Source organism: Glycomyces niveus (assembly GCF_017592475.1).
Lineage (GTDB): Bacteria > Actinomycetota > Actinomycetes > Mycobacteriales > Micromonosporaceae > Glycomyces > Glycomyces niveus.
Window position 1 is genome coordinate 227,771 of record NZ_JAGFNP010000003.1, and the last position, 112,370, is coordinate 340,140.

The 112,370-nt window shown below is 69.5% G+C and carries 107 protein-coding genes, 2 tRNA genes, 2 pseudogenes and 1 riboswitch (1 of these 112 cut by a window edge); of the genes and pseudogenes, 35 read left to right on the top strand and 76 right to left on the bottom strand.

Annotated features, from left to right (window positions below; translation table 11 throughout):
- Positions 1-350: 350 nt before the first annotated feature.
- The 5 genes from thrB to argS are packed head-to-tail and all read right to left on the bottom strand — an operon-like array spanning position 351 to position 6,696.
- Positions 351-1,253, bottom strand: a complete 903-nt coding sequence (gene thrB / locus J5V16_RS06805) for a homoserine kinase (RefSeq protein ID WP_208495326.1) — start codon at positions 1,251-1,253, stop codon at positions 351-353.
- Complete coding sequence (gene thrC, locus J5V16_RS06810) at positions 1,254-2,309, bottom strand: threonine synthase (RefSeq protein WP_208495648.1); 1,056 nt, start codon at positions 2,307-2,309, stop codon at positions 1,254-1,256.
- 21 nt (positions 2,310-2,330) lie between these two features.
- A complete protein-coding gene (locus J5V16_RS06815) occupies positions 2,331-3,608 on the bottom strand; it encodes a homoserine dehydrogenase (RefSeq protein WP_208495327.1) in 1,278 nt (425 codons plus the stop codon).
- A 35-nt stretch (positions 3,609-3,643) separates the two neighbouring features.
- Positions 3,644-5,047, bottom strand: coding sequence for a diaminopimelate decarboxylase (lysA, locus tag J5V16_RS06820; RefSeq protein WP_208495328.1), 1,404 nt, complete (start codon positions 5,045-5,047; stop codon positions 3,644-3,646).
- Positions 5,047-6,696: an arginine--tRNA ligase gene (argS, locus tag J5V16_RS06825; protein ID WP_208495329.1), complete on the bottom strand. Its 1,650-nt coding sequence runs from the start codon at positions 6,694-6,696 to the stop codon at positions 5,047-5,049. The genes lysA and argS overlap by 1 nt, the downstream gene beginning before the upstream one ends.
- Positions 6,697-6,800: 104 nt before the next feature.
- Between argS and J5V16_RS06830 the strand changes: the two genes are divergently transcribed.
- From J5V16_RS06830 to J5V16_RS06850, 5 genes are all read left to right on the top strand, one after another.
- Positions 6,801-7,496 (top strand): DUF3105 domain-containing protein, encoded by a 696-nt coding sequence (locus tag J5V16_RS06830; RefSeq protein ID WP_208495330.1) that lies wholly within the window; start codon positions 6,801-6,803, stop codon positions 7,494-7,496.
- 140 nt (positions 7,497-7,636) lie between these two features.
- Positions 7,637-8,485, top strand: a complete 849-nt coding sequence (locus J5V16_RS06835) for a DUF3105 domain-containing protein (RefSeq protein WP_208495331.1) — start codon at positions 7,637-7,639, stop codon at positions 8,483-8,485.
- An 89-nt stretch (positions 8,486-8,574) separates the two neighbouring features.
- On the top strand, positions 8,575-9,195 hold the full coding sequence (locus J5V16_RS06840) for a DUF305 domain-containing protein (protein ID WP_208495332.1): 621 nt from the start codon (positions 8,575-8,577) through the stop codon (positions 9,193-9,195).
- A gap of 10 nt (positions 9,196-9,205) precedes the next feature.
- Positions 9,206-9,949: a hypothetical protein gene (locus J5V16_RS06845; protein WP_208495333.1), complete on the top strand. Its 744-nt coding sequence runs from the start codon at positions 9,206-9,208 to the stop codon at positions 9,947-9,949.
- A 55-nt stretch (positions 9,950-10,004) separates the two neighbouring features.
- Positions 10,005-10,346, top strand: a complete 342-nt coding sequence (locus tag J5V16_RS06850; RefSeq protein WP_208495334.1) for an MmcQ/YjbR family DNA-binding protein — start codon at positions 10,005-10,007, stop codon at positions 10,344-10,346.
- A gap of 55 nt (positions 10,347-10,401) precedes the next feature.
- Here J5V16_RS06850 and J5V16_RS06855 read toward each other — a convergent pair whose 3' ends face one another.
- From J5V16_RS06855 to glmU, 13 genes are all read right to left on the bottom strand, one after another.
- Positions 10,402-11,289, bottom strand: a complete 888-nt coding sequence (locus J5V16_RS06855) for a hypothetical protein (protein ID WP_208495335.1) — start codon at positions 11,287-11,289, stop codon at positions 10,402-10,404.
- Between the two features lie 147 nt (positions 11,290-11,436).
- Complete coding sequence (cysN, locus tag J5V16_RS06860) at positions 11,437-12,714, bottom strand: sulfate adenylyltransferase subunit CysN (RefSeq protein WP_208495336.1); 1,278 nt, start codon at positions 12,712-12,714, stop codon at positions 11,437-11,439.
- Positions 12,714-13,616: a sulfate adenylyltransferase subunit CysD gene (cysD, locus tag J5V16_RS06865; protein WP_208495337.1), complete on the bottom strand. Its 903-nt coding sequence runs from the start codon at positions 13,614-13,616 to the stop codon at positions 12,714-12,716. Before cysD ends, cysN begins: the two co-directional genes overlap by 1 nt.
- 75 nt (positions 13,617-13,691) lie before the next feature.
- Positions 13,692-14,516: a 3'(2'),5'-bisphosphate nucleotidase CysQ gene (locus J5V16_RS06870; RefSeq protein WP_208495338.1), complete on the bottom strand. Its 825-nt coding sequence runs from the start codon at positions 14,514-14,516 to the stop codon at positions 13,692-13,694.
- Between the two features lie 107 nt (positions 14,517-14,623).
- Entirely contained in the window at positions 14,624-15,163 is a 540-nt protein-coding gene (locus tag J5V16_RS06875) for a hypothetical protein (protein WP_208495339.1), read from the bottom strand.
- Positions 15,164-15,382: 219 nt separating this feature from the next.
- A complete protein-coding gene (locus J5V16_RS06880; RefSeq protein WP_208495340.1) occupies positions 15,383-17,131 on the bottom strand; it encodes a hypothetical protein in 1,749 nt (582 codons plus the stop codon).
- Positions 17,132-17,133: 2 nt separating this feature from the next.
- Positions 17,134-17,859, bottom strand: coding sequence for a hypothetical protein (locus J5V16_RS06885; RefSeq protein WP_208495341.1), 726 nt, complete (start codon positions 17,857-17,859; stop codon positions 17,134-17,136).
- 13 nt (positions 17,860-17,872) lie between these two features.
- Positions 17,873-18,208, bottom strand: coding sequence for a hypothetical protein (locus J5V16_RS06890; RefSeq protein ID WP_208495342.1), 336 nt, complete (start codon positions 18,206-18,208; stop codon positions 17,873-17,875).
- A 162-nt stretch (positions 18,209-18,370) separates the two neighbouring features.
- On the bottom strand, positions 18,371-19,876 hold the full coding sequence (locus tag J5V16_RS06895; protein ID WP_208495343.1) for a sugar transferase: 1,506 nt from the start codon (positions 19,874-19,876) through the stop codon (positions 18,371-18,373).
- Positions 19,877-19,956: 80 nt separating this feature from the next.
- Positions 19,957-20,547, bottom strand: a complete 591-nt coding sequence (pth, locus tag J5V16_RS06900) for an aminoacyl-tRNA hydrolase (protein WP_208495344.1) — start codon at positions 20,545-20,547, stop codon at positions 19,957-19,959.
- 9 nt (positions 20,548-20,556) lie between these two features.
- The gene (locus J5V16_RS06905; RefSeq protein ID WP_208495345.1) at positions 20,557-21,183 is read right to left on the bottom strand and encodes a 50S ribosomal protein L25/general stress protein Ctc; all 627 of its coding nucleotides are present in this window, start codon (positions 21,181-21,183) and stop codon (positions 20,557-20,559) included.
- Positions 21,184-21,384: 201 nt separating this feature from the next.
- Positions 21,385-22,368: a ribose-phosphate diphosphokinase gene (locus J5V16_RS06910; RefSeq protein WP_208495346.1), complete on the bottom strand. Its 984-nt coding sequence runs from the start codon at positions 22,366-22,368 to the stop codon at positions 21,385-21,387.
- A gap of 102 nt (positions 22,369-22,470) precedes the next feature.
- Positions 22,471-23,910: a bifunctional UDP-N-acetylglucosamine diphosphorylase/glucosamine-1-phosphate N-acetyltransferase GlmU gene (glmU, locus tag J5V16_RS06915; protein WP_208495347.1), complete on the bottom strand. Its 1,440-nt coding sequence runs from the start codon at positions 23,908-23,910 to the stop codon at positions 22,471-22,473.
- A 167-nt stretch (positions 23,911-24,077) separates the two neighbouring features.
- Here glmU and J5V16_RS06920 point away from each other — a divergent pair, with 167 nt between their 5' ends.
- From J5V16_RS06920 to J5V16_RS06945, 6 genes are all read left to right on the top strand, one after another.
- Positions 24,078-25,175 carry a sugar ABC transporter substrate-binding protein gene (locus J5V16_RS06920; protein ID WP_208495348.1) on the top strand — a complete coding sequence of 366 codons (1,098 nt, stop codon included), beginning with the start codon at positions 24,078-24,080 and terminating at the stop codon, positions 25,173-25,175.
- Between the two features lie 9 nt (positions 25,176-25,184).
- Positions 25,185-25,952, top strand: a complete 768-nt coding sequence (locus J5V16_RS06925; protein WP_208495349.1) for an ATP-binding cassette domain-containing protein — start codon at positions 25,185-25,187, stop codon at positions 25,950-25,952.
- A complete protein-coding gene (locus tag J5V16_RS06930; RefSeq protein ID WP_307792892.1) occupies positions 25,949-27,211 on the top strand; it encodes a sugar ABC transporter permease in 1,263 nt (420 codons plus the stop codon). Before J5V16_RS06925 ends, J5V16_RS06930 begins: the two co-directional genes overlap by 4 nt.
- 3 nt (positions 27,212-27,214) lie before the next feature.
- Entirely contained in the window at positions 27,215-28,297 is a 1,083-nt protein-coding gene (locus J5V16_RS06935) for an ROK family protein (protein ID WP_208495350.1), read from the top strand.
- 76 nt (positions 28,298-28,373) lie between these two features.
- Positions 28,374-28,631: a type II toxin-antitoxin system Phd/YefM family antitoxin gene (locus J5V16_RS06940; protein ID WP_208495351.1), complete on the top strand. Its 258-nt coding sequence runs from the start codon at positions 28,374-28,376 to the stop codon at positions 28,629-28,631.
- Complete coding sequence (locus tag J5V16_RS06945; protein ID WP_208495352.1) at positions 28,632-28,889, top strand: Txe/YoeB family addiction module toxin; 258 nt, start codon at positions 28,632-28,634, stop codon at positions 28,887-28,889.
- A gap of 55 nt (positions 28,890-28,944) precedes the next feature.
- On the opposite strand, the gene J5V16_RS06950 is transcribed toward J5V16_RS06945, so the two are convergent.
- The 16 genes and pseudogenes from J5V16_RS06950 to J5V16_RS07025 all read right to left on the bottom strand — a co-directional run bounded on the left by J5V16_RS06950 (position 28,945) and on the right by J5V16_RS07025 (position 44,914).
- Positions 28,945-29,016, bottom strand: a tRNA-Gln gene (locus tag J5V16_RS06950).
- Between the two features lie 58 nt (positions 29,017-29,074).
- Positions 29,075-30,514 (bottom strand): hypothetical protein, encoded by a 1,440-nt coding sequence (locus tag J5V16_RS06955; protein ID WP_208495353.1) that lies wholly within the window; start codon positions 30,512-30,514, stop codon positions 29,075-29,077.
- 77 nt (positions 30,515-30,591) lie between these two features.
- The gene (locus J5V16_RS06960; RefSeq protein ID WP_208495354.1) at positions 30,592-31,467 is read right to left on the bottom strand and encodes a LemA family protein; all 876 of its coding nucleotides are present in this window, start codon (positions 31,465-31,467) and stop codon (positions 30,592-30,594) included.
- Positions 31,468-31,547: 80 nt separating this feature from the next.
- Positions 31,548-32,876 (bottom strand): phosphoglucosamine mutase, encoded by a 1,329-nt coding sequence (gene glmM / locus J5V16_RS06965; RefSeq protein ID WP_208495355.1) that lies wholly within the window; start codon positions 32,874-32,876, stop codon positions 31,548-31,550.
- Positions 32,877-33,024: 148 nt separating this feature from the next.
- On the bottom strand, positions 33,025-33,567 hold the full coding sequence (rpsI, locus tag J5V16_RS24265) for a 30S ribosomal protein S9 (RefSeq protein WP_208495356.1): 543 nt from the start codon (positions 33,565-33,567) through the stop codon (positions 33,025-33,027).
- A gap of 25 nt (positions 33,568-33,592) precedes the next feature.
- On the bottom strand, positions 33,593-34,036 hold the full coding sequence (rplM, locus tag J5V16_RS06975; protein WP_208495357.1) for a 50S ribosomal protein L13: 444 nt from the start codon (positions 34,034-34,036) through the stop codon (positions 33,593-33,595).
- Positions 34,037-34,355: 319 nt separating this feature from the next.
- Positions 34,356-35,954 (bottom strand): phosphomethylpyrimidine synthase ThiC, encoded by a 1,599-nt coding sequence (gene thiC, locus J5V16_RS06980; RefSeq protein WP_208495358.1) that lies wholly within the window; start codon positions 35,952-35,954, stop codon positions 34,356-34,358.
- Between the two features lie 314 nt (positions 35,955-36,268).
- Positions 36,269-37,108: a bifunctional hydroxymethylpyrimidine kinase/phosphomethylpyrimidine kinase gene (gene thiD / locus J5V16_RS06985; RefSeq protein ID WP_208495359.1), complete on the bottom strand. Its 840-nt coding sequence runs from the start codon at positions 37,106-37,108 to the stop codon at positions 36,269-36,271.
- The gene (locus tag J5V16_RS06990; RefSeq protein WP_208495360.1) at positions 37,105-37,893 is read right to left on the bottom strand and encodes a thiazole synthase; all 789 of its coding nucleotides are present in this window, start codon (positions 37,891-37,893) and stop codon (positions 37,105-37,107) included. Before J5V16_RS06990 ends, thiD begins: the two co-directional genes overlap by 4 nt.
- A 1-nt stretch (position 37,894) precedes the next feature.
- Positions 37,895-38,086 carry a sulfur carrier protein ThiS gene (gene thiS / locus J5V16_RS06995; protein WP_208495361.1) on the bottom strand — a complete coding sequence of 64 codons (192 nt, stop codon included), beginning with the start codon at positions 38,084-38,086 and terminating at the stop codon, positions 37,895-37,897.
- Entirely contained in the window at positions 38,083-39,525 is a 1,443-nt protein-coding gene (locus J5V16_RS07000; RefSeq protein WP_208495362.1) for an FAD-dependent oxidoreductase, read from the bottom strand. The genes thiS and J5V16_RS07000 overlap by 4 nt, the downstream gene beginning before the upstream one ends.
- Before the next feature lie 197 nt (positions 39,526-39,722).
- Positions 39,723-40,340: pseudogene (gene thiE, locus J5V16_RS07005) on the bottom strand (thiamine phosphate synthase); the annotation flags it as partial.
- A riboswitch (TPP riboswitch) is annotated at positions 40,331-40,441 on the bottom strand. (Overlaps the previous pseudogene by 10 nt.)
- A 92-nt stretch (positions 40,442-40,533) precedes the next feature.
- Positions 40,534-41,790, bottom strand: a complete 1,257-nt coding sequence (locus J5V16_RS07010) for a family 1 glycosylhydrolase (RefSeq protein WP_208495364.1) — start codon at positions 41,788-41,790, stop codon at positions 40,534-40,536.
- On the bottom strand, positions 41,787-42,632 hold the full coding sequence (locus J5V16_RS07015) for a carbohydrate ABC transporter permease (protein WP_208495365.1): 846 nt from the start codon (positions 42,630-42,632) through the stop codon (positions 41,787-41,789). The genes J5V16_RS07010 and J5V16_RS07015 overlap by 4 nt, the downstream gene beginning before the upstream one ends.
- Complete coding sequence (locus J5V16_RS07020) at positions 42,629-43,579, bottom strand: carbohydrate ABC transporter permease (protein ID WP_208495366.1); 951 nt, start codon at positions 43,577-43,579, stop codon at positions 42,629-42,631. Before J5V16_RS07020 ends, J5V16_RS07015 begins: the two co-directional genes overlap by 4 nt.
- A gap of 78 nt (positions 43,580-43,657) precedes the next feature.
- Complete coding sequence (locus tag J5V16_RS07025; RefSeq protein ID WP_208495367.1) at positions 43,658-44,914, bottom strand: extracellular solute-binding protein; 1,257 nt, start codon at positions 44,912-44,914, stop codon at positions 43,658-43,660.
- Between the two features lie 274 nt (positions 44,915-45,188).
- On the opposite strand from J5V16_RS07025, the gene J5V16_RS07030 reads away from it, so the two are divergent.
- A complete protein-coding gene (locus J5V16_RS07030) occupies positions 45,189-47,303 on the top strand; it encodes an RICIN domain-containing protein (protein ID WP_208495368.1) in 2,115 nt (704 codons plus the stop codon).
- Between the two features lie 170 nt (positions 47,304-47,473).
- Here J5V16_RS07030 and J5V16_RS07035 read toward each other — a convergent pair whose 3' ends face one another.
- Entirely contained in the window at positions 47,474-48,487 is a 1,014-nt protein-coding gene (locus tag J5V16_RS07035; protein ID WP_208495369.1) for a LacI family DNA-binding transcriptional regulator, read from the bottom strand.
- Positions 48,488-48,658: 171 nt separating this feature from the next.
- Between J5V16_RS07035 and J5V16_RS07040 the strand changes: the two genes are divergently transcribed.
- The gene (locus J5V16_RS07040) at positions 48,659-50,128 is read left to right on the top strand and encodes a family 43 glycosylhydrolase (protein ID WP_208495370.1); all 1,470 of its coding nucleotides are present in this window, start codon (positions 48,659-48,661) and stop codon (positions 50,126-50,128) included.
- A 47-nt stretch (positions 50,129-50,175) separates the two neighbouring features.
- On the opposite strand, the gene J5V16_RS07045 is transcribed toward J5V16_RS07040, so the two are convergent.
- On the bottom strand, positions 50,176-50,793 hold the full coding sequence (locus tag J5V16_RS07045) for a class I SAM-dependent methyltransferase (RefSeq protein ID WP_208495371.1): 618 nt from the start codon (positions 50,791-50,793) through the stop codon (positions 50,176-50,178).
- A 202-nt stretch (positions 50,794-50,995) separates the two neighbouring features.
- Here J5V16_RS07045 and J5V16_RS07050 point away from each other — a divergent pair, with 202 nt between their 5' ends.
- Both J5V16_RS07050 and J5V16_RS07055 read left to right on the top strand, forming a co-directional pair.
- Positions 50,996-51,988: a hypothetical protein gene (locus J5V16_RS07050; RefSeq protein ID WP_208495372.1), complete on the top strand. Its 993-nt coding sequence runs from the start codon at positions 50,996-50,998 to the stop codon at positions 51,986-51,988.
- Between the two features lie 351 nt (positions 51,989-52,339).
- Positions 52,340-53,368 (top strand): proprotein convertase P-domain-containing protein, encoded by a 1,029-nt coding sequence (locus tag J5V16_RS07055; protein WP_208495373.1) that lies wholly within the window; start codon positions 52,340-52,342, stop codon positions 53,366-53,368.
- An 82-nt stretch (positions 53,369-53,450) separates the two neighbouring features.
- Here J5V16_RS07055 and J5V16_RS07060 read toward each other — a convergent pair whose 3' ends face one another.
- From J5V16_RS07060 to J5V16_RS07125, 14 genes and pseudogenes are all read right to left on the bottom strand, one after another.
- Positions 53,451-54,524 (bottom strand): cytochrome d ubiquinol oxidase subunit II, encoded by a 1,074-nt coding sequence (locus J5V16_RS07060; protein WP_408612392.1) that lies wholly within the window; start codon positions 54,522-54,524, stop codon positions 53,451-53,453.
- Positions 54,524-56,005 carry a cytochrome ubiquinol oxidase subunit I gene (locus tag J5V16_RS07065; protein ID WP_208495375.1) on the bottom strand — a complete coding sequence of 494 codons (1,482 nt, stop codon included), beginning with the start codon at positions 56,003-56,005 and terminating at the stop codon, positions 54,524-54,526. The genes J5V16_RS07060 and J5V16_RS07065 overlap by 1 nt, the downstream gene beginning before the upstream one ends.
- Before the next feature lie 253 nt (positions 56,006-56,258).
- Positions 56,259-57,308, bottom strand: a complete 1,050-nt coding sequence (locus J5V16_RS07070) for a glycerophosphodiester phosphodiesterase family protein (protein WP_208495376.1) — start codon at positions 57,306-57,308, stop codon at positions 56,259-56,261.
- A gap of 145 nt (positions 57,309-57,453) precedes the next feature.
- Positions 57,454-58,278, bottom strand: coding sequence for a tRNA pseudouridine(38-40) synthase TruA (truA, locus tag J5V16_RS07075; RefSeq protein ID WP_307792893.1), 825 nt, complete (start codon positions 58,276-58,278; stop codon positions 57,454-57,456).
- A 77-nt stretch (positions 58,279-58,355) separates the two neighbouring features.
- Positions 58,356-58,703, bottom strand: a pseudogene (rplQ, locus tag J5V16_RS07080) (50S ribosomal protein L17); the annotation flags it as partial.
- A 68-nt stretch (positions 58,704-58,771) separates the two neighbouring features.
- Positions 58,772-59,818 (bottom strand): DNA-directed RNA polymerase subunit alpha, encoded by a 1,047-nt coding sequence (locus tag J5V16_RS07085; RefSeq protein ID WP_208495377.1) that lies wholly within the window; start codon positions 59,816-59,818, stop codon positions 58,772-58,774.
- Between the two features lie 118 nt (positions 59,819-59,936).
- The gene (gene rpsK, locus J5V16_RS07090; protein WP_091053358.1) at positions 59,937-60,335 is read right to left on the bottom strand and encodes a 30S ribosomal protein S11; all 399 of its coding nucleotides are present in this window, start codon (positions 60,333-60,335) and stop codon (positions 59,937-59,939) included.
- A gap of 11 nt (positions 60,336-60,346) precedes the next feature.
- Positions 60,347-60,721 (bottom strand): 30S ribosomal protein S13, encoded by a 375-nt coding sequence (rpsM, locus tag J5V16_RS07095; RefSeq protein ID WP_208495378.1) that lies wholly within the window; start codon positions 60,719-60,721, stop codon positions 60,347-60,349.
- Between the two features lie 170 nt (positions 60,722-60,891).
- The gene (gene rpmJ, locus J5V16_RS07100) at positions 60,892-61,008 is read right to left on the bottom strand and encodes a 50S ribosomal protein L36 (protein WP_081913453.1); all 117 of its coding nucleotides are present in this window, start codon (positions 61,006-61,008) and stop codon (positions 60,892-60,894) included.
- A gap of 27 nt (positions 61,009-61,035) precedes the next feature.
- Positions 61,036-61,257 carry a translation initiation factor IF-1 gene (gene infA, locus J5V16_RS07105; RefSeq protein ID WP_026929479.1) on the bottom strand — a complete coding sequence of 74 codons (222 nt, stop codon included), beginning with the start codon at positions 61,255-61,257 and terminating at the stop codon, positions 61,036-61,038.
- A 300-nt stretch (positions 61,258-61,557) separates the two neighbouring features.
- Positions 61,558-62,163 (bottom strand): 30S ribosomal protein S4, encoded by a 606-nt coding sequence (gene rpsD / locus J5V16_RS07110; protein WP_243900873.1) that lies wholly within the window; start codon positions 62,161-62,163, stop codon positions 61,558-61,560.
- 243 nt (positions 62,164-62,406) lie between these two features.
- A complete protein-coding gene (locus tag J5V16_RS07115) occupies positions 62,407-63,468 on the bottom strand; it encodes a D-alanine--D-alanine ligase family protein (RefSeq protein WP_208495380.1) in 1,062 nt (353 codons plus the stop codon).
- Positions 63,465-64,466 carry an NAD(P)H-dependent glycerol-3-phosphate dehydrogenase gene (locus J5V16_RS07120; RefSeq protein WP_208495381.1) on the bottom strand — a complete coding sequence of 334 codons (1,002 nt, stop codon included), beginning with the start codon at positions 64,464-64,466 and terminating at the stop codon, positions 63,465-63,467. The genes J5V16_RS07115 and J5V16_RS07120 overlap by 4 nt, the downstream gene beginning before the upstream one ends.
- A gap of 11 nt (positions 64,467-64,477) precedes the next feature.
- Positions 64,478-65,248, bottom strand: coding sequence for a lysophospholipid acyltransferase family protein (locus J5V16_RS07125; protein WP_208495382.1), 771 nt, complete (start codon positions 65,246-65,248; stop codon positions 64,478-64,480).
- 335 nt (positions 65,249-65,583) lie between these two features.
- Between J5V16_RS07125 and J5V16_RS07130 the strand changes: the two genes are divergently transcribed.
- The 4 genes from J5V16_RS07130 to J5V16_RS07145 all read left to right on the top strand — a co-directional run bounded on the left by J5V16_RS07130 (position 65,584) and on the right by J5V16_RS07145 (position 68,529).
- Positions 65,584-65,811 carry a hypothetical protein gene (locus J5V16_RS07130; protein ID WP_208495383.1) on the top strand — a complete coding sequence of 76 codons (228 nt, stop codon included), beginning with the start codon at positions 65,584-65,586 and terminating at the stop codon, positions 65,809-65,811.
- An 83-nt stretch (positions 65,812-65,894) separates the two neighbouring features.
- Positions 65,895-66,125 (top strand): cold-shock protein, encoded by a 231-nt coding sequence (locus tag J5V16_RS07135; RefSeq protein ID WP_243900874.1) that lies wholly within the window; start codon positions 65,895-65,897, stop codon positions 66,123-66,125.
- 74 nt (positions 66,126-66,199) lie between these two features.
- Positions 66,200-67,117 carry an NUDIX hydrolase gene (locus J5V16_RS07140; protein WP_208495384.1) on the top strand — a complete coding sequence of 306 codons (918 nt, stop codon included), beginning with the start codon at positions 66,200-66,202 and terminating at the stop codon, positions 67,115-67,117.
- 128 nt (positions 67,118-67,245) lie between these two features.
- The gene (locus tag J5V16_RS07145; RefSeq protein WP_307792894.1) at positions 67,246-68,529 is read left to right on the top strand and encodes a D-arabinono-1,4-lactone oxidase; all 1,284 of its coding nucleotides are present in this window, start codon (positions 67,246-67,248) and stop codon (positions 68,527-68,529) included.
- Positions 68,530-68,657: 128 nt separating this feature from the next.
- Here J5V16_RS07145 and J5V16_RS24945 read toward each other — a convergent pair whose 3' ends face one another.
- From J5V16_RS24945 to leuC, 3 genes are all read right to left on the bottom strand, one after another.
- Positions 68,658-69,212 carry an HU family DNA-binding protein gene (locus J5V16_RS24945; protein ID WP_208495385.1) on the bottom strand — a complete coding sequence of 185 codons (555 nt, stop codon included), beginning with the start codon at positions 69,210-69,212 and terminating at the stop codon, positions 68,658-68,660.
- A gap of 240 nt (positions 69,213-69,452) precedes the next feature.
- Positions 69,453-70,052: a 3-isopropylmalate dehydratase small subunit gene (gene leuD / locus J5V16_RS07155; RefSeq protein WP_208495386.1), complete on the bottom strand. Its 600-nt coding sequence runs from the start codon at positions 70,050-70,052 to the stop codon at positions 69,453-69,455.
- Between the two features lie 15 nt (positions 70,053-70,067).
- Positions 70,068-71,495 carry a 3-isopropylmalate dehydratase large subunit gene (gene leuC / locus J5V16_RS07160; protein WP_208495387.1) on the bottom strand — a complete coding sequence of 476 codons (1,428 nt, stop codon included), beginning with the start codon at positions 71,493-71,495 and terminating at the stop codon, positions 70,068-70,070.
- Positions 71,496-71,562: 67 nt separating this feature from the next.
- On the opposite strand from leuC, the gene J5V16_RS07165 reads away from it, so the two are divergent.
- From J5V16_RS07165 to J5V16_RS25665, 3 genes are all read left to right on the top strand, one after another.
- Positions 71,563-72,249: an IclR family transcriptional regulator gene (locus J5V16_RS07165; protein ID WP_344469158.1), complete on the top strand. Its 687-nt coding sequence runs from the start codon at positions 71,563-71,565 to the stop codon at positions 72,247-72,249.
- 162 nt (positions 72,250-72,411) lie between these two features.
- Complete coding sequence (locus J5V16_RS07170) at positions 72,412-72,606, top strand: PIN domain-containing protein (RefSeq protein WP_208495388.1); 195 nt, start codon at positions 72,412-72,414, stop codon at positions 72,604-72,606.
- 36 nt (positions 72,607-72,642) lie between these two features.
- Positions 72,643-72,819, top strand: a complete 177-nt coding sequence (locus J5V16_RS25665) for a PIN domain-containing protein (protein ID WP_332842092.1) — start codon at positions 72,643-72,645, stop codon at positions 72,817-72,819.
- Here J5V16_RS25665 and J5V16_RS07175 read toward each other — a convergent pair.
- The 7 genes from J5V16_RS07175 to hppD all read right to left on the bottom strand — a co-directional run bounded on the left by J5V16_RS07175 (position 72,816) and on the right by hppD (position 82,075).
- Positions 72,816-73,601 (bottom strand): CHAD domain-containing protein, encoded by a 786-nt coding sequence (locus J5V16_RS07175; protein ID WP_208495389.1) that lies wholly within the window; start codon positions 73,599-73,601, stop codon positions 72,816-72,818. The two genes, J5V16_RS25665 and J5V16_RS07175, sit on opposite strands and share 4 nt — an antisense overlap.
- Positions 73,602-73,703: 102 nt before the next feature.
- Positions 73,704-75,242 carry a histidine ammonia-lyase gene (gene hutH, locus J5V16_RS07180; protein ID WP_208495390.1) on the bottom strand — a complete coding sequence of 513 codons (1,539 nt, stop codon included), beginning with the start codon at positions 75,240-75,242 and terminating at the stop codon, positions 73,704-73,706.
- Positions 75,243-75,251: 9 nt separating this feature from the next.
- On the bottom strand, positions 75,252-76,397 hold the full coding sequence (gene hutI, locus J5V16_RS07185; protein WP_208495391.1) for an imidazolonepropionase: 1,146 nt from the start codon (positions 76,395-76,397) through the stop codon (positions 75,252-75,254).
- 304 nt (positions 76,398-76,701) lie between these two features.
- Positions 76,702-77,997: a formimidoylglutamate deiminase gene (locus J5V16_RS07190; RefSeq protein WP_208495392.1), complete on the bottom strand. Its 1,296-nt coding sequence runs from the start codon at positions 77,995-77,997 to the stop codon at positions 76,702-76,704.
- Positions 77,991-79,226, bottom strand: coding sequence for an allantoate amidohydrolase (locus J5V16_RS07195; protein WP_208495393.1), 1,236 nt, complete (start codon positions 79,224-79,226; stop codon positions 77,991-77,993). The genes J5V16_RS07190 and J5V16_RS07195 overlap by 7 nt, the downstream gene beginning before the upstream one ends.
- A gap of 33 nt (positions 79,227-79,259) precedes the next feature.
- Positions 79,260-80,897 carry a urocanate hydratase gene (hutU, locus tag J5V16_RS07200; protein ID WP_243900875.1) on the bottom strand — a complete coding sequence of 546 codons (1,638 nt, stop codon included), beginning with the start codon at positions 80,895-80,897 and terminating at the stop codon, positions 79,260-79,262.
- 14 nt (positions 80,898-80,911) lie between these two features.
- Entirely contained in the window at positions 80,912-82,075 is a 1,164-nt protein-coding gene (gene hppD / locus J5V16_RS07205) for a 4-hydroxyphenylpyruvate dioxygenase (protein WP_208495395.1), read from the bottom strand.
- 161 nt (positions 82,076-82,236) lie between these two features.
- On the opposite strand from hppD, the gene J5V16_RS07210 reads away from it, so the two are divergent.
- Positions 82,237-82,722, top strand: coding sequence for an Lrp/AsnC family transcriptional regulator (locus J5V16_RS07210; RefSeq protein ID WP_243900876.1), 486 nt, complete (start codon positions 82,237-82,239; stop codon positions 82,720-82,722).
- On the opposite strand, the gene fahA is transcribed toward J5V16_RS07210, so the two are convergent.
- Together fahA and J5V16_RS07220 are read right to left on the bottom strand one after the other, a co-directional pair.
- Positions 82,715-83,938, bottom strand: coding sequence for a fumarylacetoacetase (gene fahA / locus J5V16_RS07215; RefSeq protein ID WP_208495396.1), 1,224 nt, complete (start codon positions 83,936-83,938; stop codon positions 82,715-82,717). The genes J5V16_RS07210 and fahA overlap by 8 nt on opposite strands.
- On the bottom strand, positions 83,935-84,729 hold the full coding sequence (locus J5V16_RS07220) for a hypothetical protein (RefSeq protein WP_208495397.1): 795 nt from the start codon (positions 84,727-84,729) through the stop codon (positions 83,935-83,937). The genes fahA and J5V16_RS07220 overlap by 4 nt, the downstream gene beginning before the upstream one ends.
- Positions 84,730-84,916: 187 nt before the next feature.
- Between J5V16_RS07220 and J5V16_RS07225 the strand changes: the two genes are divergently transcribed.
- A complete protein-coding gene (locus tag J5V16_RS07225; protein ID WP_208495398.1) occupies positions 84,917-86,098 on the top strand; it encodes a homogentisate 1,2-dioxygenase in 1,182 nt (393 codons plus the stop codon).
- 9 nt (positions 86,099-86,107) lie between these two features.
- Here the strand turns inward: J5V16_RS07225 and J5V16_RS07230 are convergent, their stop codons facing one another.
- Genes J5V16_RS07230 through J5V16_RS07240 form a run of 3 tightly spaced genes read right to left on the bottom strand, consistent with a single transcriptional unit; the run spans position 86,108 to position 87,586 of the window.
- Positions 86,108-86,509 (bottom strand): hypothetical protein, encoded by a 402-nt coding sequence (locus tag J5V16_RS07230; RefSeq protein WP_208495399.1) that lies wholly within the window; start codon positions 86,507-86,509, stop codon positions 86,108-86,110.
- A complete protein-coding gene (locus J5V16_RS25695) occupies positions 86,509-87,003 on the bottom strand; it encodes a scabin-related ADP-ribosyltransferase (protein WP_208495654.1) in 495 nt (164 codons plus the stop codon). Before J5V16_RS25695 ends, J5V16_RS07230 begins: the two co-directional genes overlap by 1 nt.
- 49 nt (positions 87,004-87,052) lie before the next feature.
- Positions 87,053-87,586 (bottom strand): NUDIX hydrolase, encoded by a 534-nt coding sequence (locus tag J5V16_RS07240; RefSeq protein WP_208495400.1) that lies wholly within the window; start codon positions 87,584-87,586, stop codon positions 87,053-87,055.
- A gap of 113 nt (positions 87,587-87,699) precedes the next feature.
- Here J5V16_RS07240 and J5V16_RS07245 point away from each other — a divergent pair, with 113 nt between their 5' ends.
- Complete coding sequence (locus J5V16_RS07245; RefSeq protein ID WP_208495655.1) at positions 87,700-88,632, top strand: NADP-dependent oxidoreductase; 933 nt, start codon at positions 87,700-87,702, stop codon at positions 88,630-88,632.
- Between the two features lie 43 nt (positions 88,633-88,675).
- Here J5V16_RS07245 and J5V16_RS07250 read toward each other — a convergent pair whose 3' ends face one another.
- The gene (locus J5V16_RS07250) at positions 88,676-89,890 is read right to left on the bottom strand and encodes a DUF418 domain-containing protein (protein WP_208495401.1); all 1,215 of its coding nucleotides are present in this window, start codon (positions 89,888-89,890) and stop codon (positions 88,676-88,678) included.
- A gap of 128 nt (positions 89,891-90,018) precedes the next feature.
- Here J5V16_RS07250 and J5V16_RS07255 point away from each other — a divergent pair, with 128 nt between their 5' ends.
- Positions 90,019-90,762, top strand: a complete 744-nt coding sequence (locus J5V16_RS07255; RefSeq protein WP_208495402.1) for a TetR/AcrR family transcriptional regulator — start codon at positions 90,019-90,021, stop codon at positions 90,760-90,762.
- Here J5V16_RS07255 and J5V16_RS07260 read toward each other — a convergent pair.
- Entirely contained in the window at positions 90,749-91,651 is a 903-nt protein-coding gene (locus J5V16_RS07260) for a LysR family transcriptional regulator (protein ID WP_208495403.1), read from the bottom strand. The two genes, J5V16_RS07255 and J5V16_RS07260, sit on opposite strands and share 14 nt — an antisense overlap.
- Before the next feature lie 86 nt (positions 91,652-91,737).
- On the opposite strand from J5V16_RS07260, the gene J5V16_RS07265 reads away from it, so the two are divergent.
- The 3 genes from J5V16_RS07265 (at position 91,738) to J5V16_RS07275 (ending at position 95,443) form a co-directional block, all read left to right on the top strand.
- The gene (locus J5V16_RS07265; protein WP_208495404.1) at positions 91,738-92,157 is read left to right on the top strand and encodes a hypothetical protein; all 420 of its coding nucleotides are present in this window, start codon (positions 91,738-91,740) and stop codon (positions 92,155-92,157) included.
- Positions 92,150-93,727, top strand: coding sequence for a multicopper oxidase family protein (locus J5V16_RS07270; RefSeq protein WP_243900878.1), 1,578 nt, complete (start codon positions 92,150-92,152; stop codon positions 93,725-93,727). The genes J5V16_RS07265 and J5V16_RS07270 overlap by 8 nt, the downstream gene beginning before the upstream one ends.
- 225 nt (positions 93,728-93,952) lie before the next feature.
- Positions 93,953-95,443 (top strand): non-reducing end alpha-L-arabinofuranosidase family hydrolase, encoded by a 1,491-nt coding sequence (locus J5V16_RS07275; protein WP_208495405.1) that lies wholly within the window; start codon positions 93,953-93,955, stop codon positions 95,441-95,443.
- Between the two features lie 53 nt (positions 95,444-95,496).
- Here the strand turns inward: J5V16_RS07275 and J5V16_RS07280 are convergent, their stop codons facing one another.
- Both J5V16_RS07280 and J5V16_RS07285 read right to left on the bottom strand, forming a co-directional pair.
- On the bottom strand, positions 95,497-99,267 hold the full coding sequence (locus J5V16_RS07280; RefSeq protein WP_208495406.1) for a glycoside hydrolase family 2 TIM barrel-domain containing protein: 3,771 nt from the start codon (positions 99,265-99,267) through the stop codon (positions 95,497-95,499).
- 124 nt (positions 99,268-99,391) lie between these two features.
- Positions 99,392-100,666, bottom strand: coding sequence for a lectin (locus tag J5V16_RS07285; RefSeq protein WP_408612393.1), 1,275 nt, complete (start codon positions 100,664-100,666; stop codon positions 99,392-99,394).
- Positions 100,667-100,959: 293 nt separating this feature from the next.
- Between J5V16_RS07285 and J5V16_RS07290 the strand changes: the two genes are divergently transcribed.
- Positions 100,960-101,706, top strand: coding sequence for an alpha-ketoglutarate-dependent dioxygenase AlkB family protein (locus tag J5V16_RS07290; protein ID WP_208495408.1), 747 nt, complete (start codon positions 100,960-100,962; stop codon positions 101,704-101,706).
- Between the two features lie 17 nt (positions 101,707-101,723).
- On the opposite strand, the gene J5V16_RS07295 is transcribed toward J5V16_RS07290, so the two are convergent.
- A complete protein-coding gene (locus tag J5V16_RS07295; protein WP_208495409.1) occupies positions 101,724-102,212 on the bottom strand; it encodes a GNAT family N-acetyltransferase in 489 nt (162 codons plus the stop codon).
- Between the two features lie 172 nt (positions 102,213-102,384).
- On the bottom strand, positions 102,385-102,978 hold the full coding sequence (locus J5V16_RS07300) for a GrpB family protein (protein ID WP_208495410.1): 594 nt from the start codon (positions 102,976-102,978) through the stop codon (positions 102,385-102,387).
- A 293-nt stretch (positions 102,979-103,271) separates the two neighbouring features.
- Here J5V16_RS07300 and J5V16_RS07305 point away from each other — a divergent pair, with 293 nt between their 5' ends.
- Complete coding sequence (locus J5V16_RS07305; protein ID WP_208495411.1) at positions 103,272-103,868, top strand: hypothetical protein; 597 nt, start codon at positions 103,272-103,274, stop codon at positions 103,866-103,868.
- A gap of 317 nt (positions 103,869-104,185) precedes the next feature.
- Here the strand turns inward: J5V16_RS07305 and J5V16_RS07310 are convergent, their stop codons facing one another.
- The gene (locus J5V16_RS07310) at positions 104,186-105,559 is read right to left on the bottom strand and encodes an MFS transporter (protein ID WP_208495412.1); all 1,374 of its coding nucleotides are present in this window, start codon (positions 105,557-105,559) and stop codon (positions 104,186-104,188) included.
- Between the two features lie 53 nt (positions 105,560-105,612).
- On the opposite strand from J5V16_RS07310, the gene J5V16_RS07315 reads away from it, so the two are divergent.
- Together J5V16_RS07315 and J5V16_RS07320 are read left to right on the top strand one after the other, a co-directional pair.
- Complete coding sequence (locus tag J5V16_RS07315; RefSeq protein WP_208495413.1) at positions 105,613-106,233, top strand: TetR-like C-terminal domain-containing protein; 621 nt, start codon at positions 105,613-105,615, stop codon at positions 106,231-106,233.
- A 439-nt stretch (positions 106,234-106,672) separates the two neighbouring features.
- Entirely contained in the window at positions 106,673-108,139 is a 1,467-nt protein-coding gene (locus tag J5V16_RS07320) for a hypothetical protein (protein ID WP_208495414.1), read from the top strand.
- 208 nt (positions 108,140-108,347) lie between these two features.
- Here the strand turns inward: J5V16_RS07320 and J5V16_RS07325 are convergent.
- Positions 108,348-108,419, bottom strand: a tRNA-Gln gene (locus J5V16_RS07325).
- Positions 108,420-108,645: 226 nt separating this feature from the next.
- Between J5V16_RS07325 and J5V16_RS07330 the strand changes: the two genes are divergently transcribed.
- Together J5V16_RS07330 and J5V16_RS07335 are read left to right on the top strand one after the other, a co-directional pair.
- Positions 108,646-109,158, top strand: a complete 513-nt coding sequence (locus tag J5V16_RS07330; RefSeq protein WP_208495415.1) for a SigE family RNA polymerase sigma factor — start codon at positions 108,646-108,648, stop codon at positions 109,156-109,158.
- Between the two features lie 20 nt (positions 109,159-109,178).
- Positions 109,179-110,774 carry a hypothetical protein gene (locus J5V16_RS07335; protein ID WP_208495416.1) on the top strand — a complete coding sequence of 532 codons (1,596 nt, stop codon included), beginning with the start codon at positions 109,179-109,181 and terminating at the stop codon, positions 110,772-110,774.
- 94 nt (positions 110,775-110,868) lie between these two features.
- Here the strand turns inward: J5V16_RS07335 and thpD are convergent, their stop codons facing one another.
- The 3 genes in view from thpD to ectB are tightly spaced (at most 60 nt apart) and all read right to left on the bottom strand, a layout consistent with a single transcriptional unit that may run on beyond the window.
- A complete protein-coding gene (gene thpD, locus J5V16_RS07340; RefSeq protein WP_208495417.1) occupies positions 110,869-111,756 on the bottom strand; it encodes an ectoine hydroxylase in 888 nt (295 codons plus the stop codon).
- Between the two features lie 60 nt (positions 111,757-111,816).
- Positions 111,817-112,230: an ectoine synthase gene (locus tag J5V16_RS07345; RefSeq protein WP_208495418.1), complete on the bottom strand. Its 414-nt coding sequence runs from the start codon at positions 112,228-112,230 to the stop codon at positions 111,817-111,819.
- A protein-coding gene (gene ectB, locus J5V16_RS07350; protein ID WP_208495419.1) for a diaminobutyrate--2-oxoglutarate transaminase crosses the window boundary here: on the bottom strand, positions 112,227-112,370 show its 3' end. 1,131 nt of this gene lie beyond the right edge of the window; the window shows 144 of its 1,275 coding nt (coding positions 1,132-1,275); the start codon falls outside the window, past its right edge; its stop codon occupies positions 112,227-112,229. Before ectB ends, J5V16_RS07345 begins: the two co-directional genes overlap by 4 nt.

The following is a 112,370-nucleotide window of genomic DNA, read 5'->3' on the forward strand; positions in this document are numbered from 1 at the left end:
GCGACTGGACGGCTTGCGTCGAATGATCGTGCACGGTGTGAGACACGTGATTGCGATCTCCGCTGATTGCGATCCTCGCCTTTGCGATCCGATCCGGGCGGAGGCCCGGCGCCACAAGCGGACAGCGACTGTTCCTTGGTCGAAACCGTGCCATGCCACGCTGGAGCTATGCAAAGTCACAAATCCATGGTTGAGGGTGATGACCCAAACAAGAGATCAGGCGTGCGCTGGATGCGCCGCAGCTGTTGTGACTACAAGCATAAGCAAGGCTTCGAGCAGTCACGACACCGGGTGGTCGTCTAACTGGAATGGTAGCGCACTCTCGCCATTCCCAACAACGGACCCGAGGATCACTCGTTCGGGGAGGTCGCGACCTGTACGGCCCCGTCGGCGACGTCCAGGCGCATCGCCTCGAAGCCCGCGGGGACTTCGGGGACGCGCGCGTCGTCCACGGTCAGCGCGAGCACGGTCGGACCCGCGCCCGAGATCGCCGCGGCGATGCCGGCGGAGCGCAATGCCCTCAGCAGATGCGTGCTCTCCGGCATTCCCTTGGCCCGGTACGACTGGTGGAGCCGGTCGTCCGTGGCCTCGAACAGCCGGGAGGGGTGGTGGGTGATCGCGGCGGCGAGCAGCGCGGACCGGGAGAGGTTGAAGACCGCGTCGGCGTGCGGGACCTTCTCGGGCAGCGCGGCGCGGGCGACCGAGGTCAGGCCCTTGGACTGCGGCACGAACGCCCACGGGTGGACGCGCGGCGACGGGTCGAGGGTGATCGCCTTCGCACCGTCCTCAGTGGTGTAGGCGATGGTGAAGCCGCCGAGGAGACACGGGGCCACGTTGTCCGGATGGCCCTCGATCTCGCTGGCGAGGACCAGCTTCTGCGTGCGGGTCATGCCGGCGCCGGCGAGCGCGTCGGCGAGCATGATGCCCGCGACGATCGCCGCCGAGGAGGAACCGAGCCCGCGGGCGTGCGGGATCCGGTTGCGGCACTTGATCTTCAGGCCGGGAGCCGAGAGGCCGAGGTGCTTGAAGGTGCGCAGCATCGTGGCGGCGACGAGGTGGCGTTCGTCGAGGGGCACGGTGCCCTCGCCTTCGCCCTGGACTTCGACGGCGACGGCAGTGCCACTGGTGGCCTCGGCCGAGACCACGTCGCAGAGGTCGAGCGCGAGGCCCAGCGAGTCGAAGCCGGGGCCGAGGTTGGCTGAGGTGGCCGGGACGCGCACGGTGGCGCGCGGGCCGGTTGCGAAGGCCTCCAACTACAGTCCCAGCGCGGTGGCGGTCTTGGCCACGTCGACCGGGACGGTCTGCGGCTGCGGCGCGGTGGAGACGGCCCAGTCGGGGTCCTTGAGCCCGTTGCCGGTCACGGTGCAGACGATCGTCTGTCCCTTCTCGACCCAACCGGCCTCGGCCTGCTTGAGCAGGCCCGCCACCGAAGCGGCCGAGCCGAGTTCCACGAAGACGCCCTCATTGCGGGCGAGCAGCATGTAGGCGGCGTGGATCTCGCGGTCGGTGACGGCGATGATCTTGCCGCCCGACTCCTTCTCGGCGTCCAGGGCCTTGGTCCAGGACGCGGGGTTGCCGATGCGGATCGCGGTGGCGATGGTCTGCGGGTGCTCCACGACGTGGCCCTCGACGATCGGCGCGGCCCCGGCGGCCTGCACGCCGAGCATGCGGGGGCGCTTGGTGGCGTTGCCTTCCTCGGCGTCCTCGGTGTAGCCCATCCAGTAGGCGCTGATGTTCCCGGCGTTGCCGACCGGCAGCACGTGGAGGTCCGGGGCGTCGCCGAGGACCTGCACGATCTCGAACGCGGCGGTCTTCTGGCCCTGGAGGCGCACCGGGTTGATCGAGTTGACGAGCGCCACCGGGTAGTCCTGCGAGAGCTTGTCGGCGACCATGAGGCAGTCGTCGAAGTTGCCCTCGAGCTGGATGAGCTTCGCGCCGTGCACGAGGGCCTGCGCGAGCTTGCCCAGGGCGATCTTCCCGGCCGGGACGAGCACGGCGCAGGTGATCCCGGCGCGCGCGGCGTACGCGGCCGCCGAAGCGGAGGTGTTGCCGGTCGAGGCGCAGATGACGGCCTTCGCGCCGTCCTCGACGGCCTTCGAGACGGCGAGCGTCATGCCGCGGTCCTTGAACGAACCGGTCGGGTTGAGGCCTTCGACCTTGAGGAAGACGTCGCAACCGGTCTTCGCGGAGAGGACCGGGGCGGGCAGCAGGGGGGTGCCGCCTTCTTGCAGGGTGACGACGGGGGTGGCGTCGGTGACCGGCAGCCGGTCGCGGAATTCCTCGATGAGGCCGCGCCACCCCGGGCGCATGCTCGATGCGGACATCGGGTCCTATTCTCCTTCGACGCGCATGACCGAGGCGACTTGGTGCACCGAGGTCAGTTGCGACAGTTCCTCCACGGTGTCCGACAACTGCTTGTCGGCGGCCGTGTGGGTGACGACCACGAGCCGGGCCTCATCGCCCTGGCCGGATTGATGGACGGTGGCCAGGCTGACGCCGTGGTGGGCGAAGGTGGCCGCCACGCGGGCGAGCACGCCGGGCTCGTCGACCACGTCGAGGCTGACGTGGTACCGGGTGCGGGCCTCGCCGATGGGTTTCACCGGGAGGTCCTGGTAGGCGGCCTCGGGCGGGAACGCGGTCATCCCGCCCCGCTTGTTGCGCGCCACGGCCACGATATCGCCGAGCACGGCAGAGGCGGTCTCGGTGCCGCCCGCTCCCGCACCGTAGAACATGAGGCGGCCGGCGGACTCGGCCTCGACGAACACGGCGTTGTACGCGCCGTTGACGTTCGCGAGCGGGTGCGTCGCCGGGATCATCGCCGGGTGGACGCGCACGGACACGCCGTCGGCCTCCCGGGTGGCGATGCAGAGGGGCTTGACGACCCGGCCCTGGGCGGCGGCGGACGCGATGTCGGCGGCGGAGACGTCCCGGATGCCCTCGCGGTAGACGTCGCCCAGGTCGATGTGGGTGTGGAACGCGAGCGAGGCGATGAGCGCGGCCTTCGCGGCGGCGTCGTAGTTGTCGACGTCGGCGGTCGGGTCGGCCTCGGCGTACCCGAGCTCGGTGGCCTCGCCCAGGGCCTCCTCGAACGCGGCGCCGGTCTGCGTCATCTGACTGAGGATGTAGTTCGTGGTGCCGTTGACGATGCCGAGCACGCGGTTGATCGTGTCGCCGTGCAGCGACTCGCGCAGCGGGCGCATCAGCGGGATCGCGGCAGCGGCGGCGGCCTCGTAGTACAGGTCCGCGCCGCCCGCCTTCGCGGCGGCCGACAGGGCCGGGCCGTCCTCGGCGAGCAGCGCCTTGTTCGCGGTCACGACCGACTTGCCCTCGGCCAGCGCGGTGGTGATCCAGGTGCGGGCGGGCTCGATGCCGCCGGCGACCTCGACGACGATGTCCACGTCGGGGCGTTTGACGAGGCCGAGCGCGTCGGTGGTGAAGAGGTCCTTCTCGACCGGCAGGTGCGAGCGGTCGCGGTCGAGGCGGCGGACGGCGATGCCGACGATCTCGACCGGCTCCCCTACTCGGGACGCCAGCTCCTCCCCGCGCGTTCGCATGAGGCGCACGACTTCACTGCCGACGTTGCCGCATCCGAGTAGCGCGAGTTTCATCGCTGGTGTCCCTCTTCCTCTTGGTTTGGGCGTGTCTAGCCGACGTCGAGCCGCAGCAGGTCGTCGACGGTTTCACGCGCCAGGATCACACGCGCCTCCCCGTTCCGGACGGCGACGACCGGGGGGCGGGGCACGTGGTTGTAGTTCGAGCCCATGGAGCGGCAGTAGGCGCCGGTTCCAGGGACCGCGATCAGGTCGCCCGGCGCGACGTCGGCCGGGAGGAATTCATCTTTAACAACAATGTCGCCGGCTTCGCAATGCTTTCCCACTACTCGGGCGAGTGCGGGCGTGGCGTCGGACGAGCGGGAGGCGAGCGTCGCCGAGTAGGTCGCGTCGTAGAGGGCGGTGCGGATGTTGTCGCTGATGCCGCCGTCGACGGAGACGTAGAGGCGGGCGGCGTCCCCGGCGAGGGTGACGGGCTTGACGGTGCCGACCTCGTAGAGCGTGAACATGGTGGGGCCGATGAGGCTGCGTCCGGGCTCGATGGAGAGGCGCGGGACGTCGATGCCGGCGGCGGCGCACTCCTCGTCGACGATCTTGCGCAAGGACGCGGCGATGTCGGCGGGCGGCTGCGGGTCGTCCTGGCTGGTGTAGGCCATGCCGAAGCCGCCGCCGAGGTCCATCTCGGGGATGCTGACGCCGAAGTCGCTCTGGAGCTTCGCGTGGAGGCGGGCGACGCGGGCGGCGGAGATCTCGAACGCGGCGGTGTCGAAGATCTGGGAGCCGATGTGCGAGTGCAGGCCGAGGAGGTCGAGGTGCGCGGCGTTGATGACGCGGCTGGCGGCCTCGTAGGCGGCGCCCCCGGCGAGTGAGAAGCCGAACTTCTGGTCCTCGTGGGCGGTGGCGATGAACTCGTGCGTGTGGGCTTCGACGCCGACGTTGACACGGACCATGACGTTGGCACGCGTGCCGAGTTCGGCGGCGATCGCTTCGAGGCGCTCGATCTCGGTGAAGGAGTCGGCGACGATGCGCCCGACCCCGAGTTCGACCGCCTGGCGCAGTTCGGCGAGCGACTTGTTGTTGCCGTGGAGGCCGAGCTTGGCCGGTTCGAGCCCGGCTGCCAGCGCGACGGCGAGTTCCCCAGCGGTGCAGACGTCGACGAAGAGGCCTTCTTCGGCGGCGGCGCGGAGCACGGCCTTGGAGCAGAAGGCCTTGGAGGCGTAGAAGACGTCGGCGCCTTCGAACGCCTCGATCCAGGCGCGGCAGCGGGCGCGGAAGTCGTCTTCGTCGAAGACGTACGCGGGCGTGCCGAACTCGGCGGCGAGCTTCTCGACGGAGAGGCCGCCGATGTGCAGGACGCCGTCCTCGGCGCGTTCGACGTTCGACGCCCACAGCTGCGGCAGGAGCGTGTTGACGTCGTCGGGCACGCCGAGCCAGCCGGGGCGCAGCGCGGAGTAGTCGAAGTCGCCGTGCAGTGCGCCGGCTTCGTGGGTCCGCATTACATCCGCTCCGGAGCCGAGACGCCGAGCAGGCCGAGCGCGTTGGCGAGGACGACGCGGGTGGCGTCGACGACCCAGAGGCGGGCCTGGTTGACCGGGGTGGTCGCCTCGTCGGGGAACGGCAGGACGCGGCAGTCGTGCTGGAACCGGTGGTAGGCGGCGGCGAGCTCTTCGGCGTACCGGGCGACCCTGTGGGGCTCGCGCAGCTCGGCGGCGGTGGCGACCACGGCCGGGAACTCGGCGAGGGCCTTGAGCAGGTCGGATTCGCGCGGGTGGCTCAGGAGCGAGGCGTCGTAGTCCTCGCCCTTGTCGACGCCGCGCTCGGCGGCGTTGCGGAGCACGCCGGAGGTCCGGGCGTGCGCGTACTGGACGTAGTAGACGGGGTTCTCGTTGCCGTGCTTGGTCCACAGGTCGATGTCGAGGTCGATCATCGAGTCGGCGGAGTAGCGGGTGAGCGCGTACCGGGCGGCGTCGACGCCGACGGCCTCGACCACGTCGTTGAGGGTGATCATGTTCCCGGCCCGCTTGGAGAGCCGGATCGGCTCGCCGTTCTTGAGCAGGTTCACGAACTGGCCGATCAGGATTTCGAGGGTTCCCGGCTCGTCGCCGAACGCCTGGCTGATGGCCTGCATCCGGCCGACGTACCCGTGGTGGTCGGCGCCGAGCATGAGCACGAGCTTCTCGAAGCCGCGCTCGCGCTTGTCGAGGTAGTAGGCGCAGTCGGCGGCGAAGTAGGTCCAGCCGCCCTTGGAGTTCTTGAGGACCCGGTCCTTGTCGTCGCCGAAGTCGGTGGTGCGCAGCCACAGTGCGCCCTCGGCCTCGAAGACGTGTCCGAGCTCGGTCAGCCGCTCGACGGCCTTCTCGAGTTCGCCCCGGTCGTGCAGGTCCTTCTCGCTGAAGAACACGTCGAAGTGGGTGCCGAAGTCGGCCAGAGTGCCCTTGATCTCCTCGAGCATCAGCTCGAGACCGACGGTCCGGAAGACGTCGAGCGGGTTCTCGGCGCTGAGCGCGTCGGGACGCCGCTTGAGGACATCGGCCGCGATGTCGTCGATGTAGGCGCCGACGTAGCCGTTCTCGGGGGTCGGTTCGCCTTTGGCGCGGGCCAGGAGCGAGCCGGCGAAATGCTCGACCTGCGCGCCGGCGTCGTTGACGTAATACTCGGCGGTGAGCTTCGCGCCGGAGGCGCGCATGACCCGGGCGAGCGAGTCGCCCACGGCGGCCCACCGGGTGCCGCCGGCGTGGATCGGGCCGGTCGGGTTGGCGGACACGAACTCGAGGTTGGCGAAGACGCCGTCCAGGGTGTTGTTGGTGCCGTAGGAGTCGCCGGCGGTGACGATCTTCCCGGCGATCCCGCCCGCCGCAGCGGCGTCGAGGGTGATGTTGAGGAAGCCGGGTCCGGCGATGTCGACCTTGGCGATGCCGTCGGTCGCGGTCAGGTTCTCGGCGATCTTCTCGGCGAGTGCCCGCGGGTTCGTGCCGGCCTTCTTGGCGGTCTGCAGCGCGATGTTGGAGGCGTAGTCGCCGTGCTTGGGGTCCCTGGGTCGCTCCACCGCCGTCTGGGCGGGCAGTACGGCGGCGTCCAGGCCCAGGGCCTCGAACGCGGTGCGCGTAGCGGACAGCACTTTCTCTGCGAGCGTCTCAGGAGTCACCCGGTAATCGTAGACGCCGCCCTTCCGCGCCCGCGAGTGATAAACCCCCTTGTGGCCTGCACGGGTAGGTTGCTTCTGTGCAACCACGACGGAAGGCCTCGAACATGCGCCCGCCTCACTACCGCTGGACCGCCCTCGCCGCCGCCCTCGCGCTCGGCGCGCTGGCCGGATGCACCCCCGACGAGGGCGGGGACGCGGGCGACGGCTCCGCTGCGGCCGAGCAGACGACCACGGCCGGGCCGGGCGAACTCGAAGGGGTGGAGAGCTTCTATGGGGAGTACGGCGACTACGTCGGCGTGATGACGGCGATCCAGGACGGGAAGACCACGGCCGAGGAGCTGGAGTTCCCGTTCGTGGCGCAGCAGGAGCACCTGGACACCCTGAACACCTGGGACGGGCAGAACCCGGTGTACGACCTCAAGCCCCCGGCGGGCGGGAACCACCTCTCGGTGTGGCAGACGTGCAACGGCTCGGTGTACGACGGGCCGATTGTCGACGGGAACGCGGTCCACTCGATGGAGCACGGCGCGGTGTGGCTCACCTACGACCCCGACCTCGTCGAGCCGGCGGACGTCGAGGCGCTGGCACTGCTGATCAGCGCCCGCGACTACTCCCTGATGAGCCCGTACCCGGGCCAGGGCGTGGCGGTGTCGCTCCAGTCGTGGGGCAACCGGTACCAGACCGAGGACCCGTCGGATCCGAAGATCAGCGAGTACCTGGACGTGTACGTCCTGAACGAGCGGTTCAACCCGGAGCCGAACGCGACCTGCTCGGGCGGTGTGACGACGACCGCGCCCTAGGCGGGTCGCCGGAAGTCGGTTCGGGGCGCGCTCTAAGGGAGTGCCCCGTGCCGACCGGGTAAGGTGGCGTACGCGAGTGGACTTCATACCAGTCCGCTCCGGCTCATCCCGAACTCGACGAATAAGGCTCTCCCCGCGATATGGCATCGAAGAAGCAGACCGCCAGCAAGGGCTCCGGCAAGAGCACGAGCAAAGGCGCAGTCGTTGAAAAAGGCCCGGCCGCTAAGAAAGACGCTGGCAAGGGCGACACCAAGGGCGGCCTGAGCAAGTCCTCGGCCCCCGCGAACGCCCGCCGTGGCCGCGCCGTGCAGGTCAAGCAGCCGAAGCCGTGGGGCCTGATCTGGACCTTCACCGGCGTCGGCGTCGTCGCCCTCGGCCTCATCGGGGCCGCGGTGTTCGTCGTCTGGGATCGCAGCCAGCCGCCGGAAGGGGTCACCGACTTCTACGGCGAGTACAAGAACTACTCCGAGGTCACCGAGGCGCTGCAGGACGGCGACGTCAAGGAGGAGGACCTCGAGAACCCGTGGGTCGTCCAGCAGACCCACATCGACGGCGAGGACCCCATGGCGGTCCCCGAGTACGAGATCACCCCGCCCGCGGGCGGCAACCACCTCAGCCAGTGGCAGACGTGCACCGGCTCGGTGTACGACGCGCCGATCATGGACGGCAACGCCGTCCACTCCCTCGAGCACGGCGCGGTGTGGCTGACCTACGACCCGGCGCTGGTCGACGGCGACGGCATCGAGGTGCTCGCCAAGAAGGTCGAGGGCCGCGACTTCTCCCTCATGAGCCCGTACCCGGAGATGGGCGTGGCGGTGTCGGTGCAGGCCTGGGGCGTCCAGTACAAGACGGACGACATCAACGACCCGAAGATCGACGAGTTCATGGACTTCTACATCCAGAACGCCGACAACGCGGCCGAGCCGGGCGCCCAGTGCGCCAACGGTCTGACCACGACCACGGCCGACCAGCAGATGCCGACGGGCTGACGGACGCGAACCTTTGGGGGAGACGCTCGTTAGGTAAGTAGGACACGGGCGCTCTTATTCGGGGAGCGCCCGCCAGGAGAGGAACACGAATGAGCCGCTTGTGGCGGAGGCCCGCACTGCTGATCGCGATCACCGCGGTCCTCATGCTGACCGCGGGACTCGCGGTCGGCTGGGTGGCGGGCACCTCCGCCCCCGGCAACGACTCCGTCGAGGCCGGGTTCGCGCGCGACATGCAGACGCACCACCAGCAGGCCGTCGAGATGGCCATGTACGAGTGGGCGAACGGCTCCGACACGGCGATGCGGACGATCGCGTACGACATCGCGACCACGCAGTCCACCGAGATCGGCATGTACCGGACGTGGCTGCGCGACTGGGGCGTCGAGCTCTCCAGCGGCGAGCCGATGGCGTGGGCGGGCGAGGAGCACGCCCACGACAGCGCCGAGACCGGCGGGCTCATGCCGGGCATGGCCACCGACGAGCAGATGGAGGAGTTCAAGTCCCTCACCGGGGCCGAAGCCGACGTCATGTTCGCGGACCTCATGATCGCCCACCACGTCGGCGGCGTCGACATGGCCCGGGCCGCGCTCGAGCGCACCGACAACGAACTGGTCGAGACCGCCGCGCGGCGCACGATCAGCAACCAGCAGTCCGAGATCGAGAATCTCGAGAACCACCGCGACAACATCCTGAACGCCGTCGAAGAGTAGGAATGCGGCTGTGAGCGACCAGTGGGGGCCTCGATACGGCGACCCGTCGCACCCGACCACGGGGGAACTCCCCCGGGTCGGCGACGGCCGCACCGACGAGCAGCGCACGATCCAGGTCGACACGGTCGCCGACCCGCCGCCGCGCCAGGAATCGCGTTCGCGCTACCGCTACAGCTGGGAGACTCCCGCGCCCGCGGAGGAACCCGAGAGCCGCTTCTCCGAACCGTCGTCGTCTTACGACGCCGGCCAAGGCTTCTCCTCGTACGGTCCCTCCCAACCCCGCGAGCAGTCCGCCCCGCGCCCCGAGACGGGCTTCAGCAACTGGTCGGTCCCCCGGATCGGCCGCGAGAGCTCGGCCTCCGGCCTCACCGGCGAGCACTCCCGCCCGAGCCTGACCGGCCACCGCCCGGACGACACCGCCCAGTTCGCCCGCGTCGGCGACGGCGTCCGCGGCTCGGTCGGCCCCGTCTCCGTCCAGGTCGACCACGTCCGCGTCGACAACGGCGTCAACGGCGACACGCAGCTCCTCGACACGTCCAACTTCCGGCGCCCCCAGCCCGAGGAGATCCCGCCCGCCGAGCAAGCGCCCCAGCCCGAACCCGGCACAGGCTCTCTGCCCGCCATGCGCCACCAGGTCATCCCCGACTGGACCCAGACGCCCCTGCGCCTCCTCGCCGCCGCCGTCGTCGCCACCGCCGTCCTCGGCGCCTCCGCCGCCAGCCTCATCTCGATCGGCAACTGGATCAACCCCTGATCCGCCCTCCCTGTCACACCCGTGCGCGACCATGGTGGTGACGAGAGGGGTCCTGATGCCGACCTGGGACGACGTAGTGGCCATCGCGAAACGCCTCCCCGAAGTCGAGGAGACGACCAGCTGGCAGACCCCCTCCCTCAAAGTCAAGGGCCGCTTCTTCGCCCGCCTCCGCACCGAGGCCGAAGGCGGCCTCGCCCTCGTCTGCGACCCCAGCGAGAAAGCCGCCCTCCTCGCCTCCGCCGACCCCGCCTTCTACACCACGCCCCACTACGACGGCTACGCCATGATCCTCATCCACCTCGACCGCATCGACGAACCCCGCCTCACCGACCTCATCGAAGACGCCTGGCTGATCAAGGCCCCCGTCAAACTCCGAAAAGCCTACGAGCAGCGGTGAACGCAACGGGGCCGACCGCAGAAGCGGTCAGCCCCATCGAAGTAGCAGCGCGTACTCAGTCGAAGATGTCCTCCGCGCGGGCAGCACTGAAGGCGCTGGTGAACCAACGCTCCGCCTGCTCCGCATCAGTACAGGCCAGAACCCGCTCCCGAACGGGCTCGGACACCTCGACGCCGCGAAGTTCGAACATCTCGAGGACGGCTTTCGCCATGCCCCTCGCCTCGCCGCGCGCTTCGCCCCGTGCTTCACCGCGCGCCTCGCCCCTGAGCTCCAACCTGCCGGCCGGGCTCTCAAGGTACTCCTGGTACGTCATGCTCATGTAGTCCTCCAAGACGTCGCACGCTTCGGTTGAGAGAAGTTGCAGCGCCCATCCAGCATACTGCTGGCGGTCCGACTCGGACAGCTCGATGAGCCTCCGACCGAGCCTGTGGGCTATCTGTTCGGCCTGCGGTCCTCCGCAGGCCGCCTTGAGAATCAGGATCTCCACCGCCTCTCTGGAGCGGTCCTCATCGATCTCCAGGAGGTCCTCCGGGTTGATGACATCGGGGAGCAGGGTGAAACCGGGCGGTCCGACTTCGATCGCCCGCCGCGCCCAGTCCGCGGTCGCCGCGTCAGTGCATATCGCGAGCAGCCGCACCGGGCACTTGAGACGGGCACGGAGGATCGTGAGGTACATCGGCCAGCTGTAGTGCTTCCGGTTGTCCTGGCCGCGTTGGACTTCGATGATGACGGCGAAGACCGGCACCCCTGCCTCGTTGCGGAACACCGCCGCGTTGTCGCAGTTGAGCTCGAGCGGGTCGTTGTTGGTGAGCGCCTCCGATTCGGCGACTGCGCTGGCGTACGCGGGGAACGCGGCGCCGAGGGTCTTGACAAGCAGTTCTGCCGCGAGCTCCGGACGGGCCTGGAACAGGCGGATGGGGACCTCATGCGAATGGGTGACCATGACATGAAACGTTATTGGAACGCAGCGCACGATTCGCGTATCGACACGACGACACGCACGAGGCGAGACGTGCCTGGTGTCACATTCAGAGACAACGAATTCGGGGCCGACCGCAGATGCGGTCGGCCCCGAATTCGCTTGCGGCGCTTAGACGATGATGCCGGCGCCCACGGTGCGGTTGTCGGATTCGTCGATGATGATGAAGCCGCCGGTGGCGCGGTTGCGGCGGTAGTCGTCGCACAGGAGCGGCTTGGTCGTGCGGAGCGTGACGCGGCCGATCTCGTTGAGCTTCAGCTCGGTCGCGGCCTCGTCGCGGTGGAGCGTGTTGACGTCGAGCTGGTACTGCACGTCCTTGACGATCGCGCGCACGTCGGCGGTGGTGTGCTTGATGGCGTACTTGCCGCGAAGCTTCAGCGGCCGCGACTCGTCCATCCAGCAGACCATCGCCTCGATGTCCTGCGAGACGCGGGCCTGGTTGCCCGGGCGGCAGAGCATGTCGCCGCGGGAGACGTCCAGCTCGTCCTCGAGGCGCACGGTGACGCTCAAGGGCGGGAAGGCCTCTTCGAGCGGGCCGTCGGCGGTCTCGATCGAGGCGATGCGGGACGTGAAGCCGCTCGGCAGCACCATGACCTCGTCGCCGGGCTTCATGACTCCGGAGGCGACCTGGCCGGCGTAGCCGCGGAAGTCGTGGTTGTCGTTGGAGTGCGGCCGGATCACGTGCTGGACCGGGAAGCGCACGTCCACGAGGTTGCGGTCCGAGGCGATGTGCACCTTCTCCAAGTGATGGAGGAGGCTCGGGCCCTGGAACCAGGGCATGTTCTCGGAGCGGTTGACCACGTTGTCGCCCTTGAGGGCCGAGATCGGGATGACCGTCAGGTCCGGCACCTCGAGCTTGGTCGCGAACGCCTTGAACTCGTTCTCGATCTTCTTGAAGACGGCCTCGTCGTAGTCCACGAGGTCCATCTTGTTGACGCACAGGACCATGTGCGGCACGCGCAGCAGCGAGCACAGGAACGCGTGGCGGCGCGACTGCTCCACGAGGCCCTTGCGGGCGTCGACCAGGATCAGCGCGAGGTCGGCGGTCGAGGCGCCGGTGACCATGTTGCGCGTGTACTGGATGTGGCCGGGCGTGTCCGCGATGATGAACTTGCGCTCGGGCGTGGAGAAGTACCGGTATGCGACGTCGATCGTGATGCCCTGCTCGCGCTCGGAGCGGAGCCCGTCGGTGAGCAGGGCGAGGTCGGTGTACTCGTCGCCGCGGCCGGCGCTGACGGCTTCGACGGCGTCCCACTGGTCGTCGAAGAGCGCCTTCGAGTCGAACAGGAGGCGGCCGATGAGGGTCGACTTGCCGTCGTCCACCGAACCGGCCGTGGCGAAGCGCAGCAGCTCGTGCGTGTCCTCGCGGGAGGTCAGGGTGTCCGTCATTAGAAGTAGCCTTCCCGTTTCCGGTCTTCCATCGCGGCCTCGGAGGTCTTGTCGTCACCGCGGGTCGCGCCGCGCTCGGTGATGCGCGTGGCGGCGACCTCGTCGATGATCTCGTCGATCGTGGTCGCGTCCGAGCGGACGCCGGCCGTCAGCGTCGCGTCACCGACGGTGCGGTAGCGGATCTTCTCCGAGAAGACCTCCTCGCCCTCGCGCGGCCGGATGAACTCGTTGACGGCGTACAGCATGCCGCCGCGATCCACGACCTCGCGCTCGGAGGCGAAGTACACGTCGGGGAGCGGGATGTCCTCGGCGCCGATGTAGCGCCAGACGTCGAGCTCGGTCCAGTTCGACAGCGGGAACACGCGGATCTGCTCGCCCGGGTGGACCCGGCCGTTGTACAGGTTCCACAGTTCGGGACGCTGGTTCTTGGGGTCCCATTGGCCGAAGTCGTCGCGGAAGGAGAACACGCGCTCCTTGGCGCGGGCCTTCTCCTCGTCGCGGCGGGCGCCGCCGAAGAGGGCGTCGAACTGGTACTTCTCGGCCGCTTCCAGGAGCACGGGGGTCTGGATGCGGTTGCGGGTGCCGTCCGGCGGCTCGGTGACCATGCCGCGGTCGATCGCGTCCTGGACGGAGGCGACGAGGAGCTGGACGCCGGTCTCTGCCACGCGGCGGTCGCGGTACTCGATGACCTCGGCGAAGTTCTGGCCGGTGTCGACGTGCATGACCGGGAAGGGGATGGGCGCGGGGGCGAAGGCCTTCTGCGCCAGGTGCAGCATGACGATGGAGTCCTTGCCGCCGGAGAAGAGCAGCACGGGCCGCTGACAGGTGGCCGCGACTTCACGGAAGATGAAGATCGCCTCGGCCTCCAGCGCGGCGATGTGGCTGATGCGGTAGTCGCTCACCGGCGCAATGCTCCTCTCGGCTGACCCCGGTTCGGGGTGTTCGGTTGTCGTAGGGTCCGGTCGGGAACCGGGTGGTCAGTTCGTCCCTTTGATGGCCTCGAGCGCGGGCCCGGCCAGGTCGGGGCGGCAGACCAGCAGGTCCGGAAGGTACGGGTCGGCATTGTTGTACCGCAGCGGGGCGCCATCGATCCGCGTGGCGTGCCAGCCGGAGGCCAGAGCCACCCCTACGGGCGCGGCGGAGTCCCATTCGAACTGCCCGCCGGCGTGCACATAAGCGTCAACTGTACCGGCGACCACGGCCATGACCTTGGCTCCGGCCGACCCCATCGGGACGAGTTCCGCCCCGAGCGCGGCGGCCACGGCCTCGGCTTCTGCCGGTGGTCTGGTGCGGGACACGGCGATCCGGGGCTTCCCCTCGCGCGGCGCGGGGACCGCGTACACCTCATCGGTGCGCAACGTCACACCCTGCGCAGGGAGCGCTACAGCCGAAGCCGTCAGTCCATGGCCCCGTTCCCACAATGCGACATGCACGGCCCAGTCGTCCCGACCGGCCTCGGAGTACTCGCGCGTCCCATCCAGTGGATCGATGATCCAGACCCGGTCGGCGCTCAGCCGCTCGGTGCCGATCCGCCCGGCCTCACCCTTGCCCTCCTCGGAGAGCACGGCATCCCCGGGCCGCTCGGCGGCGACGCGCCCCAGCAGGTAGTCATTGGCCCTGTTGTCCCCGGCGGCCTTGAGCGCCTTGGGATCGGCGAAGCCCATCTCCTCCCGGAGCTTGAGCAGCAACTCCCCCGCACCGGTCGCCAGCTCCGCCGCGAACGCGACATCACCAGGCGAAGCGGCCTCGGGCGCAGCGGTGGGAACTCCGGTCACCGAAGCGGAGTCAGGGGCGTCATGCATGCGCGCCAGTCTACGCTGCAGCCCAACCACGCCCAAATATTGGGCCACCTGATCCCGCCATGCGGAAACCCCTCGCGTTTCCGGCCGGCCCGAATCCGGGGTGCTCCTCAGGCCAGGAGACCGAGCACGGACCCGTCTTGGAACGCGATCCGGTGGTAATCCGCCTTGACGCAGTTCGTCGGCTGCTCCTTGTGCACACCCTGGTAATACGCGACCGAAGAGGAGTACTCCATGACCGTCGAGCAGGCCATCGGATAAGCGGGAAACTCTTCCTTCCCCCGCAGACTCCGCCCAAGATCCCTGAGCCCGTCCATGAACGACGGCTCCTTCAAACTCGGATCGGCAGGCACCAGCTTGAAAACGGTGAGACGCCGATCGGTGAGGATGACACCCGCCTTGGGCACAGTCAGCGCATCGGCGACCTGCACGGCCAACCCCGCCGGCGACGGGCTCACCACAACCGCACTCACCCTCGGCTTCCCCTCCTCCCCCGTCGGCTTACGGCGAACCTCCCGACCGGGCACCTCAAAACTGAACGTGAACGCATCCCGCGCAGCGGACACCACGATCGACTCGCCAGGCACCAAGAACCCGCCGTCCAACACACCCGGCAGATCCCGCCCAATCTGAAAATCGCGGTACTTCATCGCCGGTCCCCTGCCTGTAGGACGCCGAGCTTTCGGGATATCGGTGCGGCAAGGGGCGCTCGTAGAGCGTGAATCATCGATCCTCCAGGGAGTCGGGGTGCATGCCCGCCCAGGGTGAGTTTGCGACGGAACCTGGGCGGGCATGAGCTTCGGAGTCAACAAGTAGCGGGACGGCCGGGCCTGATCAGGCATGGCCGCCCCGCTAGTGAGCGCTTGCGTCTAGGCGAGGGGGTCGTTCTCGTCGTTGAAGCGGGCGAGGCCCCAGATGTCCTCGTCTTCGGTGAGCCAGGTGCCGGTGTTTGCTTCCTCGTCGTCGCCCACGCCGTTCGCGCCGCGGCCGCCGCCCATCATGCCTCCGGCACCGGCGCCCGCACGGCCACCCGCTCCGGCGGCCTTGCCGAAGAGGCCCTGGCCCTTGCCGACACCGCCTGCACCGGCGCCACGGCCGGCGCCGCCCGATCCGGTCATGCCCGTCATGCTGCCGGTGCCGCCTGCAGCGGGACCGAAGAGCCCGGAACCGGGGCCGAGGCCACCGCCGCCGGCACCCATACCGCCGCCGCCAGCACCCGTGCCGAGACCCGGCCCGGTCAGGGTGCCGGAACCTGCACCGAGGCCGCCACCCGACGCGAGACCACCGGAGGTGTCGTCATCATCGTCAGTGGAGGACTCCCACGGGTTGAGTCCGGTGTCGGTTCCGGGGTTGGAGCCGCTCGGGACGTTGCCGCCACCGAAGTTGTTCGATGTTGCGGGCGGAGTCAGGCCAGCGCTGCCGGAGCTGTTGACGGAACCGTTCCAGTCACCGCCACCAGGCGGTGAATAGCCAGACTCTGCCAGATCGCCAGCGGATTCGCGGAAGGTCGTGTCTCCGGACGGCTGGACCGTCGGGACGAACTCGGACGCAGAGGTCTCGGCATCCTGCCAGCGGGCGGTGACTGAATCGTTCTGTTCCGCCGCGCGCGCCTCGTAGTCTTGCGAGCCTTCCGCATAGTCCTGCTGGGCACGCTCGTTCGCATCCTGCCGGGCCAACTGCTCGGCCTGAGCGCGCAGGGAGGACTCCTGAGAGGGCGTCAGCGTGGTCGCTTCGGCCTTCTCCTCTGCGTCCATGCCCTTCGTGTCGACCCCGTTGACGTGCTCGGCCTTGAGACGCGTGTAGTGGTACTCGGTTTGGTCGACGACGTACTCGTTCAGCTCGTTCGTGTACTCGCCGTCGAACCCGCCCATTTCCATGGCGCCCTTGACACCGTCATCCTCACCATCGAGAGCGCAGCCGTCGCTGATCTCGCACTCGCCCGAGTGGAACGGGGGACGGACGTGGATCTTGGTGTCGGTGAAGAGACTGCCCTCATCCTCGACCCAGTACTGGGGCGCGGGATAAGGCAGCTCACCGGAGCCGCCACCCTGGAGGTTGTAGATCTCGTCGCCTTTTTGGTTGAGTAGGCCAACCATGCCGGTGGTTTCCGTACCGATGTCGGCGGAGATCTGTTCGCAGTTTGCGAACACCGCCTCCATCTGCTCGGCGAAGGCATCGAAGTCGTTGCCCTGCCAGCCGTTCGACAGCTCGGTCAGCTTGGATCGGAGGATCGGTGCGACGGCGGTGCCTTCGTTGTCGGTGAAGTCGTTGTTGAACATCCCCCACTTGAGCGCGATTTCCTTGAGCGCGTATTTATCCGGGTCCGCGGGCCGGACTTGGGCCACCAAGGACTGAACCTCGTCCTGGCTGGGGGCGGCGGTACCCGTGGCAACGCACTTCAAGTTCGAGATCTGGCCGGTCACGGGAATCGCCGAGACCAACTTGACCCAAGCGTCTTCGGCGGGATTGTGGGTGTTCTGGCAATCGCCGTTGGGGCAGGGGTCGCCACCGAGATAGGCACCGTCCGCCATCGACTGTTGGCTGTCGATGGCCTCTTGACCTGCAAGGTCGGCGTTTCCTGCGTAGTCCTCGGTCTGGAATTCGATGTTGTCGCCCATGACTACTGAACCTCCGCAATCCGGTCGTTGACGGTCTGGTTGACCTCAGGAAGATAGGTATCGACGAACCACTGGTTCAGTTCGTCACTGGTGAACTGGTACGCCGGAGTGCCCTCGTTCCGAAGACCGAAGTCGGCGCCGTAGTTCAGCTGGATGTGGAGGACCCACTGGCCGTCGCGCGCAATCACTTCCACATTGGGGCTCTCAGCACTGCCGGTCCAGGAGACCAAGGTTCCCTGATCCCAAGGATCGCCGAACTCTTCGGTCTGCGCGTCAGTGCCCTTGGCCGCCTCCGACTCTGCCGTTGCGATACGGTCCTCGTAGGCGGTCGTGGCCTGCTCTTCGCTCTCGGTGGGAACGATCTTGACCTTGATCTCGCCACCGCCCATGGTGCTGGCGTACTCGTCTGCGGCGGAGATGCTGATGAGGTCGTTGCAACCAATGGACTCGGGATCCCAGGTGTTGCCGAGCTCAGCACTGCTCGGCTCGCCGCCAGTGTTGGTGGAAGATCCGTATCCCTCAATACCCATGTATTCCGTGATGGGTTGGAGGTTGCTGAGGACTTCACACGCGTCCCAGGAAGTCATCTCGTCGTAAACCGCGTTGCCGCCACCATCGCCGTTAGCGTCGCCGGAGGTGTCGCCGCCTCGTTCGAAGAGGCTGCAGCCACTGAGGAGGAGTGCTGCGACACCGGTCGCGGCAAAGGTCTTGAAAACAGTGCGCTTCATCGGGTGCGGTGTCCTAGGTGTTGTTCTCGACGTCGGATTGGCTGGCGTTGAATTCGGCCAGGTTCAATTCTTCGGCATCGGTGTGGACGCCCAGCGACTCGTTGATGGTCACGATCGCACCATAGAGGTCCGCGCGCAGCTTCTGCAGGTTGTTCCACACTTCTTCGTGGGCGGCCGCGTAGTCGCGGCGGGCCTGCTGCGAGGAGTCGAGGAGTCCGAACCCGGGCTCGACCCCCAACTCCTCACCAGTGCGAAGCAGCTGAAGCTTCTCGGTCACGAAGTTGAAGCGCGCCGCGAGTTCGTCGCGGTACGCCTCCAGGTAGGCGGGATCGAGAATGCGCTGAGCCACGGCGGGGACCTCCGGGGTGTATTCGGGCGAAACTTCTGCAAAACCGTCTCGATTTTAACGGTTCGGTGCAACACCGTGTGACCGCGGTGTTCTCGCACCATAGCCAACTCAGACAAGGTCGCCCCGCCCGGCAAGCCGGGCGGGGCGATGGGTTGCCTTGAGTCAGTACGCGCCTTGCGGGCGCAGGATGGCGGTCACGGTGCGGAGCAGGATCACGAAGTCCAGGGAGAGGTTCCAGTGCTCGACGTAGCGGAGGTCGAGGCGGACGGCCTCTTCCCAAGGGAGGTCGGAGCGGCCGGAGACCTGCCAGAGGCCGGTCATGCCAGGTTTGACGGCGAGGCGGCGGCGCATGTCGGATTCGTAGGCGGCGACTTCGATGGCGAGCGGGGGGCGGGGGCCGACGAGGCTCATGTCTCCTCTGAGGACGTTGACGAGTTGGGGGAACTCGTCGATGGAGAAGCGGCGCAGGTACTTGCCGACTTTGGTGATGCGGGGGTCGTCCTTCATTTTGAAGAGGACGCCGTCGCCTTCGTTGAGGTGGGCGATCTCCGCGAGGCGGCGTTCGGCGTCGAGGTGCATGGTGCGGAACTTCCAGATCGTGAACGGCTGGCCGTCCTTGCCGATGCGCTCCTGCTTGAAGAGGGCGGGACCGGGTGAGGTGCAGCGGATCAGGAAGGCGGCGGTCAGGAGGAGCGGGGAGAGCGCGAGCAGGAGCATGGCGGCGCCGATGCGGTCGACGGCTTCTTTGGCGAGGCGGCGGACGCCGGTGAGGCGGGCGTGGTCGAGGTGGAGCATGGGGAGGCCGTCGACGGGGCGGACGGTGGTGCGGTCGCCGGCGACGTCGACGAGGGCGGAGGCGACGATGAGGTCGACTTCGCTGCGTTCGAGCTTCCAGGCGAGGCGGCGGAGGGCCTGGCCGTCGATTTCGGGACAGCCCAGGACGATCACGGTGTCGGCGCGTTCGGCGGCGACGGCTTCGGCGATGCGGTCGAAGCTGCCGCGGATGCGGGTGTCGAAGTCCAAAAGCGCCCCGCGGGGTTCGTCGGTGGGCAGGCAGGCCGCGACGACGTTGAGGCCGTGGTAGTGCTCGCGGCGGAGCTGGACGATGAGGGCGGCGACGGAGGACTCGTGGCCGACGAGGACGACGCGTTTCATGCAGCGGCCGCCGCGGCGCATGCGGTGGAGCCATTTGCGCCAGCCGAAGCGGGCGACGATGGAACAGGCTGCGGCCGTGGGGATCGCGATCAGGACGAAGACGCGGGAGGTCGGCAGCTCGAGTCCATAGGAGACGATCGCGACGGCGGCGGTGAGCGCGACGGCGGCGTGGACGATGCGCTGGTACTCCTCGGTGCCGACGAAGAGGTACCGCTTCTCGAAGGCGCGGGAGAGGCCGAGCGCCGCGATCCAGACCGCGGGCAGGGCGATCAGGGCGAGGGCGTAGACGCGGGTGCCGTCGTTGACGTGGCCGAAGCGGGCGAAGAAGGCCAGGGCCGCGCCGAGGATGCCGGCGGTGACGTCGGAGGCGATGATGCCCGCGAAGTACTTGCGCTGCCAAGCGGGCGGGCCGCCGTAGGGCCGGGTCGCTTGGGGTCCTATGGAATAGACGCGTCCCCTGGCAGGGAGGTCGTGCACGCCTTCGAAAGCCGTCGAGTCCGCAACCACTGTCATGCTCGGATAACGAGCGACGGGACATTGAGTGACGGGATTGTCACCCTGTGGAGTACATGAGATTTAGTCCACTGGGGAGGCTAAGAAGGCGGAGCGTTGAACTGGTTCTGCGCCAGGACGAAGCCCTTTTCGATGATCGCCTCGACCGCGTCGGCGGCGAGTTCGATGTTGAGTTCGACCTCGGGGCGCTCGGCTTTGGCGAAGTCCTTGAGGACGAAGTCGGCGGCGTCCTGGCGGCCCGGCGGGCGGCCGATGCCGAAGCGGACGCGGGCGTAGTCCTTGGTGCCCAGTGACTTGGTGAGGGAGCGGAGGCCGTTGTGGCCGCCCTCGCCGCCGCCGCGCTTGAGGCGGAGTTCGCCGAACGGGACGTCGAGCTCGTCGTGGACGGCGATCACCGATTCGGGCGGGACCCCGAAGTACTGGGCGAGCGGTGCGACGGATTCGCCGACGAGGTTCATGTACGTCAGCGGTTTGACGAGAATGACGCGAGGCCCGCCTACCCCCAAGCGGGCCTCGCAGACTTCGGCGCGGGCCTTGCGGGCCACGGCGAAACGGGCGCCGACGCGCCGGGCGAGCGCGTCGGCGACCATGAAACCGACATTGTGGCGGTTCGCGGCGTACTTCGGCCCGGGGTTGCCCAGGCCGGCCACGAGCGTCGGGGTGTCGGTCATGTCGAGTGCTTACTCGGCAGCGGCGGCGGCTTCGGCCGGGGCTTCCTCGGCCTCGGCGGCCTCGGCCTCTTCGTCCTCGGCCGGGGCCTCGCCGCGCGGCTCGCTCACGGTGGCGACGGTCTGCTCGCCGTCGGTGAGGATGACGACGCCCTCGGGCGCGGTGATCTCGGAGACGACGCGCTGCGAACCGATGGTCAGGCCCTCGAGGTCCACCTCGATGGACTCGGGGATGTGGGTGGCCTCGGCCTCGACGGACAGAGCGGTGAGCTCGTGCACGACCAGGCCGCCCTTCTCCACCTCACCGGTGAAGGACAGCGGGACCTCGGTGGTGACCTTCTCGCCGCGGCGGACGATCAGCAGGTCGGCGTGGACGATCTCGTCGCGCAGCGGGTCGCGCTGGATGTCCTTGGGGATCACCAGCTCGCGGGTGCCGTCGGTGACCTCGATCGCGATGAGCTGGTTGGCGCCGCCCTTGCGGATGGCGGCGGCGAGCTCGAGCGAGGGAAGGGAAATGTGGAGCGGCTTCTCGCCGTGGCCGTAGACCACCGCGGGAACCTTTCCAGCCCGGCGCGTACGGCGGGCACCGCCCTTCCCGAAGTCAGTGCGAGGCTCGGCGCTGATACGAACTTCGGACACGGAAATACTCCCCTGTTTTTTAGCAACATTTCATGCGGCGCTCGACGCTCACGTCGGCATTCAGAAGGGCACAGCAGCCCTGAAAAGACCTACGCCTTTGCGTCGATTACGGCGCCCTCTGGAGGACACCCTCGCCGTCGGCAACCCCACCAGAGTACTACGCGCATCAGATCAGGCTTGACACGGGCGTCGATATGTGACTTACGAGAGACCGCCGAAGAGGGTGGTGACCGAGCCGTCGTTGAAGACCTCCCAGATGGCCTTCGCGACGAGCGGCGCGATGGACAGGGTGGTGATCTTCTCCAGGTCCTGGGCTTCCTTGGGGAGCGGGAGGGTGTTGGTGACGATGACCTCGCTGACCGGGGCCTTGGCGAGGCGCTCGACGGCGGGGCCGGACATGATCGCGTGGGTGGAGGCGATCACGATGTCCTCGACGCCCGACTCGGCGAGCATCTCGGCCGCGGAGCAGATGGTGCCGGCGGTGTCGATCATGTCGTCGATGAGGAGGCAGGTGCGCCCTTCGACGTCGCCGACGACCTTGTGCGCGACGACCTGGTTGGGCTTGAGCGGGTCGCGGGTCTTGTGCACGAACGCGATCGGGCAGCCGCCGAGCCGGTCGGACCAGCGCTCGGCGAGGCGCACGCGGCCGGTGTCGGGCGAGACGACGGCCATCTGGCGGTCGGCGTACTTCTCCTCGACGTAGCGGGCGAGGGTGCCCATGGCGAAGAGGTGGTCGACGGGGCCGTCGAAGAATCCCTGGATCTGGGCGGTGTGGAGGTCCACGGTGAGGATGCGGTCGGCGCCGGCGGTCTTGAGCAGGTCGGCCATGAGGCGCGCGGAGATGGGCTCGCGGCCGCGGTGCTTCTTGTCCTGGCGCGCGTACGGGTAGAACGGCAGCACGACGGTGATGCGCTTGGCCGAGCCGCGCTTGAGCGCGTCGATCATGATGAGGGTCTCCATGACCCACTCGTTGATCGGGGCGGGCATGGACTGCACGACGAAGGCGTCGCAGCCGCGGACCGACTCCTGGTAGCGCACGAAGAGCTCGCCGTTGGCGAAGGAGTAGGCGCTCATCGGGGTCGGCGCGACCCCGAGGTGCTTGCCGATCTCCTCGGCCAGCTCCGGGTAGGCACGCCCGGAGAACAACATGAGCATCTTGGAGTTGACAGCGGACATGCTCGCCATGACGTGGGCTCCCCCAGTAGGTCGTCTCACCTGAACCTCGACGGTTCCAGTGTCCCCGACCCGGCCCCGAAGCGCGAGGGGACCGGGTCGTTTAGTGTCCCGTCACGCTTCCGACACTCCCGCCTCACCCTTCGCACGCCTGGCTGCCTTATCGGAGACGGTGCCTGGGCGCTTGCGCGCCACCCAGTTCCCGATGGAGGTCTGGCGGGCGCGGGCCACGGCGAGGTCGCCGGGCGCGACGTCCTTCACGATGGTCGAGCCGGCGGCCACGTACGCGCCGTCGCCGATGTTGACGGGCGAGACGAGCACGGCGTCGCAGCCGATGAAGGCGCCTTCGCCGATCTCGGTGCGGTGCTTCTGGACGCCGTCGTAGTTGACGACGATGACGCCGCAGCCGATGTTGGCCTCGGCTCCCACGGTGACGTCGCCGAGGTAGGCGAGGTGCGCGGCCTTCGCGCCGGCGCCGATCTCGGCGTTCTTGGTCTCGACGAACGCGCCGATCTTGGCGTTCTCGGCGAGCTTGGAGGCCGGGCGCAGGTGCGCGAACGGGCCGACGTGGGCGCCTTCGCTGATGTGCGACTGGTCGGCGTGCGAGCGGACGACGACGGCGTCGGCGCCGACGATGGTGTCCGTCAGCGTCGTGTCGGGGCCGATCTCGGCCCCGGAGTCGACGGCGGTGGCGCCCTTGAGCTGCACGTTCGGGTGGAGGTGGACGTCGGGGGCGACCTTCGCGGTGGCGTCGATCCAGGTCGTCGCCGGGTCGTCCATGGTGACGCCGGACTTCATCAGCTCGGTGTTGATGCGGCCCTGGAGGATGCGGCGGAGGTCGGCGAGCTGGGCGCGGTCGTTGCAGCCCAGGGTCTCGGTCGGGTCGTCGACGACGACCGCGCCGACGGCGTGGCCGGCCTCGCGGGCGAGCTCGATGATGTCGGTGAGGTAGTACTCGCCCTGGTCGTTGGCGGTGCTCAGGCGCGCGAGCTGCTCGCGCAGGACCTGGGCGTCGACGGCGAAGGTGCCGGAGTTGATCTCGCGGATGGCGAGCTCGTCGGCGTCGGCGTCGCGGTGCTCGACGTTGCGCAGGACGTTGCCCTCGTTGTCGCGCACGATCCGGCCGAGGCCGGTGGGGTCGTCGACGACGGCGGTGAGGACCGTGACGGCGTTGCCCTTCTTCTCGTGGACCTCCACGAGTTCGGCGATCGAGGTCGAGCGCAGCAGCGGCGCGTCGCCGAACGCGACGATCACCGTTCCGGTGAGGTCGGGGTTGGCGTCCATCGCGACCTGGACGGCGTGGCCGGTGCCGAGCTGCTTGTCCTGGAAGACCGTGGTGGCCTCGGGGGCGACCTCGGCGAGGTGGGCGCGCACCTGGTCGGCGGCGGCGCCGACGACCACGATCTGGCGCTGCGGGCCGACGGCCTTGACGCTGCGGAGGACGTGGCCCACCAGGGAGCGGCCGAGCACTTCGTGCAGGACCTTCGGTTTGGAGGACTTCATGCGGGTGCCCAGGCCAGCGGCCAGGATGATCGCCGAACGCTCACTGCTCATGATGGGCCATGGTAGTCGGTGGCCGCGTGGTGAACGGCCCGACCCGGGGACCCGCGCCGTCACCGAATCGTTACGAATGGAACACGTTCTCCATCGCTCCGATACTTGTGCGAGCTGCGTCACTCATCATATGTTGCAGACAACAACAAACCTCGGAGGCACCTCTCATGCACCTTCCCAGCAGCTCCAAACCACGACTCGCGATCGCCGCCGCCGCCGGCGCGGTGCTCGCCCTGACCCTCACCGCCTGCGGGCAGGACGGCGGCGGTGGCGGCGACGACAAGCCGCTCATCGGCGTCATCCTCCCCGACTCCGCTTCCTCGGACCGGTGGGAGACCGCCGACCGCAAATACCTCGAAGCCGCCTTCAAGGCCGCGGGCGTCGACTACGACATCCAGAACGCCCAGGGCAGCCGGGAGGACTTCCAGACCATCGCCGACCAGATGCTCACCAAGGGCGCCGACGTCCTCGTCACCGTGAACCTCGACTCCGGCACCGGCAAGACCGTCATCGAGAAGGCCAAGTCCCAGGGCGTGGCCACCATCGACTACGACCGGCTCACCGAAGACGGCGGCGCCGACTACTACGTGAGCTTCGACAACGAGCAGGTCGGCGTCCTCCAGGGCGAAGGCCTCGTCGGATGCCTCGAAGGCGCCGAGAAGCCCCTCATCGCCGAACTCAACGGCTCCCCCACCGACAACAACGCGACCCTGTTCAAGGCCGGCTACGACTCGATCCTCGACCCGCTGTACGCCGACGGGACCTTCGAGAAGGGCCCCGACGAGTGGGTGCCCGACTGGGACAACGCCCAGGGCGGCACGCTCTTCGAGCAGATGCTCACCGACACCGGCACCCAGGTCGACGGCGTCCTCGCCGCCAACGACGGCCTCGCGCACGCGGTCATCACCGTCCTCGAGCGCAACAACCTCAACGGCACCGTGCCCGTCACCGGCCAGGACGCCACCATCCAGGGCCTGCAGAACATCCTCACCGGCGACCAGTGCATGACCGTCTACAAGGCAATCGAGCAGGAGGCCAACGCGGCCGCCGAACTCGCCGTGGCCCTCGCCAACGGTGAGAAGCCCACGACCGAGGCCAGCGTCACCGACCCCGTCAGCGGGGCCGAGGTCGCCTCCGTGCTCCTCGAACCCGTCGCCATCACCATCGAGAACATCCAGGTCGTCGTCGACGACGGCTTCGCCGACCCGGCCGAGCTGTGCGCCGGCGAGTACGCGGCGCTCTGCACCGAGCACGGCATCGGATAGGGGCCCTACGTGCTGCTCGAACTCACCGGACTCTCGAAGCGCTTCGGACCGGTTGAAGTCCTCTCCGACGTCGATCTCGCGATCGACGCCGGAGAGGTCTGCGCCCTCGTCGGCGACAACGGCGCCGGCAAGTCCACACTGGTCAAATGCGTGGCGGGCATCCACGGCATCGACGGCGGCGCCATCGCCGTCGACGGCGAGGCCCGCACCATCTCCGGGCCGCGCGACGCCGCGGCCCTCGGCATCGAGGTCGTCTACCAGGACCTCGCCCTGTGCGACAACCTCGACGTCGTCGAGAACCTGTTCCTCGGCAGGGAGAAGCGCCGCGGCCTCGTCCTCGACGACGACGCGATGGAGCAGCTCGCCGCCGAGACGCTCTCCTCGCTCGCGGTGCGCACCATCCGCAACCTGCGCCAGCCCGTCGCGAGCCTCTCCGGCGGCCAGCGCCAGACCGTCGCCATCGCCAAAGCGGTCCTGTGGAACTCGCGCCTGGTGATCCTCGACGAGCCGACCGCCGCGCTGGGCGTCGCCCAGACCCGCCAGGTGCTCGAACTCATCCGGCGCCTGGCCGACCAGGGCCTGGCCGTCCTCTACATCTCCCACAACCTGAACGACGTGTTCGCCGTCGCCGACCGGATCGCCGCGCTCTACCTGGGCCGTATGGCGGCCGTGCTCGACGCCGCCGACGCCACGCAGTCGCAGGTGGTCGAACTCATCACCAGCGGCCGGTCCGGTTCCCTCGGGCTCGGCGCCGACACGAATGGAGCCCGGTCGTGAGCACGCAGGTAGAGACCCGGCCGGAGGCCGGGACGGAGCCGAGCGCGGTGCGCGCGGTCGCCGACCACGTGAAGGGGTACTGGGCGGAGGTGCGCTCGGGCGAGGTCGGGGCGCTGCCGGCCGTCGCCGGGATCATCGCGCTGTGCGTGTTCTTCGGGATTTCGCAGCCGGTGTTCCTCTCGGTGGGGAACCTGGCGAACCTGTTCGGGCAGGGCGCGGCCGTCGCGTGCATCGCGATGGGGCTCGTGTTCGTGCTGGTCATCGGCGAGATCGACCTGTCGGCGGGGTTCGCTTCGGGCGTGTGCGCGGCGATCATGGCGGTGATCCTCACGGACTGGGGGATGCCGTGGCCGCTCGCGATCGGCGCGGCGATCGCCACGGGTGTGGTGATCGGGCTGCTGCTGGGGACGCTGGTGGTGAAGCTCGGCATCCCGTCGTTCGTGGTGACGCTCGCGGCGTTCCTGGCGTTCCAGGGGATCGTGCTCATGATCCTCGAAGAGGGCAGCAACATCACGATCCACGACGAGACGGTGAAGGCCGTCGCGGGCGGGAACCTCGAGCGCTGGCAGGGCTGGACGCTGCTGGTGCTCACGGTCGCCGCGTACGCCGGGCTGCAGTTGAACCGGTGGCGGCGGCGGGTGGCGCGGTCGCTCGTGCACGAGCCGCTCGCGGTCGTGGTCGCGCGGATCGCGGCGCTGGGGGCGCTGCTGACGGCGACGGTGTTCCTGCTCAACCTGGAGCGCTCGGCGAACCCGCAGATCATCTCGCTCACCGGGGTGCCGGTGGTCATCGTGATCCTCGGGGCGCTGTTCGCGGTGTGGACGTTCGTGCTGCACCGCACCAGGTTCGGACGGCACCTGTACGCGGTGGGCGGGAACCGGGAGGCGGCGGTGCGCGCGGGCGTGAACGTCGACCGGGTTCGCATCGCGGCGTTCGTCATCTGCTCGGGCATGGCCGCGATCGGCGGCATCGTGGCGGCGTCGCGCGCGGCCTCGGTGGACCCCAACACGGGCGGGTCCAATGTGCTGCTGCTTTCTGTAGGGGCGGCTGTGATCGGCGGTGCTAGCCTCTTCGGTGGCAAGGGCACGGTGCGGGCGGCCCTGCTGGGAGGAGCGGTGGTGGCGATCATCAACAACGGCATGGGCCTGATGGGGCTGAGCGCCGGGGTGCGGTTCGGCGTCACCGGCGCGGTGCTGCTGCTCGCGGCGGGCGTGGACGCCATGTCCCGGGGCCGGGGCAAGCTCTTCGGCAGGCACTGACCGGTGGCCCTGCCCCCGGCTGTGGAGCTGCGGCGGCGCAACCGCGCGGCGCTGCTCGAACAGCTCCACCGGCACGGCCCGCAGACCCGCGCCGCGCTCACGGAAGCGTTGGAGCTCAACCGGTCCACGATCGGCGCGCTGGCGACCGACCTGGCCGAGTCGGGGCATCTCCAGGAGACGACGGGGCAGTCGACCGGTTCGGCCGGTCGGCCCTCGACGCTCGTGGCGTGCGTGCCGCGGTCGATCACGGTCGCGGCGGTGGAGATCCGCGCGGACCGGTTGCGGTTCGCGCTGGTGGGGCTCGGCGGGGAGGTGCTGGAGCGGTCGGAGTCGGCGCTCGAGGCGGGCGCCGATCCGATCGAGGCGGTCGCGGTGATCACGGGCGGGACGGCGTCGGCGGCGGCGGTGGCTTCGGTGCCGGGCCTGGTCGACGAGGGCGCGGTCGCGCACTCGACGGAGCTGGGCTGGATCGATCGTGACGCGGCCGCCGAGTTGGAGGCGGCGACGGGCCGGGAGTGGCGGGTGGTCGACACGGCGACGGCCGCGGCGGTCGGCGAATGGTCGCGCGGCGACGCGGGCGAGGCCCGCAAGCTCCTCTATCTGCATGGCGGCCGGGGCTTGACGGCCGGGCTCGTGATCGAGGGCCGGGCGCAGCGCGGCGGCTCGATCCAGTTGGGGCACATCGTGGTCGAACCCGGGGGTCGCGAATGCGTGTGCGGCCTGCGGGGGTGCCTGGACGCGGAGATGGAGGCGTTCGGCCTCGCCGACGGCATCGAGGACGCGACGCTCGCGGCGGGCATGGGCGACGCCGCGGCCCGGGACCGGCTGCGCCGCTCGGGCGAGGGCCTGGGCCGGGCCCTGGGCGCGGTCGTGACGGCGACAGGTCCTGACGAGATCCTGTTCGGCGGCTGGCTGCGCGAGCTGTACCTCTCGACGGCCGCCCCGGTCCGCTCGGCGTTCGCGGAAACAACCCTCCCCCACCTGCGCTCGAAACTGCGGCTGCGCACACCGGTCCTGGGAGACGAAGGCGCCCTCATCGGAGCGGCGGAAACGGGCTTCGCAGCGGTCTTCGAAGAGATGCGCTGACGCGGCCCAATGGTACGTTTTTTCGTACGAATAATGTACCGTAAACGGTGCCATTGAAGTGAGAGGAGGCGGCGCGATGACCATCACCGCCAGCGAGGCCAGGAGGGACCTGTTCCCCCTCATCAAGAAGGTCAACGACGACCATGCCCCTGTGCGTATCTCCTCCAAGGGGGGCAACGCCGTGCTGATGTCCGAGGAGGACTACGAGGCATGGCAGGAGACGATGTTCCTGCTCCGGTCTCGCCGCAACGCCGAACGACTGATGAAGTCGATCGCCGAGTTGGACGCCGGTGGCGGCGCTGTCCGCGACCTCATTGAGGCGGAGGACGACTGAGTGAAGACGGTCTTTTCAGAAGTCGGCTGGGAGGACTACGTCTTGTGGGCTGAGACCGACCGCAAGATCACCAAGCGCATCAACCGACTGGTCAAGGAGATCAAGGGCGAGCCCTTCACGGGCATCGGCAAGCCCGAGCCGTTGAAGGGACCGCTGTCAGGCTGGTGGTCGCGGCGGATCGACGAGGAACACCGTCTGGTCTACCGAGTCCGGGATGACATCGTCGAGATCGCCCAGGCCCGCGGTCATTACGACTAGCGGCATACCGTCGCCGCTTCAGGGCGGCTTGTCGCGATGCGGATTTTAGATCCGGCTGGCCCGCCAGGACTCGAACCTGAAATGACTGAACCAAAATCAGTAGTGTTGCCAATTACACCACGGGCCATCGCGGGCAGTGCCTTGCAGCGGCCCGCGCGCAGCAATCTTAGCAACCCGCGCGATCGCTACCGGTCCGACCACACGTGCTTGGGCACCTGGGCGAGCACCTGGTGCAGGAAGTCCGCGTAGAAGAAGACCTCCTCGAGCTTGAGCGGGCCGGGCCGGAACGTCATCAGCCACGACCCCTCGAAGCGCCACCGGGTCACCTGCGCGCGCGGGTCGGCGAGCATCCACTCCATCGTTCGCGGATGGATCACGTCGTGTGCGAACCGCGGGCTCGGCGACGCGATCTTGAACTTGTCGTTGAACGCCCGGTTCTCGAACACGAGGTCCTTGTCGAACCGCCGGCTCAGCGCGTTCTCGTGCGCGATGTCGAGGAGCGGCCGCATCGCGGGGAGGCTGATCGCGACCACCTGGTAGTCGTGCGTGGTCTCGGAATCGCCGCTGCCGGTGCGGTACCTGAGCTGGAAGCAGTGCAGGTGCGCGTCCCGGAACGTCCCGCGCAGGACGTCGCGCGCCTCGCGGCCGCTGCCGGTGGTGAACGGCGGCTGCCGTGAGATCGCGAGCGCCGACTGCTCCTGCGGCCAGTACTGGAAGCCGTGGTGGGCCGCCCAGGCCGAGACGCGGGCGAGATGCCGCTGCCGCGCCCGCCGCGAGTAGTAGACGGCGAGCACGATCGCCAACACCGGCACCCCCACGCACACCGCGAGGAACACCGAGCCGAGCATGCCGGCGACGACCGATTCCACGACTCCTCCCGGGGCGCTGAGGGGTTGAACGCCGCCGGGCCGCGTCCGAGGGCGCGGCCCGCCCGGCGGGGGGGTGGGAGACCAGACGTGCCGGGGCCCCGGGGCGGGGTCGTCGATGAGGAAGTCCGCGTAGAAGAAGACCTCTTCGAGCTTGAGCGCGCCCGACCGGAAGGTCATGAGCCACGGCCCCTCGAAGCGCCACGGGTAGGAGCGGGCGCGCTGGTCCTGCAGCATCCACTCCATGGTGCGGGCGTGGATCACGTCGTACGCGAACCGCCGGTTCGGCGACTTGATCCGGAAGAAGTCGTTGAACGCCTGGTTCTCGAAGTCGATGTCCTTCGCGAACCGCTTGGTCAGGAAGTTCTCCTGGCCGATGTCCAGCAGCGGCCGCGCCGTCGGCAGGCCGATCGCGACCACCTGGTGAGTGTGCGTCTGCGACTCCTTGCCGTGGCCGGTCGTGTACTGGTACTGGAAGAACACGATGTGCACGTTCTTGTACATGCCGCGGAAGACGTCGATGCCCTTGCGGGAGTGGCCTTCGTTGAACGGCGCCTCGGTCGAGAGGCCGGTCACCGAGTTGTCGCTGGGCTCGTAGTGGAAGCCGTACTGGGCCGCCCAGGCCCGGTACATCGCGATCTTCTTCTGCCGTGCGCGCCAGGCGAAGTACGCGCCGACGCCGACCACGACGAGGCACAGTACCCAAGCCCACCAGGGCATGTCGCTACTGCTGCTCGAAGCGAGCAGTGTCTCGTTCACTGGGGTGATTCCTTCTTACGGGCTGGGCTGGCTCGCGTCTCGCAAGCGTCGCCGAGAGCGGGGGACCGGACCGCGGGCTAGCGGCCGTAGGGCGGCTGGCCGTAACCGGGCTGCTGCGGCTGCTGGGGCTGCTGCGGGTAACCGGGCTGGGGCGCGGGCTGGCCGTAGCCGGGCTGGGGGGCGCCGTAACCGGGCGGGGGCTGCTGGCCGTAACCGGGCTGCGGGGCGGGCTGGCCGTAGCCGGGCTGGGGCTGCTGCTGGTAGCCGACCTGCGGCGGCTGGCCGTACGGCATCTGGCCGGGCGCGGGCTGCGGCGGCATCTGCTGCTGCGGGGCGGCCGGGGGCTGCTGCATGTAGGCGGGCTGGCCCATGTCGCGCATCTTCGGAGCCGTGCGGGCCGCCGGGCTGTCCAGCTCGAAGTACTCCTCGGGCTTGAACCCGCCCATCTTCGCGGAGATCGAACCGGGGAAGACCTGCAGCGCGGTGTTGTACTCGCGCACGTTCGCGTTGTAGAACCGGCGCGGGGCCGCGATGCGGTTCTCGGTCTCGGTGATCTCCTGCTGGAGCTGGAGGAAGTTCTGGTTGGTCTGCAGGGCGGGGTAGGCCTCCTGCATGTGGATCACGCCGCGGATGGCGTTCCCGAGCTGGCCTTCGGCTTGGCCCTGCTGGGCGTGGCCGGCGTTCGGGTCCTGCCGGGTCTGCATGGCCATGGCGCGCGCCTCGGCGACCTGCCGCAGCGTCGCGTTCTCCGAGCCCGCGGCCTGCTGCACGACGTACATCAGGTTGTCCAGCAGGTCGTACCGGCGCTGGAGCTCGACATCGATCTGCGCCCATGACTCCTGGGTGATGTTGCGCATCCGCACCAGCTTGTTGCGCCCGCCGATGGCGACGAAGACCAGGATCAGGCCGATCAGCAACAGGAGGATCAGGATCCAGACGATTGGGTTGCTCATAGAGCGTGAGCTTAGTGCATCTATGCCAGCGGGAGGGCACCGCTCGAATGCCCTCCCGCTGTTCAGCAATATGGTCGGAATCAGCCCATCGCGTGCTCGACGACCGCCACGAGCTCGGCCGCGACGGTCTGTGCCACCGGCTCCTCAGAGGCCTCGACCATGACGCGCACCAGCGGCTCGGTGCCGGAGGGGCGCAACAGGACCCGACCGTCCGTGCCGAGCTTCGACTGCCACAGCGCGACCGCGCTGCGCACGTCGTCATGGTCGATCACGGACTTGTCCGTCACCCGCACGTTCACGAGCACCTGCGGCGCGGGCGTGAACACCGAGGCGAGGTCGGCGAGGGACCTGCCCGTGGCGGCCATGCGCGCCAGCAGCAGGATCGCGGTGAGCGTCCCGTCGCCGGTCGTGGCGTGGTCGGAGACGATGATGTGCCCCGACTGCTCGCCGCCGAGCGAGTACCCGCCCTCGGCGAGCCGCTCCAGCACGTAACGGTCGCCGACCCCGGTGACCTCGAGCTTGATCCCGGCCGTGCCCATCGCCTGGTGCAGGCCGAGGTTGCTCATGACGGTGGTGACGAGCGTGTCGCCGCGCAGCTGCCCGGCCTCGCGCATGGCGATCGCCAGGATCGCCATGATCGCGTCCCCGTCGACGTCGTTGCCGTCCGCGTCGACCGCGAGGCAGCGGTCGGCGTCGCCGTCGAGCGCGATACCGGCGTGCGCGCCGTGCTCGACGACGGCCGCGCGGAGCCCGTCCATGTGCGTGGAACCGCAGTTCTCGTTGATGTTGAGCCCGTCGGGGTCCGCGTTGATGAGGACGACTTCGGCGCCCGCCCGGCGCAGGGCCTCGGGGGCCGCGCCGGTGGCGGCGCCGTTCGCGGGGTCGAGCACGACCTTGAGGCCGTTCAGCGGGTGCGGCACGGCCGCGACCAGGTGCTCGATGTACGACTCGACGGGGTCGACCGAGCGGACGATGCGGCCCACGCCGTCGCCCTGCGGCAGCGGCGCGGGGTCGCCCATGGCCGCCTCGATGGCGTCCTCGACCTCGTCGGGGAGCTTGCGGCCGCCGGCCGCGAAGAACTTGATGCCGTTGTCCGGCATGGGGTTGTGCGAGGCCGAGACCATGACGCCGAAGTCGGCGCCGGTCAGGGCCGTCAGGTGCGCGACCGCGGGCGTGGGAAGGATGCCCAGGTCGATGACTTTCACGCCCGCCGCGGCGAGCCCGGCGGCGCTGGCGGCGGCGAGCATCTCGCCGGAGGCGCGGGGGTCGCGGCCGATGACGGCGACGGCGCGGCGGTCGGCGGCGCCGAGGACGCGCGCGGCCGCGATGTTGAGGCGGAGTGCCAGGTCGGGCGTGAGGTCGGCGTTCGCCCGCCCCCGTACGCCGTCGGTGCCGAACAGTCGTGACACAGTGTGGCTTCCCATCGTTGTGGCATAAAAAAACGGGGGCCGCCGAGGATGTCCTCCTCGGCAGCCCCGTCGCTTGTGCAGACTAGCGTGTTCCCCCGGCCGTGCAAACCCGCGGATGGCGGGCCGCACTGCGGCCGGGGCGGGCGCGCTAGCGCTTCGAGTACTGCGGTGCCTTGCGGGCCTTCTTGAGGCCGTACTTCTTCGATTCCTTCTCGCGGGCGTCGCGGGTCAGGAACCCGGCGGCCTTGAGGGCCGGGCGGGTGTTCGGGTCGATCTCGACCAGGGCCCGGGCGATGCCGAGGCGGAGCGCGCCGGCCTGGCCGGTGGCGCCGCCGCCGTGGATGTTCACCAGGACGTCGAAGTTGTCGCCGGCCTCGACGGTCACGAAGGGCTCGGCCACGGTCTGCTGGTGGACCTTGCTCGGGAAGTAGTCCTCGAGGGTCTTGCCGTTGACGACGTACTTGCCGGTGCCGGCGACCAGGCGGACGCGGGCGATGGCGCGCTTGCGGCGGCCGACGGTCTGGATCGCGCGGTCGGCGGGGACCACCGGGATGCTCGGCACGGACGGCGCGGCGGCGACGTCGGCGGGGACCTCGGGGATCTCGACGGGGGCCTCGACGGCCTCGGGGGCCTCGGTCTCGACGACCTCGGCGGCTTCGGTGGCCTCGGTGGCCTGGATCTCGTCACTCATGTGGATGCTCCTGTTCCGCCCGCGCCTACTGCGCGATCTTCTTGATCTCGTACGGCTTCGGCTGCTGGGCGGTGTGCGGGTGGCCGGGACCCGCGTAGACCTTCAGCTTCTTGGACACGGCGCGGCCGAGCTTGTTCTTCGGCAGCATGCCGAAGACGGCCTTCTCGACGACCTTGTGGGGGGCCTTCTCCATGAAGTCGGCGTACGACTTCTCCTTGAGACCGCCCGGGAAGCCGGAGTGGCGGTAGGCCTTCTTGGTCTGGAGCTTGTTCCGGGTCAGGACGACCTTCTCGGCGTTCACGATGATGACGTAGTCACCGGTGTCCGCGTTCGGCGCGAAGGTCGGCTTGTGCTTGCCTCGGAGCAGATCGGCAGCGTGCGTCGCGAGCCGGCCCAACACCACGTCGGTCGCGTCGATCACGAGCCACTGCGGGTCAATGTCACCCGGCTTAGGGCTGTACGTGCGCACAGGTTTACCTAGCTTTCGTTGTCGGTGTGGAACGAATCCCGCGGCTGAGGGCGGGACCGCCTGAATCCCCCCGCCTCGGCGAAACTTGCCAGCCGTGAATCGGCCCGGCCGGAAGCGGTGCACCCGCCGCTGCGCGGCCGGTGTGGGATTCGTTGGACAGTGCTTCGGCGGTGCGGCCCGGAGGGGCCTCGCGCGGATGCACTCGAACAACAGCTGCCTAGTCTACGTGGTGGTGGCGGCCGCCCTGAAGGCGGCCGCCGTGACCTCGGCTACAGCACGCGGCGCGCCCGCCGGATCGTGGATCCTATAGGAAACAGGGTCACGATCCGTCGGCGGCGGCGAGCGGCAGGTACACGCGGTTGCCCTGGGCGGCGAACTCGTCACTCTTCTCGGCCATGCCCTTCGCCGCGTACTCCTTCAGCTCCTGGCTGATCTTCATCGAGCAGAACTTCGGGCCGCACATCGAGCAGAAGTGGGCGGTCTTCGCGGGCTCGGCCGGCAGGGTCTCGTCGTGGTACTCGCGGGCCCGGTCGGGGTCGAGCGAGAGGTTGAACTGGTCCTGCCAGCGGAACTCGAAGCGGGCCTTGGAGAGCGCGTCGTCCCATTCCTGGGCCTTCGGGTGGCCTTTGGCCAGGTCGGCGGCGTGCGCGGCGATCTTGTAGGCGATCACGCCGTCCTTGACGTCCTCGCGGTTCGGCAGCCCCAGGTGCTCCTTGGGCGTGACGTAGCAGAGCATCGCGGTGCCGAACCAGCCGATCATTGCCGCGCCGATCGCGGAGGTGATGTGGTCGTAGGCGGGCGCGACGTCGGTGGTGAGCGGGCCGAGCGTGTAGAACGGGGCCTCGCCGCAGATCTCCTGCTGGAGGTCGACGTTCTCCTTGATCTTGTGCATCGGGACGTGGCCGGGGCCCTCGACCATGACCTGGACGTCGTACTCCCAGGCGATGTGGGTGAGCTCACCGAGGGTGCGGAGCTCGGCGAACTGGGCCTCGTCGTTGGCGTCGGCGATCGAGCCGGGGCGCAGGCCGTCGCCGAGGGAGAACGCGATGTCGTACTTCGCGAAGATCTCGCACAGCTCGCGGTAGTGCGTGTAGAGGAAGTTCTCCTCGTGGTGGGCGAGGCACCAGGCGGCCATGATCGAGCCGCCGCGCGAGACGATCCCGGTCACGCGCTGGGCGGCGAGCGGGACGTAGCGCAGCAGGACCCCGGCGTGGACGGTCATGTAGTCGACGCCCTGCTCGGCCTGCTCGATGATGGTGTCGCGGTAGACCTCCCAGGTGAGCTTCACCGGGTCGCCGTTGACCTTCTCGAGGGCCTGGTAGAGCGGGACGGTGCCGATCGGGACCGGGGAGTTCCGCATGATGTGCTCGCGGGTCTCGTGGATGTGCTTGCCGGTGGAGAGGTCCATCACGGTGTCCGCGCCCCACTTGGTGGCCCAGGTGAGCTTCTCGACCTCGGCGGCCACGGAGTCGGAGACCGCGGAGGTGCCGATGTTCGCGTTGATCTTGGTGAGGAAGTTCTTGCCGATGATCATCGGCTCGGTCTCGGGGTGGTTGACGTTCGCGGGGAGGATCGCGCGGCCCGCGGCGATCTCGGCGCGCACGAACTCGGCCTCGAGGCCTTCGCGGACGGCGACGTACGCCATCTCGGGGGTGACGATGCCCTGCTTGGCGTAGTGCAGCTGGGTGGGGCAGTCGAGCTCGGCGCCGCCGTGCTCGATCCTGCTGGTCGCGGCGTCGCGGCGCTCGGCGATCCACGCCTCGCGGAGCTTCGGCAGCCCGACCTCGGGGTCGGAGCCGGGGCCGGAGGTGTCGTAGAGCCGGATCGGCTCCTCGCCGCCGCTGAGCTCGACCTGGGTGAACGGCACCTGGATGTCGGGCCGCGGCCCTTCGACGTAGACCTTGCTTCTGGCGTTCATGCTGTCTCCTGAGAACTCTCGAAACCGTGCACGCGCCCACCGGTCGAGCCGGGGACGCGGAGAACGCGCCCGCCGACGAAACCGGCGACGCAAGCGCCGGCCGGCCGATCCGGCGGCGCGAAAACTGTCAGACCCCGCGGGCACCATCGGATTCGGGGCGATTGCGAACGCGACCCGGACTCACGACGAACCCGCTCGCGGCGACATCGGAGCCGGAGCCGGCCCGCGACGACGCCCAAGCGCAGCGGCAACCGCGCATCGGCACCGGCACGCGAGGCCACCGACTGCGAGCACCGACCCATGCGCTCTCCTGCTCACAGGACCGTGTGCTTGCGGCCGTGATGGTGGTCGACCGGCCCTGGGCCGGAGCCGAGCCGCCAGTCGGCGGCGGCCCGCAGCGCGTCGGCCACATACGCCTTCGCGCCGCCGATCGCCTGCACGAGCGGGTGCTCCAGCGCGAGCCGGGCCGCGATCGCGGCCGCCAGCGTGCAGCCGGTGCCGTGGCTGTTGCGCGTCTCGACCCGCGGCATCCGCAGGTCGACCATGTGGCCGTCGCACCACAGCACGTCGATCACGACCGCCGCCTCGCCCGAGGCGACCGCCTCGAGATGGCCGCCTTTGACGAGGACCGCGCGGGGCCCGAAGGTCGCCAGCGCCCGCGCCGCTTCCCGCATGTCCGCGAGGTCCTCGATCTCCCGGCCGAGCAGTTGGCGGGCCTCGATGAGGTTGGGCGTCAGAACGGTCGCGAGCGGCCCTAGCTCGCCGAGGTAGGCGGCGGGATCGCCGTCGAAGAGCGGGTCACCGCTGGTGGTGACCATGACCGGGTCGACCACGAGGTTCGGGAGCCGGTCGGCCTGGCCGTATTCGGCGACGAGCGCGAGCATCTCGGTGCTGCCGAGCATCCCGGTCTTCACCGCGGCCACGGAGAAGTCGCTCAGCACGGCGTCGAGCTGGGCCCGGACGAGACCGGGCGAGACGCCTTCGGCGGCGGTGACGCCGCGGGTGTTCTGGGCGGTGATCGCGGTGACTGCGCTCGTGCCGTGCACGTCGTGGGCGGCGAAGGTGTGCAGGTCGGCCTGGACGCCGGCGCCGCCGCCGGAGTCGGAGCCCGCGATCGTCAAGGCGACCGGCGGTTGGGGGTGGCGGCGCTTCACAGGTCGGCCATCCCTTCGAAGCTGGAGGACGCGTTCGCCAAGTGGCGCTTGGGGATGCGCCCGGCGAGGCGGGCGGCGCGGCCGGCGTTCACGGCGTCGCGCATGGCGGCGGCCATGAGCGCGGGGTCGGCCGCGCGGGTGACGGCGGTGGCGAGGAGCACGGCCGAACAGCCGAGCTCCATGGCGAGCGCGGCGTCGGAGGCGGTGCCGATGCCGGCGTCGCAGATGACGGGCACGTCGGCGTGTTCGCAGATCAGCGCCAGGTTGTGCGGGTTGCGCACGCCGAGGCCGGTGCCGATGGGCGCGGCGAGGGGCATGACCGCGGCGCATCCGGCGTCTTCGAGGCGGCGGGCGAGCACGGGGTCGTCGCTGGTGTACGGGAGGACGGTGAAGCCGTCGGCGACGAGGGTTTCGGCGGCGTCGAGGAGTTCGACGGGGTCGGGGAGGAGGGTGTCCTCGTCGCCGATGACCTCGAGTTTGATCCAGTTCGTGCCGAAGGCCTCGCGGGCGAGTTTGGCGGTGCGCACGGCTTGCTCGGCGGTGAAGCACCCGGCGGTGTTGGGCAGGAGTTCGACGCCGCACCGCTCGATGACATCCAGAATGGAGCCCGAAGCGGCGGGGTCGACCCGGCGGAGCGCGACGGTGACGAGCTCGGTCCCGGAAGCGGTGATCGCCTCGGCGAGCTGCGCGTGGTTGGCGGCGCCGCCGGTGCCGAGGATGAGGCGCGAAGTGAAGGTCTTGTCGGCGATCTTCAAGTCGGCGTCGGATGTGATGCGCTGCTCCATGTCAGCCTCCTTGCGTCGCGGTGAGCACTTCGACGGCATCGCCGTCGGCGAGCGGCCGGTCCCATTCCGACCGCGGCACGACTTCCCCGTTCAGGGCGACGGCAATGCCGCGCCGAGCGCTGGTGACGGCCGCGACGGCGTCAGTGATGGTGGCGATGCCTTCGCGTGCTTCGCCATTGACTTCGATGCTCATGAGTCGGCCTCCTGAGTGGAAATGTCATCGGTCACTGAAAGACCGCGATCGAGCCTGGAGCCCCCGGCAGTGTCAGACCCAGCGGTCACCATCGATTCGGGGGCGCTCGCGAATCGCGACCCAGAGGGACGGCCCGCGCCCTCAAACCTCCGCGGGTCGAAGGCCGCCGGGACCGCTCGCTCGTTTCCGGCGAGCAGTGCGGCGACCGCGCTGGCCGTGGCCGGGATCAGCGCGATGCCGTTGCGGTAGTGGCCGGTCGCGGCGATCGTGCGCGGATCGAGGCGGCCGATGAGCGGCAGGTTGTCAGGGGTGCCGGGCCGGAAGCCGACGCTCACCTCGTCGAGGTGGTACTCCGCGATCTCGGGCACGAGCTCGATCGCCCGTCGCAGCAGATCGTGCACCGCGCCGGCGGTGCCGGTGCGCCGGTCGAACCCGCGCTCGTCGCTCGATGCGCCGACCACGACCTCCCCGCTCTCGCGGGTCACGATGTAGATCGGGTGGCCTTTCACGAAGCCGCGCACGGTAGTCCGCGGCAGCGGCTGGTCGCCGACCGCCCGCAGCCGCAACACGGCCCCGCGCACCGCCCGCACTGGCAGCGACCACCTGGCATCGGGATCGCCGGAACCGCCGACGCGCGCCGCAGCCCCCGGGCTCTCGCCGCGCGCCTCAGCGTCGGTTCCGCGCTCGCTCCGCTCCCCGGTTCCCGAGTGCTCGCCGCCCGCTTCGGAGACGGCGCCGCTCGCGAGAGCAGCGCGCGGCTCGAATTCGGCGCCGCTCACGCGAGTGCCCCGCTTGCCGGCACCGGCGTCACCGGGTTCGCTTCCCATAGATGCGCTCGCGCCTGTCCCGGAGAAGTTCGCCGAACCGCATCCGGCCGCAATGACGACCTGATCGGCGTCGAGCGCGGCGAGGTCTTCAACCGACTCGGTCCGCAGTCCGACGCCGGCTCGCTCGGCCGCGATCAGTAGTGCGTCGTGTACTACCCGCGGATCGACCGCGCGGTCCTCCGGCGCGAGCACGCCGCCGCGCACCTTGTGGCTGAGCAACGGCTCGACTTTGCGGGCGGCGCGCGCAGTGAGCGGTTCGACGTTCCTTGCGGTGAGCCGGTAGAGCTCGGCCTGGCGGTCGATCTCGGCGCGGTCGCCGTCCTCGACGCCGACCACGAGCGTCGGTACGTCGCGGAAGTCGACATCGAGCCCTGAGGCCGCTTCGAGCGCGCGTGCGAAGCCGGGCCAGGCGTCGGCTGACGCGGCCATGAACGGCCCCAGGGCCTCCTCGCCGTAATGGGATTCGGTGACGGGCGCGATCATGCCCGCGGCCACGCGCGAGGCACCCGAGCCCGGGTCCGGGTCGTGCACGACGACCTCGGCGCCGGACTGGGCGGCCCGCCACGCGACGGCGAGCCCGATCGAGCCGGCGCCGACGATGGCGATGCGCATCAGGCTTCGCCCACCGCTCGCAGGAAGCCGGCATCGGGGGAGATCGAGTCCTTGAGTCGATCGTGCGCCCGGCTCGCAACGCTCGGCTGCGCGCCGGTCGCGAAGGCGCCCTGCGCACACCGCTCTCCTGCGACCGGACCGTGGCGCTCACGTTCACCGACGGCGCTTCGGCTGGGAGACCTTTCCGCACTCTCTCCCACAGCCGCAAGGAGTTCCGCCGTCGCAGCCTGCGGGTCCGCCGCGCCCGACACCGCGCCGACCACGGCCACGCCATGAGCCCCGGCCTCGCGGCAGAGCTTCGCCCGTTCGGCGGTGATGCCGCCGATCGCGATCACCGGCAGGTCGACCGCCTCGCACACCGCGGCCAGGCCCTCAAGCCCGATCGGTTGCGGCAGACCGGTCTTGGTCGTCGTGCCCCAGACCGGGCCGACGCCGAGGTACGTCGCCCCCGCGCGGCGGGCCGCGCGCGCCGACTCGGGGTCGCGGGCGGTGCCGCCGATGATGGAGGCGGCGGGGAGGATGCGGCGGGCGGCGTCGATCGGGAGGTCGTCAGCGCCGAGGTGGACGCCGTCGGCGCCGACCGCTTGGGCGATGTGCACGCGGTCGTTGACCAGGCACAACGCGCCGTACTGGTCGCAGAGCGCGGCGATCGCGGTGGCGAGGTCGAACGCGGCCCGGTCGGTGAAGTGGTCCTCGGGACGCACCTGGACGAGCTTCGCCCCGGCCGCCAAGGCCGCCTCGACGGCGGCGAGCGGCGCGAAGGTCTCGCGGGTGTCGGTGATGACGTGAAGTCGGGGTAGACGAGTAGCGCGCATAGCTCCTTCTCCCTGCGCCAGCATGATCTGGATCAGGTTCGACGGTCGGGACTACCCAGTCCCCTCTCAGCCCGATGCATCGGACTCCCGTGGGTGGTTATTCGTTTACGGCCGCTACGCTACGTCATCGCGAGCGGCCCTCGCAAGTGCGGTGTCAGGAAGTGGACACCGTCCGTCCGGCCCGCTGGCCCTGTCACTCGCCGAGCGCGTGGTGCCGGAAGCGGTCGACGATCTCGGTGCGGACCCGCGCAAGGCCGTGGGCGGTCTCCTCGAGCCGCCACAGCCCCATGGTGAGCCGGTGCGCCTCGCGCGGCAGCTCGGAATGGCGGTAGGTCCACTCGTACATGTCGAACAGGGGCCACCACGTGTACCCGATGACCGGGACGCCGGCGGCGCGCAAGTCGTGCAGGGCCGCAACGGATTCGTCGAGCCAGTCGATGCGCTCCTTGACCGAGCCGGTCACGCACGTCTCGGTCAGCATCACCGGCGCCCCGTACCGGGCGTGGGCCTCGCGGATGAGCTCGTTCATGCCGGCGACGCCGTCGTCGCGGGTCGGGCGCGGGTCGCGGAAGCCGCCGCCGTGGAAGACCCCGGCTTCGAAGACCTCGGTGGAGTGGCGCGGATAGTAGTTGACGCCCATGACGTCCGGCAGCACGGGCGCTTCGGTGAACCACGCGAAGTCGTCGTCGCCGAAGCCGTTGGCGCGCAGGTATGGCGCAAGTGGATGATCGGCCCCGACGCGGCCGGTGACGAGGTCTTCGACGAGGAAGACCTGCTCTTTGAGGCGGGCGGCGTGGTCGCGGTGCTCGGGGGCGTCGATGTCGCCGACGTAGCGCATGCCGGCGTCGACGTGGACGAAGACGGCGCGGTCGCCGAGGACGTCGGCCATGGCGCGCTGGGCGAGCACGAAGCCGCGCGCGAGCTGCCCGGTCATGGTCGTGAGTCCTTGCGGCCCTGAGAGGTACGGGGGCCAGTAGGCGTATTCGCCGGAGAAGAGGGCGTGGATCATGGGCTCGTTGACCGGCGTGTAGTCGGCGACGCCGAGGTGCGCGTAGCGTTCGGCGACGGCGGCCGAGTACTCGGCGACGAGCTTCGGATAGTCCGGGTTGGCGAACTGGTCGTTGAGCCACAGTGGAGTGCCGTAGTGCATGAGGTCCACAATGGGTCGAAGGTTCAGTTCGGCGTACCGGTCCATGACGCGGTCGACCCAGGACCAGTCCCAGCGGCCGGGTTCGGGCTGGACGCGGTGCCATGGGACGCCCCAGCGCACCAGTTCGGCGCCGGCTTCGACGGCGAGGCCGAGGTCGTCGTGCCACCGCCCATAATGCTCGGTGAGCTCGTACTCGTCGATCGGCCGTTCGCCAGGTCCGGCTTGGGGCACGAAGGTGTCCTCGACACCTACGGCGAAGTGGAAGCCGCCGTCGCGGTGCCAAGTGGGTGAGCCGGTCATTTGAGTCCTGTCGTTGCGATGTTCTCGATGAAGCGCCGCTGGATGAAGAGGAACGCGATGACGAGCGGGAGGATCGCGATGAGCGAGCCGGCCATCATCACGCCGTGGGGCACGATGCCGCTGGGTCCGGTGAGCTGCGTCAGGCCGGAGGTGATGGTGCCCATCTCGGCGTCGGTGGTGAACACCAGCGGCCACAGCAGGTCGTTCCAGTTGTTGACGAAGGTGAAGAGCCCCAAGGTGAGCAGGGCGGGGACGGCGTTGGGGAGCACCACGGACCGGAAGATCCGGAACTCCCCCGCGCCGTCGATACGCGCGGCCTGGTCGATGTCGCGCGGGAGCGCGAGGAAGAACTGGCGCAGGAAGAAGATCCCGAAGGCGTCGGCGGCACGCGGCGCGATGAGCCCGGTGTACGTGTTGACCCAGCCGAGGTCGGCCACGAGCTGGTAGAGCGGGATCAGCGTGGCCTGGAAGGGGATCATCAGCGTCGCGATGATGGCGACGAGGAGGACCTTCCGGCCGGTGAAGTCCAAGCGCGCCAAGGCGTACGCGGCGAGCGAGTCGAAGACGAGCGCGAAGAGCGTGACACCGCCGGCGAAGACGAAGCTGTTGCCCACGAGCCGCGCGAACGGCAGCTCAGAGGTGACGGTCTTCAGGTTCGCGAGCGTCCAGTCGTCCGGAAGCAGGCTCGGCGGGTAGGCGTTGACCTCGGCCGCGGGTTTGAACGCGGTGAGCACGATGATCGCGATCGGCAGCAGCACGATGGCGGTGACGACGGCGAACGCGAGCGTCGCGAGCACAGTGGAGGGCTTGAGGTCGCGCAGGGAGCGGCGGGCGGTGCTCATGCCAGGTCCTTTTCTTTGCGGCCGAAGAACACGAACTGCACGAGGCTCAGCACCAGGGTCGCCGCGAGCAGCACATAGGACAGCGCCGAGGCGAAGCCGATGTCGAGCTTGCGGAAGCCGGACTCGTAGATCTCCATGACGAGGGTCTGGGTGCTGCCGTAGGGGCCGCCGCCGGTCATGACGTAGATCTGGTCGAAGGCCTGGAGGGCGGCGATCATCGCGAAGATGAGCACGAACGCCATCGTGTTGGACAGCAGCGGGAGCGTGACGTTGCGCAGGCGCGAGAACGCGCCGGCGCCGTCCATGCGGGCGGCCTCGTAGATCGAGGGCGGGATGTCCTGCAGGCCCGCCAGGAAGATCACGAAGTAGAAGCCGAAGAGCTTCCAGACGGCGACGAGCACGACCATCGGCATCGCGAGGGTCGGGTCTTCGAGGACGTTGCCGATCTGGATGCCGAAGCCGCGCAGCCAGTAGTTGAGAAGCCCCACCTGCGGGTCGACGAGGTAGCTCCAAGCGAAGGCCGCCACGGAGAACGAGACCACGAACGGCACGAACAGGGCGGTGCGGAAGAAGCCGCGGAAGGGCAGGCGCGGGTTGTTGAGCAGCAGCGCCAGCCCGAGCGCGGAGACGACCGCGAGCGGGGTGAACAGCACGGTGTAGAGCGCGGTGTTCGTGACGGCGTTGAGGATGTCGGGGTCGGTGAAGACGCCGATGTAGTTCTCCAGGCCCACGAACTCGGGCTCGCCGAAGCCGCTGGCGTCCGTGAAGGACAGCCGCAAGGCCGAGAGCATCGGCCAGACGGTGAACGCGCCCAGGATGATCAGGGCCGGGGCGAGGAACGCGAAGGCGGTGGCGCCCCGGCGCAGCGGGCTCTCGGTCGCGCGGCGGCGCCCGCCCAGCGGCGCTGGCGGCCGGTACCGGTGGCGCGTCGGTCGTGCGGTGGTCATGGTCTCCTTCACTCCCCTTGGGGCGGCGGGGACGCCGAGGGGCGGCGTCCCCGCCGGTCTGTCCGGATAGGACCGGTGCTAGCCGAGCGCGTCCTGGATGGTGCCCTGGGCTTCGGCGAGCAGTCCGGCGATGTCCTCGCCCGCGATGGCGCGCTGGGTCAGCTCGTCCACGGCGGCGAGCACGTCGACGCTGTTGACGACGCCGGGGAGCAGCGGGCGCCCGAGGTCGGCGATCTCGGTGAGCGAGGCGACGACCGGGTTGGAGTTGACGGCCTCGGCCGGGACGTCGGTGCGCAGGGGCGGCCAGCCGGAGCCGAGCGACCAGGCGGCGGCGTTCTCGTCGTTGAGGAAGAACGCGAAGAACTTCTCGGCGGCGGCGCGGGCGTTGTCGTCCGCGTCGACGGTGACGGCCATCGAGACGCCGATGGCGGAGGCGGCCTGGGCGGCGGGCCCGGCCGGGATCGCCGCGATCGCGCAGTCGATGCCGTTCTCGGCGGCGATCGAGGCCATCCACGGACCGCCGATGGTCATGGCGGCCTTGCCCGCCCCGAACAGCTCGTCGGCGCCGACGCCGTCGATGCCCGTGGGCGAGATCTTGTCGTCCACAATGGCCTTGCGCCAGTACTCGAGGGTCGCGGCGTTCTCGGGCGAGTCGATGACCGCGTCCACCTCCTCCTTGACGATGTCGCCGCCGTTGCCGTAGAACAGCGAGGGCCACAGGCCGTTCGCGACGGTGGCGTGGTCCGGCAGGACGACCCCGTACTGCTCAGGGGTGCCGTCGCCGTCCTCGTCGATCGTGAGCTGCTTGGCGGCCGCGACCCACTCGTCCCAGGTGCCCGGGAAGTCGGTCACGCCGCCGGCCTCGAACAGCGCGGTGTTGTAGTAGACCGCCAGCGGCACGAAGCCGGTCGGGACGCCGTACTTGGTGCCCTCGACCTCGATCATCGAGACCGCGCCCGGGATGAGGTTCGCGGTGTTCGAGGAGTCGTCGGCGTAGAAGCCGGTGAGCTCGGCGAACGCGCCTTTGTCGGCGTAGACCGGCAGGCGCTCGGCGGGCATGGCGACGATGTCGGGACCCTCGCCGGCGGACAGCGCCGTCAGGAGGGTGTCGTCGATGCTGGCCCAGGTCTTGACCTCGGTGTTGATCGTGATGTCGCTCTGCGAGGCGTTGAAGTCGTCGACGATGCCCTGGAGCACGTCGCCGTCGGCCTCGGTGTAGCCGTGCCAGAAGGTCAGGGTCGCGGGGCCGCCGGTCTCGCCGTTCGAGCACGCGGAGCCGAGGAGCGCCAGCGCGGCGCCGCCGGCGCCGCCCAAGAGGACCGTCTTGCGTTTCATGTTCAGTTCCCTCCCAACGCGACTGCGCTGTCTGATGGTGGTGTGTAGTCCTACAACGTCGAGGGGGTCCTGTACTGGGGAACCGTCTTGTACAACGTTGTAAGTCTGGGAATCGTACGCACGCCCCGCCGCGCCTGTCAACGCGACCCCCCGTTCGTTCCTACTTCGTTTCCGATCCGTTACCGGATCCGTGAGCAGGGGCTTGACCAGCGGGCATTGATGGTCTTACGATGTCCCGCACGCATGATACAACGTTGTAAAGATTGGAAGTCCCATGCGAAGCCCTCAACTCCTCGGCCGCGGTCTGAGGAAACTCAGCCGCGGTGGAGCGATATTCGCCGCCGCAACCTTCCTCCTCACCGCGGTCGCCGCCTCCATCGGCTGGGCCCCGGCCCCCGCCGCGGCGGTGACCACCGGCAACGGCGCACTCGTCTACGCGCCCGCCGCCGGCTCCTCGTTCAACCCTGAAGGCGGGACCCCCGCGGGGACCACCTACGCCAAGATCATCGTGCTCAAGAACAGCGGCGCCTCGAACGGCACGCAGCTGGTCACCTTCGACCAGCTCGTGCTCCAGAACGGCGTGCAGGTCTACCCGATCTACCGCAGCACCAACAACGGCACGAGCTGGACCAAGGTCGCCGACGTCAACCCGAGCGCGACCTTCCCGACCTTCACCCGCACCGCCCAGCCGTTCCTCTACGAGGTCACCCAGACCACCGGCGACCTCACGGCCGGCACCATCCTCCTCGCGGGCATGATCATGCCCGAGGACCGCTCGGTCAGCCGCCTCGTGGTGTACAAGAGCACCAACCAGGGCACCAGCTGGAGCTACCTGAGCACCATCGACACCGGCGGCCCGGCCGTCTACGACCCGTCGCCCACCTCGACCACCACCACCGTGTGGGAGCCCTCGCTCGCGATCGACGGCAACGGCGGCCTCGCCGCGTACTTCTCCGACGAGCGCCAGAAGGCGAACGGCGTCCTCCAGGCCGTGTCCTACCGCCGCTCGACCGACGGCGGCAAGACCTGGGGCTCGCTGGTCAACGTCTCGGCGCCGACCAACCAGAGCGACCGCCCCGGCATGATCACCGTGACCAAGCTCCCCGACGGCCGCTACATGGCGACCTTCGAGGTCGTCAACCGCCCCAGCCAGTCCCAGAACACCGCGCCGGTCTACTACAAGATCTCGGCCGACGGCCTCAACTGGGGCACCACGACCAGCATCGGCACGCAGATCAAGCTCGCGAACGGCCGCTCGATCGGCTCCTCGCCGTACGTCAAGTGGGTGCCCACGGGAGGTCCCAAGGGCATGGTCGTGGTGGCCTCGAAGTGGTCGCTCGACGGCAGCGGCAACATCGACGGCGGCCAGAACTTCTACGTCAACTACAACCTCGGCGACGGCCCGTGGGAGCGGCTGCCGATGGCGGTCACGTACGACGCCAGCGACACCCAGGGTGGCAGCTTCTCCGGCTTCGCGCAGGGCATCGACTACAGCGCCGACGGCCGCACCCTCTACCAGGCCGTGAACGTCGAGAACACCGTCTCCGACCTCAACGACATCCGCGTGGGCTCGATCCCGCTCGACGCCCAGCAGTACGAGGCCGAGAACGCGACCCTCAACGACGCCTCGACCGTGGCGCATGTGCAGGCCGCCAACGGCTCCAAGGTCGGCAACATCAACAACGCCGGCAGCTACGTCCAGTTCACCGTGAACGTGCCGACCGCCGGGACCTACACGATGAACGTCCGGTACGACAACGGCTTCGGCTCGACCGCGACCCACTCGGTGAGCGTCAACGGCGGCAGCGGCTCGTCCATCAGCTACCCGGCCACTGTGGACTGGGGCCGGTACGCGTGGGCGCAAAAGACGGTGACCTTGAACGCGGGCACGAACACGATCCGCTTCACCAAGGGCACCAACTTCGCCGAACTCGACACGATCCACCTGTACTCGAGCAGTGCGCTCGCACCGGTCTTCCAGCTGCAGAACCGCACCAGCAGCAAGTACCTGGAGGTGCTGAGCGCCTCGACGACCGACGGCGCGGCCGTGGGCCAGTGGGGCGACACCAACAACGCGACCCAGCGGTGGACCGTCAGCGGCGGCGCCACGGTGCAGCTGACCAACCGCAACAGCGGCAAGCTCCTCGAGATCCCCTCGGCGCAGACCGCCGACGGGGTGGACGCGGTGCAGTGGGGTCCGACGGGCAGCTCGACGCAGTCGTGGAACGCCGCGACCAGCGGCGGCTGGTGGACGTTCGCGAACGCCAACAGCGGCAAGCTGCTCGAGATCACCGGCTGCTCGACCGCCGACGGCGCGGTCGCGCAGCAGTGGACCGCCAACGGCGCGACCTGCCAGCAGTGGCGGCTCGTGAAAGAGGGCATCCAATAGCAGGCCGACGGGAGCGGCGGGCCGAGCGCCCGCCGCTCCCGGTCAGGTCGGGCGCCTCGCCCGGCCGGTGCTCGGGCCGTGCTGCGGCGCGGTCCGTCCCGGACGGGCCGAGCGTCTGCGATGCCGGTTCGATCGCGGATCGGGGCGCGCGGGGCGAACTCGTCAGGTCTTCAGCCCCTGGGCGCGGACTCGCGCTCCACGATCGTGAAGTCCGCCAGCTCGGTTCGCGGCGGCTGCTTCGGGCCGGTCTCGGCGATCCGCTCCAGGAGCGTCCCGAGCGCGGTGCGCGCCAGCCACTCCCGGCCGGGGTCCACTGTGGTGAGCGAGGGGATCGAGTAGGCGGCCTCGTCGAGGTCGTCGAAGCCGATCACGGCCACGTCCTCGGGGACGCGGCGGCCGGCCTCCTGGAGCACGCGCATCGCGCCCAGCGCCATCGTGTCGTTGAAGCCGAAGACCGCGTCGAACGGCACGTCGCGGTCGAGCAGCTCGTGCATCGCGCGGGCGCCGTCGGCCCGGTGCCACAGGGTCGCCCGGACCACCAGCGCGGGGTCGTACGGCACCCCGTGCTCGGCCAGCGCCTCGCGGTAGCCGCGCAGGCGGAGCCGGGCCGAGCCCATGACCTCGCCCTCGTGCTCGCCGATGACGGCGATGCGGCGGCGGCCCGAGTCGAGCAGGTACTCGGTGGCGGCGCGGGCTGCCTCGGTGTTGCGCATGGTGACGTGGTCGCAGGGCCAGTCGAAGGTCCGCTCACCCAAGAGCACCAGGGGGAACGGCACATCGAGCGCGCCGGCGTCCTCCTGGCCCATGCCGAGGGGGCTGAGGATGAGGCCGTCGGTCATGCTCAGGCGCGGGCTGCGCAGCAGCGCGAGTTCGCGGTCGCGGTCGCCGCCGGTCTGCTCCACGACGACCGTGAGACCGGACTCCTCGGCGGCGGCGATGACCATTCCGGCGAGCTCGGCGAAGTAGCTCAGGTTGAGCTCGGGGACGGCGAGCGCGACGGTGTCGGTGCGGCCGGAGCGCAGGCTGCGGGCGTTCAGGTTCGGCTTGTAGCCGAGCTCGGCGATCGCGCGCTCGACCTTCTCCCTGGTCGCAGGGCGGACGTGCGGGTAGTCGTTGATGACGTTCGAAACGGTCTTGAATGAGACGCCTGCCAGTTTCGCGACATCGCGCAAGGTCGCCGCCATCTGCACCTCCTCTGTCCGCCGAAATTCTACAACGATGCAAAAGGGTCCTGCCGGACCGCTCCCGCGAGTTCGCTCCCCGCTTCTCGGGGGACCCGGCGCTTAGTTTATCCGCGCATTTCCATCAACCGATGGGTCGGCTGCGGCCGACCGCCCTCACACTCGGAGGCACTGATGTCCACAGCCCTACTGCGGCGGGGCCGCTCGCTGCTGGCGCTCGCCGCGGCGGCCGCCATGGCCGCCCTCGGCCTCGTCGCCGCGACCCCCGCGCCCGCTCAAGGAGCGGTCACCACCGGCGTCTGGTTCACCATCACCAGCGCCCACTCCCACCTCGCCCTCGACATCGAGGGTGCCTCCACCGCCGCCGGCGCCGAACTGGTCCAGTGGGGCCGCGACGCCGGCACGAACCAGCAGTTCCGGTTCGTCGACGCGGGGAGCGGCTACTACAAGATCCAGGCCCGCCACTCGAACCTCGTGCTCGACGTGTGGGGCTGGAACACCGCCGACGGGGCGACGATCGCCCAGGCGACCGACCAGAACTTCACCAACCAGCAGTGGTCGGTCACCGAGCACTCGGACGGCTCGTTCAGCTTCGTCAACCGCTTCTCGGGCAAGGCCCTCGACCTCTGGGAGTGGTCCACGGCCGAAGGCGCCCGCATCTCGCAGTTCACCTACAACGGCCTGAACGCGCAGAAGTGGTTCCTCAGCGAGGCCGCGAACACCGGTGTCGCCAACCCGATCCGCACCAACGGCGCCGACCCGTGGATCGAGTACTACGACGGCTACTACTACATGTCCACCACGACCTGGGACTCCACTGTGGTCATGCGCCGGGCCACGACGCTCGCCGGGCTCAAGACCGCCGCCGACGCAGTCGTCTGGGACGACTCGGGGAACACGAGCCGCTGCTGCTCGCACTGGGCGCCGGAGTTCCACCGCATCGGCGGCGTCTGGTACCTCATGTACACCTCGGGGAACTCGCAGACGAACTTCGACGGCCAGCGCCTCCACGTGCTCCGCTCGACCTCCTCGACCCCGATGGGGCCGTACGAGTTCATGGGCACGCCGCTGCCGAACCAGTGGAACATCGACGGCTCGTACCTGGAGCTCAACGGCTCGCTGTACCTGCTGTGGTCGGAGTGGGTCGGCGCGAACCAGTCGATCCGGATCGCGCTGATGTCGAACCCGTGGACCGTGACCGGCTCGCAGGTGACCATCGCGACCCCGTCGCTGTCGTGGGAGACCGTGGGCGCCAACGTGAACGAGGCGCCGGTCGTGCTCCAGCACGGCGGGAAGACCTTCATCGTCTTCTCGGCCTCGTCGTGCACCACGGACGACTACAAGCTGGGGCTGCTGACGTACGACGGCGGCTCGGTGCTCTCGGCGTCCTCTTGGGACAAGAGCGCCAACCCGGTGCTGTCGCAGGGGAACGGCGTGTTCGGCCCCGGCCACAACGGGTTCTTCACCTCGCCTGACGGGACGCAGCAGTGGATCGTGTACCACGGCAACCCGCAGAGCGGCCAGGGCTGCGGTTCGTTCCGCGAGACCCGGGTGCAGCCGTTCACGTTCAACGCGGACGGGACGCCGAACTTCGGCACGCCCGTGGCGAGCGGGATCGTCCTGAACCCGCCTTCGGGCGAGTGACGGCCGGTCCCTGATTGCGGGCGGCGCGCGCCGGAAGGGGCGCGCCGCTACCGCTCGGTACGCTCGACCTTGAGGACGCGGTAGCCGTTGGCGCTCGCGTGCTTGTCGACCTCCCAGCCCTGCTCGGCGAGCCAGCGCGCGAGCGAGTCGGCGCCGAGGTGCTTGGAGACGACGAGCCAGGCGACGCCGTCGTCCTTCAGCCGCGGCAGCCAGGTCTGGAGGAGTTCATGCAGGGCCTCCTTGCCGACCTTGATGGGCGGGTTGGACCAGATCTCGTCGAAGCGCACGTCGGCCGGGACGTCTTCGGGCGCGGCGACGTGCACGGTGCCGGGGGCCTTCTCGGTGTTGCGGCGGGTGAGGTCGAGGGCGCGGCGGTTGACGTCGACGGCCCAGACCTCGGCGTCGTCGCGCTGGGCGAGCACGGCGCTGATGGGGCCGTAGCCGCAGCCGAGGTCGAGGAAGGTGCCGGCGGTCTCGGGCGGCACGACCTTGTTGAGCAGCACGCTGGTGCCGGGGTCGAGGCGGTTGCCGGAGAAGACGCCGGTGGAGGTGGTCAGCTCGTAGTCGACGCCGTCGAGTGAGAACTCGACGGTGCGCTCGCGGTCCTCGACGGCGGGCTGCTCGCTGAAGTAGTGCTCTGGCTGGTCGGCTGGGCCTTTGGACATGTCCCCCATTGTCGCGCGCCGGGTCGGGCGGGGTCGCCGGGATCGGGCGGTTAGAGACGTGCGCCGTCGCGGCGCCCCGGTGGACTGCGTGACACGTGACATGCAGCGGGGTGTCACCCGCGGAGATGAACGCCGTTCGCCCCGTCCATCTCCCGGGGGAACGTTTCCCGGTTTCGGGGGTTTCCGGGTCTAAGCTGCCTCCATGGCACATGGCCCGTCACCGTTCGGAGTCCCCCAGGAGACGCAGGCGCACCGGCCTCCGGACGATCCAGGTTTCGATTGGGCGGAGTACGACGAGCGCTCGCAGATGCGCGCGCCCACGGCGCGGCTCAGCCCCGAGGACCGCACGCCGACCGTGCGGCTCGGCGGCCCCGCGCTGCCGCCCGCGCGCCGCTCGCCTGAAGAGGAGATGGAGGCGCACCTGGACCAGATCCAGGCCTCGCGCCCCCTGCGCCGCGCCGCGCAGCGCGCCCGGCGCCGCACGAAGTGGTGGCTCGTCGCGCTCGCGACGGTGAGCGGGCTGGCGGTCGCCGCGGCCTGCGCGGCGGGGGCGTTCATCGTGCTCCGCGAAGGCGAACCGGACCCGGCCGCGCCGAGCGAGGAGGCCGCGGCCGACCAGCCGTCCGTAGTGAACGAGACGGCGGGCGCACCCGAGGTGGTCGACCCGATCGCGAGCCGCGAGACCGATGCGGAGCCGATCTCGGTCGAGGAGCTGTTCGGCGCGAATGCGATCAGCCCGGAGGGCGGGACCGGGGCGTATGAGGTGCTTGAGACCGAGGAGCTCTCGGACTGCGCCGACGCCGGGCTCGACGAACTGTCGGAGCTGCTCGAGGACGCGGACTGCACGCAGACGGTGCGCGCGACGCTCATCAACCCTGACGGCGAGTACGCGGCGACGGCGGGCGTGCTCAACCTCGCCGATGCCGAGGAGGCGGACGCCCTGCGCGCCGCTATCGAAGCGGGCCTCGAAGGCGGCTTCGCGGCGCTGCGCACCGACGGCGAGGCCGAGGAACTGGGCCGCGCCGCGACGATGGTCGGGTACAACACCTACGGGCACTACCTGATGTACGTGGTCATCGGCCGCACCGACGGCGAACCGATCGAAGAGGCCTCGGACCCGGTGCGCGCCATCGTGAGCGACCTCGTCGACGTCTGGTTCATCGACCAGCTCAACCCGAGGCGCGACGTCCAGTAGCGGCGAAACGTGAACGGAGGGTCCCGGGCAAATCGGACACCCGGGGACCCCCCGAATCCATGCTCCCAGCCGGTTGCGACATCGAATCCCGACCGCGCCTCGAACATCCACGACCGCCCGCGCGCCTCACGCGCGGGCGGTTGTCGTTGTGCGGCAAGGGTCTTCGGCGAACGTTCGCCGCTTCCGTCCCGACCGGGCCGTGTCGGGAATGTGAACAATCTACTGTGAGTATTGCCATAGCCGATCATCCCATGATTTGATCAATCCAGGCCTGCGTCCCGTCCCCGGGCAGGCCCGTTCTTCCCCCTGGCCGGCCCCCGGCCACCCATCGCCTCACCTCAGGAGTCGAACATGCCTTCCTGGACCCACACCGCCCGCCGGAGCCTCGCCGCGCTCGCCGCGGCAGCGCTGGCCGTCCTCTCGCTCGTCGTCCTCGACGCCGCGCCCGCCGAAGCCGTCCGGCCGCCGGGCATCCCCTCCACCGCAACCGCACAGGCCGAGCTCAACGCACTCACCGTCGCCGCCGAGTCCCACGGCTCGACCTACGACCGCGACCTGTTCCCGCACTGGAAGTCCGTGAGCGGCACCGGCAGCTGCACCGCCCGCCAGTACGTACTCAAGCGCGACGGCCAGAACGTCGTCACCAGCGACGGCTGCCAGCCCACCTCCGGCAACTGGCAGTCCGACTTCGACAACACCTGGACCACCTCGGTCTCCAACGCCACCATCGACCACGTCGTGGCGCTCTCCGAGGCCTGGGCCTCCGGCGCCTGGTCCTGGACCACCGCGCAGCGCCAGGCCTTCGCCAACGACATCAACTCACCGCAGCTGTGGATCGCCACGACCTCGGCGAACTCCTCCAAGAGCGACTACGACCCCGCCGAGTGGATGCCCGTCAACACGACCGGCCTGCGCTGCGACTACGTCAAGGCCTGGACCCACGTCAAGTACCTCTACAACCTGAGCGTCGACTCGGCCGAGAAGACCGCGATCCAGTCGCACCTCAACACCTACTGCGGCTCCTCCGGCGGCACGCCCACGAACTGCAACGGCGCGAAGACCACCGCCGCCGCGATCCCCGAGGGCTCGCCGCTGAACTCCACGATCGCCTTGTCCTGCACGGGCACCGCGTCGGCCACGAGCTCGGTGACCGTCAGCATCACCCACCCGTACAGCGGCGACATCACCATCGCCCTCATCGCACCTGACGGCACGAGCCGCACCCTCAAGGCCGCCGGCGGCTCCGGCGCGAACATCAACACGACCTACAGCGTCAACCTGTCCACCGAGAACCGTTCGGGCACATGGACGCTGCGGGTCACCGACACCTACTCGGGCGGCTCCAGCGGCACCCTGAACAGCTGGTCGCTCAGCATCTGACGACAAGCGCACCAAGGAGGGCCGGGCGCTGGCGCCCGGCCCTCCTTTCATCCACCGCTGGTGTGAAGTCCTTCCGCAGCGGTCAGTTCCCCAGCCGACCGCTCCAATGCGAGGCACCGCGACCGGCGCCCTCGCCCGCTTGGACGCCGCCGCGCACCTCCCCGTTCCATTCGGGCGACTGCGTCAGATAGAAGAGGTACCCCAGCGCGGGACCCACGATCACCGCCGCGATGCCCACGGCTGCCAAGAGCCCCTGCAACGTCGCGGTCGCGCCCGCGCCCTCGGCGATGCTCACCTGGTCGACGAGCACCCACGGGTACTGCCCGATCCCCCACCCGGCCATGACCGCCGCGACCGCGACCACCGCGGTCAGCCGCGCCGGACCGAAGCGCTTGCGCCACAAGAGGACCAGCGTCGCAATACCGCCGAGCGCCGAGAGGGCCATCACCGGCGCGGCGCGGCCGGTCAGGCCGTCCCAGAACGTCGGCGCGTCGCGCTCGATCGGGATGAGCCCGGCGAAGACGACGATCCCGGTCGCGAGACCGACCACAAGGGACCTGATGCGGAGCTGCGCGGCCAGCGCGGTCTCGCCGCGCCGGGCCGCGTCGGCGGTCAGGAACGTCGCGGCGAGGAACGCGCAGGTGCCGACCGAGATGACCCCGGTGAACAGCGCGGTCGGGTTGATCCACGACGACCACGGGTCGCCGTTTCCGCCCGCCGGGACCCGGCCCGAGGCGAGGGCGCCGACGATGGTGCCGAGGAAGAACGGCGCGAGCACCGAGGAGGTCGCGAAGATGACTCCGAAGAGCTTGGCCTGCCACAGGGTCTCGCTGTACTTGCGGAACGCGAAGCTCGCGCCGCGCAGGACGATGCCGACCAGGGCGAGCACGAACGGCACGTAGAGGGTGGTCATAGCGGCGGCGAACGACTCGGGGAACCCGGTCCACCACATGACCATCACGTAGATGAGCCAGACGTGGTTGGCCTCCCAGACGGGGCCGATGCTGTGGTCGATGAGCGTCCGCAGCGGGGCGCCGCGGCGGGCGCCGCCCGCGGTGAGGTCGTGGAAGCCCGAGCCGAAGTCCGCGCCGCCGAAGAGGGCGTAGGCGACGACCCCGGCGAAGAGCGCGGCGGCGACGGCGAATTCGAGGGTCATCATTTCGCGGCCTCCTGCTCGGCATTGTCCTTCTCGGCGGACCTGTCCTTTACATCGGCGCAGTCGCGGATCTCGGCCGGCCCGTCCGCGGCGAGCAGCTTCGGCCCATAGGGGCTCGGCAGGTCGGCGGCGCCTTCGCGCCAGCGGCGGGCCATGGAGCGGAGGATGGCGATCGCGGCGATCGTCATGCCGCCGTAAAGGAGCACGGAGCCGCCGTAGACGAGCCAGAGCCCGCCCGCGTGGTCGGCCGCGGCCTCAGGCGTGCGCATGACGCCGTAGACGATCCACGGCTGCCGCCCGACCTCGGTGGCGATCCACCCGGCTTCCATCGCGGTGACCGCGAGGAGGCCCGAAACCGCCATGAACCGCAGGAACCACCGGTTCTTGAGCAGGTCGACCTTGCGCCAGCGCAGGAACCAGTACAGCGCGACCGTGGCCAGGAGCAGGAGGCCGATGCCGACCATCGCCTGGAACGAGTAGTGCGCGAAGTTGACCGGCGGCTCGTCCTCTTCGGGGAACTGGTCGAGGCCCGGCACGGGCTCGGTGAAGGAGTTGAGCGCCGCGACCGAGCTGAGGTAGGGGATCTCGATGGCCCACCTGACTTCGCCGTCGATGTAGATGCCGCCGATGGTGAGCGGCGTGGCGCCGTCGGCGGTCTCGTCGGCGAACTCGAACGCGGCGAGCTTCGCGGGCTGGCGTTCGGCCAGGTCGTGGCCGAGGAAGTGCCCGGCGAAGGGCTGGGCGAGGGCCGCGATCGTCGCGAACGCGAACGGCACCATGAAGCCGAGCCGGTGGTAGCGGTCGCGGCGGCCCTTGAGCATGCCCACGGCGTAGACGGCGGCGATCGAGAAGCCCGCGACCATGTACGCGGCGAGCCACATGTGGGCGAAGGCGAGGAAGGCGTGCTGGTTGAACAGCACGGCCCAGGGCTCGATGTTCACGACCTCGCCGTTGACGATGTCGAAGCCCGTGGGTGCGTTCATCCAAGCGTTCACCGCGAGCACGCAGTAGGTGCCGATGACCCCGGTGATCGCCATGGGCAGCACCATGAGCAGGTGCAGTTTCGGGGGCATCTTGCCCCAGCCGTAGAGGTAAATGCCGAGGAAGATCGCTTCGAGGAAGAACGCGAGGCCTTCGAAGGCGAAGGGGAGGCCGAGCACGTCGCCGAAGGTGCCCATGAGGCCGGGCCACAGCAGGCCCATCTCGAAGCTGAGCACGGTTCCGGAGACGGCGCCGATCGCGAAGAGCACGGCGGAGGCCTTGCCCCAGCGCTTGGCGAGGTCGAGCGCGACCGGGTCGTTCTTGCGGATGCCGCGCAGGTGCATCACGAAGATGATGGCGGGGAAGGCGACCCCGAAGCAGGCCAGGATGATGTGCCATCCGAGGGACAGCGCCATCTGCTGGCGCGCGGGCATGAGGCCCGCGGGGTCGGCGGCGGCGACCACATCGGACGCCTGGGCGAGGAGCTGGGTTGCATCCATGCCTCGAAGCTACGGCCTCGAAATCCCGGAAGCACGCTCTTGTGAATGCATTCACAAGCCCTCGGAACATGAGATCGAACGTGTTCAAAAACTTCCGGACCAGCGAATACACGCCCGGACCTCGGCATCCGGCCGAGCGGCTAGGACGCCGAGACCGCAGCGCTCAATTTTTCTCCGAACGGGCTCCGGCGGCGCCGCGCCGCGCCGCCCGGCCTGAGGAACGGCGACTCGCGCCGTCCCTCAGGCTCGGCCGCTACCGCTCGCAGTACCGCTTCGGCAGGCGGAGGCCGTAGCCCGCCATGACCTCGCTGAGCACGTCCGGGTAGTCCGTGATGATGCCGTCCACGCCGTCGTCGATGAGCTTTCGCATCGTCGCCTCGTCGTCGACCGTCCACGGTACGACCTCGATCCCGTACTCGTGGGCGTGGTCGACCATCGCCTCGGTCACGTACGGCACGTACCCCGGGTCGGTGACCTTCCCGTTCTGCGGCGTCCCGTGCACCGGCGAGAACGCGTCAGCGCCGAACGAGTCCACCGCCGCGATCGGGTCGCCCCCGAAGTCGTCGATGTCGATGCCGCCCAGCCACGGCGACGCCCCGGCCTGCCCGGTCTGCAGGAACGAGATGTTCGTCAGCGCCACGATCGGCAGCTCCGGCGCGGTCTCGCGCATGAGCATCAGCGCGCCCCAGTCGAAACTCTGGATCGTCACCTGCCGCCCGATCCGCGCCTCGCGGATGTCCGCGACCACGGTCTCGACGAATGCCTCCCGCGGCGCCGTCTCGTGCGGCGCACCGGCCTCGACCTTCGTCTCGATGTTGAGCTTCACGCCCCGCGCGCGGCACTCGCGCACCAGGTCGAACACCTCGCTCAGCAGCGGCATCGGCTCGCCCGGGTGCGTCTCCTGGTTCGGGTGGGCGGCCTGCGCGAGGCTCCCGCAGTCGAGCGTGCGCACCTGCGCGAGCGTCAGGTCCTTGACGTACTTCCCGACGTACGGGTACTCCGGGTCGCCCTCGAACGCGGGTGCGGTGTCGAGGCACTTCGCGCCGCTCACCCGCCGATCGTGCGTGACGACCGCGAAGCCGTCCTCGGTGATCTGCACGTCCAACTCGAGCGTGCTCACCCCGAGCTCGAGCGCGTTCGCGAACGCGGGCAACGTGTTCTCGACGACCAACCCGAGCCCACCGCGGTGGGCCTGCAGGTCGAACTCGCGATGCGGATGGGCGTCGGCGGGGTCGGGCAGGGCGACGAACAACGCGGCAGCGGCGACCGCCGCAACCGCGCCGGCAGTGAGGAAGCGTCTCATCGCCTCAGCTTCGGGGCCGCGGCTGACACCGCGATGAACGCACCGGCGATTCCAGGTGAATACGCCGCGGCGGCGCCTGCGGGAGTCGCAGGCGCCGCCGTTACTTCGATGCGCTACCAGTTCATCGCGACCGCCACAGTGCGGCTCAAAGAGTCCTGACACGCCTCGTCAGGTCCACCCGGGCCTGCCAGTCCTTCGGGTCCTCCGAGTACGAGACCTCAAGGAGGGTAAGACCGTGCGGGCCGACCACATGCACGTCGTTGGCGCGCTGACCGATCGTGAGGATCGAGGCGAGCCAGTCCTCGTCGCGGCGGCCGTCGCCCACCGCGAGGGCCGCGCCCACGAGGCTGCGGACCATCGAGTGGCAGAACGCGTCCGCGCGCACCGTCGCGACCGCCACGCCGTCCTCGTCCCGGGTCCAGTCGTACTGCTGCAGTTCGCGGATCGTCGTCGCGCCCTCGCGCTGCTTGCAGAAGCCCACGAAGTCGTGCTCGCCGATGAGGCGCTGGCACGCCGCGTGCATCCGCTCCACGTCGATCGGCCGCTGCCAGGCCAGGGTGTCCAAGCGCCGCAAGGGGTTCACGCCCCAGGTCGCGTCAGCCACCCGGTACCGGTACCGCCGCCACTGCGCCGCGAAGCGCGCGTTGAACGACGGGTCGACGGCCTCGACCGAGGTCGCCCGCACATCGGCCGGGAGGATGCCGCGCAGCCGCCACAGCAGCTTCTCCCCCACGGCCTCCCACTTCGCCGTGGGCACGTCCACATGCACGACCTGCCCCGTCGCGTGGACGCCCGCGTCGGTCCGACCGGCCACGGTGAAGTCGGCGATCTCGCCGAACAGCAGCTCCAGGGCGCGGATGACCTCCGAGGCCACCGTCCGCAGCCCCGGCTGCAGCGCCCAGCCCGAGAACGCGGCCCCGTCGTAGGCGACGCCGAGCCGCAGCCGCGTCCTGTCCACAACCTCGTCCACAGCGATGTCCTCCCGGATAAAGCGAACCGCGCGCAGAGCATATGCCCTGCGCGCGGTTCAACCGACTCTGCTTAGTCGACCAGCTCGATGATCGCCATCGGAGCGTTGTCGCCCTTGCGGTTCCCGGCCTTGATGATCCGGGTGTAGCCGCCCTCGCGGTTCGCGAAGCGGGGCGCGACCTGCTCGAACAGGTCGTGCGTGGCGTCCTTGTTGCGCAGCTTGGCCAGCGCCAGACGGCGGTGGTGCAGCGTGCCCTTCTTGCCGTACGTGATGAGACGCTCGGCGTAGGGGCGCAGGCGGCGGGCCTTGGTCACCGTGGTGGTGATGCTGCCGTGCTCGAACAGGGAGGCCGCGAGGCCCGAGAGCATGAGCTTCTCGTGCGCCGGCGAACCGCCCAGACGCGGGCCCTTGGTGGGCTTAGGCATTTCTAACTCCAATTGCGTTGTCGCGGCCGGCCGTCTTACGGAACCGACCGCCAGAAAAATCGAGCGGTTTAGAGCTCTTCGGTCTCGCGGAGATCTTCACCGTCTTCTTCGTACTCGTCGTGTTCGGCGACCGGCGACCCGCCGTAGGCCACAGCGGCCTCGCTCGGGTCGAAGGTGCCGGGCGAGTCCTTCAGGCTCAGGCCCATGCCGGCGAGCTTCATCTTGACCTCGTCGATCGACTTCTGCCCGAAATTCCTTATATCGAGCAGGTCGGCCTCGGTGCGGTTGATGAGTTCGCCAACGGTGTTGACGCCCTCGCGCTTGAGGCAGTTGTAGGACCGGACGGTCATGTCCAGGTCCTCGATCGGCAGGGCCAGATCGGCGGCGAGCTGCTGGTCGGCCGGGCTGGGCCCGACGTCGATGCCCTCGGCCTCGGTGTCGAGCTCGCGGTACAGGCCGAACAGCTCCACCAGGGTGGAGCCGGCCGACGCCAGCGCGGTGCGCGGCGTGGTGGACGGCTTGCTCTCGACGTCGACGGTGAGCTTGTCGAAGTCGGTGCGCTGCTCGACGCGGGTCGCGTCGACGGAGTAGGCCACCTTGAGCACGGGCGAGTAGATCGAGTCGACCGGGATGCGGCCGATCTCGTTGGTCTCGCCCTTGTTGGCCGGGGACGAGACGTAGCCCCGGCCGCGCTCCACCACGAACTCCATGTCGATGCGGCCCTTCGAGTTCAGGGTCGCGAGCTTGAGTTCGGGGTTGTGGACCTGCACGCCGGCGGGCGGCTGGATGTCCCCGGCGAGGACCTCGCCCGGGCCTTCCTTGCGCAGGTACATGGTGGCCGGCTCGTCGTTCTCCGAGGAGACGCAGATCTGCTTGACGTTCAGCACCAGTTCGACGACGTCTTCTTTCACGCCGGGAATGGTGGAGAACTCGTGCAGGACGCCGTCGATCTTGATCGACGTGACCGCCGCGCCCGGGATGGACGACAGCAGCGTGCGCCGCAGCGAGTTGCCGAGCGTGTAGCCGAAACCGGGCTCCAGGGGTTCGATGGTGAACTTGGAGCGGGTCGGGCTGATCTGCTGCTCGGTGAGCGTGGGCCGCTGAGTGATAAGCACTTTTCGGTGTTTCCTTCGTTCGGGGCGCCCGCTATTTGACGCCTAGACACTTGGACGTTGCCGTCGGCAAGGCTCGCAAGCTTCGCCTTGGCGGTGACGTTCTCCGCTGAAGCGGCCGTTAGACGCGGCGGCGCTTCGGAGGACGGCAGCCGTTGTGGGGCTGCGGGGTGACGTCGTTGATCGAGCCGACCTCGAGGCCGACGGCCTGGAGGGAGCGGATCGCGGTCTCGCGGCCCGAACCCGGGCCCTTGACGTAGACGTCGACCTTGCGCATGCCGTTGTCCATCGCACGGCGGGCGGCGGCCTCGGCGGCCATCTGCGCGGCGTACGGGGTGGACTTGCGCGAGCCCTTGAATCCGACCTGGCCCGAGGAGGCCCAGGAGATCACGGCACCGGTCGGGTCGGTGATCGACACGATGGTGTTGTTGAAGGTGCTCTTGATGTGGGCGTGCCCGTGGGGCACGTTCTTCTTCTTGGCGCGCGGGTTCTTGGAACCGCCGCGAGTCTTAGGTGGCATCAGCTGGTCTCCTAACGTGCCTTCTTCTTGCCCGCGACGGTCTTCTTCGGACCCTTGCGAGTACGGGCGTTGGTCTTGGTCCGCTGACCGTGGACCGGAAGGCCGTAGCGGTGACGGAGACCCTGGTAGCAGTTGATCTCGATCTTGCGGCGAATGTCCGCCTGCACCTCGCGGCGCAGGTCACCTTCGACCTGGTAGTGCTCTTCGATGTGGTCGCGGAGCTGCACCAGTTCTTCGTCGGTGAGGTCCTTGACGCGCTTGTCGCGGTCGAGGCCGGTCGCCGCGATCGTCTCAAGCGAGCGCGTGCGGCCGATGCCGAAAATGTAGGTGAGTGCGATCTCCAGGCGCTTGTCGCGCGGGAGGTCGACTCCAACCAGGCGTGCCATACAGGCGTACTCCTAGTGTTGTCGGAGGTCTGACCACTGCCTTCTCGCCGGGGTTCTGATTCCCCTGCCCTGATGGGCGATGCGAGCCCCGGCCTCCGAGCCGAGGGTTGTGCTGGCGCACTGGCGGCGGTTTCCCCTACTGGGGCCTTTCATTGCTGGCGTTGTGCTGCTTAGCCCTGACGCTGCTTGTGACGCGGGTCGGACGAGCAGATAACCATCACTCGTCCGTGCCTGCGGATCACGCGGCAGTTCTTGCAGATCACTTTGACGCTCGGCTTGACTTTCACGAGTCCTACTTACGTGTAGTCGTCAGGTCAGCGGTAGCGGTAGACAATCCGCCCGCGCGACAGGTCGTACGGCGAGAGCTCCACCACGACCCGGTCCTCGGGGAGGATTCGGATGTAGTTCTGGCGCATCTTGCCACTGATGTGGGCGAGTACCTTGTGGCCGTTGGTGAGTTCCACCCGGAACATAGCGTTCGGGAGGGACTCGACGACCTTGCCCTCAATCTCGATGGCACCGTCTTTTTTCGGCATGTCCTCCGCTACCGTGACAACTCGGTCTGAAAACCCCGCACCCATGACAGGTCGGAGCTACTGGCACGCCGACCCTAGGTCGGGTCGGCATTGGAATGGCGCGGCGCTTCGCCAACGGCGTCCGAGTGCACGGCGACACCCGAAGCGCATGGCTACCCACATGGGGACGCACTGCACCACTGAGCGAGTCTACTCGCGTCCCAATACCGCCTACCAGGGGGTTGACCGTGACGGAGGGCACTGGACAGAGAGCGGAGCGCCGCCCGGAGACCCGGGCGGCACTCACTGCTCGCTCGGGCGTTACTTCGAGTAGTACTCGACGATGAGCTGCTCGTCGCAGATCACGGGGATCTGCTTGCGCTCGGGCACCGAGAGGAAGCGGGCGATCAGGCCTTCGAGGTGGGCCTCGATGTAAGCCGGAGTCGTCTCGCCCGCCCAGGCGCCGGCGGCGGCCAGCTGGAACGGCGTGGTCTCGCGGGACTTCTTGCGAACCTGCACGAAGTCGCCGGCCTTGAGCCGGTAGGACGCGATGTCGACCTTGCGGCCGTTCACGGTGAAGTGGCCGTGGTTGACGAACTGGCGCGCCTGGTAGATGGTGCGCGCGAACCCGGCGCGGAGCACGAAGGCGTCCAGGCGGGACTCGAGCAGGCCGACCAGGACCTCACCGGTCTTGCCGGGGCGACGCGTGGCTTCGGCGTACAGGTTCCGGAGCTGACGCTCAGAGACGTTGTACTGCGCGCGCAGACGCTGCTTCTCGACGAGCTGGTTCTTGTAGTCCGATTCCTTCTTGCGGCCGCGGCCGTGCTGCCCCGGAGGGTAGGGACGGCGCTCCATGTACTTGGCGGCCTTCGGCGTCAGAGCGATGCCGAGGGATCGGGAAAGCTTGACTTTCGCCTTAGCTTGCAATGATCTCTCCAGTAATTCATGCGTTGCCTCGAACGACATACGAGGCATAATACGTCTCTGACCAGCAGAAACGCGTGAGTGTAGCGCGCTCAGGGATGCACCTGAAGACTGTCGCTCAGAAGCACAGTCAGGGCCTGGCGCGCACACGGTGATGCGAGTCCGGTGCCTCCCGGGGGAGGCGCCGTGGCTTCGGTCTTCTCGGGAAGGAACCTTCCCGAGGGAAGACTTCGGCACCCGACCAGGTTACGCGGCCTCTTTGCCGCCGCCCACCCGGGCTGCGGCAAGAGTGACCAGGCGCTCTACGAGCTCGCCGTACGAGATGCCGTAGGCGGCGAAGGCCTGCGGCACGCCGCTCATCGGTGTCATGCCCGGCATGGTGTTCACCTCATTGAGGTACACGACACCGTCCTCGCCGAGGAAGCAGTCGACGCGGGCGAGGTCGCGGCAGTCCAGGAGCCGGAAGACCTTGCGGGCGAGGGCCTGGGCCTGCTCGGCCACGCCCTCGGGGTAGTCGGGGTGGAGGTTGAACGGCTCGGGGTTGTCGAGGTATTTGGCGTCGAAGTCGAACCAGCCGTCCTCGCCCATGGCGAGCACTTCGAGCGGGAAGGTGATCTCGAGGTCGCCGTCCAGGGTCTCGACGACGCCCATCTCGATCTCGCGGGCGTTCCGGAAGGCCGCTTCGAAGACGACCTTGTCATCGACCTCGCGGGCCTTCGCCACCGCTTCGGCGAGTTCGGCGCCCGAGTTGACCTTGCTGATGCCGAGGCTCGAGCCGGCGCGCGCGGGCTTGACGAAGATCGGGAGGCCGAGCCTGCCGATGACCGCTTCGGCGTCGAGCTCCTCGCCGGGCTTGAGGACGTCGAACGCGCCCTGGGGAACGCCTTCGGCCGCGAGGAGCCGCTTGCTGAACTCCTTGTCCATGCACAGGGAGCTGGAGAGCACGCCGGAGCCGACGTACGGCGTCCCGGCCATCTCGAACAGGCCCTGGATGGTGCCGTCCTCGCCGTAGGGGCCGTGCAGGACCGGGAAGAGGACGTCGGCGACCGGCTGCGCGCCGGGGCCGAGGTCGATCGCGACGGCCTTGCCCGCTTCGGCGGTCACCTCGGGGAGGGCGTCGGGAGCGTCGATCGCGAACGTGACGTCGGGCGAGAGCTCGACCCATTCGCCGCTGCGGGTGATGCCGATGGTGGTGACGTCGAAACCCCTGTCGCGCAGCGCCTTGGCCACACCGGAGCCGGATGCGCAGGAGACGGGCTGTTCCACGCTGCGCCCGCCGAAGAACACGGCGACGGTCGGTTTAGTCATTTGTCGGACCTCAAACTGTCGGTTTCGGGTTTGGTCTCGCGTCCCATGAGTTCGGCGACCGCGGCTCTGGGGTCGAGTCCCTCGTGGCAGACCCGCTCCACGGCGTCGCAGATCGGCATCTCCACGCCCACTTTGCGGGCGAGGTCGGTGATGGAACGGCAGCTCTTGACGCCCTCGGCGGTCTGCTTGGTGACGCGGGCGGCCTCTTCGAGGGTCGCGCCGAGCCCGAGCTGCTCGCCGAAGGTGTGGTTGCGCGACAGGGGGGACGAGCAGGTCGCGACGAGGTCGCCGAGGCCGGCGAGCCCGGCGAACGTGGTCGGGTCCGCGCCCAGCCGCGTGCCGAGGCGGGTGGTCTCGGCCAGGCCCCGGGTGATGATCGTGGCCTTCGTGTTGTCGCCCATGCCCATGCCGGCGGCCATGCCGTAGGCGAGGGCGATGACGTTCTTGACCGCGCCGCCGAGCTCGCAGCCGACCACGTCGGTGTTCGTGTAAGGGCGGAAGTAGGAGGTCGTGACGGCCTTCTGCACGTCGACGGCCCGGCCGTGGTCGACGCACGCGACGACGGAGGCCGTGGGCTGCTGCTCGGCGATCTCGCGCGCGAGGTTCGGGCCGGACAGGACCGCGATGCGCGACTGGTGCGCCCCGGTGACCTCGGCGATGACCTCGGTCATGCGCATCGTGGTGCCGAGCTCGATGCCCTTCATGAGGCTCAGGAGCGTCGCGACCGGCTCGAGGTGCTCGGCCCACGCCGCGAGGTTGCCGCGCAGGGTCTGGCTCGGCACGGACAGCACCACGAGGTCGGCGCCGCGCAGCGCCTCGGCCGCGTCGGCGGTGGCGCTCACGAGGCCCGGCAGCTCGATGTCCGGGAAGTAGTCCGGGTTGCGGTGGCCGGTGTTGATCGCCTCGGCGACCTCGGCCCGCCTGGCCCACACCGTGACCTGCGTGCCCGCGTCGGCGAGGATCTTGGCGAACACGGTTCCCCAGGAACCGGCCCCCATGACGGCTGCTCTCACTCGGAAGACCCGCTTTCTTCAGTTCGCTGCTGCCGGGGGTCGAACAGAGGGGGTGCTTCCTGGCCGCGGATCTCGGCGAGGCCCGCGCGCAGGGCCTCCATGATCCTGTCGGTCACCTCGACGAGGTCGTCCCGCGTGGGTTCCTTGTCCCGCCAAGGGGAGAGGTCTACGGGCGGGAGCGCCCGGACGGTGACGGGCTTGCGGCCGAGCTTGAACTTGGGGTCGCGCTTGCGGTCGTGGATGCCGAGGGCGCCCCACTGCACGATCGGGATCACGGGCGCGCCGGAATCGAGGGCGAGGCGGGCGACGCCGGTCTTGCCGCGCATGGGCCAGCGGTCGGGCTCCTTCGTGACCGTGCCTTCGGGGGACATGATGACGACGTGCCCTTGGGCGAGTTCGCGTTCGAGGGTGCGCAGCGAGTCGGCCGCTTCGGCGCTGCCGCGCTTGACGGGGATCTGGCCGGTGCTGCGCACGAGCGGGCCGACCAGCGGGACGCGCAGGATCGACTCCTTGAGGAGGAACCGGGGGTGGCGGCCGGCGTTGTACACGTAGTGGACGACCAGGAGCGGGTCGATGTCCGAGTAGTGGTTCCAGACCAGGATCGCGGGGCCTTCGAGCGGGATGTTCTCCATGCCCGACCAGGACCGCCTGCTGAGTCCGAGCATGCCGCCTTTGACGATGTTGGCGTAGACGCGTACGTCGAAGCGGAGGGCGTCACCCCCGCGGCGGCGGAAGGTGTACTGCGCCTCGGGCCTCGGCTCGGTCACCTGTGGGCTCGCTTTCTCGGGGAGGGCCTCGGCCGCATAGGCTCGGCCTGTGCCGTCGTGTACGGGATCGTCAGTGCATTGCACTCTAACGCCCGCGCCACGCCCTTCAGGCGACGGTAAGCAAAGCGTGGGGTTTGACTCCCGCTGCGGGGTGGACCGCTACGTCGCGTGAACCCCCAGGTACACGACGCGCGGACCGGTACGCGCCGACCGGTTCCGGCGGTACCCGAGGGTTGCGCCGGATCCGCTATGATGTCAACATAGAGTCACAATGACATCTACCCTGCCGACCGGACGGGCCGGCTCGGATTTCGACTCGACTCGGAGTGAGTGACATGAACTGGCGTCTCTTCGGCTGGCTCGCGGCCCTGTTCGGCGGCGCGGTCCTCGCGGTCATCATCGTGGTGAACGTGATCCAATTCGTGCTCGGGGCGATCGGCGGCATCCTCGCCTTCATCTTCAACTTCGCCCTCTTCATCGCCATCGTCGGCGGCGTCGTCTGGCTCGGCCTCAAGGCCAAGAAGGCCCTCGGCGGCCGCAACAACCCCCAGATCCGGAAGTAGTTCCGGAAAAAGCGGCACAGCCGGAAGCAGTTCCGGAAAGGCAGCACAGCCGGAAGCAGTCGCGCCTGGAATTCGGAGCCCACATGGGCCAAGCTGGGACCATGCAGGGCACCGTCTCGAACTTCAACGAGGACACCTCAGGCGAGGTCGTCCTCGACAGTCCTTCTGAACTGAGCGGCCGCCGCGTCGGCTTCGACGCGGCGGCCTTCGCCGTCTCCGGCCTGCGGTTCCTCCGCGTCGGCCAGCGCGTCGACCTCGAGACCGACGCCGAAGGGCGCGTCGTCGCCGTCCGGATCCCCACGATGCGCGCCTAGGCGCGGCGGGCCGCGTTACCCCGCGCGAGTGGCACACTTCCCGCGATTGGGTGAGTCCCAGTACCGTATGAAGCGTGAGTGTGGAACAGGACACTGTCGGGAACGGGGCGCCGCAGAGGCAGATCGCCGCCGCTGGCGGCCTGTTGTGGCGCAACGGCGAGCGCGGCCTCGTGGAAGTGATCGCCGTGTGGCGGCCCAAGGTCGGGAACTGGTCGCTGCCGAAGGGCAAGCTCGACCCCGGCGAGCACCCGCTCACGGCGGCGTGCCGGGAGGTCGAGGAGGAGACCGGGATTCCGGTCATCCCGCAGATGCGGCTGTGCCGGGCCTCGTACGTGCTGCCCAATCCGGCGGGCGACGTGCTGAAGTACGTCGACTACTGGTCGATGCGCACGGAGAAGCCGGATGCGGCGTTCACCGCGGACGAGGAGATCGGCGAGCGGCGTTGGATCACGCTGGCACAGGCGCGGGAGACGCTGACGCGGCCGCGGGACCAGCAGGTGCTCAAGGCGTTCGCGGCGCTGCCGGCGGTGACCGCGACGGTGATCCTGGTGGCTCCCGCGGAGGTCGAGCAGGACTGGGACGGGCCGGAGGTGAGCCGGCCGCTGAGTCGGCGCGGCCAGGACCAGGCGGTGCGGGTGGCGGCGCTCGCGGCGCTGTACCAGCCGGACCGGGCGTTCAGCGCGACCGGGCGGGCGAGCGTGCAGACGGTGGAGCCGATCGCGCAGGCGGTGCGGTGCCGCCTCAGCGGGGACACGGCGTTCGACACCGAAGCGCACGAACGCAACCCTGAGCGCTCCAGCAACCGCCTCCGCGAACTCGCGGGCGGCGGCGGCACGGCGATCGTCTGCGCCGAGCCGGAAGTCGTGAGCGACACGGTCGCGATCCTCGCCGACGAAGACGGCGTGGAGACCCCGGACGTCTCGACGAGGCCGGGCGAGGCTTGGGTGCTGTCCCTCTCGGGCCGGAAGCTCGTGGGCGTGGAGCGCCTCTAGGAGGCCCGTCCCGGCCCTCGGGCGGCCTTCGCTCCTCTCACTGCGTTCGCGGTACCGTTGGCCGCCTCATTGCACCGTGCGCGCCGCAGCCCCCCTTGCGGGGCGCACTGACTAGGAGGAATGCCGCCGTGCCGGACAGAGCCCCCACCGCCCTGCAGAACTGGGCCGGGAACATCGCCTTCTCCCCCAGCCGCTTCGAGGCCCCCGCAACGCTCGAGGAGGCGCGCAAGGTCGTCGCCGCCGCGCCGCGCCTGCGCGTGCTCGGCTCGGGCCACTCGTTCAACGCGATCGCGGCCTCCGACGCCACGATGGTCTCCCTCGCGGGCATCGAGCCCGAGGTGGACATCAACGCCCTGACGGGCACGGTCCGCGTCTCGGGCTGGATCACGTACGCCGCGTTGAGCGACGCCGTGCACCGGGCCGGCTTCGCACTGCACAACATGGCGTCCCTGCCGCACATCTCCGTCGCCGGGTCGATCGCGACCGGCACGCACGGTTCGGGGGACCGCAACGGGAACCTCGCGACCGCCGTGGCCGCCGTCGAGTTCATCGGCCCCGACGGGGAGCTGCGCACGGTCGCGCGCGGCGACGCGGACTTCCCCGGTTCCGTGGTCCACCTGGGGGCATTGGGCGTCGTGCACGCGGTGACCCTGGATCTCCTGCCGGGCTTCGAGATGCGCCAGTACGTGTACGACGGCCTCGCGTTCGACCAGGCCGTGGCGCACTTCGACGAGCTCACCTCGTCGGCGTACAGCACGAGCCTGTTCACCGCGTGGGGCGCGGCGCCGGTGTTCCAGTACTGGGTCAAGCAGCGCACCGCCGACCAGACCCACCCGTTCCCGCAGGCGAACTGGTTCGGGGCGCCGCTCGCGGACGGGAAGCGGCATCCGGTGCCGGGCGTCGACCCGGAGGCGTGCACGGTGCAGCAGGGCCAGACCGGCCCGTGGCACGAGCGCCTGCCGCACTTCAAGCCCGAGTTCACGCCCAGCGCGGGCGACGAGCTGCAGTCGGAGTTCCTGATCGACCGGGCGGACGCGCCCGCGGCGCTGGAGGCGCTGGCGGGGATCGGGGAGGCGCTCGGCTCGGTCGTGCAGATCTGCGAGGTGCGCACGATGGCGGCGGACGACCTGTGGCTCTCTCCCGCATTCGGGCGCGACACTGTGGGCCTGCATTTCACTTGGGTGAGTGACTTCTCGGCGGTCGCTCCGGTGATGGCGGCGGCGGAGGCGGCTTTGGAACCGTTCTCACCGCGGCCGCATTGGGGCAAATTGTTTTCGATACCAATGAGTGATGTCCGCTCGCGTTATCCGCGAATGGGCGACTGGGAGAAACTTCGCGCTCGTGTCGATCCAGAGGGGAAGTTCGCCAATGACTTCTCGGACGCAGTCGCGGGCGGTGCCGCGAACGAGTGAAGCGTGCCGTCTGAGGCACCCTTCCGTGTAAAGCAGCGAGGGCATTCAGGTGGTTCCTGAATGCCCTCTTCCCCGTGCGAGTCGGACGGGTGCCTCACCGTGCCCCGAACCGGTTCGGGGCCGCGGCATCAGCGTCCGCGCCTCGTGGTCTTCTTCGCCGCGGTCTTCTTCGCGGCGGGCTTCGCCGCGGTCTTGCGCACGGCCTTCTTCGCGGTCGCGGCCTTCTTGGCCGTCGTCTTCTTCGCCGCGGTCTTCTTGGCCCCCACGCGGCTCGTGGCGGTCGACCGGGTCGCCGTGGAGGCGGCCCGCGTGGTCTTCTTCGCGGTCGTCTTCTTGGCCGTGGTCTTCTTCGCGGTGGCCTTCTTCGCCGGCGCGGCCTTCTTGGCGGTCGCGGACTTGGCGGCCTTGCGCTTGCCGGTCACGAGCTCCTTGAAGCCGGTGCCGGGGCGGAACGCGGGCACGACGGTCTTCTTGACCTTCACCGCTTCCCCCGTGCGCGGGTTGCGCGCCATGCGAGCGGCCCGCTGGCGCTTCTCGAAGACGCCGAAACCGGCGAAGGAGACTTTCTCCCCTTTCACCACCGCGCGCTGTATCTCGTCGATCGCGACATCCACGACTTCTTTCGCGGCGGCCCGGTCGCCAGTGCGTGCGGCGATCCGTTCGACGAACTCTGCCTTGTTCACGAGTCCTACCCTCCCGATAGTCCTTGAAGCCATACCAGCTTGTTAAGCGCACGTTATGACGTTTCGAAAGCGAACGCAACTGTTTCCGCGAAAATAGACCCGTTGTGTCGCAGGGAATTTTTATTCAGGTGCCCGAAATCGACGCTCGCAACCCCGTTGGGAGGGACCCGAACACGCCTGGAGCCGGTGGCATCGCCACCGGCTCCGTACGTGAGGTCTAACTGGATCGGCCTGCGGACACTAGACCTGAACGGGGAGAGTCCTAGGCCGCCAAGCGTCCCGGTTCGACTCGAAGCCCGCGATCTTGTCCTCGTCGCGCAGCGTCAGGGCCACGTCGTCGAGCCCTTCCATCATGCGCCAGCGCAGGAACTCGTCGAACTCGAAGCCCCAGGTGCGGTCGCCCGCACGGACTTCGCACGCCACGAGGTCCACGGTGATCTCCGACTCCGGGTGCGTTTCGGCCAGCAGCCACAGCTCCTCGACGGCCGCCTCGGGCAGCTCCACAGTCAACAGACCGTTCTTGAGCGAGTTGCCGCGGAAGATGTCTCCGAAGCGCGGGGCGATGACCGCCTTGAACCCGTAGTCCTTCAGTGCCCAGACGGCGTGCTCGCGCGAGGAGCCGGTGCCGAACTCGGTGCCGGTGACCAGGATCGTGGCGTTCGCGTACTCGGGCTGGTTGAGGAGGAACTTCTCGTCCTCGCGCCACTCCGCGAACAGGCCGTCCTCGAAGCCGGTCTTGGTGACCCGCTTGAGGTACACGGCCGGGATGATCTGGTCGGTGTCGACGTTCGAGCGCCGCAGCGGCGCGACGCAGCCGGTGTGGGTCGTGAACTTGTCCATGATTCCCTGCCCTTCCTACAGATCCGCCGGGCTGGCGAGGTGGCCGGTGACGGCCGTGGCGGCGGCGACGGCCGGGCTCACCAGGTGCGTGCGCCCGCCCTTGCCTTGGCGGCCCTCGAAGTTGCGGTTCGAGGTGGAGGCGGCGCGCTGGCCGGGCGTCAGCTGGTCCGGGTTCATGCCCAGGCACATCGAGCAGCCCGCGAAGCGCCAGTCGGCGCCCGCTTCGATGAAGACCTTGTCGAGGCCTTCGGCGATGGCCTGCTCGCGGACCTTCGCGGAGCCGGGCACGACCATCATGTTGACGCCTTCGGCGACCTTGCGGCCCTTGATGACCTCGGCGGCGGTGCGCAGGTCCTCGATGCGGCCGTTGGTGCACGAGCCGAGGAAGACGACGTCGACGCCGATCTCGCGCATCGGCGTGCCCGCCTGGAGGCCCATGTACTCCAGGGCGCCCGCGGCGGTGGTGCGCGCGATCGGGTCCGCGAAGTCCTCGGGCGCGGGGACGTTGCCGGAGAGCTCGACGCCCTGCCCGGGGTTGGTGCCCCAGGTGACGAACGGGCTCAGGGAGGCCGCGTCGATGACGATCTCCTTGTCGAAGACGGCGCCCTCGTCGGTCTTGAGCGTGCTCCAGTACTCGACGGCGGCGTCCCAGTCCTCGCCCTTGGGCGCGTGCGCGCGGCCCTTGACGTAGGCGGCGGTCTTCTCGTCCGGCGCGATCATGCCGGCCTTGGCGCCCCACTCGATCGACATGTTGCACACCGTCATGCGGCCTTCCATCGACAGCTCTTCGATGGCCTGGCCGCGGTATTCGACGATGTGGCCCTTGCCGCCGCCGGTGCCGGTGATGGAGATGACCTTGAGGATCAGGTCCTTCGCCGAGACGCCTTCGGGCAGCGAGCCGTTCACGGTGACGGCCATGAACTTCGGCTTGGCCTGCGGCAGGGTCTGCGTGGCGAGCACGTGCTCGACCTCGCTGGTGCCGATGCCGAACGCGATCGAGCCGAACGCGCCGTGGGTCGAGGTGTGGGAGTCGCCGCACACGACGGTCATGCCCGGCTGGGTGAGTCCCAGCTGGGGTCCCACGACGTGGACGACGCCCTGGTTCTCGTCACCGAGCGAGTGGATGCGGACGCCGAATTCCTCGCAGTTGGCGCGGAGCGTCTCGATCTGCTTGCGGCTGGTCGGGTCCGCGATGGTGAAGAGGTTGTCGGTGGGCGTGTTGTGGTCCTCGGTCGCGATCGTGAGATCGGTCCGGCGGACTTTGCGCCCGGCCTGCCGCAGGCCGTCGAAGGCCTGGGGGCTGGTCACCTCGTGGAGGAGGTGCAGGTCGATGTAGAGCAGGTCGGGTTGCTGGCCGCCCGTGCGTACCACGTGGGCGTCCCAGACCTTCTGCGCGAGGGTGCGCGGTGCCGTTCCCTCGGATTCGTGTGGTGTAGGTGACATCTCTGTTCCCAGTCGTTGGACTTCTCGAAATATGGGAGGTAATGTTCAGCTCGTGAGAACGAATACTATCAGCGGAGTCGGCGTCCTTGACAAGGCGGTGCTCATCCTCACGGCTTGCACCAACGGCGCCAGCCTGGCTGAGCTCGTGCACGAGACCGGACTGCCCAGGGCCACGGCCCACCGGCTCGCGCAGGCCCTCGAAGCCCACGAGATGCTGCAACGCGACCACGAGGGCCGCTGGCGCCCCGGCCCGAAACTCGGCGAGCTCGCCGGGTCCACGGCCGACGTCCTCCTCAGTGCCGCCGAACCGGTGCTCAACCTCCTCCGCGACCAGACGGGCGAATCGACCCAGCTCTACCGCAGGCGGGCCGACGAACGCGTCTGCGTGGCCGCCGCCGAGCGCGCCTCCGGGCTGCGCGACACGGTGCCCGTCGGCGCGGGCCTCCCGATGACGGCCGGCTCGGGCGCGCAGGTGCTGCTCGCCTGGGAGCCGCCGGAGGGGATCCTGCCGCTGCTGCCCAAGTGCCGCTTCTCGTCGAAGACGCTCGCCGAGGTCCGGCGCCGCGGCTTCGCCCAGTCGGTCGCCGAGCGCGAGCCCGGTGTGGTCAGCGTCTCGGCCCCGGTCAGGGACAAGACCGGCCGCGTCGTCGCCGCCATCTCGGTGTCCGGCCCGATAGAGCGCCTGGGACGCCGCCCGGGCGACCGCCTCGGCATGGCCGTCATCCGAGCCGGCCAGAAGCTCTCCGGCCTCTAACCCCTTTCATCGTGAACCCCTCAACGGCCCGGCGGTCGCAGACCGCCGGGCCGTTCCGCATACTGACGAGAGGCCGCTCACAGAGCCGCGACCGCAGGCCGCGCCCGACACCTCCGATCTCCGCGCGGAACTGCCGCGCGAACGGGATCTGGGGTTCGACCTGTGAGGTACCTGCTCGACACCAACGTGCTGAGCGAGCCGCGCAGGCCCGAACCGGACCAGGGCGTCATGCGCTGGTACGACGCTACGGCCGACACCGACATGCATTTGAGCGTCATGACGATCGGCGAATTCCGGAAGGGCATGGCGCGGCTGCGCCACAAGGACTCCGAACGCGCCGCGACCCTGGCGCTGTGACTTGACCACCTGCTCGCTCCGTACGCGTCGCGCGACCTGCCCGTCACGCCTGAGGTCGCGAACGTCTGGGGCGAGCTCAACGACCCCGGCCCATTGCCGATCATCGACGCGTATGTCGCTGCCACCGCGATCGTCCATGACATGGTCCTGGTCACCCGCAACGTCGAGGACTTCGAGCAGACCGGAGCACGCCTGCTGAACCCGTTCGGTTAATGCTCCGCCAGCACCGCTTCCGCCTTCGCGAGGTGCTTGGCGTAGGCGCGGTGCTCGCGTTCCAGGACCGGGGAATCAGGCGCGTGGACCTCGAGGTAGCGGATCGCGACCACGTCGTCCTGGCAGCGGCCGAGCACGTTCTGGACCTTCTTGGCGTCGGCGGCGACCGCCGCGGCGCTCTCGCCGAGGACCAGGGCGGCCTCGGCGGTGTAGCGGGCCCGCTTGGCGGTGTTGCGGGCCGCGTGGCGGGCCCCGTCCGGGTCGGGCGAGGACGCGATGGCGGCCAAGGACGCCGCCAGGTCCAGGCGGGCGGCCTCGACGATCGGCGCGAGCACGTCCTCGGCGGGCTGTCCTGCGGCTTCGGTGAAGACGGGGGCCTCGGCCATGCGTCCCGCGGCGGCCAGCAGGTTCGTCGTCCGCTCGCGGGAGCAGGCCTCGATCAGCGGCTCGTAGGCGAGGCGCTCCTGCTCGGCGAGGGCCTCGAACCAGTCGGGCCGGTCGTCGCCGAGCCGCTTGGCGAAGCGCGTGCGCAGCACCTCGAGGTCGCGCACATGCCCGAGTTCGGTGGCGAGCCAGCGCAGGCGACGCCGCCTCAGCGGCGGCTCGGCGTACAGGCCCGGGTAGGTCTGCAGGAGCGAACGCAGCCGCCGGGTGGCGACCCGCATGCGGTGCACCGCGTCCGGTTCGCGGCGCATCACCGGTTCCCGGCTCTGGCGCAGCGTCTCGGCCTGCGAGATGAAGTAGGCGTGCACTGCGCTTGCGGCGCTTGGTGTCTCGGACATCGGCCCTCCCCGGTCGACAGGCCTCTCATTAGACAGCACGGCGCCCCGCCACCGATCCCGGGAGCGGGGCGCTGTGGTTCGCGGTGTTCCCGTTCGGGTCCGCTAAGCGAGCGGGCCGACCGCGGCTTCGATCTCGGCTTTGAGGGCGGGGCCTTCGATGAGGTGTTTGACCTGTTCGATGACCGGGGCGAGGAACTGGTCGGGGCCGGGCTTGCCGGCGATCGGGGCGACGGCGGCCGTCGCCGCGCGGGCGGCCGGGGACGGGATGAGCGGCAGGCGCAGCTGGAGCCCCTGGGTCGCGGCGAGCATCTCGACGGCGAGAAGGGTGGCGAGGTTGTCGAGGATGGTGCGGAGCTTGCAGGCGGCGGCCCAGCCCATCGAGACGTGGTCCTCCTGCATCCCGGAGGTCGGGACCGAGTCGACCGAGGCGGGGGCGGCGAGGCGGCGGTTCTCCGCGACGATGCCCGCGGCCGTGTACTGGGCGATCATGAGCCCGGAGTTCACGCCCGGGTCGGGGCTGAGGAACGCGGGCAGGCCGCGGTTGCGGGTGACGTCGAGCAGGCGGTCCACGCGGCGCTCGGAGATCGAGCCGACGTCGGCCGCCGCGATCCCGAGGAAGTCGGCCGCGTAGCCGAGCGGCGCACCGTGGAAGTTCCCGGTCGACTCGACGCGGCCGTCGAGCATCACCACCGGGTTGTCGACGACCGAGCGCAGCTCCTGGGCCGCCACGGTCTCGGCGTAGGCGAGCACGTCGCGGGCCGCGCCGGCGACCTGCGGGGCGCAGCGCATCGAGTAGGCGTCCTGGACGGCGTGCGCGAGGTCGTTGCGGTGGGAGTCCATGACCTCGGAGTCCTGCAGCAGCAGGTGGATGTTCGCGGCGCTCTTCGCCTGACCCGGCTGGGGCCGGATCGCCTGCAGTTCGGGCTGGAACGGCCGGTCCGAGCCGAGCATGGCCTCATTGGACAGTGCGGCGCACACGTCGGCCATCGCCAAGAGGTGGCGCAGGTCGGCGACGGCCAGGATGAGCATCCCGAGCATGCCGTCGGTGCCGTTGATGAGCGCCAGGCCTTCCTTGGACGACAACGTGATCGGGGTCAGGCCCGCGCGTTCGAGGACCGGGGCGGCCTCCAGGCGGGTGCCGTCCGCGCCGCGGACCCAGCCTTCGCCCAGCATGACCAGCGCGCAGTGCGCGAGCGGCGCGAGGTCGCCCGAAGCACCGAGTGAGCCGTGGCGCGGGACCCACGGCGTGATGTCCGCGTTGAGCAGCGCGGCGAGCCCGTCGGCGACCTCGGGCCGGACCCCCGAGCGGCCCATGGCGAGCGAGCGCAGGCGCAGGAGCATCATCGCGCGCACGACCTCGTCCGGCATCGGGTCGCCCACGCCGGCCGAGTGCGAGCGGATGAGAGCGTGCTGCAGCTCGGCGCGGCGCTCAGGGGCCACGAAGGTGTTCGCGAGGGCGCCGAAACCGGTCGAGACGCCGTACACGGGACGGCCTTCGCGCTCGATGGCGTCCACGATCGCCCGGCTCGCGGCCATGGCCTCGCGGGCCTCGGCGTCGATCACCACACGGGCGCGGTCGCGGGCGACCGCGATGACCTCCTCGGGGGTGACCGGGACCGGCTTGATGTGGACAGTGGACATCGTTCCTCCTCAACTCATGACGACGCCGTCGTGGACGACCGTGCCGACTAGGGGCGTCCCGGGCCGGTAGGCCAGATGGACGTGGCTGGGGGCGTCGAGCACGACGAGGTCGGCGCGCGCACCGACCGCGATGCGCCCGATGTCGTCACGGCGCAGCGCGGCGGCGCCGCCGGCAGTCGCCGCTTCGAGCGCCTCGGCGGGAGTCATGCGCATCTCGCGGACGGCGAGCGCGATGCAGAACGCCATGCTGCTGGTGAAGGACGAGCCCGGGTTGCAGTCGGTCGCGAGGGCGACGCGGGCGCCCGCGTCGATGAGGCGGCGCGCATCGGGGTACGGGGAGCGGGTCGAGAACTCGGCCCCCGGCAGGAGGGTGGCGACGGTGCCGGAGTTCGCGAGCGCGTCCACGTCCGCGTCGGTGAGGTGCGTGCAGTGGTCGGCGGAGGCGGCGCCGAGCTCGACGGCGAGCCGCACCCCGGGGCCCGCGGTGAGCTGGTTGGCGTGGACGCGCAGGCCCAGACCGGCTTTCGCGCTCGCGGTGAGCACCGCGCGGGCCTGGTCGCCGTCGAAGGCGCCGCGTTCGCAGAACACGTCGGCCCATTTCGCGTGCGGCGCGCAGGCTTCGAGCATGGGGCCGGCCGCGAGCGCGGTGTACTCGTCCGGGTCGACTCCAGTGGGGACGGTGTGCGCGCCGAGATACGTGGTCTCGGCGGTGAACTCGCGGGCGATGCGCAGCGAGCGCACCTCGTCCGCGACGGTGAGCCCGTACCCGGATTTGATCTCCACGGTGGTCGTGCCCTGGCGGAGCATTTCGCCGGTGAGTCGGGCGCAGTTCTCACGCAGGCCCTCGTCGCGCGCGAGGCGGGTCGCAGCGACGGTGGTGCGGATGCCGCCGCCGTCGTAGGGCTCGCCGCTCATGCGGGCGTTGAACTCCGGGGTGCGGTCGCCCGCGAAGACGAGGTGGGCGTGGCTGTCGACGAAACCGGGGATCACGGCCCGGTCGCCCACGTCGAGGTATTCGTCGGCGGCGGGCCGGTTGAGCCGGTGGCCGACCCACGCGATGAGACCGTCCTCGATGACGACCGCGGCGTCATAGTGGACGGTGCCTTCGTCGTCGGCGGTGAAGAGCTCGCCGATGCCGTCGATCAGGAGGCTCATCGCAGGCCCTTTCTGTGAGCGGCCGCCGCCGTGAGGCCGGCCGTTGCGGCGCAACGGTCCGTGGCGGCGACTCGCGCAGCCGAGCGCAGCGATGTCAGGAGGTCATGCCCACAAGCGCTCGATCTCGGCCGCGAGTTCGGCGCCCGCGTCAATGCGCAGGCCCTCGGCGACGATGCGGCGCAACGGTCCATCGCGGCGGCGCGGGCGGCCGAGTCGCCGCTGAGCCGGCGTTCGCCTCGTGTCCGGGGGAGGCGGCGCGCCGATCGCGAGTGCCCGGTCCGGCGGGCGCCGAGATGCGAGGCGGTCATGCCCACAGCCCCTTGATCTCGGCGGCGAGTTCGGCGCCCGCGTCGATGCGCAGGTGCCGGCCGTCCGCCACGATGCGGCGGCCGTCCGCGACCACGTCGGTGATGTCCGCGGCGGTGGCGGCGTAGACCACCCCGGACGGGTCGATCCCGGCGGTGCGCGGCGAATCGAGGCCGACCGTGACCAGGTCGGCCCGCGCGCCGACCTCGATGCGGCCCGCGTCAGCCCAGCCGAGGCTGGCGTGGGCGGTCATCGCGTCGAGCAGCTCCGCGGCGGTGAACCGGCCGCGCTCCTCGCTGACGAGCCGCTCGTGCATCTCCACCGCGCGCGCCTCCTCGAACATGTCCACAATGGCGTTACTGTCGGTGCCGAGCGAGAGCCGCACGCCCGCTTCGGCGAGCGCCCGCGCCGGGCCGAGGCCGTCGGCGAGGTCGCGTTCGGTCGTGGGACAGAAGCACGCGGTCGTGCCCGAGCGGCGCAGCAGGTCGATGTCGTGCCCGGCCAGGTGGGTGGCGTGGACGGCGGTGAGGTCGGGGCCGAGGAGGCCGCAACGCTCGAGCAGTTCGGCGGGGCTGCAGCCGTGTTCGAGGCGGCAGGAGGCGTTCTCGGAGCGCTGCTCGGAGAGGTGCACGTGGACCGGGCGGCCCTCGGTCGAGCACGCGAAAGCCGTGATCGCCTCCTCCGGGACGGCCCGCACCGAGTGCACCGCGCCGCCGATCACCGCGTGGTCGGGCGGGCTGAGCTTGTCGACGCGGTCGAGCCAGGCCTCCAGGCTCCCGTCGCCGAACCGCCGCTGCGCCGGTTCGAGCGGCAGCCCGAACCCGCCCGCCAGGTACAGCGTGTCGAGCAGCGTGATCCGGATGCCCGCGTCCGCGGCGGCCTGGATCAGCGCCTCCCCCATGGCGTTCGGATCCGAGTACGGCCGCCCGCCCGGCGAGTGGTGCAGGTAGTGGAACTCCCCCACCGCCGTGATCCCGGCCAGCGCCATCTCGGCGTAGACCGCCCGCGCCAGCCGGAAGTACGAGTCGGGGTCGAGTCGCTCCGACAGGGCGTACATGCCTTCGCGCCAGGTCCAGAACGTGCCCGGCCCGGCGTGGGTGCGTCCGCGCAGAGCCCGGTGGAACGCGTGCGAGTGCGCGTTCGCGAACCCCGGGAGCGTCACGCCCGCAAGGACGTCGCCGCGCGGGCGGCTGCCGGGCTTGACCGAGGCGATGCGGCCGTCGGCGACCTCGATCGCCACCGAGTCGGCCGGGCCGGCCGGGAGCACGGCGTGCTCGGCCCAGAACGTCAGCACGCGAGGTCCCGCAGCACGGCCGCGAGCGCGGCGGCGCCCGCGGCGCAGTCCTCGTCGCTCGCGGCCTCGCCGGGCGCATGGGAAACGCCGGTCGGGTTGCGCACGAACAGCATCGCGGTCGGCACATGCGCGGAGAGGACGCCCGCGTCGTGGCCGGCGGCGGTCGGCACCACCGGCGCGCCGCCGAGGAGTTCGGCGACGCGCTCGCGCAGGTCGGCGTCGAACTCGACGATCGGGGACTCGGACTCGGCGCTCATCGCGACCTCGGTGCCGTCACGACCGGCACGTTCGGTCACTTTGGACTCGAAGCCGCTCAGGATCTCACTGAGGACCGCCTCGTCGGGCGCGCGCACGTCGAGCCAGGCCGTGACGGTGGAGGCGATCGCGTTGGTGGCGTTCGGCTCCGCCTCGACCCGGCCGACCGTGGCGACGCCGCCGGCGAGGCGGGCCTCCTTGCGGGCGGCGAGGACCGCGAACGCGAAGGTGAGCATCGGGTCGCGGCGGTCGGGCAGGCGCGTGGTCCCGGCGTGGTCGGCGACCCCGGTGAAGGTGACGCGCCAGCGGCCGTGGGGCCAGATCGCGCTGGCGACGGCGACCGGCGACTCGCCGCCGTCGAGGGCGCGGCCCTGTTCGATGTGGAGTTCGATGAAGGCCGCGATCCGCTGGAGCCGTTCGGGGTCGGGTCCGATGAGGTCGGGTTCGGCCCCGGCGGCGTTCATGGCCTCGGCGAGCGTGGTGCCGTCGGGGTCGGTGAGCGCGCGGGCGCGTTCGGGGTCGATGGCGCCGGTCATGAGGCGGGAGCCGAGGCAGGGGACGCCGAAGCGCCCGCCTTCCTCTTCGGTGAACGCGGCGATGCCGATGGGCCGCTTCGGTTCCGCGCCGGCGGACCGGAGTGCGTCGATCGCGAGGAAGCCGGAGACGATGCCGAGCGGGCCGTCGTACGCGCCGCCGTGCGGGACGGAGTCGAAGTGGCTGCCGGTGAGGACGGCACCGTGCGGGTGGGGCGCGTCGGGGTCGATGACCTGTTCCTTCGCCGCGTCCCACCAGGCGTAGAGGTTGCCGTTGCGGTCCTCCTCGTAGCGCAGGCCGCGCCGCTTCGCCTGCGTGTGGAACCACTGACGCAGCTCGAGGTCGGCTTCGGTCCAGGAGAACCGCAGGTAGCCGCCCGAGTCGGCGCGGCCGATCGGCTCGATTTCATTCCAAAGTCGACGGAATTCGCCCGTGTCCATGTCAATCCCCGTTCACAGATGCGGCCGCCGGTTTCAGGACTCCCTCACCGGCACGCGAATGCCGTGGTCCTCCGCGACCGCCTCGGCCTCTTCGTAACCGGCGTCCACGTGCCGAATGACGCCCATGGCAGGGTCGTTCGCGAGGACCCGCGCGAGCTTCTCGGCCGCGAGCGCGGTCCCGTCGGCGACGGTGACCTGCCCGGCGTGGATGGAGCGGCCGATGCCGACCCCGCCGCCGTGGTGGATCGAGACCCAGCTGGCGCCCGAGGCGGTGTTGACGAGGGCGTTGAGCAGCGGCCAGTCCGCGATCGCATCCGATCCGTCCTTCATGCCCTCGGTCTCGCGGTAGGGGCTCGCGACCGAGCCGCAGTCGAGGTGGTCGCGGCCGATCACGATGGGGGCCTTGACGATCCCCTCGGCGACCAGTTCGTTGAAGCGGACCCCGGCGATGTCCCGTTCGCCGTGGCCGAGCCAGCAGATGCGGGCCGGAAGGCCCTGGAAGGCGACGCGTTCGCGCGCGAGGGTGATCCAGCGGCGGAGGCTGCGGTTCTCGGGGAAGAGGTCGAGCACGGCCTGGTCGGTGGCGGCGATGTCCGCCGGGTCGCCCGAGAGCGCCGCCCATCGGAAGGGGCCCTTGCCTTCGCAGAACAGCGGCCGGATGTACGCGGGCACGAACCCCGGGAACGCGAAGGCGCGCTTGCAGCCGCCGAGGAAGGCCTCGCTGCGGATGGAGTTGCCGTAGTCGAAGACCTCGGCGCCGGCGTCGAGGAAGCCGACCATCGCGGCCACGTGGTAGGCCATGGACTCCCTGGCGCGGTCGGTGAAGCCGTCCGCGTCGGCCCTCGCGAGCTCGGCCGCCTCGGCGTGGCCGACACCGGCGGGCACATAGGACAGCGGGTCGTGCGCGGAGGTCTGGTCGGTGACGACGTCGATCGCGACGCCGCGCCGCAGCAGCTCGGGGAAGACCTCGGCGGCGTTGCCGACGACGCCGATCGACTTGGCCTCGCCGCTGCGCTTGGCGGCCTCGGCCTGCGCGGTCGCGTCGTCCAGATCGGACGCGACCGCGTCGAGGTAGCGGGTGCGCACGCGGCGTTCGAGCCGCTCGGGGTCGACCTCGACGATGAGGCACACGCCGCCGTTCATCGTGACGGCGAGCGGCTGCGCGCCGCCCATGCCGCCGCACCCGGCCGTCAGCGTGATCGTCCCTTTGAGACTGCCACCGAAGCGTTTTTCAGCAACGGCCGCGAACGTCTCGTACGTGCCCTGCAGGATGCCCTGCGTGCCGATGTAGATCCACGAACCGGCCGTCATCTGGCCGTACATGGTCAGGCCCAGCGACTCGAGCCGGCGGAACTCGGGCCAGGAGGCCCAGTCGGGCACCAGGTTCGAGTTCGCGATGAGCACGCGCGGCGCCCACTCGTGGGTGCGCATGACGCCCACGGCGCGGCCGCTCTGCACCAGCAGCGTCTCGTCAGCTTCGAGGGTGAGGAGCGTGCGCAGGATGGCCTTGAGGTCGTCGCGGCTGCGCGCGGCCTTGCCGGTGCCGCCGTAGACCACCAGGTCCTCGGGGCGCTCGGCCACCTCGGGGTCGAGGTTGTTCTGGAGCATCCGGTAGGCCGCCTCCGCCTGCCAGGTCTTGCAGTGCAGGTCGATGCCGTGTGGTGCGTGCATGTATCGCCTCTCCGTCACAGGTTGCCGCGCTTCGCCTGTTCCTTCTCCAAGGCCTCGAAGAGCGCCTTGAAGTTGCCTTTGCCGAAGCTGAGCGAGCCGTGCCGCTCGATGATCTCGTAGAACATTGTCGGACGGTCCTGCTGCGGTTTGGTGAAGATCTGGAGCATATAGCCGTCCTCGTCGCGGTCGACCAGGACGCGCCGCGCCTGCAGCTCCTCGATCGGCACCCGCACCTCGCCGATGCGCTCCCGCAGCTCAGGGTCCTCGTAGTAGGCGTCCGGGGCCTCCAGGAACTCGACGCCGCGCTCGCGCATGGCGTCGACGGCCGCGAGGATGTCGGTGGTCGCGAGCGCGATGTGCTGGACGCCGGGGCCGCCGTAGAACTCGAGGTACTCGTCGATCTGGGACTTCTTCTTGCCCTCGGCCGGCTCGTTGATCGGGAACTTGATCTTGCGGGTGCCGTTGGCGACGACCTTGCTCATGAGCGCCGAGTACTCGGTGGCGATGGCGTCGTCGACGAACTCGACGATGTTCGTGAAGCCCATGACCCGCTCGTAGTAGCCGACCCACTCGCGCATCCTGCCCAGCTCGACGTTGCCCACGACGTGGTCGATCGCCTGGAAGAAGCGCTTCTCGGGCGGCGCGACCATGGGCTCGGCGGCGACGAAGCCGGGCAGGAACGGGCCGTCGTAGCTGGACCGGTCGATGAGGACGTTCCGGGTCTCGCCGTAGGTGCCGATCACGGCGCGGCGGACGGTGCCGTGGTCGTCGGTGAGGTCGTGCGGCTCCTCGACCGGTATGGCGCCCTGCTTGATCGCGTGCTGGTAGTTGGCGTCCACATCGGGCACTTCGAGGGCGACCTCGACGACCCCGTCGCCGTGGGCGGCGTAGTGCCGGGTGGCCTCGGCCTCGGCGGTGACGCCGCCGGCGAGGACGAAGACGACGCCGCCGGACTTGAGCGCGTACTCGGCGTGCTCGCGGTAGCCCTGCTCGGGGCCGCGGTAGGCGACCAGGGTCATTCCGAACGCGGTGGAGTAGTAGTGGGCGGCCTGGCGGGCGTTGCCGACGTAGTAGCGGACGTGGTCCCAGCCCTTGATCGGGAAGGCGTCCTCGCGGATGTCGTGCTCCACGGCTCCGACCAGATCGGCGTCGCTGGAGCGGTTGGCAGTGTCGACCATGGCGGCCTCCTCGTCAACAGTGCGCGTTCCCGGCTCGCAAGCGTCGCCGGACGAGCGGTCGACTTGATCATTGTTCAGATCCTGGGACTGGGCAAGCAGTAGGCACACGGCTGGGCAACTTGCGCAGATCTTCCAGAATGACTGCGCATACACTGGTCAATATGACCAAGGAAGTGGGCATCGACGCGCTCGACGCCAGACTCATCGAACTGCTCGAGGCCGAGCCGCGGATCGGGGTGCTGGAGTGCTCGCGGCGGCTCGGCGTGGCGCGCGGGACGGTGCAGGCGCGGCTCGACAAGCTGACGGAGCGGGCGGTGGTGCGCGACTTCGGGCCGCGGGTCGAGCCCGCGGCGCTCGGCTATCCGGTGACGGCCTTCGTGACCCTCGAGCTGCGGCAGGCGGTCGGGCACGAGCACATGGCGCAGCGGCTCGCCCGGATCCCGGAAGTGCTTGAGGCGCATACGGTCACGGGCCAGGGTGACATGCTGTGCCGGATCGTCGCGCGCACGAACGCCGAGCTGCAGGGCGTGATCGACCGCGTCCTCGCCAGCGAGGGCGTCCAGCGCGCCACCACGGTGATCGCCCTGGCCGAGCAGATCCCCTACCGGACGCTGCCCCTGGTCAAGCAGGCGGCGGACCTCAGATGACCGCGGGCAGGATCGTGCCCGAGACCTCGCCCAGGCCGATCTCGCCGCCGTTCACGCTCCGCGCGGTCGCGCCGATGACGACCGTGTCGCCGTCCTCGAGGAACTGCCGCTCCTCGCCCTCGCCGACCGCGACCGGGTCCCTCCCGCCCCAGGTCAGCTCCAGGAACGAGCCGCGCTGGTCCGGCTCGGGGCCGGAGACCGTCCCAGAGGCGAACAGGTCGCCGGTGCGCAGCGACGCGCCGTTCACGGTCATGTGCGCGAGCATCTGCGCCGGCGTCCAGTACATGCCCGCGAACGGCGGCCGCGCGACCTCGGTCCCGTTCCAGCGCACCGACATCCGCAGGTCGTACCCGAACCGCGCGGCCTCCTGCAGGTAGGCCAGCGGTTCCGGGTCCTGCAGGGGCGCAGCGGTCTTCGCGCCCGCCAGCGCGTCGAGCGGGGTGACCCAGTGCGCGATCGTGGTGGCGAAGGACTTGCCGAGGAACGGCCCGAGCGGCACGTACTCCCAGGCCTGGATGTCGCGGGCGGACCAGTCGTTGACGAGGACCGCGCCGAACACGTGCTCGGCGAAGTCGTCCGGGCTCACCGGCGTCCCCAGCTCGGAGCCGACGCCTACGACGAACCCGACCTCGGTCTCTATGTCGAGGCGCGCGCTCGGCCCGAACTCGACCGGTGCGTCCTTCGACTTGCGCTGCCCGCGCGGGCGCACGATCGGCGTCCCCGACGGCACGACGGTCCCGGCCCGGCCGTGGTAGCCGACCGGGAGGTGCTTCCAGTTGGGCAGCAGCGGATCCGAGTCGGGGCGGAAGAGTCGGCCGAGGTTCGTGGCGTGCTCCTCGGAGGCGTAGAAGTCCACATAGTCCGCGACGTGGAACGGCAGGTGCATGCGGGCCTTGGCGACCGGCGTCAGGAGGGTCGCGGACTGGTCCTGGTGGCGGCGGTCGCTCAGGAGCTCGGTGAGCTGGTGGCGCACGAGCCGCCACGCGGGCGGGCCCATGGCCATGAAGCCGTTCAGGGCGTGCTCGTGGAAGGCGGGCCGGATCCAGGGCAGGAAGAACGTGCCGGTGGCGAGCGCGCGCAGGTCGAGGACCTGGTCGCCGATGCGCACGCCGATGCGCGCGGCGGGGTCTTTGGCGGTGGAGAAGACGCCGTACGGGAGGTGGTCGAGGCCGAAGGGGCCGTCGTCGGCCCCTTCGACCCAGCTGGTGGCGGTCATGCGGGGTCTCCTCGGTGCAGCAGCCGGAGGCGGGTGAGGTCGGCGAGCGGTTCTTCGATGCTGCACGAGCCGTACCCGGTCCAGAGGGCGCGGGGGCGGTGCAGGACGCGGCGGGCGCGGTCGGCGAGGTCGAGTTCGTCGGTCTCGGCGAGGGTCCGGGCCAGCGCTTCAGTGGGGGCGCCCTGGGCGGCCTCGGCGGCGGCGACCAGCACGTTCAGGAAACCGTGGTGCTCGAAGCCGGTCTCGGGGTCGCGGTGGCGCACGGCCTGGTGGAGACCGGCGGTGAGCTTGAACCGGAGACCGCGGAGGCGGCAGCCCGCGATCGTCTCGGCGAGCGTCTCGGGGTCGGGGAAGAACTCGGCGGCGAGGCCGCCGGTGCGGAACTTCGGGGTGAAGCCGGTGGCGCGCACGGCGTCGAGGGCGTCGGGGCCGAACGGCAGTTCGGCGTAGACGGGCTTGCCCCAGGCGGGCGCGGTCTTCGCGAGGTGCTCGAGGGCGTGCCGGGACTCGTAGTGGACGACGGTGACCTGCGGCGGGAGTGCGGCGACGTCGTGTTCGACCTGCTCGAGGTCGCTGTCGACGACGACGCCGATGGCGAGTTCGCCGCGTCCGGGTTCGAGGTCGGCGAGGCGCGACTGGGGCACGAGCAATGGCCCGATCATGGCCTCGTACCAGGACTGGCGGTATCCGCGGTGGGCGGGTACGGCCGCCGCCATGGGCGCGCTGCCGGGCGGGAAGAGCGCCGCGTCGTCGATGAGGCCCCGCAGCATCGCGGGTATCGGTCCGGCCATGTGCCGAGCCTAGGGCCTTTCGGCGGCCCGGGTCCAGCGCTCCGCGCAGCCGGTGCGCGATCGGGCGCGCGCCGCGCGCGGGTGCGCGCGGACCGGCCGAAACGGAACGGCTGGAAGGCTATCCTCAGGACATAGCCGCCGAACGGGCGACACCTTCGCCCGCGAGCGAACCGACAAAGGAGTCGACGTGCCGTTCTACCGTTCCGTCGGGCAGATCCCCGACAAGCGACACACGCAGTTCCGCCAGGACGACGGGAGCCTGTACTCCGAGGAGCTGATGGGCCAGGAGGGGTTCTCCTCCGATTCGTCGCTGCTCTACCACCGGTACCGGCCGACGGCGATCTCCTCCAGCACCGAGCACCGGCCCGAGAAGGCCGAGCCGGTCCCGAACCACCCGCTCAAGCCCCGCCACTTCCGCACCCACAAGCTCGACGGCGCGGGGGACGCGGTCTTCGGCCGCAACCACCTCTTGTCCAATGCGGACTGTCGGATCTCGTACGCGCTCGCCACGAAGCCTTCACCCTTGTACCGCAACGCGATCGGCGACGAGTGCATCTACGTCGAGTCCGGCGAGGCGCGCGTCGAGACCTCGTTCGGCGCGATCGACATCGGCCAGGGCGACTACCTCATCATGCCGATGTCGACGATCTACCGGATCATCCCCACGGGCACCGAACCGCTCCGCACGCTCGTCGTGGAGTCGACGGGCCACATCACGCCGCCGAAGCGGTACCTGTCGGTGCGCGGCCAGTTCCTCGAGCACAGCCCGTACTGCGAGCGCGACCTCCGCAGCCCGGCCGAGCCGCTGCTGGTCGACGGCGAGAACGTCGACGTGTACGTGCAGCACCGCGGCCGCGGGTCGGCGACGCTCTGGACGAAGTTCACGTACGCCCACCACCCGTTCGACGTGGTCGGCTGGGACGGCTGCCTCTATCCCTGGGTGTTCTCGGTCCACGACTTCGAGCCGATCACCGGCCGCATCCACCAGCCCCCGCCCGCGCACCAGGTCTTCCAGGGCCCGAACTTCGTCATCTGCAACTTCGTGCCGCGCAAAGTGGACTACCACCCGGACGCGATCCCGGTGCCCTACAACCACCACAACGTCGACTCCGACGAGGTGATGTTCTACTGCGGCGGCAACTACGAGGCCCGCCGCGGCTCCGGCATCGAGCAGGGCTCGATCTCCCTGCACCCCTCGGGCTTCACCCACGGCCCGCAGCCGGGCGCGCCCGAACGCTCCATCGGCGCCGACTACTTCGACGAGCTCGCCGTCATGGTCGACACCTTCCGCCCCCTCGAACTCTGCGAACCCGCCCTCGACGTAGAGGACACGAACTACGCCTGGACCTGGAACCGCGACCCCGCCTGAGACCGCGCCTCAGGAGAAACCAAAGTAACGCATAACCATGTCCTTCTGGTCTGCCACGCTTCCAACTTCCCAGCGATCCGCGGGGGCAAATATATCCACTTCAGTCGAAGCAGCGCTGAATTCGCCATCAGCGAGAACGTACGCGTATCTCCCATCCCCCATTTGTCGCTGCATCCCCGACGGAAAGACAATCGGCCTTGAGCCTTGGCAGCAGAGGACAATTCCTTTCTCCTCCAATGAGATCCGTGCTTTCAGGAGGCAACTGAACAGGTCATTCGCCTCAAACTCTTCTGCGAGTTCCACTGGCTGGAGTATCTTGAGCCTCAGCGGGCGCCGCTCCGGAACCTCAAGTTCGATGCGGAGTTCACTTCCATTCGCGACAACTGCTGCAATCGAAACCCGCTCTGCCACTACCGCCTCCCAAATCCCGGATTCGGAATCCAGTCACCGCTCGTCGTTCGGCAACCAACAATACAGCTTGGGTCGATTGCTCCAGGAAATGCGATCTCCATCTCATCTGCATGACGATTGTCAGGAATCATAGCGTTCACGTCAATTCCCCCAGTTGCACCTTGGATCGTATAAGTATGCCCGTTCCTGCTAAGAGCATGCGCCTCAGAGGTCGTGGTTGAGACATACCCTGATGCAGGGGTGTATTGACCGGAAACACCGGCAACGTGCTCTTCCAGACTCATATTATCGCCCAGAGGCTCGAAGCCGGATTCAAAGATCTCCTCTGGTTCCCGCGTATCACTTCGATATACAGTGTCGGGAATTTCAGCATCGGACCCACAGTTATGAGTGAGGAAGTCGGATTCTGCCGCTGCGACAGAGAAGGTGTGGTCTTCGGCGACGGTGAGGTTGCGGACCGTCGTGAAGGCGGCGTGTACTTCGACCGCGGTGATCTGGGTCCAGGTTCCTGCGCTGGTGCGGAGGGACTGGCCGGAATTCCGGTCAGTTGAGGGCTCTCAAGCGGGCAGCGAGGTCGGGGCTGTCGAGGTCGGTCCGGGGGCGCCATTCGGCGGCGTGGACTTCTTCGGTGCGGGGGTTGGGGTCGGCGTCGGCGCAGTGGAAGAGGTAGCGGACGTCGTAGTGCCAGTGGGCGTCTTCGTTCTTGCGCGGGTTGGCGGGGATGGGGTGGACGTCGATGTGGATGGGGACCGGGTCGGCGAGGGTGAGGGCCGAGGGTTCGATGCCGGTCTCTTCGACGGCTTCGCGGAAGGCGGCCGAGGGGAGCGAGTCGTCGGCGGGTTCGATGTGGCCGCCAGGCTGGAACCAGCGGCCGATGGTCTTGTGGTGGATGAGGAGGACCTCGCCCGCGTCGTTGACGAGGATCGCCGAGGCGGTGACGTGGCCGGGCATGGTCGTGCGGTCGAAGCCTTCCGGGCCGGTGAGGGCGAAGAGCGGCCTGATCGACTCGGCGTCCTCGGGCCAGCGGACGAGGTAGGCGGCGAGCTGGTCCTTGAGATGGGCGATCGCGATGGGCACGGCCAGTATTCTGCCAGTGGCGGCGGTCGGGGCGGCGGGGCCCGCCGGGCCTAGAATCGAGCCCTATTCGTACTCCAGTGCCGACAGACAAGGACCCCGCCGTGCCCGAGATGATGCGCGCCGTGACCCAACACCGACTCGGTGGGCCGGAGGTGCTGGAGTTGACCGAGGTCGAGCGGCCGGAGCCGTACTACGGGGAGATCCAGGTGCGGGTCCGCGCGGCGGGCGTCAACCCCGTCGACCCGGCGGCCCGCGAGATCGGGCTCTATATCGGGCAACCGCCGTTCATCCTCGGATGGGACGTGTCCGGCGTCGTGGAGAAGGTCGGCATCGGCGTCACCCGCTTCAAGCCCGGCGACGAGGTCTTCGGCATGCCCCGCTTCCCGCACCAGGCGGGCACGCACGCCGAGTACGTCACCGCGCCGAGCCGCCAGTTCGCCCGCAAGCCAGCCTCGCTCTCGCACATCGAGGCCGCCGGGCTGCCGCTGTGCGGACTCACCGCCTGGCAGGCCCTGGTGGACAACGCGGAGCTGCGGTCCGGGCAGAGCGTGCTCATCCACGCCGCCGCCGGGGGCATCGGCCACCTGGCCGTGCAGATCGCCAAGTCCATCGGCGCCCATGTCATCGCCACCGCGAGCGCCGGAAAGCACGACTTCGTGCGCGGGCTGGGCGCCGACGAGGTGATCGACTACAAGGCCGTCGACTTCGCCGCTGTCGTCAAGGACGTCGACGTCGCCCTGACCACCCTCTCCGGCGACTACGCGGAGCGCTCGGTCTCGGTGATCCGCGACGGCGGCGTCCTCGCGCAGCTCTACTACTCCCTGCGGGACGCCGAATTCCCCGAGGCCGTCGCACGCGGCATCCGCACCGACTTCATGCTCGTCGAACCCGATCTGATCGGCCTGCAGGGCCTGGCCCGCCTCGCGGACGCGGGCGAGCTGCGGGTCCACGTCGCCGAGACGTTCCCGCTCGAGGACTTCGCCAAGGCCCATGAGGCGATGGAGCACGGCAGCGCCACCGGGAAGCTCGTGCTCACCGTCGACTAAGGCAACGGGGCCCGCCGCCTGGCGGGCCCCGAATCAAGGGCGATCAGCGCTTGCGGCCGTAGGTGAGCCGCCGCAGCAGCGTCTCGGCCGGGCCGCGGTAGCCGCGGCGGTGCGCCGCATACGCGCCCCACACGGTCAGCGCCCAGACCGCGAGCGCGCAGGCCTGCGAGGCCAGCAGCGGGCTACCGGCCCGGTCGTCCAGGCCGAGGAGGAACGGCGTCGCGAGCACGAGCCACGCCACCGACTGGAACAGGTAGCCGCTCAGCGACCGCTGCCCGAGCGCGCTCACCGCGGTCACGAGCGTCCCGGCGGGCTTGCGGGTGAGGACGTGCGCGAGGAGGCCGAACACGGCCGCGTAGCCGATGCCGCCGAAGAAGCCGGAGGACTCGTACAGGAGCTTCATCGCGGCCGCAGTGCCTTCACTGGCGTGCAGGAAACCGCCGCTGAGCAGGGCCATCGGCATCCCGGCGGCGACGGCGACGGTGATGCCGCCGATCGCGGTCCAGCGCAGGAGCGACAGGTGCCGTTCGGGCTCCTCGAGGAGGCGGCGGCGGCCGGCCCAGGCGCCGACCCAGACCATGAGGATCATCGGCAGCAGCGTCGCGGTGTGCACGGGCCACTCGGCGAGCCGTTCGCCCACCGAGGCGAGGTACGTGCCGGCCTCGACGGAACCGAAGGGCGACACGGGGATCGCGGCGTCGCCCACCTGGAACCCGAACGCGACGACCGCGGCGAGCACGAGGACGTAGAGCCCGCCGACCGCGAGGTACCAGGGCGCGAAGCGGTGTACCTTGTCGGTGCGCTGCAGGAGTAGCAGCGTGAACGCGATGCCGATGAGGCCGTATGCGCCGAGGAAGTCCCCCGAGTAGAGCAGCACGCCGTGGGCGATGCCGAAGACGAAGAGCCAGGCGTTGCGGCGCAGGAGGACCCGCCGCACCTGGCCGGGGGTCGCGCCCGCTTCGGCCTGGCGGCGGGCGAGCTGGACGAGGCCGTAGCCGAACATGATCGCGAACAGCGGGAACGCCCGCGCGTGGATGAACTCGACCATGAAGAAGTTGTAGAAGCGCTCGAAGCCGCGCGGGTCGGTCTCGACGCCGGGCGCGCTGGCGAGGAAGTAGCCGGCGCTGTTGGCGAGGGCGATGAACAGGAGCATCGCGCCGCGGGCGAGGTCGGGGGCGAGCGCCCTTTCGGTGGGGCGCACGGGGCCGCGGCGGATGCGCGGCTCCGCGGCGAGGCTGGGTGTGACGGTGGCGGTCATGTCGATCCTTCGGGGTCTCGTGATCGATTGAATTAATATCTCTGAGATACTATCCTTGAGATATTAATAGCATGTGCGATGATGTCGCGCAAGCCCGGGCGACGGAGGGACGGAGGTGGCCGCGGCGCATGGACGAGGCACCGGTGCCGGATGAGCTGGCGAGGCTGTGGCGCATCCCCGCGGAGTCCCGCCGCGGGCGGCCCGCGAAGCTCGACGTCGGCCAGGTCGTGGACGCGGCCGTCGCGCTCGCCGACCGCGAAGGGCTCGCGGCGGCGACGCTGCCGCGGGTCGCCGAGGCCCTCGGGGTCACGAAGATGTCCCTCTACCGGCACGTCGGTTCGAAGGACGAGCTACTGGCCCTCATGCAGGACGCGGCGTCCGGCCCGGTTCCATCCTCATTGGACGGTACGGGTCAGTGGCGGGAGCGGCTGCGGCTGTGGGCCACCGAGCAGCGCGCGCTCTTCGCTCGGCACCCGTGGCTCGCGGCCTCGCCCGTCTCGGGACCGCCCAAGGGCCCCAACCTGATCGGCTGGTTCGACGCCGGGCTGCGGGCCCTGCGGACCACCGAGCTCGACTGGGCGGCGAAGGTCGGCGCGGTCATGCTCGTGGGCGAGTACGTGCGGGGCAACGCCCAACTGGCGCAAGGCCTCGAGGCCGGCCGGGCCGGCTCGGGCCAGGACCAGGCGGCGGCCGAGCAGGCCTACGGCCGGGCGATGTTCACCCTCGTCTCGCCCGAGCGCTTCCCTGACGCGGCCGCGCTGTTCGCCTCGGCCACATTCGAAGACACCGGCGAGGACACCGCGGACACGGACTTCTTCTCCGGTCTGGACCTCATCCTCGACGGCGTCGCCGCTGCGGTCAAGCGCGCCTAGCGCCCACCCCGGCCCCGCCGTTCCAGTCCCATTCGGCGATCTGGGCGCGCATGAGCCGCGCCGCCGCGGGCAGCCGGTCGTCGCCCGCCCAGTGCAGGCTCAACGTGCGGTTGCAGTGCGGATGGTCGACGGCCACCCACGCGACGCCAGGCTCGGGAAGGGTGAAGCGGGCGATCTCCGGGAACAGGCTCAGGCCGAGCCCGGCGCCGACGAGCGTGTAGGTCGCTGCGGGCTCGTCGATCTCGCAGACGATGCGCGGCTCGAGGTTGCGGTCGGCGAAGAGCCAGTCGAGCAGGCGCCGCTGCCACTGGCCGGGCCGGGTGATGACGAACGGCTCCGCGGCCAGGTCCTCGACCGTCACTCGCGGTTCGGCCGCGAGGCGGTGGCGGGCGGGCGTCGCCAGCCAGACCTGCTCGACATGGACGACCTGGGACGCGATGCGCGGCGCGCTCACCGGCTGCGAGGCGAGGCAGAGGTCGACCTCGTCGGACCGCAGCGCCTGCTCCATCTCGTGCGGCGCCATCTGATGGAGCCGCACGTCGACCTCGGGGTGCGCGGCCTTGAACGCGGCGATCGGCCCGGTGAGCGGCAGGAACGTCTCCGACGCGAGCCGCACGCTGCCCGCGCCGCCGAGCGCGGCCTCCGCCACGGCGCGGCGCCCGGCCTCGAGTTCGCCCAGGGCTCGCTCCACATAGTCGCGGAAGAGCGCACCGGTCGGGTTGAGCCGCAGTCGACCCGCGCGGTCGAACAGCGGCGTGCCGAGCTCGGCCTCGAGGCGCGCGATGGTGCGGCTGAGCGCGGGCTGGGCGACGCGGAGCTCCGCGGCGGCCCGGCTGAGGTGCTCCTCACGTGCGACCGTGAGGAACTGGTGCAGGGAGTTCAGGTCCATCGACGTCCTCTCATGCCTCCAGGGTTATAACACCATAGCGATATTGGTCTTTGATGTCTTAACCAAGCGGTCATATCGTCGACGGCGTGGAACGAACAACCCTGCAACCTCGGACGGCCGCCAGCGGCTGGGTGCTGCGCGCGGTGGCGACGCTCTTCCTCATCGGCGGCTTCGGGCAGCCGGTGTTCGCGGGCGTGTACCTGAGCGGCGACTTCGACGGGCTCTCTTGGCATGTGATGGGCGCGGACCTGGTGTCGTCCATCAGCCTCGTGCAGCTCGGGGCCGCCGTCGCGGTCTGGATCCGGGTGCGTCGGGCCTGGCCGTTCTGGGCGTCGCTCGGACTGCTGGTCGGGGTGTCGGCCCAGTACGTCGCCGGGATGGAAGGCGCGCTCTGGCTGCACCTGCCGCTCGGCGTGGCGCTCATCGCCGGGATCGCCATTGTGGTCGCGGCCCTGTGGATGCGGCCGCTGCCCCGCCGCCGCAAGGAGGTGCGCACCGATGGCTGAACCGATCTCGCGGCGGCGGCTGCTCGGCATCGGCGCGGTACTCGGCGCCGTCGCGGCCGGCGGCCTGGCCCTCTCGGCCGCGTGGGCGCGGCGACCCGCCGAGACCGGTGACCAGCTGGTGAGCGAAGTGCCGCTGCCCCAGGCGTTCACGATCCCGCTGCCCCTGCCGCAGGTGCTCGAGCCCGTCGCGTCCGCCGCCGAGGGCGACCGGTACGAGATGGTGCAGGTGGAGACGGAAGCCGAGATCCTCCCCGGCTACTCGACTCGACTGTGGACGTACAACGGGACGTTCCCCGGGCCTACCATCGAATCGCGGCGCGGACGCCATGTCACCGTGGCGCACCGCAACGAGCTGCCGGTCCCCACGGTCGTCCACCTCCACGGCGGCCGCACCCCGGCCTCCTCCGACGGCTACCCGACCGACCTCGTCCTCCCCCAGGACTGGTCCGAGACGGCCGGGCACGGCCACGGCGGGCACATGGCCGACGACCTCGCCGTGGTCACGAATGTCCAGCGCGAGTACGGGTTCCCGCTCGACCAGCGCGCCGCGATGCTCTGGTACCACGACCACCGCATGGACTTCACCGCCCCGGCGATATGGCGCGGCCTCGCCGGGCTCCACTTCGTGCGCGACGACGTCGAGGACGCGCTCGACCTGCCGCGCGGCGACCACGAGGTCCCGCTGATGATCGCCGACCGGGCCTTCGACAGCGACGGCCAGCTCAAGTACCCGTCGCTCGACCCGACGCTGACCGGTGAGATCGGCGTCGAAGAGCGGTTCACGGCGGGCGTTCTCGGCGACGCGGTCCTCGTGAACGGCGCGCCCTGGCCGGTCCACGAGGTCGACTCGGGGCTCTACCGGCTGCGGGTCCTCAACGCCTCCAACGCGAGGCACTACGAGCTCGAAGCGGTCACCGACACCGGACGCCGCCTCCCGCTCGTTCAGATCGGCGCCGACCAAGGGCTCCTGGCGGCCCCGGTGCGGCACGAGCGGCTGCCGATGGCTCCGGCCGAACGCTACGACCTGCTGCTCGACCTCGGCGAACTGCCGGTCGGTTCGAAAGTCCGCCTGGCGAACCGGCTCGGCGAGGGCCGCATGAAGGACGTCATGCAGTTCCACGTCGTCCGCGCGGGCCGGCGCGCCGCGATCCCGGAGACCCTGGCGACCGATCTGCCGGAGTGGGACCGTTCGGAGGCGGTCGCCGTGCGGGACTTCGCGTTCCGCGCGGGCCGCATGAACGGCCGCCACGGCTGGGTGATCGACGGGCTCCCGTTCGACCCCAACCGCACCGACGTCACGACCCGTCTCGGCGACGTCGAGGTCTGGCGGCTCATCGCCGACGTCCACCACCCGGTCCACCTCCACCTCGTGGGCTTCCGCGTCCTCTCCCGCGGCGGCGGCGCGCCCCTCCCCCACGACGCGGGCCTCAAGGACACGATCGCCCTGCGTCCCGGCGAGTCCGCGGAGATCATCACCCGTTTCGACGGCTACCGCGGCCGGTACCTCTTCCACTGCCACAACGCCGAACACGAGGACATGGGGATGATGGCCAACCTCGAGGTGACCTAGGGAACCCACCTCAACCGCGGCCCGCGGGCCGGCGCACCGCGTCGGCCCGCGGGCCGCACGCCGCTCCAGCGCTCACTCACATCGATCTATTTACATATGACGAGACTTCTGGCTATCCTGTGTGCACATAAAAGTTTCGGCGCATCCTTCGAAACTTTCGACAGCTGGAGATGTTAGCGATACCACCGGCCATGGCCACCATGGCCACGAGTAGAAAGACAGCCCATGAGTCAGACCACTCGATGGCGGTCGCGGATCGCGATGCTGGCGGCGACGCTGGTCGCGGCCCTGGCCGCCGCGACGTTGACGGCCGCCCCGGCAGAGGCCGCCCCGCTGCCCTCGAACTTCCAATGGACCTCGACGGGCGCGCTCGTCGCCCCGCAGCAGACCGCCCCCGGCCGCAACCTGGTGTCCATCAAGGACCCCTCGGTGGTCCAGGTCGACGGCAAGTACTACGTGTACGCCACCACCGCCGACACCAACGGCGGCTGGTCCCTCACCTCCTTCGGCGGCTTCACCGACTGGAACCAGGCCGGGCAGGCGAGGCAGACGCACCTCTCCACGACCGCGGTCGGCGGCGGCTACCGGGCCGCCCCGCAGGTGTTCTACTTCGAGCCCAAGAACCAGTGGTACCTGCTGTACCAGACCGGCCTTCCGTCGTTCTCGACCCTGACGCACCCGTCGCAGCCGACGAGCGCCTCGGCGCCGAAGAACTTCATGTCGAACCACGGCGTCGCCGACGCCAACTCGTCGTACATCCTCGACTACTGGATCATCTGCGACGACGTGAACTGCTACCTGTTCTTCAACAACGACAAGCAGGAGTTCTACCGCGCCCAGACCACGGTGGCGAACTTCCCGAACGGGTTCGGCAACGTCCAGATGTTCATGAAGGGCTCCAGCCAGAGCCTGTTCGAGGCCACGAACGTCTACAAGGTCGGCGACACCGGCCAGTACCTGCTCATCGTCGAGGGCATCGGCTCGGGCGGCGTCCGCTACTTCCGGTCCTGGACCTCGAACAAGCTCAACGCGAACTTCAACGAGTGGGTCCCGCTGGCCGACACTCAGTCGAACCCCTTCGCAGGCGCCGCCAACGTCTCCTTCCCCGGCGGCACCTGGACGCGCGACATCAGCCACGGCGAGATGGTGCGCGGCGGCAACCAGACCATGGAAATCGATCCATGCAAGATGCAATTCCTCTACCAGGGACGCAACCCGAGCTCGGACGGTATGGAGTACTCGCAGCTCCCCTACCGGCTCGGCCTCATCACCCATACCAACCCGACCGCCGACTGCGGCGGCGGCCCCGGCGGCGGCGACGACTCCGGACAGCTGCGCAACACGGCGTCCAACCGCTGCCTGGACGTCCCGAACCAGTCGACCACGAACGGCACCCAGCTCCAGATCTACGACTGCTGGTCGGGCGCCAACCAGCAGTGGACCTACACCTCCGCCGGTGAGCTGAGCGTCTACTCCGGCGCCACCCGCAAGTGCCTGGACGCCTCAGGCGGCTCGACGGCGAACGGAACAGCGGCGATCATCTGGTCCTGCCACGGCGGCGCGAACCAGCGCTGGACCAAGAACGCCAACGGCACCTTCTCCAACGCCGCCTCCGGCCTCTGCCTCGACGTAGCCGGGGCCGCCACCGCCAACGGCACCAAAGTCCAACTCTGGTCCTGCCACACCGGCGCCAACCAGCAGTGGACCCTCACCTAGATAAGGGAAGACGATGACCGGGCGGCCCGAAGGCCGCCCGGTCTCTTGCGTTTTCAGACTCGTTGCAGGGCGAACAGCTGGTTGGCGCCCCCGGTGACGTTCCACTGCGAGATCCGGGTGCCGTCGGCGGTGGCGGCGCCCCAGACGTCCATCGCCAGGCCGCTGGCGCGGTTGACGAAGCTGACGGTGCCGCCGCCGTGGTCGACGACCGCCCACTGCTGAGCGGTGGCGGTGGCGTTGATCGGCTGCTGGGTGATGTCCGCGCCGGTTCCCGTGCCGGCCACTTGGAGGGCGAGCCCCGAGTGCCGGGCCCTGATCCGCCAGTAGCCGCCGCCGGCGTCGATGAAGTCGAACTGCTGGTTCGAGCCGCTGCCGGGCGTCCACTGGATCAGCGCCGCACCGGCGGCGGTCGAGGCGCCGTTGATGTCGGCGGCCTTGCCGCTGTGCTGCGCCACGAGCCGGTAGTGCACGCCCGGCTCGACCGGCCCGGCGTTGCCGCCACCGGTCTCGGTGGGCCTGCGCCACAGCGCCATCGCCTGGCCGACGCTCGGCAGCGGCTTGAGCCGGTAGGTGTAGGAGTAGTCGCGGCTGGGGAACAGCTTGTACTGGTCGAGCGGCTGCGCGCCCCAGCTGTTGTCGCCGCCGACGCCGGTCTGCCGGTAGTTCAGGCGCAGCACCACGTCTTGGCGGCGGGTCAGCTGGTAGTCGTGGCGGGTGCCGACCGACAGGTCCTCCGGCGTGAAGTGGGAGGCGTTGACCTCCAGCAGCGGCTCGCCGGTCGCGAGCAGGCCGCGCCCGGCGCCGTCGACGAGGGCGACCCAGCGGACGTCGGTCTTGTTGCCGTTCTCCTGCGGCCGAAGGTAAGGGGTCCACTGGTCCGAGACCGTGGAGGCGTAGACGCCGACGTCGGTGCCCGTGCGGCGGTCCCAGTGGTTCTCCTCGGGGCCGCGCCCGTAGTAGTGCATCTGCTCCAGCGCCGAGGGCAGGAGGAGGATCGTGCCGATCTCCGGGATGTACGGCAGGCTCGAGGAGCCGGGATGGAGGAAGCCGTCCACTCTGATCTCGCCGTTGCCGTAGACGGTGTACGTAGTCCGGAAGGTCGACTGCGTGCTCGTCGGCAGCGTGCCGGTGACGGTGATCCGCCTGGAGCGGTCGGACGGCCGCTCGAGGACGACGCCCGTCACGGTCCGGTTGCGCCCGGCGGCCCGCCAGGTGCCGTTGCGGGTCGGGTGGCCGTTGCCGCGGTCGTTGTCCGTGGGTGCCCGCCAGAAGTTGGGGACCGGGCCGGAGTTGATCAGCCGCATGCCCATCGCCTCGTACGCCACGATCTCGCCGGTCGTCCGCGAGACGGCGACGCTGAAGCCGTTGCCGGTGATGGTGAACCGGTCGCTGGTCTGCGCGTCGGTCAGCGTCGGCACCTGCGCGAGCGGGAGCGGCACGACCGGCGGGCTGTCGAAGTCGACCGGGAGCTGCTGGACGGCCACCTCGTGTCCGGCGTCGGCCCAGGCGGTCGCGGATTTGAGGGTGAAGGACAGCTCAAGGAAGTGCTCGGTCCCGGGGGCGATCGTGGCCGGGCGCTGGATCGGCACCTGGATCACTTTGTTCGACAGCGGCGGGATGTCGAGCTGCTGCGCGGTGAGGCGGCCGCTCTGGATGACCGCGCCGTCGGCGACCAGCGACCAGGCGCCGTCGAACTCGTTGACGTTGGCGAAGGCGTACTCGTTGGCGATCCGGACGTCGCCTGCGGCGATGTTGCTCCCGGCGGTCGCGTTGATCGCCTGGTAGACCCGTTTGACCTCGGCGGACTTGCCGGTCGGTTCGCGGCCGGCCAGGACGAAGCCGTTGCCGCTGAAGTTGCCGTCGTTGGGGTTGTCGCCCCAGTCCCCGCCGTAGGCGAGGTAGGTCCTGCCGCCGCCGAGCGGGATCGGCCAGCGCAGGGCCTGGTCGGCGAAGTCCCAGAGGAAGCCGCCCTGCAGGATCGGGTACTGGCGGATGACGTCCCAGTACTCCTTGAGGCCGCCGTTGGAGTTGCCCATGCCGTGGGAGTACTCGACGAGGATGTAGGGCCTGGTGTCGCCGGTGTCGAGGGCGCGGTCACGGATCCCGGCGGCGGTGTTGTACATCTGGGTGCGGATGTCGCTGACCGCGGGCCGGCTGTCCCCTTCGTACTGGATGATGCGGGTCGGGTCGGCCGCTCGGATCGCCTCGCGCATGGCGACGAAGTTGGAGCCGCCGCCGGCCTCGTTGCCGAGGGACCACATGATGACCGAGGGGTGGTTCTTGTCGCGGTGGACCATCTGGGCGGCCCGGTCGACGACCGCGGAGGTCCAGGCCGAGTTGGACGCCGGGTAGTTGTCGCGGACGCCGTGAGTCTCGAGGTTGGCCTCGTCCATGACGTACAGGCCGTACTCGTCGGCGAGGTCGTACCAGTCGGGGTGGTTGGGATAGTGGGCGGTGCGGACCGCATTGACGTTGAGCCGCTTCATCACCGTGATGTCGCGGACCATGTCCTCGCGGGTCAGCGCCGCGCCGTGGTCGGGGTCCATCTCGTGCCGGTTGGTGCCGCGCAGCGAGACCGGTTTGCCGTTGATGCGCATGAGGCCGCTGCGGATCGCGAACTCGCGGAAGCCGATCCGAGCGGACACGGTCTGGGTGACGGTCCCGGAGGGGTCGCGCAGCCGCAGCACGGCGGTGTAGAGGTTCGGGTGCTCGGCCGACCAGAGCTTCGGGCCGGTGACGGCTTTGGTGCCGCGGGCGACGGCGTCGCGGCCCGCTGGGACGGAGCCGATGTCGACCTGCGCGGTGAGCGGTGCGGCCCAGACCGGTTGGCCGCCGGCGTCGTAGAGCTGGGTCTCGACGGTGTAGGTGCCGGACTGCTGGGCTCCCTTGTTGCGGACCGATGCGGCGACCACCAGGTCGGCGTTGGTGTAGCCGTCGCGCAGCGGCGTGTCGATCTTGAAGTCGCGCAAGTGAATCGTGGGGAGCGAGTAGAGGAAGACCGGTCGAAAGATCCCGGAGAGGCGGATCATGTCCTGGTCTTCCATCCAGTCCCCGTCGGGGAAGCGGTAGACCTCGACCGCGATGAGGTTGGCGCCGGGGCGGACGTGGGCGGTGACGTCGAATTCGGACGGTGTGTAGGAGCCTTCCCGGTAGCCGGCCTTGGTGCCGTTGACCCACAGGTAGAACCCGGATTTGACGCCTTCGAAGTGGAGAAGGACCCGGCGGCCCTGCCAGGAGCTGGGGAGGTCGAAGGTGCGGCGGTACTGGCCGACGGGGTTGAACCGGGTGGGCGCGAAGGGCGGCTGGGCGTTCTCGTTCTGGCCGTTGGCACCCCACCAGGGATAGGTGAAGTTGAGGTAGATCGGGAAGTCGTAGCCAGCGAGCTGCCAGTTGGAGGGGACCGGCATGGTGTCCCAGCCGGTGTCGTCGCGGTCGGTGCGCCAGAACTCGGCGTCGCGGTCGGCGGGGCGCTGGGCGTGCTGGAACCGCCAGTCGCCGTCGAGGTCGAGCCGATAGGGCGAGTCGGTGCGGTCGGCGCGCAGGGCCTGCGGGAGGTCGGCGTAGGGCATGAGAGTGGCGTGCGGGGGCTCGGCGCCGACCTCGAAGATCCCGATGTTGTTGTTCCACTCGGGGTAGCCGTTGGGCGGGTCGGTCCATGCGGCCGTGACGTTCTCGGGTGCGACCTGCGCCGCGGGCCGGACTTCGGCCGGGGTGGTGGACGCCGCGGCCGCAGCGGGGATCGTAGCGCTCCCAAGGGCGGCGAGGCCGCTCCCCAGGACGGTTCGGCGGCGCGCGCGGGCACGCCGGGCGGATGCATCGGACATGAGGGTCTCCTAGGGGTTCAGGCACGCAGCGGTTCGGAGCGCGTGCCGGCTGATGGGTTCCGGGGAGCGGGTTACGGGGAGCGGGGGCCGGGGTGCGCCCCCGCTCCGGTTCGGGTGTTCGGGCTCAGCCGACCGTCCAGCGCTGGTTGGCGCCGCCGTTGCAGGTCCAGAGGACGACTCTGGTGCCGTTGGCGGTCGCGTTCCCCGAGGCGTCGAGGCAGAGTCCCGATTGGACACTGGTGATGGTGCCGTTCGAGTTGACGTTCCACCTCTGGTTGGCGCCGCCATGGCAGTCCCAGATGATGGCCCTGGTGCCGGGGGCGGTCGCGCCGCCTTCGGCGTCGAGGCACTTGCCGCCGTAGACGCGCAGTTCACCGGCGGCGGTCTTGGTCCACTGCTGGTTGGCCGCGCCGTTGCAGTCCCACAGCTGCAGCTGGGCGCCGTTGCTCTGGGACTGGCCCGCCACGTCGAGGCAGCGCGACGACTGCGCGCCGACGATCTGGCCGTCGCCGCCGCCTGGGTCGCCGGAACCGAACTGGGAGAAGAAGTTCCAGGTCACTGCCGAAGTCCAGGTCTCCCAGCCGTCTTCATAGGTCCCGTCGATCGGACCGGGGGTGTGGCCGCCGTCGAACGCGGCCCACTGGACCGGGTAGCCGGCCCGGCAGCCGGAGTAGCTGGTGACGATGTGCGTCCGGCTGCCCGATGCGGGCTCGGGCGCATTCTGCGGGGTGCAGCCGTTGTTGGCGACGAACCGGTCGCGCAGCGAGCGCCCCGCGGAGATGTTGAGGACGTTGTCGCCGATGCCGTGGATGCCGAGGTAGGCGATCGGCTGAGTGCCGCCGCTGCATCCGCTGAGCTGCCCGCCGGCGTAGACCGCGACCGCACGGAAGACCGTCGCCCGCGAGCAGGCCAGGGAGTAGCTCATGCCGCCGCCGTAGCTGAAGCCGAGGGCGAAGCGCTGCGCGGTGTCGACGCAGAGGCCGGATTCGATGCGCGCGATCATGTCGTCGACGAAGGTGACGTCCCGGCCGCCCGAGTTGGCCCAGCCGTTGCCGATGCCCTGCGGCGCGACGAAGATGGCGCTGTTGTTGGACAGGCGCTGGAGGCCGTAGTAGGACCACAGCTGGCCGTCGGTGCCGCCGCCGGCCACGTCCCCGGCCGTGCCGCCGTTCCAGTGGAACGCGAAGATCAGCGGGTAGTTCCGACTGCTGTCGTAGTTGTCGGGGACCCTCAGGATGAACGAGCGGTTCGTGCCCCCGCTCTGGATCGTGTGCGTGCCGCTCGACAGAGTCGGAGCGCTCCCACAACCTGCGCTCGCCGCGAGCGGCGCGACATCCGCGGCCGGATCGGCGGCCTGCGCCGACGGCGCGCCGAGCACCCCGACGACCGCCACGACCATGGCGCCGATCAGCGCCGCCAGCCGGCGCGGGGCGTACCCGTGCCCCCGCACGGACCGTTCTCTTCTATGCAACACAGCCGCATCTCCTTGCGCGCCATGAAGACCGAAGGCCTTCAATCGAAATACATCAATGTAATGATTCATCGTACTTACATATGATGTATGACGTCAAGAGATCGCTCTGAACACGGACAAAACACGCGGAGTCGCTGCATAGAGCCACACTCATCCGATCTTTACCAGCACTCCGCAGCCCGGCGACGATGTCAGAGCCCCCGGTTACGCTCGGAGATATGGACGGCGAGCTGTTCCCGAGGGACCGCACCGAGGTCGCCCCGGGTGCGGTGCTGCTGCCGGACTGGCTCGACGAGCAGCGACAGCGCGAGCTGGTCGCGGCATGCCGCGAATGGGCCCGGCCCCCGGCGGGCATGCGCACCGTGCGCACGCCGGGCGGCGGCGTCATGTCAGCGAAAGTGGTGTGCCTCGGCTGGCACTGGCGCCCGTACCACTTCTCGAAGACGGCCGATGACGGTTCCCCGGTGAAGCCGTTCCCGCCCGAACTCCGCGAGCTTGCCCGCCGGGCGATCGACGCCTACGGCGGCGCGCCGGGCGACGGCCTCGAATATGACATGGCCCTGCTCAACTTCTACGACGCCAAGGCGCACATGGGCATGCACCAGGACAAGGAGGAACTGTCGAAGGCCCCGGTCATCTCGCTGAGCCTCGGCGACACGTGCGTCTTCCGCTTCGGGAACACCGAATCCCGCTCGCGCCCCTACACCGACCTGGAGCTGCGCAGCGGCGACCTCTTCGTCTTCGGAGGCCCTTCGCGCCTCGCCTTCCACGGCGTGCCGCGCATCCTCTCCGGCACCGCCCCCAGCAGCCTCGGCCTCACCGGCCGCCTCAACCTGACCCTGCGCGCCACCGGCCTCAACCCGTCGCCCGAGACGGGACCCCAGGGCCGCAGGGCAAGGGGCGAGGAGCGGGCGATCTCGAGGTGCGGAAGCGAGAAGGGGTCCCCGAACTCCAACGCTGGATAAGAACGTACTTCAAGTTGTCAGTCGTGGATGAGGTGTTGTTCCAGTAGCTCGTCGCTGACCGCATACCCGTGGCGCCGGTAGAGGGGATCGCTGCGTTCCGATGGCCAGACGATCACGGTGCACAGCGGTGCTTTCCTGGCGTGGTCGTTGACCGCTTCCAGCAGACTGGCGCCAACGCCTCGACCGCGATGCTGTTGTACGACAAAGAAGTTGGTGAGGTATCCGATCGGCGCGTCGATACCGGTGGGTGACGGCATCCGCTCGACGACCGAAACGAAGACATGACCGATGATTTGGTCGGCCGTCTCGGCGACCCACGCCTTCCAGGTACCGGCAAGCCGGGTGCGCAGCCATGCCTCGCAGTTGGAGAGGAACGCCTGCTGCGCTCCGACCTCCGGTGCCACCGGCTCCTCTTCGAGTTTGAATTCCCACCGCAGCCGAGCCAGTTCGGCCGCATCAGCGCCGGTAGCCTGGCGAATCGTGATCACGGATGTCGTGTCCTCCATCGCCTGAATGTAGCAATCGGGAGGTGGGGCGGGCCAGGGAATTCCCGCTTGGGATCGTGTTAGCAGGTCCGAATGACGTTGTGCGCCAAGCGTCTCCAGCAGATGAGCGATGCGCGAGCTTGGTGAGGCCCACCTCGTCCGCGATGTCGAGCGCGTGCCGGTACCGATGTACTCAGATCAATCCACGTGAGCGGAACATCCGATCGTAGATCTCCAGGATCACCGGCTGCTTGCGGCGGTTGTACTCGGTGACGATCTCGCCCGCCTCGTTCGCCGCGGAGGCTGCGGCCATCTTGGCATCCTGATACGTGGCCAGATCCTCGGGATGGTCGATGAGCCACTGCCGGAACATGCGCTGCCGCTCGACTTCGGGGCAGCCCGGACCCCAAACGTGAAGGTTCGCGTTCGGGCGTGCGAATTTCAGGGCGCGGTGCTGATGCCAGGCGGGTTCGCGTATGACGAGCATGAACCCTGCGTCCTCCAGCTCGGGCAGGTACGCCGGCTCGTCGGCCGGGTCCGCCACGGTCAAGGCGATGTCGATGACCGGCTTCGCCGCAAGGCCGGGCACCGATGTCGATCCCACGTGCTCGACGCCTAGGGCCTTGTCACCGAGCGCCGCTCTGACGCGCGCGGCCAGCTCTTCGAAAAGTGCCGGCCAGACGGGATCGTATGCGGCGATGGCGATCGCCACCGGCTCGGGCCGCCCGCCGACCCAGATGCTGTCGTCACGCGGCGTCTCGTGATACCGCGTCAGGTCATGACTCATCGATGCGCCTCCCTCAGGCACCCGATTTTCACATGCTGGGCCGGTACGAGCTAACCTAAATATTTCGCCAAGCGCCCCTGACCACCTCATCAAGAGCCGCGAGACGTCCCCTGATACAAGTGCGACGGTCTCACGCTGTCTGGAGGTGATCGACGGCTTCACCGAGAAGACCGAGGGCACTGTGCATACGCCGGGCAAGACCGAGCGGAGCTTTCCGCGCGGCCCCCTGACGGCCGGAGCCTCCGACGCCATAGTCGCCAACACCGAGGGGCTCGGCTCGTGTCACCCTTGACATGTCTGTTCCCTTGGGTGCCAGCAGCAACGGCGAAGCCGTCGTCCTCATCGGCTACAACGGCGACGTCGAGCTGCGCCGCGACGGCCAGCGGGTGGACACGGTCTCGGGGATCGACCCTCTCTACGGCTTCGGCCTTGACCTCGCCGAATCCGGCCGCTACGACCTCAGCATCGGCGGCTCCCGCGAGCCGCTGAGCGGGCCGTACGCCTTCAAGTCCTTCATCGACTGGAGCTTCGACTTCGACCCGGCCGCAGTCGAACCCGGAACGGAGCAGGAACTCGTCCTCCCGGCCGTGGTGCTCACCGCCCCGGACGTCGTGGGCGGGTCGACGTCGAACCGCGCGCAGCCGATCACCCTCGAATTGGTCGACGCCGACGGCGACGGGCTCGAAGCCGCGGCGATGGGGCTCGAAGTCTCCTACGACGGAAACACCTGGTCCCCAGTTGAACTCGACGCCGACCTCGCCGTCGGCACCGCCACCGCCATCCTCCACCACCCTGCGGACGCCAAGCATGTCTCGGTCCGTATGACCGCCACCGATGCCGCAGGCGTCGAAGTCGTGCAGAAGACCATCGCGGCCTATGGCCTGAGGTGACCTGACCGCCGTGCTCCGGGCCTGGAAGGGTTCGGAGCACGGCGGCACCGCCATGACCTGCTACAAGAAACTCGCCAACTGAGACAAGCGCCAAGTCGCGCAGTCGTTGACCAGGGCAAACAAGGCCCGCTCAGCGGGCCTGCTTGTTTGGATAAGACCAATTTGGCTGGGGGAATCGCGGCGTATGCGAACCAAGCGGCACTCGTAAGGATGCTGGGAGAACAGCTTGATGGAGAGTCACCGGTTCACACCGCATCACCTATGCCTCCTGAGTGAGGCGAACGCGGAAAACGTCTCAAAAAAGCTCGAGCCCGCCCTCATCCGGCCTGCACCGATCCTCCCCCGCTGGCGCGCAGTCGGGGCGCAAGTACAAGGCCGAGTACGGCCAGGAGGCCGGTGACGAGGAACGTCGTCAGGAACGCCTGAGGCACAGGGCCGGAGTGCGCGACTATGGCGCCGCCGAGACCGCTCACCACGGCTGTGGCGAGGGTCTGCGCGAGTTGCAGCGCGGCGTTGACCTCGCCTTGGCCCGCAGCCGGAGTCTGGCTGACGGTTTCGGTGGTGGCGGCATTGAAGGCGATGCCCATGCCCATCCCTCCGACGGCCCACCCCAGCACCGCGACGATGCCGGGTCCGGCGAGTACGCCGAACGCCATGATGGCGAGTCCGGCGGCGAGCACCCCGAACCCCACCACGGTGGCGCGTACTCTCCCGGTGTCCCACCGGGCCTGGAGCACCGAGCCGGCGACCCACGCGAGCGCGCCCGCGGACAGCCCCAGGCCGGCTTCGAGTTCGCCGGTGCCGCGAAGCTCGGTGAGCCCGAGCGGGAGGAACGCCTCACTGCCGAAGTACACGGCGCACAGCAGGAACCGCACGATGACGCCGGACGCCACGCCGCGCCGTGCGGTAAGTGTCCCCGCAGGGGTGACGACTCGGACTGCGGCGACGGCGACGACCGCACCCGTTGCGACGCATAGGAACGCGGCAGCCGGATGACGCAGCTGCAACCCGAAGAGCAGGAGCGCGGTGCCCGCTGCGAGCGCGGCGCTGGCCGCGGCGGGTCCCCGCCACCGGGGAGTCCGGGCCGCGTCGTCCGCCCGGCCGTCGAGCCGCCTCAGGCCGGGAAGGGTGAGCGCCCCGGCGAGGACGATGAGGGGGAGCATCAGCACGAACACCCACTGCCACCCTGCGGCCGAAGCAAGAGCGGCGGCGACGACGGGCCCGACGAGCGACGGCACGGTCCAGGCCGAGGACAGCAGTGCGAACATGCGGGCCCGCAGTCGTTCGGGGTAAGTGAGCCCGATGACGGTGTAGGCCATGGCCATCAAGGCGCCGGTACCGAGGCCCTGGGCGCAACGTCCGAGTAGGAACAGCGGCCACGACGTCGCGCTGCCCGCGATGCCGCAGCCGAGGGCGAACACGGCGAGCCCGACGAGGAGCGGCCGGTGCGGGCCGCGGCGGTCGCAGGAGCGTCCTGCGAGCACGGTGCCGATGAGACTGGCGAGCATGAGCGCGGCGAGGCCCCAGCCGTACGACCCGAGTCCACCGATATCGCGGGCGATGCCGGGGAGCACCGTCGCGATGCCGAGCGACTCGAACGCCACGAGGCTCACGGTGAGGGTCACGCCGACGGTGCGGGACCGGTGCGCGGCAGAGAGCACTCCGCCGGTTGCTGCTGTGGAATGCATCATGAGACAAATTATGTTCCGTTGCGGAACGGAATGTAAATGCTAGACTATGTGACGTGACAGACACACGGACCGGGCGGCCCCGCGACGAGCGCATCGACCAGGCCGTCATCGAAGCGACAGCGAAGCTGCTGAACGAGGTCGGGTACGCAAGGCTGACGTTCGAAGCCGTCGCCGCCCGGGCCTCCACGAGCAAGCCGGCGCTTCGCCGCAGGTGGCCGAGCCGCGCTCATCTGGTCGTGGACGCGCTCGCCGCGATCGTCGGGACCGCGCCCACTCCGGACACGGGCTGCACGCGATGCGACCTGGTGGAAGGCATTCGCACCCTCGGTGCCGCATACCCGGTGAAAATCGGCCGCACCGTCCTGCCCGCCCTGGTGGCCGACCTCGCTGGCGATCCCGAACTCGACCGCGTCTTCCTGGAACGCTACTTCCACCCACGCCGGGCGACGACCGCCGAGGCATTGCGGCGAGGGATCGAACGCGGCGACCTCGTCCCCGACGCCGACATCGATCTGCTCCTGGATCTCTTCGGCGCGACCGTGTACTACCGAGTCCTCTTCGGTCATCTGCCGGTGGATCAGGACATCGCCGAGCGGATCGTCGACACGGTGCTCCAGGGTGTTTCCACTCCCGCCTGGCGCCACACGCATCGGGAACCGTCGCGCGACCGCTGAGGTGAGGAGGCAGGTCGACTCAGGGGCCGGAAGTGGGCCCGACGCGAGGACCAAGACGCGAAAAGCGTTGCTTGACAAGGGATGCTTCAAAGACATCTGAGCGGTCATCAACCTGATGACCGCTCATAAACTCAATGTCTTATGTTGCTGGGGCAATCGCGGCGTATGCGAACCAGGCATCACTCGTTAACAGGATCGAGGATCATATCCGGCGATTATAGGCACAACGCACTACACCCCTGGTTCGGGGAGCGGACCGGCCATTGACCTTCAGGTGGGAGCTCTGAGGAAATTCGCTTCCTGGTAGTGGTCGGCCACGATGAGCGGGGTCCTGCAAACCCGATCTGGTCGTTGATGCCGCAGAATGGTCGGGGCTGCAACATCTGACGCCCATCGTCGCCGATCGTGAGTCGGCCCGCAGCTGAGGAGGACGTCTGCCATGCCGGATGCAGAACAAGTACCGCCGCAGCTGCGCAGCGTGGTCGAGGGGTTGGCCGGGAATCCGGCCCTACCGGCGGGCATGGTCCGGCGTTTCATCCGCAAAGGCATGGGCGACGTCGCGATGCGCCCGGATCTGACCGAGGACATGATCGCCGCGATCATCGCGACCAACGACCACCGGCTCACGCATACGCTGGCGTGCAACCCAGCGCTTCCCCACGCGTTCCGGATGCAGCTCGCTGAGCACCCCGAGGCGGCGATCCGCAGGGCCCTGGCCTCGCGCTCGGTCGAGTTCCCTCGCGAGCTGTACGAGCGGCTGGCGGGGGACGAGGACCCGAAAGTCCGCGAATACCTGGCGAGAAGTGAGCACGTCCCGGAGGATCTGCTCGCCCGTTTTGCGGAGGACCCGCACCCGGCCGTCCGGGCGAAGCTCGCTCAATGGTTCACGCAGGCGCCGGAACCGGTGCGCCGGCGTCTCCTGACCGATCCGGACGAGCAGGTGCGCCAGGCGGCCTGCTCGACCTATTACGCGAGGACGCCCCACCCGGTGCCCCCCGCCGACCTGATCCCGGCATTGCTGTCTGACCCCGCCACCCGGGCCGGAGTGATCCGGCACTGCGTGCTCGACGCCGATACGGCCGACCGGTTGGCAGCGGACCCGGACGAGCAGGTGCGCAGGCAGATCGCTGGCCATCCGGACCTCCCGGGGCGGCTGCGCGCCGTGCTCGCCGCAGACCCCGATACGACTGTGGCGCTCGGCATCTTCGCCAGGAAGGACACCCCGGAGGCGCTGCGCGCTGAGATCCATGCGCGGATCCCGTCCGAACCGCTCTCGGTGGCCCAGTTCGAGGACTTGGATGAAGACGACGATGCGGCGTTCGAACGGCGGATCTCGGATGAGATGGCCCGGATCGAGTTCTGGTCGATGAGCCTGCCATGGGTGACCGCCGATCCTCTGCCTCATGTGGACTCGCCCTATGCATGTTTCCGCGTCTCGGCGGCGATGTGCGACGACCTTCCGGAAGCGGAGGTCACTCGTCTCCTGAACGACGCGGAGAGCAGTGTTCGCACCGAGATGGCGTTGCATGCTCGCGACAGGATCGATCCGGCCACCGCCGAACGCATCGACCGCGGCTACCGGCCGCTCAAACGTATGGACTGGCGTCCGGCGGACGACTTCCCACTGCCGCCGGAGGCACTGCGCCGCCTTGCCGCCGACCCGGAACCGCGGATGCGGAAACTCGCACCACGGGACCCCGATCTGCCGGAGGGCCTGCTCCGCCAGCTGGCGGCCGATCCTCACGAAGCAGTCCGGGCCGTGACCGCGACCCATGTGCGGCTACCGGCGGACGTGCTGGTGGGGCTGCTCGACGACCCGTCCGCGTGGGTCGCGAAGACTGCGGCGGGCAACCCGAACCTGCCTGTGGCGCAGATGGACCGACTCCTCGCCCTGACGGATCTATAGCGGCCCCGACGAGGCGGTGGAAACGGTCGAACGAGGAGCCCGAGCAGCGCGGCCTAAGCGGCGGGGCCGTTGACCGGGCCGTGCGCCAGGCGAAGCACCCACGCGACGACCGCGACAGAGCACCGGGGCACGTGCGAGGCAAATGTGCTAGACGAAAATGAGCGGTCATCAACCTGATGACCGCTCATAAACTCAATGTCTTATGTTGCTGGGGTACCTGGACTCGAACCAAGAACAACTGAACCAGAATCAGCCGTGTTGCCAATTACACCATACCCCAATGGTGTGTTAGCGCCTCGAAGCTTGCGGCGCCGACGGGATGTAACTGTACCGGATGCGCAGCGGCGGCTACAAACGGGTTCCTGTGATGGAGGCAACGTGGGGGATTCGGTGCAGGTGAGGGGCAACCCCAGGGGCGGCTCCGGCGTAGTAGGCGTGTCGGGCCACGCCGAATCCACCACACCGCGGCCGGCCCGGCCCCGACCCGTCACCTGAAAGAGGCCCCCGTGAAGACCAAGGAGCAGCAAGAGGCCGAGTTCCGTTCCTTCGCCATCGCCCAGCGCGAGAGCCTGCGCAGGTACGCGTACCTGCTCTGCGGGGACTGGTTCGAGGCCGACGACATCGTGCAGAAGGCGCTCACGAAGATGTTCGCGGCATGGCGGCGCGTCGAGCCGGGCGGTGCTCCGGCGTACGTCCGCAAAATCGTCACCAACGTGTACATCTCCCATCGGCGCTTGGCCTGGGTTCGCCGCGAGCGGACCAGTTCCGAACTGCCCGTTCAGGAACTCGACCGTCCACAAGAGGCTGTGGACGTGCGGTTGGAGCTGGTGGCGGCGTTGAACCTGCTGCCCGCCAGGCAACGCGCGACGCTCGTGCTCCGTTACTGGGAGCAATTGTCCGTCGATGAGACCGCGACCGCCATGAGCTGTTCGCCGGGGACCGTGAAGAGCCAGTCCGCCAAGGGCCTGCGCAAGCTCAAGGAGCTCCTTCACGACTCCCCCGTCCTGGCCCGGGTCTAGCGGAAGGAAGTTGAAGACCGATGAACCTGCAAAACGATCCAGGGGCGATGTTCCGCACCGTCCTGCCCGAAGCCCCGCCTCCGCCCGCTGAACTCGACCTCGACCAGATCGTGCGCGACGGCTACCGCGCGCGCCGCCGCCACCGCGCCCTCCTCGGCGGCGCCGCGACCACCGGTGTGATGGCCGTGGCCGGCCTCCTCGTCATCGGCGTGGTCGGCCTGCCGATCGGCGAGGCCGACCCCGCGGAGAACCGGACGGTGCAGGCCGACCCGCCCGCGGCCGAGTCGATAGAAGACCTGTCGATGGCCGGCTACCCCTACGACCACGCCTGGGAGTATCCCGAAGACCCCGAGACGAACGCGATCGTCGCGCCCGAAGAGGCGCAGGCCGTCGGCGCGGACGCCACCGAGGCGTTCGGGCAGCTCCTGGCCGACGCCGGGATCTGGGCCGACCCGGTGAACACGAACGACACCGGGGAGTGCGAGTACTTCGCGGAGGCGGGCCAGAACGTCGAGGAATGCGACGACGTCGAGACCGGCCTCCACGTCTCCCCGCTCCAGCGCCCCGGCAACTACGGCCAGACCTACCTGCGCAGCTACACCGGGGGCGCGGCCGAAGAAGCCGGCGACGAGCTCCGGACCACCTTCAACGTGGAGGTCCTGTGGCCGGGCGGCTGGACTCCCGAGCCCGGCCCGATCACCGACCAGCTGTTCCCGCAGCACCTGATCAGCGACGGCGCGTACTACACCGACGAGGCCCCCGACTTCGAGACCTCCACGCTCGACGACGGCCGGACCCTCATGACCGCCGACCACGGCTGCGCCTACGACATCGCCGTGGTCTACCCGAACGGCACCGGCCTGCGCGTCACGTGGGACGTCGACTGCGGCGACGGGGACCCGCACCCGGTCGAGCTGGCGGACCTGACCGACGCGGCGCTGGCGATGCCGCAGTACGAGTTCGACACGAGCACGCTCGAAGCCGTCGACGAGCTCATCGACGTCCCGACCGGCTGGGTCGACGACACCGGGTGGGAGTACACCCCCGAGGCGATCGACGGCGCCGCCGCGAGCGTCATCGGCGCCGCGGAGGCACTGGAGCAGGTCTACCCCGAGGCCACGCTCGGCGACCCGTCGGCCCGCACCCTGGGCATCACGGGCCGGGGCCTGGTCACGACCCGCAGCTACCACGGCTACGGGACGCTGCCCTACGAGACGACGATCGACGAGATGACCGGTCCGGTCAACTTCGAGCTGCGCTACTACCTGCCCGGCGGGTGGGTGCCGGGCATCAACCAGTTCCTCGACCGCGGGCCGTCCCTTGCGGGCTGCACCGAGACGGCCACGTGCGAGTACTGGGAGGGGCCGGACGGCTTGTCCTGGGCCTCCGAGTCGGTGGTCACGACGTACGAGCCGGGCGCGGGCGAGACTTGGGAGGCCTACACCGACAACGTGCTCGAGCTCCACATGTTCCACCCGGACGGCTGGGCCGCCAGCATCCATGTCAGCTGGACGGGCGACACCCCGATCGACGCGGACATGATCGGCCAGATCCTGGTGGCGATGCCCGCCCCGGTCTACGACGAGGACGAGGTGCCGGAGATCCCGGCCGGCTAGGTCCGCTCACCCCCTCGGAGCACGAACGAGGCGCGGGTCCGGCTCATCGAGCCGGGCCCGCGCCTTCCCCCGTCGCGGCGGCGCTGCGCGCCGCCTAGTTCAGGACGGTCCAGTCGCGGGAGCCGAGGTACTCGGGGCGGTGCTTCTCGGCCGCGAACGGCGCTTCCAGGGCGTTCTCGACGCTGTTGAACACGATGAACAGGTTCGAGCGCGGGAACGGCGTGATGTTCCCGTTCGAGCCGTGCATGCAGTTCGAGTCGAACCAGATCGCCGAGCCGGCGGGGCCGGTGAACTGGTGGATGCCGTGCTTGTCGGCGAGCATCCGCAGCGAGTCGTGGTCGGGCGTGCCGACTTCCTGCTTGACCAGCGAGGCCTTGTGGTTGTCCTCGGGGGTCGCGCCCACGCACGAGACGAACGTCTGGTGCGAGCCCGGCATGATCATCAGCGAGCCGTTGAAGTGGTAGTTCTCGGTCAGCGCCAGGGAGAGGCTGACCGCGCGCATGCGCGGCATGCCGTCCTCGGCGTGCCAGGTCTCGAAGTCCGAGTGCCATTCGAACGGCGCGCCGCCGAACCCGGGCTTGTAGTTGACGCGGCTCTGGTGCACGTACACGTCCGAGCCCAGGATCTGGCGGGCGATCCCGGCGATCCGCTCGTCGCGGATGAGCTCGGCGAAGTGCGCCGAGAGGCGGTGCACGTCGAAGACCGAGCGGATCTCGTCGGTGCTGCGCTCGCGGATGACGCGCTCGTCGCCGTCGAGGGCCGGGTCGCGCAGGATCTGGTTCAGTTCGGTCTGGGCGGCGGCGAGCTCGCCCGGTTCGAGCAGCGCCTGGATCGCGGTGAACCCGTCGAGTTCGTGCGCGCCGAGCTGCGCCTCGTCGAGCGGCCCGTCGCCGGGCTTGCCCCACACGGCGGGGTCCTCGGTGCGGTAGACGAGGCGCGGCTCCTTGAAGCGCCGCGTCGGGTAGAGGTCGGTGGACTGCATGGTCGTTCGCTCCTCACTGCGCCGCAAGGCGAGCGGCGCGTTGATCGGCAGTTCGGTGAGCTAGTCGTCTTCGGTGAGCAGGGGGTAGGTGCCGTCGGCGTCGTGCACCTCGCGGCCGGTGACCGGCGGGTTGAACACGCACACGCACCGCAGGTCCTCCTCGACGTCGAGCGTGTGCCGCTCGCCGCCGTTGAGCAGGTACATGGTGCCCGGGGTGAGGGCGTGGACGTCGCCGGTCTCGTGGTCGCGGAGCTTGCCGGAGCCTTCGATGACGTATACGGCCTCGGTGTGGTTGGCGTAGCGCATCGTGGTGGAGGTCCCGGCGAACAGGACGGTGTCGTGCAGCGAGAACCCGACCTTGTCGCGGGCGAGCAGCAGCCGGCGCGAGCGCCACGTGCCGCGGGCCTGGTCGCGGTCGTGCCCTTCGACGTCAGCGTCCGTGCCGATGAGGTCCTGGAGTCGTCTGACGATCATGCGGACCCCTTCGCGGCGGCTTCCTTGGCAACGGTCGCAACGGCTTCGCGGACGATGGCGACGCCCTCTTCGAAGTCGGCGCGGCTCGTAGTGAGCGGCGGGAGGAACTTGACGACCTCGTCCTCGGCACCGGAGGTCTC

Bases quoted from the DNA above. Each gene is read 5' to 3' on its own strand.
- thrC (WP_208495648.1), bottom strand. From the start codon at position 2,309: ATGCGCCCGGGGTGGCGCGGCCTCATCGAGGAATTCCGCGACCGGCTG.
- J5V16_RS06815 (WP_208495327.1), bottom strand. From the start codon at position 3,608: ATGAAACTCGCGCTACTCGGATGCGGCAACGTCGGCAGTGAAGTCGTG.
- lysA (WP_208495328.1), bottom strand. From the start codon at position 5,047: ATGCGGACCCACGAAGCCGGCGCACTGCACGGCGACTTCGACTACTCC.
- J5V16_RS06830 (WP_208495330.1), top strand. From the start codon at position 6,801: ATGCGCCCGCCTCACTACCGCTGGACCGCCCTCGCCGCCGCCCTCGCG.
- J5V16_RS06835 (WP_208495331.1), top strand. From the start codon at position 7,637: ATGGCATCGAAGAAGCAGACCGCCAGCAAGGGCTCCGGCAAGAGCACG.
- J5V16_RS06840 (WP_208495332.1), top strand. From the start codon at position 8,575: ATGAGCCGCTTGTGGCGGAGGCCCGCACTGCTGATCGCGATCACCGCG.
- J5V16_RS06850 (WP_208495334.1), top strand. From the start codon at position 10,005: ATGCCGACCTGGGACGACGTAGTGGCCATCGCGAAACGCCTCCCCGAA.
- J5V16_RS06855 (WP_208495335.1), bottom strand. From the start codon at position 11,289: ATGGTCACCCATTCGCATGAGGTCCCCATCCGCCTGTTCCAGGCCCGT.
- cysN (WP_208495336.1), bottom strand. From the start codon at position 12,714: ATGACGGACACCCTGACCTCCCGCGAGGACACGCACGAGCTGCTGCGC.
- J5V16_RS06870 (WP_208495338.1), bottom strand. From the start codon at position 14,516: ATGCATGACGCCCCTGACTCCGCTTCGGTGACCGGAGTTCCCACCGCT.
- J5V16_RS06875 (WP_208495339.1), bottom strand. From the start codon at position 15,163: ATGAAGTACCGCGATTTTCAGATTGGGCGGGATCTGCCGGGTGTGTTG.
- J5V16_RS06880 (WP_208495340.1), bottom strand. From the start codon at position 17,131: ATGGGCGACAACATCGAATTCCAGACCGAGGACTACGCAGGAAACGCC.
- J5V16_RS06885 (WP_208495341.1), bottom strand. From the start codon at position 17,859: ATGAAGCGCACTGTTTTCAAGACCTTTGCCGCGACCGGTGTCGCAGCA.
- J5V16_RS06895 (WP_208495343.1), bottom strand. From the start codon at position 19,876: ATGACAGTGGTTGCGGACTCGACGGCTTTCGAAGGCGTGCACGACCTC.
- pth (WP_208495344.1), bottom strand. From the start codon at position 20,547: ATGACCGACACCCCGACGCTCGTGGCCGGCCTGGGCAACCCCGGGCCG.
- J5V16_RS06910 (WP_208495346.1), bottom strand. From the start codon at position 22,368: ATGGCGAGCATGTCCGCTGTCAACTCCAAGATGCTCATGTTGTTCTCC.
- glmU (WP_208495347.1), bottom strand. From the start codon at position 23,910: ATGAGCAGTGAGCGTTCGGCGATCATCCTGGCCGCTGGCCTGGGCACC.
- J5V16_RS06920 (WP_208495348.1), top strand. From the start codon at position 24,078: ATGCACCTTCCCAGCAGCTCCAAACCACGACTCGCGATCGCCGCCGCC.
- J5V16_RS06940 (WP_208495351.1), top strand. From the start codon at position 28,374: ATGACCATCACCGCCAGCGAGGCCAGGAGGGACCTGTTCCCCCTCATC.
- J5V16_RS06960 (WP_208495354.1), bottom strand. From the start codon at position 31,467: ATGAGCAACCCAATCGTCTGGATCCTGATCCTCCTGTTGCTGATCGGC.
- rpsI (WP_208495356.1), bottom strand. From the start codon at position 33,567: ATGAGTGACGAGATCCAGGCCACCGAGGCCACCGAAGCCGCCGAGGTC.
- thiC (WP_208495358.1), bottom strand. From the start codon at position 35,954: ATGAACGCCAGAAGCAAGGTCTACGTCGAAGGGCCGCGGCCCGACATC.
- J5V16_RS06990 (WP_208495360.1), bottom strand. From the start codon at position 37,893: ATGGAGCAGCGCATCACATCCGACGCCGACTTGAAGATCGCCGACAAG.
- thiS (WP_208495361.1), bottom strand. From the start codon at position 38,086: ATGAGCATCGAAGTCAATGGCGAAGCACGCGAAGGCATCGCCACCATC.
- J5V16_RS07000 (WP_208495362.1), bottom strand. From the start codon at position 39,525: ATGCGCATCGCCATCGTCGGCGCCGGCTCGATCGGGCTCGCCGTCGCG.
- J5V16_RS07010 (WP_208495364.1), bottom strand. From the start codon at position 41,790: ATGACCGGCTCACCCACTTGGCACCGCGACGGCGGCTTCCACTTCGCC.
- J5V16_RS07015 (WP_208495365.1), bottom strand. From the start codon at position 42,632: ATGAGCACCGCCCGCCGCTCCCTGCGCGACCTCAAGCCCTCCACTGTG.
- J5V16_RS07020 (WP_208495366.1), bottom strand. From the start codon at position 43,579: ATGACCACCGCACGACCGACGCGCCACCGGTACCGGCCGCCAGCGCCG.
- J5V16_RS07025 (WP_208495367.1), bottom strand. From the start codon at position 44,914: ATGAAACGCAAGACGGTCCTCTTGGGCGGCGCCGGCGGCGCCGCGCTG.
- J5V16_RS07030 (WP_208495368.1), top strand. From the start codon at position 45,189: ATGCGAAGCCCTCAACTCCTCGGCCGCGGTCTGAGGAAACTCAGCCGC.
- J5V16_RS07035 (WP_208495369.1), bottom strand. From the start codon at position 48,487: ATGGCGGCGACCTTGCGCGATGTCGCGAAACTGGCAGGCGTCTCATTC.
- J5V16_RS07040 (WP_208495370.1), top strand. From the start codon at position 48,659: ATGTCCACAGCCCTACTGCGGCGGGGCCGCTCGCTGCTGGCGCTCGCC.
- J5V16_RS07045 (WP_208495371.1), bottom strand. From the start codon at position 50,793: ATGTCCAAAGGCCCAGCCGACCAGCCAGAGCACTACTTCAGCGAGCAG.
- J5V16_RS07050 (WP_208495372.1), top strand. From the start codon at position 50,996: ATGGCACATGGCCCGTCACCGTTCGGAGTCCCCCAGGAGACGCAGGCG.
- J5V16_RS07055 (WP_208495373.1), top strand. From the start codon at position 52,340: ATGCCTTCCTGGACCCACACCGCCCGCCGGAGCCTCGCCGCGCTCGCC.
- J5V16_RS07060 (WP_408612392.1), bottom strand. From the start codon at position 54,524: ATGACCCTCGAATTCGCCGTCGCCGCCGCGCTCTTCGCCGGGGTCGTC.
- J5V16_RS07065 (WP_208495375.1), bottom strand. From the start codon at position 56,005: ATGGATGCAACCCAGCTCCTCGCCCAGGCGTCCGATGTGGTCGCCGCC.
- J5V16_RS07070 (WP_208495376.1), bottom strand. From the start codon at position 57,308: ATGAGACGCTTCCTCACTGCCGGCGCGGTTGCGGCGGTCGCCGCTGCC.
- rpsK (WP_091053358.1), bottom strand. From the start codon at position 60,335: ATGCCACCTAAGACTCGCGGCGGTTCCAAGAACCCGCGCGCCAAGAAG.
- rpsM (WP_208495378.1), bottom strand. From the start codon at position 60,721: ATGGCACGCCTGGTTGGAGTCGACCTCCCGCGCGACAAGCGCCTGGAG.
- infA (WP_026929479.1), bottom strand. From the start codon at position 61,257: ATGCCGAAAAAAGACGGTGCCATCGAGATTGAGGGCAAGGTCGTCGAG.
- J5V16_RS07115 (WP_208495380.1), bottom strand. From the start codon at position 63,468: ATGACTAAACCGACCGTCGCCGTGTTCTTCGGCGGGCGCAGCGTGGAA.
- J5V16_RS07120 (WP_208495381.1), bottom strand. From the start codon at position 64,466: ATGGGGGCCGGTTCCTGGGGAACCGTGTTCGCCAAGATCCTCGCCGAC.
- J5V16_RS07130 (WP_208495383.1), top strand. From the start codon at position 65,584: ATGAACTGGCGTCTCTTCGGCTGGCTCGCGGCCCTGTTCGGCGGCGCG.
- J5V16_RS07135 (WP_243900874.1), top strand. From the start codon at position 65,895: ATGGGCCAAGCTGGGACCATGCAGGGCACCGTCTCGAACTTCAACGAG.
- leuD (WP_208495386.1), bottom strand. From the start codon at position 70,052: ATGGACAAGTTCACGACCCACACCGGCTGCGTCGCGCCGCTGCGGCGC.
- leuC (WP_208495387.1), bottom strand. From the start codon at position 71,495: ATGTCACCTACACCACACGAATCCGAGGGAACGGCACCGCGCACCCTC.
- J5V16_RS07175 (WP_208495389.1), bottom strand. From the start codon at position 73,601: ATGTCCGAGACACCAAGCGCCGCAAGCGCAGTGCACGCCTACTTCATC.
- hutH (WP_208495390.1), bottom strand. From the start codon at position 75,242: ATGTCCACTGTCCACATCAAGCCGGTCCCGGTCACCCCCGAGGAGGTC.
- hutI (WP_208495391.1), bottom strand. From the start codon at position 76,397: ATGAGCCTCCTGATCGACGGCATCGGCGAGCTCTTCACCGCCGACGAC.
- J5V16_RS07195 (WP_208495393.1), bottom strand. From the start codon at position 79,226: ATGGACACGGGCGAATTCCGTCGACTTTGGAATGAAATCGAGCCGATC.
- hutU (WP_243900875.1), bottom strand. From the start codon at position 80,897: ATGCACGCACCACACGGCATCGACCTGCACTGCAAGACCTGGCAGGCG.
- hppD (WP_208495395.1), bottom strand. From the start codon at position 82,075: ATGGTCGACACTGCCAACCGCTCCAGCGACGCCGATCTGGTCGGAGCC.
- J5V16_RS07210 (WP_243900876.1), top strand. From the start codon at position 82,237: ATGACCAAGGAAGTGGGCATCGACGCGCTCGACGCCAGACTCATCGAA.
- fahA (WP_208495396.1), bottom strand. From the start codon at position 83,938: ATGACCGCCACCAGCTGGGTCGAAGGGGCCGACGACGGCCCCTTCGGC.
- J5V16_RS07220 (WP_208495397.1), bottom strand. From the start codon at position 84,729: ATGGCCGGACCGATACCCGCGATGCTGCGGGGCCTCATCGACGACGCG.
- J5V16_RS07245 (WP_208495655.1), top strand. From the start codon at position 87,700: ATGCGCGCCGTGACCCAACACCGACTCGGTGGGCCGGAGGTGCTGGAG.
- J5V16_RS07250 (WP_208495401.1), bottom strand. From the start codon at position 89,890: ATGACCGCCACCGTCACACCCAGCCTCGCCGCGGAGCCGCGCATCCGC.
- J5V16_RS07255 (WP_208495402.1), top strand. From the start codon at position 90,019: ATGGACGAGGCACCGGTGCCGGATGAGCTGGCGAGGCTGTGGCGCATC.
- J5V16_RS07260 (WP_208495403.1), bottom strand. From the start codon at position 91,651: ATGGACCTGAACTCCCTGCACCAGTTCCTCACGGTCGCACGTGAGGAG.
- J5V16_RS07270 (WP_243900878.1), top strand. From the start codon at position 92,150: ATGGCTGAACCGATCTCGCGGCGGCGGCTGCTCGGCATCGGCGCGGTA.
- J5V16_RS07275 (WP_208495405.1), top strand. From the start codon at position 93,953: ATGAGTCAGACCACTCGATGGCGGTCGCGGATCGCGATGCTGGCGGCG.
- J5V16_RS07280 (WP_208495406.1), bottom strand. From the start codon at position 99,267: ATGTCCGATGCATCCGCCCGGCGTGCCCGCGCGCGCCGCCGAACCGTC.
- J5V16_RS07285 (WP_408612393.1), bottom strand. From the start codon at position 100,666: ATGGTCGTGGCGGTCGTCGGGGTGCTCGGCGCGCCGTCGGCGCAGGCC.
- J5V16_RS07290 (WP_208495408.1), top strand. From the start codon at position 100,960: ATGGACGGCGAGCTGTTCCCGAGGGACCGCACCGAGGTCGCCCCGGGT.
- J5V16_RS07295 (WP_208495409.1), bottom strand. From the start codon at position 102,212: ATGGAGGACACGACATCCGTGATCACGATTCGCCAGGCTACCGGCGCT.
- J5V16_RS07300 (WP_208495410.1), bottom strand. From the start codon at position 102,978: ATGAGTCATGACCTGACGCGGTATCACGAGACGCCGCGTGACGACAGC.
- J5V16_RS07305 (WP_208495411.1), top strand. From the start codon at position 103,272: ATGTCTGTTCCCTTGGGTGCCAGCAGCAACGGCGAAGCCGTCGTCCTC.
- J5V16_RS07310 (WP_208495412.1), bottom strand. From the start codon at position 105,559: ATGATGCATTCCACAGCAGCAACCGGCGGAGTGCTCTCTGCCGCGCAC.
- J5V16_RS07320 (WP_208495414.1), top strand. From the start codon at position 106,673: ATGCCGGATGCAGAACAAGTACCGCCGCAGCTGCGCAGCGTGGTCGAG.
- J5V16_RS07335 (WP_208495416.1), top strand. From the start codon at position 109,179: ATGAACCTGCAAAACGATCCAGGGGCGATGTTCCGCACCGTCCTGCCC.
- thpD (WP_208495417.1), bottom strand. From the start codon at position 111,756: ATGCAGTCCACCGACCTCTACCCGACGCGGCGCTTCAAGGAGCCGCGC.
- J5V16_RS07345 (WP_208495418.1), bottom strand. From the start codon at position 112,230: ATGATCGTCAGACGACTCCAGGACCTCATCGGCACGGACGCTGACGTC.